The organism is Rhodococcus sp. Q1, assembly GCF_004153645.1.
GTDB classification, from domain to species: domain Bacteria; phylum Actinomycetota; class Actinomycetes; order Mycobacteriales; family Mycobacteriaceae; genus Rhodococcus; species Rhodococcus gordoniae.
The window spans coordinates 1-115,343 of sequence record NZ_SDMJ01000009.1 but is presented as its reverse complement, the minus strand read 5'-3'; the positions used below and the strand labels follow the sequence as shown (position 1 = coordinate 115,343).

The 115,343-nt window shown below is 65.0% G+C and carries 91 protein-coding genes and 5 pseudogenes (1 of these 96 running past the window's edge); 51 read left to right on the top strand and 45 right to left on the bottom strand.

Features of this window, described 5'->3' with window-relative positions; genetic code table 11:
• From EQ874_RS20530 to EQ874_RS20500, 7 genes are all read left to right on the top strand, one after another.
• Positions 1-659, top strand: the 3' portion of a protein-coding gene (locus EQ874_RS20530) for a CoA transferase (protein ID WP_064063709.1). 556 nt of this gene lie to the left of the window's left edge; 659 of the gene's 1,215 nt are visible here — the last part of the coding sequence; the start codon falls outside the window, past its left edge; its stop codon occupies positions 657-659.
• A complete protein-coding gene (locus EQ874_RS20525; protein WP_129977967.1) occupies positions 656-2,032 on the top strand; it encodes an MmgE/PrpD family protein in 1,377 nt (458 codons plus the stop codon). Before EQ874_RS20530 ends, EQ874_RS20525 begins: the two co-directional genes overlap by 4 nt.
• A gap of 32 nt (positions 2,033-2,064) precedes the next feature.
• Positions 2,065-3,228, top strand: coding sequence for an acyl-CoA dehydrogenase family protein (locus tag EQ874_RS20520; RefSeq protein ID WP_129977966.1), 1,164 nt, complete (start codon positions 2,065-2,067; stop codon positions 3,226-3,228).
• Positions 3,225-4,052, top strand: a complete 828-nt coding sequence (locus EQ874_RS20515; RefSeq protein ID WP_064063707.1) for a CoA ester lyase — start codon at positions 3,225-3,227, stop codon at positions 4,050-4,052. Before EQ874_RS20520 ends, EQ874_RS20515 begins: the two co-directional genes overlap by 4 nt.
• A gap of 1,398 nt (positions 4,053-5,450) precedes the next feature.
• Positions 5,451-7,001 (top strand): APC family permease, encoded by a 1,551-nt coding sequence (locus tag EQ874_RS20510; protein WP_242496844.1) that lies wholly within the window; start codon positions 5,451-5,453, stop codon positions 6,999-7,001.
• 277 nt (positions 7,002-7,278) lie between these two features.
• On the top strand, positions 7,279-7,884 hold the full coding sequence (locus tag EQ874_RS20505; protein WP_129977965.1) for a TetR/AcrR family transcriptional regulator: 606 nt from the start codon (positions 7,279-7,281) through the stop codon (positions 7,882-7,884).
• 136 nt (positions 7,885-8,020) lie between these two features.
• On the top strand, positions 8,021-8,848 hold the full coding sequence (locus EQ874_RS20500; RefSeq protein WP_129977964.1) for a gamma-glutamyl-gamma-aminobutyrate hydrolase family protein: 828 nt from the start codon (positions 8,021-8,023) through the stop codon (positions 8,846-8,848).
• Between the two features lie 1,119 nt (positions 8,849-9,967).
• Here EQ874_RS20500 and EQ874_RS20495 read toward each other — a convergent pair.
• The 3 genes from EQ874_RS20495 to gabT (EQ874_RS20485) form a co-directional block, all read right to left on the bottom strand.
• Positions 9,968-10,921 (bottom strand): alpha/beta hydrolase, encoded by a 954-nt coding sequence (locus tag EQ874_RS20495; RefSeq protein ID WP_165369293.1) that lies wholly within the window; start codon positions 10,919-10,921, stop codon positions 9,968-9,970.
• Between the two features lie 288 nt (positions 10,922-11,209).
• Positions 11,210-12,655 (bottom strand): NAD-dependent succinate-semialdehyde dehydrogenase, encoded by a 1,446-nt coding sequence (locus EQ874_RS20490; RefSeq protein WP_129977962.1) that lies wholly within the window; start codon positions 12,653-12,655, stop codon positions 11,210-11,212.
• Positions 12,652-14,037 carry a 4-aminobutyrate--2-oxoglutarate transaminase gene (gene gabT, locus EQ874_RS20485; RefSeq protein WP_129977961.1) on the bottom strand — a complete coding sequence of 462 codons (1,386 nt, stop codon included), beginning with the start codon at positions 14,035-14,037 and terminating at the stop codon, positions 12,652-12,654. Before gabT (EQ874_RS20485) ends, EQ874_RS20490 begins: the two co-directional genes overlap by 4 nt.
• Before the next feature lie 163 nt (positions 14,038-14,200).
• Between gabT (EQ874_RS20485) and EQ874_RS23265 the strand changes: the two are divergent.
• The 9 genes and pseudogenes from EQ874_RS23265 to EQ874_RS20445 all read left to right on the top strand — a co-directional run.
• A pseudogene (locus EQ874_RS23265) lies at positions 14,201-14,509 on the top strand (PucR family transcriptional regulator ligand-binding domain-containing protein); the annotation flags it as partial.
• 183 nt (positions 14,510-14,692) lie between these two features.
• On the top strand, positions 14,693-15,694 hold the full coding sequence (locus EQ874_RS20480; protein ID WP_242496851.1) for a helix-turn-helix domain-containing protein: 1,002 nt from the start codon (positions 14,693-14,695) through the stop codon (positions 15,692-15,694).
• Positions 15,695-16,153: 459 nt separating this feature from the next.
• Positions 16,154-16,789, top strand: coding sequence for a hypothetical protein (locus tag EQ874_RS20475; RefSeq protein ID WP_129977959.1), 636 nt, complete (start codon positions 16,154-16,156; stop codon positions 16,787-16,789).
• Complete coding sequence (locus EQ874_RS20470; protein ID WP_129977958.1) at positions 16,782-18,179, top strand: glutamine synthetase family protein; 1,398 nt, start codon at positions 16,782-16,784, stop codon at positions 18,177-18,179. Before EQ874_RS20475 ends, EQ874_RS20470 begins: the two co-directional genes overlap by 8 nt.
• 23 nt (positions 18,180-18,202) lie before the next feature.
• On the top strand, positions 18,203-19,285 hold the full coding sequence (locus tag EQ874_RS20465) for a Zn-dependent alcohol dehydrogenase (RefSeq protein WP_242496843.1): 1,083 nt from the start codon (positions 18,203-18,205) through the stop codon (positions 19,283-19,285).
• A gap of 44 nt (positions 19,286-19,329) precedes the next feature.
• Entirely contained in the window at positions 19,330-20,766 is a 1,437-nt protein-coding gene (locus tag EQ874_RS20460; protein WP_129977956.1) for an aldehyde dehydrogenase family protein, read from the top strand.
• A 250-nt stretch (positions 20,767-21,016) separates the two neighbouring features.
• Complete coding sequence (locus EQ874_RS20455; RefSeq protein ID WP_129977955.1) at positions 21,017-21,883, top strand: phytanoyl-CoA dioxygenase family protein; 867 nt, start codon at positions 21,017-21,019, stop codon at positions 21,881-21,883.
• A gap of 535 nt (positions 21,884-22,418) precedes the next feature.
• Entirely contained in the window at positions 22,419-23,879 is a 1,461-nt protein-coding gene (locus tag EQ874_RS20450) for an NAD(P)/FAD-dependent oxidoreductase (protein ID WP_242496842.1), read from the top strand.
• Positions 23,880-24,014: 135 nt separating this feature from the next.
• On the top strand, positions 24,015-24,911 hold the full coding sequence (locus EQ874_RS20445) for a phytanoyl-CoA dioxygenase family protein (protein WP_129977954.1): 897 nt from the start codon (positions 24,015-24,017) through the stop codon (positions 24,909-24,911).
• Between the two features lie 194 nt (positions 24,912-25,105).
• Here the strand turns inward: EQ874_RS20445 and EQ874_RS22970 are convergent.
• A pseudogene (locus tag EQ874_RS22970) lies at positions 25,106-25,231 on the bottom strand (ABC transporter ATP-binding protein); the annotation flags it as partial.
• A gap of 159 nt (positions 25,232-25,390) precedes the next feature.
• On the opposite strand from EQ874_RS22970, the gene EQ874_RS23260 reads away from it, so the two are divergent.
• The 8 genes from EQ874_RS23260 to EQ874_RS20410 all read left to right on the top strand — a co-directional run bounded on the left by EQ874_RS23260 (position 25,391) and on the right by EQ874_RS20410 (position 32,565).
• Positions 25,391-25,615, top strand: coding sequence for a DUF1016 N-terminal domain-containing protein (locus EQ874_RS23260; RefSeq protein ID WP_242496841.1), 225 nt, complete (start codon positions 25,391-25,393; stop codon positions 25,613-25,615).
• A 28-nt stretch (positions 25,616-25,643) separates the two neighbouring features.
• Positions 25,644-26,420: a PDDEXK nuclease domain-containing protein gene (locus EQ874_RS20440; protein WP_242496840.1), complete on the top strand. Its 777-nt coding sequence runs from the start codon at positions 25,644-25,646 to the stop codon at positions 26,418-26,420.
• A gap of 240 nt (positions 26,421-26,660) precedes the next feature.
• On the top strand, positions 26,661-26,867 hold the full coding sequence (locus tag EQ874_RS22965) for a hypothetical protein (protein WP_024100308.1): 207 nt from the start codon (positions 26,661-26,663) through the stop codon (positions 26,865-26,867).
• Between the two features lie 70 nt (positions 26,868-26,937).
• Positions 26,938-27,237 carry an SHOCT domain-containing protein gene (locus tag EQ874_RS20430; protein WP_129977953.1) on the top strand — a complete coding sequence of 100 codons (300 nt, stop codon included), beginning with the start codon at positions 26,938-26,940 and terminating at the stop codon, positions 27,235-27,237.
• Entirely contained in the window at positions 27,230-28,744 is a 1,515-nt protein-coding gene (locus EQ874_RS20425) for a multicopper oxidase family protein (protein WP_129977952.1), read from the top strand. The genes EQ874_RS20430 and EQ874_RS20425 overlap by 8 nt, the downstream gene beginning before the upstream one ends.
• Before the next feature lie 76 nt (positions 28,745-28,820).
• Positions 28,821-29,474 carry a DUF305 domain-containing protein gene (locus tag EQ874_RS20420; protein ID WP_129977951.1) on the top strand — a complete coding sequence of 218 codons (654 nt, stop codon included), beginning with the start codon at positions 28,821-28,823 and terminating at the stop codon, positions 29,472-29,474.
• Positions 29,475-29,705: 231 nt separating this feature from the next.
• Positions 29,706-31,676: a heavy metal translocating P-type ATPase gene (locus EQ874_RS20415; RefSeq protein WP_242496850.1), complete on the top strand. Its 1,971-nt coding sequence runs from the start codon at positions 29,706-29,708 to the stop codon at positions 31,674-31,676.
• Positions 31,677-31,719: 43 nt separating this feature from the next.
• The gene (locus EQ874_RS20410; protein ID WP_129977950.1) at positions 31,720-32,565 is read left to right on the top strand and encodes a F510_1955 family glycosylhydrolase; all 846 of its coding nucleotides are present in this window, start codon (positions 31,720-31,722) and stop codon (positions 32,563-32,565) included.
• Between the two features lie 294 nt (positions 32,566-32,859).
• On the opposite strand, the gene EQ874_RS20405 is transcribed toward EQ874_RS20410, so the two are convergent.
• From EQ874_RS20405 to EQ874_RS20370, 7 genes and pseudogenes are all read right to left on the bottom strand, one after another.
• Positions 32,860-34,359, bottom strand: coding sequence for an NAD(P)/FAD-dependent oxidoreductase (locus EQ874_RS20405; protein ID WP_129977949.1), 1,500 nt, complete (start codon positions 34,357-34,359; stop codon positions 32,860-32,862).
• A 271-nt stretch (positions 34,360-34,630) separates the two neighbouring features.
• Positions 34,631-35,317: a GntR family transcriptional regulator gene (locus EQ874_RS20400; protein WP_041804383.1), complete on the bottom strand. Its 687-nt coding sequence runs from the start codon at positions 35,315-35,317 to the stop codon at positions 34,631-34,633.
• A gap of 249 nt (positions 35,318-35,566) precedes the next feature.
• Positions 35,567-36,895, bottom strand: a complete 1,329-nt coding sequence (locus EQ874_RS20395) for an MFS transporter (protein ID WP_165369294.1) — start codon at positions 36,893-36,895, stop codon at positions 35,567-35,569.
• 399 nt (positions 36,896-37,294) lie between these two features.
• Positions 37,295-37,441: pseudogene (locus tag EQ874_RS23255) on the bottom strand (3-oxoacyl-ACP reductase); the annotation flags it as partial.
• A gap of 523 nt (positions 37,442-37,964) precedes the next feature.
• Positions 37,965-39,077: an NDMA-dependent alcohol dehydrogenase gene (locus tag EQ874_RS20380; RefSeq protein ID WP_016934781.1), complete on the bottom strand. Its 1,113-nt coding sequence runs from the start codon at positions 39,075-39,077 to the stop codon at positions 37,965-37,967.
• A 35-nt stretch (positions 39,078-39,112) separates the two neighbouring features.
• Positions 39,113-40,612: an aldehyde dehydrogenase family protein gene (locus EQ874_RS20375; RefSeq protein ID WP_106201874.1), complete on the bottom strand. Its 1,500-nt coding sequence runs from the start codon at positions 40,610-40,612 to the stop codon at positions 39,113-39,115.
• Between the two features lie 97 nt (positions 40,613-40,709).
• Positions 40,710-42,095, bottom strand: coding sequence for a helix-turn-helix domain-containing protein (locus EQ874_RS20370; RefSeq protein ID WP_242496839.1), 1,386 nt, complete (start codon positions 42,093-42,095; stop codon positions 40,710-40,712).
• Between the two features lie 1,017 nt (positions 42,096-43,112).
• Between EQ874_RS20370 and EQ874_RS20365 the strand changes: the two genes are divergently transcribed.
• A complete protein-coding gene (locus tag EQ874_RS20365) occupies positions 43,113-43,685 on the top strand; it encodes a peroxidase-related enzyme (RefSeq protein ID WP_064063696.1) in 573 nt (190 codons plus the stop codon).
• Positions 43,686-44,207: 522 nt separating this feature from the next.
• On the opposite strand, the gene EQ874_RS20360 is transcribed toward EQ874_RS20365, so the two are convergent.
• The 7 genes from EQ874_RS20360 to EQ874_RS20330 all read right to left on the bottom strand — a co-directional run bounded on the left by EQ874_RS20360 (position 44,208) and on the right by EQ874_RS20330 (position 55,518).
• Positions 44,208-44,888 (bottom strand): response regulator, encoded by a 681-nt coding sequence (locus EQ874_RS20360; protein ID WP_129977947.1) that lies wholly within the window; start codon positions 44,886-44,888, stop codon positions 44,208-44,210.
• Positions 44,885-47,416, bottom strand: a complete 2,532-nt coding sequence (locus tag EQ874_RS20355; RefSeq protein WP_242496838.1) for a sensor histidine kinase KdpD — start codon at positions 47,414-47,416, stop codon at positions 44,885-44,887. The genes EQ874_RS20360 and EQ874_RS20355 overlap by 4 nt, the downstream gene beginning before the upstream one ends.
• Before the next feature lie 7 nt (positions 47,417-47,423).
• On the bottom strand, positions 47,424-48,083 hold the full coding sequence (locus tag EQ874_RS20350; protein WP_129977945.1) for a potassium-transporting ATPase subunit C: 660 nt from the start codon (positions 48,081-48,083) through the stop codon (positions 47,424-47,426).
• A 5-nt stretch (positions 48,084-48,088) separates the two neighbouring features.
• Positions 48,089-50,185, bottom strand: coding sequence for a potassium-transporting ATPase subunit KdpB (kdpB, locus tag EQ874_RS20345; protein ID WP_064063695.1), 2,097 nt, complete (start codon positions 50,183-50,185; stop codon positions 48,089-48,091).
• Positions 50,182-51,882 (bottom strand): potassium-transporting ATPase subunit KdpA, encoded by a 1,701-nt coding sequence (gene kdpA, locus EQ874_RS20340; RefSeq protein WP_129977944.1) that lies wholly within the window; start codon positions 51,880-51,882, stop codon positions 50,182-50,184. Before kdpA ends, kdpB begins: the two co-directional genes overlap by 4 nt.
• 7 nt (positions 51,883-51,889) lie before the next feature.
• Positions 51,890-51,988: a K(+)-transporting ATPase subunit F gene (gene kdpF, locus EQ874_RS20335; protein ID WP_129977943.1), complete on the bottom strand. Its 99-nt coding sequence runs from the start codon at positions 51,986-51,988 to the stop codon at positions 51,890-51,892.
• 398 nt (positions 51,989-52,386) lie between these two features.
• On the bottom strand, positions 52,387-55,518 hold the full coding sequence (locus tag EQ874_RS20330) for a cytochrome P450 (RefSeq protein WP_242496837.1): 3,132 nt from the start codon (positions 55,516-55,518) through the stop codon (positions 52,387-52,389).
• A gap of 79 nt (positions 55,519-55,597) precedes the next feature.
• Between EQ874_RS20330 and EQ874_RS20325 the strand changes: the two genes are divergently transcribed.
• Positions 55,598-56,158 carry a TetR-like C-terminal domain-containing protein gene (locus EQ874_RS20325; protein WP_165369291.1) on the top strand — a complete coding sequence of 187 codons (561 nt, stop codon included), beginning with the start codon at positions 55,598-55,600 and terminating at the stop codon, positions 56,156-56,158.
• A 408-nt stretch (positions 56,159-56,566) separates the two neighbouring features.
• Positions 56,567-57,466, top strand: coding sequence for an alpha/beta hydrolase (locus tag EQ874_RS20320; protein WP_064063692.1), 900 nt, complete (start codon positions 56,567-56,569; stop codon positions 57,464-57,466).
• Between the two features lie 45 nt (positions 57,467-57,511).
• Here the strand turns inward: EQ874_RS20320 and EQ874_RS20315 are convergent, their stop codons facing one another.
• From EQ874_RS20315 to EQ874_RS20300, 4 genes are all read right to left on the bottom strand, one after another.
• Positions 57,512-58,609 carry an ABC transporter ATP-binding protein gene (locus EQ874_RS20315; RefSeq protein ID WP_129977940.1) on the bottom strand — a complete coding sequence of 366 codons (1,098 nt, stop codon included), beginning with the start codon at positions 58,607-58,609 and terminating at the stop codon, positions 57,512-57,514.
• On the bottom strand, positions 58,606-60,108 hold the full coding sequence (locus EQ874_RS20310; protein ID WP_242496849.1) for an iron ABC transporter permease: 1,503 nt from the start codon (positions 60,106-60,108) through the stop codon (positions 58,606-58,608). Before EQ874_RS20310 ends, EQ874_RS20315 begins: the two co-directional genes overlap by 4 nt.
• 83 nt (positions 60,109-60,191) lie before the next feature.
• Positions 60,192-61,232 (bottom strand): iron ABC transporter substrate-binding protein, encoded by a 1,041-nt coding sequence (locus EQ874_RS20305; protein WP_064063689.1) that lies wholly within the window; start codon positions 61,230-61,232, stop codon positions 60,192-60,194.
• 163 nt (positions 61,233-61,395) lie between these two features.
• Positions 61,396-63,975 carry an AMP-binding protein gene (locus tag EQ874_RS20300; protein WP_129977981.1) on the bottom strand — a complete coding sequence of 860 codons (2,580 nt, stop codon included), beginning with the start codon at positions 63,973-63,975 and terminating at the stop codon, positions 61,396-61,398.
• Positions 63,976-64,349: 374 nt separating this feature from the next.
• On the opposite strand from EQ874_RS20300, the gene EQ874_RS20295 reads away from it, so the two are divergent.
• Positions 64,350-65,255 (top strand): formylglycine-generating enzyme family protein, encoded by a 906-nt coding sequence (locus EQ874_RS20295; RefSeq protein ID WP_172506157.1) that lies wholly within the window; start codon positions 64,350-64,352, stop codon positions 65,253-65,255.
• A gap of 73 nt (positions 65,256-65,328) precedes the next feature.
• On the opposite strand, the gene EQ874_RS20290 is transcribed toward EQ874_RS20295, so the two are convergent.
• Together EQ874_RS20290 and EQ874_RS20285 are read right to left on the bottom strand one after the other, a co-directional pair.
• A complete protein-coding gene (locus EQ874_RS20290; RefSeq protein WP_129977938.1) occupies positions 65,329-66,246 on the bottom strand; it encodes a TauD/TfdA family dioxygenase in 918 nt (305 codons plus the stop codon).
• Complete coding sequence (locus EQ874_RS20285; RefSeq protein ID WP_207213595.1) at positions 66,215-66,436, bottom strand: hypothetical protein; 222 nt, start codon at positions 66,434-66,436, stop codon at positions 66,215-66,217. Before EQ874_RS20285 ends, EQ874_RS20290 begins: the two co-directional genes overlap by 32 nt.
• Before the next feature lie 20 nt (positions 66,437-66,456).
• Between EQ874_RS20285 and EQ874_RS20280 the strand changes: the two genes are divergently transcribed.
• Positions 66,457-67,791, top strand: a complete 1,335-nt coding sequence (locus EQ874_RS20280; protein ID WP_242496836.1) for a sulfatase-like hydrolase/transferase — start codon at positions 66,457-66,459, stop codon at positions 67,789-67,791.
• Positions 67,792-67,924: 133 nt separating this feature from the next.
• Here the strand turns inward: EQ874_RS20280 and EQ874_RS20275 are convergent, their stop codons facing one another.
• The 3 genes from EQ874_RS20275 to EQ874_RS20265 form a co-directional block, all read right to left on the bottom strand.
• On the bottom strand, positions 67,925-69,409 hold the full coding sequence (locus EQ874_RS20275) for an amino acid permease (RefSeq protein ID WP_242496835.1): 1,485 nt from the start codon (positions 69,407-69,409) through the stop codon (positions 67,925-67,927).
• Between the two features lie 339 nt (positions 69,410-69,748).
• Positions 69,749-71,710 carry a hydantoinase B/oxoprolinase family protein gene (locus EQ874_RS20270; protein ID WP_064063682.1) on the bottom strand — a complete coding sequence of 654 codons (1,962 nt, stop codon included), beginning with the start codon at positions 71,708-71,710 and terminating at the stop codon, positions 69,749-69,751.
• Positions 71,710-73,770, bottom strand: a complete 2,061-nt coding sequence (locus EQ874_RS20265) for a hydantoinase/oxoprolinase family protein (protein ID WP_129977937.1) — start codon at positions 73,768-73,770, stop codon at positions 71,710-71,712. The genes EQ874_RS20270 and EQ874_RS20265 overlap by 1 nt, the downstream gene beginning before the upstream one ends.
• A 118-nt stretch (positions 73,771-73,888) precedes the next feature.
• On the opposite strand from EQ874_RS20265, the gene EQ874_RS20260 reads away from it, so the two are divergent.
• Positions 73,889-75,439 carry a PucR family transcriptional regulator gene (locus tag EQ874_RS20260; protein WP_165369290.1) on the top strand — a complete coding sequence of 517 codons (1,551 nt, stop codon included), beginning with the start codon at positions 73,889-73,891 and terminating at the stop codon, positions 75,437-75,439.
• A 27-nt stretch (positions 75,440-75,466) separates the two neighbouring features.
• Entirely contained in the window at positions 75,467-77,017 is a 1,551-nt protein-coding gene (locus EQ874_RS20255) for a PucR family transcriptional regulator (protein ID WP_129977936.1), read from the top strand.
• 103 nt (positions 77,018-77,120) lie between these two features.
• Here EQ874_RS20255 and EQ874_RS20250 read toward each other — a convergent pair whose 3' ends face one another.
• The 3 genes from EQ874_RS20250 to gabT (EQ874_RS20240) all read right to left on the bottom strand — a co-directional run bounded on the left by EQ874_RS20250 (position 77,121) and on the right by gabT (EQ874_RS20240) (position 81,170).
• A complete protein-coding gene (locus tag EQ874_RS20250) occupies positions 77,121-78,236 on the bottom strand; it encodes a CoA transferase (protein ID WP_129977935.1) in 1,116 nt (371 codons plus the stop codon).
• The gene (locus tag EQ874_RS20245; RefSeq protein ID WP_129977934.1) at positions 78,233-79,699 is read right to left on the bottom strand and encodes an aldehyde dehydrogenase family protein; all 1,467 of its coding nucleotides are present in this window, start codon (positions 79,697-79,699) and stop codon (positions 78,233-78,235) included. Before EQ874_RS20245 ends, EQ874_RS20250 begins: the two co-directional genes overlap by 4 nt.
• A gap of 112 nt (positions 79,700-79,811) precedes the next feature.
• On the bottom strand, positions 79,812-81,170 hold the full coding sequence (gabT, locus tag EQ874_RS20240; RefSeq protein WP_129977933.1) for a 4-aminobutyrate--2-oxoglutarate transaminase: 1,359 nt from the start codon (positions 81,168-81,170) through the stop codon (positions 79,812-79,814).
• Positions 81,171-81,346: 176 nt separating this feature from the next.
• Here gabT (EQ874_RS20240) and EQ874_RS20235 point away from each other — a divergent pair, with 176 nt between their 5' ends.
• On the top strand, positions 81,347-84,484 hold the full coding sequence (locus EQ874_RS20235; RefSeq protein ID WP_129977932.1) for an NAD-glutamate dehydrogenase domain-containing protein: 3,138 nt from the start codon (positions 81,347-81,349) through the stop codon (positions 84,482-84,484).
• A gap of 106 nt (positions 84,485-84,590) precedes the next feature.
• On the opposite strand, the gene EQ874_RS20230 is transcribed toward EQ874_RS20235, so the two are convergent.
• From EQ874_RS20230 to EQ874_RS20200, 6 genes are all read right to left on the bottom strand, one after another.
• The gene (locus EQ874_RS20230; RefSeq protein WP_129977931.1) at positions 84,591-85,403 is read right to left on the bottom strand and encodes a mycofactocin-coupled SDR family oxidoreductase; all 813 of its coding nucleotides are present in this window, start codon (positions 85,401-85,403) and stop codon (positions 84,591-84,593) included.
• A 192-nt stretch (positions 85,404-85,595) separates the two neighbouring features.
• Positions 85,596-85,907, bottom strand: a complete 312-nt coding sequence (locus tag EQ874_RS20225) for a DUF202 domain-containing protein (protein WP_129977930.1) — start codon at positions 85,905-85,907, stop codon at positions 85,596-85,598.
• On the bottom strand, positions 85,904-86,293 hold the full coding sequence (locus EQ874_RS20220) for a DUF202 domain-containing protein (protein WP_129977929.1): 390 nt from the start codon (positions 86,291-86,293) through the stop codon (positions 85,904-85,906). The genes EQ874_RS20225 and EQ874_RS20220 overlap by 4 nt, the downstream gene beginning before the upstream one ends.
• A 775-nt stretch (positions 86,294-87,068) precedes the next feature.
• Positions 87,069-87,320 carry an Atu4866 domain-containing protein gene (locus EQ874_RS20210; RefSeq protein WP_207213594.1) on the bottom strand — a complete coding sequence of 84 codons (252 nt, stop codon included), beginning with the start codon at positions 87,318-87,320 and terminating at the stop codon, positions 87,069-87,071.
• A 23-nt stretch (positions 87,321-87,343) separates the two neighbouring features.
• On the bottom strand, positions 87,344-88,747 hold the full coding sequence (locus EQ874_RS20205) for an amidohydrolase family protein (RefSeq protein ID WP_129977927.1): 1,404 nt from the start codon (positions 88,745-88,747) through the stop codon (positions 87,344-87,346).
• Positions 88,748-88,774: 27 nt separating this feature from the next.
• Entirely contained in the window at positions 88,775-89,509 is a 735-nt protein-coding gene (locus EQ874_RS20200; protein ID WP_129977926.1) for an Atu4866 domain-containing protein, read from the bottom strand.
• Positions 89,510-89,920: 411 nt separating this feature from the next.
• Between EQ874_RS20200 and EQ874_RS20195 the strand changes: the two genes are divergently transcribed.
• From EQ874_RS20195 to EQ874_RS20165, 6 genes and pseudogenes are all read left to right on the top strand, one after another.
• Entirely contained in the window at positions 89,921-90,751 is an 831-nt protein-coding gene (locus tag EQ874_RS20195) for a helix-turn-helix transcriptional regulator (protein WP_129977925.1), read from the top strand.
• A 1,384-nt stretch (positions 90,752-92,135) separates the two neighbouring features.
• Positions 92,136-94,865: an AAA family ATPase gene (locus EQ874_RS20185; protein ID WP_242496848.1), complete on the top strand. Its 2,730-nt coding sequence runs from the start codon at positions 92,136-92,138 to the stop codon at positions 94,863-94,865.
• Positions 94,866-95,024: 159 nt separating this feature from the next.
• Positions 95,025-95,107: pseudogene (locus tag EQ874_RS20180) on the top strand (alpha/beta hydrolase); the annotation flags it as partial.
• 287 nt (positions 95,108-95,394) lie between these two features.
• Positions 95,395-96,087, top strand: coding sequence for an SDR family NAD(P)-dependent oxidoreductase (locus EQ874_RS20175; RefSeq protein ID WP_064063786.1), 693 nt, complete (start codon positions 95,395-95,397; stop codon positions 96,085-96,087).
• Positions 96,087-97,271, top strand: coding sequence for a low temperature requirement protein A (locus tag EQ874_RS20170; protein ID WP_255163169.1), 1,185 nt, complete (start codon positions 96,087-96,089; stop codon positions 97,269-97,271). Before EQ874_RS20175 ends, EQ874_RS20170 begins: the two co-directional genes overlap by 1 nt.
• A 127-nt stretch (positions 97,272-97,398) precedes the next feature.
• Complete coding sequence (locus EQ874_RS20165; RefSeq protein WP_129977922.1) at positions 97,399-98,022, top strand: hypothetical protein; 624 nt, start codon at positions 97,399-97,401, stop codon at positions 98,020-98,022.
• Between the two features lie 275 nt (positions 98,023-98,297).
• Here EQ874_RS20165 and EQ874_RS20160 read toward each other — a convergent pair whose 3' ends face one another.
• Positions 98,298-98,903 carry an XRE family transcriptional regulator gene (locus tag EQ874_RS20160; RefSeq protein WP_129977921.1) on the bottom strand — a complete coding sequence of 202 codons (606 nt, stop codon included), beginning with the start codon at positions 98,901-98,903 and terminating at the stop codon, positions 98,298-98,300.
• Positions 98,904-99,031: 128 nt separating this feature from the next.
• Here EQ874_RS20160 and EQ874_RS20155 point away from each other — a divergent pair, with 128 nt between their 5' ends.
• From EQ874_RS20155 to EQ874_RS20145, 3 genes are all read left to right on the top strand, one after another.
• On the top strand, positions 99,032-99,820 hold the full coding sequence (locus EQ874_RS20155) for an aldolase (protein WP_064063662.1): 789 nt from the start codon (positions 99,032-99,034) through the stop codon (positions 99,818-99,820).
• A 46-nt stretch (positions 99,821-99,866) separates the two neighbouring features.
• Positions 99,867-100,781, top strand: a complete 915-nt coding sequence (locus EQ874_RS20150) for a dihydrodipicolinate synthase family protein (protein WP_129977920.1) — start codon at positions 99,867-99,869, stop codon at positions 100,779-100,781.
• Positions 100,782-100,862: 81 nt separating this feature from the next.
• Positions 100,863-101,042, top strand: coding sequence for a hypothetical protein (locus tag EQ874_RS20145; protein WP_129977919.1), 180 nt, complete (start codon positions 100,863-100,865; stop codon positions 101,040-101,042).
• Here EQ874_RS20145 and EQ874_RS22960 read toward each other — a convergent pair.
• Positions 101,029-101,190: a hypothetical protein gene (locus tag EQ874_RS22960; protein ID WP_165369289.1), complete on the bottom strand. Its 162-nt coding sequence runs from the start codon at positions 101,188-101,190 to the stop codon at positions 101,029-101,031. The genes EQ874_RS20145 and EQ874_RS22960 overlap by 14 nt on opposite strands.
• 171 nt (positions 101,191-101,361) lie before the next feature.
• On the opposite strand from EQ874_RS22960, the gene EQ874_RS20140 reads away from it, so the two are divergent.
• Entirely contained in the window at positions 101,362-101,796 is a 435-nt protein-coding gene (locus EQ874_RS20140) for a hypothetical protein (protein WP_129977918.1), read from the top strand.
• Positions 101,797-102,957: 1,161 nt separating this feature from the next.
• Here EQ874_RS20140 and EQ874_RS20130 read toward each other — a convergent pair.
• A complete protein-coding gene (locus EQ874_RS20130; RefSeq protein WP_242496833.1) occupies positions 102,958-103,686 on the bottom strand; it encodes a cold shock domain-containing protein in 729 nt (242 codons plus the stop codon).
• A gap of 409 nt (positions 103,687-104,095) precedes the next feature.
• On the opposite strand from EQ874_RS20130, the gene EQ874_RS20125 reads away from it, so the two are divergent.
• Together EQ874_RS20125 and EQ874_RS23250 are read left to right on the top strand one after the other, a co-directional pair.
• Entirely contained in the window at positions 104,096-104,659 is a 564-nt protein-coding gene (locus EQ874_RS20125) for a hypothetical protein (protein WP_129977917.1), read from the top strand.
• A gap of 47 nt (positions 104,660-104,706) precedes the next feature.
• Positions 104,707-104,862, top strand: coding sequence for a hypothetical protein (locus tag EQ874_RS23250; protein ID WP_242496832.1), 156 nt, complete (start codon positions 104,707-104,709; stop codon positions 104,860-104,862).
• Positions 104,863-105,143: 281 nt separating this feature from the next.
• On the opposite strand, the gene EQ874_RS20115 is transcribed toward EQ874_RS23250, so the two are convergent.
• The 3 genes and pseudogenes from EQ874_RS20115 to EQ874_RS20110 all read right to left on the bottom strand — a co-directional run bounded on the left by EQ874_RS20115 (position 105,144) and on the right by EQ874_RS20110 (position 106,644).
• The gene (locus EQ874_RS20115) at positions 105,144-105,716 is read right to left on the bottom strand and encodes a hypothetical protein (protein ID WP_129977916.1); all 573 of its coding nucleotides are present in this window, start codon (positions 105,714-105,716) and stop codon (positions 105,144-105,146) included.
• 102 nt (positions 105,717-105,818) lie between these two features.
• A pseudogene (locus tag EQ874_RS23245) lies at positions 105,819-106,025 on the bottom strand (IS5/IS1182 family transposase); the annotation flags it as partial.
• Between the two features lie 49 nt (positions 106,026-106,074).
• Positions 106,075-106,644: a hypothetical protein gene (locus EQ874_RS20110; protein WP_129977915.1), complete on the bottom strand. Its 570-nt coding sequence runs from the start codon at positions 106,642-106,644 to the stop codon at positions 106,075-106,077.
• A gap of 122 nt (positions 106,645-106,766) precedes the next feature.
• Between EQ874_RS20110 and EQ874_RS20105 the strand changes: the two genes are divergently transcribed.
• Entirely contained in the window at positions 106,767-107,324 is a 558-nt protein-coding gene (locus EQ874_RS20105) for a hypothetical protein (RefSeq protein WP_165369288.1), read from the top strand.
• A gap of 343 nt (positions 107,325-107,667) precedes the next feature.
• Here the strand turns inward: EQ874_RS20105 and EQ874_RS20100 are convergent, their stop codons facing one another.
• On the bottom strand, positions 107,668-108,771 hold the full coding sequence (locus EQ874_RS20100; protein ID WP_129977914.1) for a hypothetical protein: 1,104 nt from the start codon (positions 108,769-108,771) through the stop codon (positions 107,668-107,670).
• A gap of 350 nt (positions 108,772-109,121) precedes the next feature.
• On the opposite strand from EQ874_RS20100, the gene EQ874_RS22955 reads away from it, so the two are divergent.
• From EQ874_RS22955 to EQ874_RS20080, 5 genes are all read left to right on the top strand, one after another.
• Positions 109,122-109,265 (top strand): hypothetical protein, encoded by a 144-nt coding sequence (locus EQ874_RS22955; protein WP_165369287.1) that lies wholly within the window; start codon positions 109,122-109,124, stop codon positions 109,263-109,265.
• A 221-nt stretch (positions 109,266-109,486) separates the two neighbouring features.
• On the top strand, positions 109,487-109,669 hold the full coding sequence (locus EQ874_RS20095; RefSeq protein WP_064063656.1) for a hypothetical protein: 183 nt from the start codon (positions 109,487-109,489) through the stop codon (positions 109,667-109,669).
• Positions 109,659-111,071, top strand: a complete 1,413-nt coding sequence (locus EQ874_RS20090; protein WP_129977913.1) for an amidase — start codon at positions 109,659-109,661, stop codon at positions 111,069-111,071. Before EQ874_RS20095 ends, EQ874_RS20090 begins: the two co-directional genes overlap by 11 nt.
• A 120-nt stretch (positions 111,072-111,191) precedes the next feature.
• A complete protein-coding gene (locus EQ874_RS20085; RefSeq protein WP_129977912.1) occupies positions 111,192-111,839 on the top strand; it encodes an AmiS/UreI family transporter in 648 nt (215 codons plus the stop codon).
• 29 nt (positions 111,840-111,868) lie between these two features.
• Positions 111,869-113,032, top strand: a complete 1,164-nt coding sequence (locus EQ874_RS20080; RefSeq protein ID WP_165369286.1) for an SLC13 family permease — start codon at positions 111,869-111,871, stop codon at positions 113,030-113,032.
• A gap of 22 nt (positions 113,033-113,054) precedes the next feature.
• Here EQ874_RS20080 and EQ874_RS20075 read toward each other — a convergent pair whose 3' ends face one another.
• A complete protein-coding gene (locus EQ874_RS20075; protein WP_129977976.1) occupies positions 113,055-114,080 on the bottom strand; it encodes a substrate-binding domain-containing protein in 1,026 nt (341 codons plus the stop codon).
• A gap of 139 nt (positions 114,081-114,219) precedes the next feature.
• Between EQ874_RS20075 and EQ874_RS20070 the strand changes: the two genes are divergently transcribed.
• Entirely contained in the window at positions 114,220-114,660 is a 441-nt protein-coding gene (locus EQ874_RS20070; RefSeq protein ID WP_242496831.1) for a MarR family transcriptional regulator, read from the top strand.
• A 435-nt stretch (positions 114,661-115,095) separates the two neighbouring features.
• On the opposite strand, the gene EQ874_RS23375 is transcribed toward EQ874_RS20070, so the two are convergent.
• Entirely contained in the window at positions 115,096-115,230 is a 135-nt protein-coding gene (locus EQ874_RS23375; protein ID WP_277986194.1) for a hypothetical protein, read from the bottom strand.
• Positions 115,231-115,343 lie beyond the last annotated feature (113 nt).

The window sequence follows — 115,343 nt, the reverse complement described above, 5'->3', positions numbered from 1 at the left end:
CCGCCAAACGGGACGGCATCGGCGGAGACTGCGACGTCTCGCTCTACGACACCGCGATGTCGCTGCTCACCTACCCGGCCACCTGGCATCTGAACGCCGGCTTCGAACCGGTGCGCACCAAGAACTCGGCGCACCCCTCCCTCGTACCGTTCCAGGCATTCGAGGCCAGCGACGGCTGGCTCGTCGTCGGCTGCGCCAAGGAGAAGTTCTGGGAACGCCTCGTCGTCGCGATCGACAGACCCGACCTGGGCGCCGATCCACGCTTCGCGAACTTCGCACTGCGCGGGGAGAACCAAGACGAACTCCTCCCCATTCTCGAGCAGACCTTCGCTACGCAGCCGGTGGACTACTGGCTCTCGCGCCTGCAGCCGGCCGGTGTGCCGTCGGGCCCGATCAACGACGTCGCCCAAGCTCTCACCGAACCGCACACCCGTGCACGAGGCCTCCTCGTCGAGACCGAACACCCCACCTTCGGTACGGTGCGCCAAGTCGCCTCCCCGGTCCGGTTCGGTTCCGAGCCGACGCAGTACCGGCGTGCTCCGCTACGCAACGAACATTTCGACGAGATCGTCCGCGACCTCGGCTACAGCACCGAACGCGTTGCGGAGCTGACCGGCCAAGGTGCCTTCGGCAAACAAACGAGCGAGGCTCGGGCGTGACGTCGTCGGTCCTCGCCCGATGGGCCCACGGCCTGACCGTCGCGGACCTGTCCGAGAATGTCCGGCACGCTGTCGCGCGACATCTTCTCGACGGGGTCGGTAACGCCGTCGCCGCGCAACGCCTCGGATACGGGCGAGCCGCATGGACGGTCGCCGATGCGCTCGGCGGTCCGGCCGAAGCCAGGCCGCTGACCGGGACGCGGGCGATCTCCGCTCCGGCGGCAGGTATGGCGACCGCGGTGCTGGTGCACGCATTGGACTTCGACGACACTCATGCCGGTGCCCTCGTCCACGCCACCGCGGTGTCCGTTCCTGCAGCATTGGCTGTCGGACAACAGGTTCGAGCCACGGGAGCGGACGTTCTCACCGCTGCTGCGATCGGACTGGAGACGGCGTGCCGGCTCGGGGCCGCCAGTCCTCACGGTTTCCACGGACGTGGCCTCCATGCGACAGCCGTGGTCGGCCCGTTCGCCGCGGCGCTTGTCGCGGGCAAGCTGACCGGGCTGCCGGTTCCGGTGCTGGTGCACGCTCTCGGTGTCGCGGGCTCGTCGAGTGGAGGGTTGCTCGAGTTCCTCGATACCGACGCCGACACCAAGGCGCTGCACCCCGGCTCGGCCACACTGGGCGGGATCCTCGCAGCCCGGTTGGCTGCTGCGGGCGCCAGCGGCCCGGCGTCGGTACTCGAAGGACGCCGGGGTGTGTATGCGTCGATGTCGGAGCGACCCGCCGACCTCACGGTGTTGACGGACGGATTGGGCACCGAGTGGGAAGCGACCCGCATCGGTATCAAGCCCTACCCGAGTTGCCAGCTCATGCATGTCACTCTCGACGCGGTCACGGCGGCTCTGAGCGTTGGGAGTGTGGACCCCGCGCAGGTGGTCGATATCGAGGTGCACGTTCATCCGGATTCCGTGCCGATCGTATGTGGTCCGAACGCCGGTGTGGCCGCACCGCGCAGCACCTACGACGGCAAGTTCGACCTTCCGTGGAGTGTCGCTGCGCTCGTGCACGACGGACGTATCGATGTCGCGACCTACACCGGCGCGTCGATCGCCCGTGACTCGGTGCTCGCGACCGCTCGCACGGTCCGTGTCGTCGAAGCCCCGACCGAGGGTCCGGCGGCGTCGGCACCCGGACATGCGATCGTCACTCTCGACGACGGACGTGTACTCGAGGGACGCGTCGCAGGTAGCCGTGGTACCGCCGCGTTCCCCCTCGACGATCAGCAGTTGCTCGCCAAGTTCATCGCCAACTGCGGTGATCATCCCTGTGCCCCGGAGCTCGCCGACCGAATCTTCGGGCTTGCCGACGAGCCGGATCTGACCGCCGTCCTCGATCTCGCGGCCCGCATCGCGCCCGCACCCCTGCACTGACCACCTGTGCACCGAACATCCCAGGAGCCATCATGGATTTCACCTTCGACGAGCAGCAACTGGCGTTCCGAAAGGCGTTACGTCACTTCGTGGACAAAGAGATCGTTCCCGTCGCCAACGAGTGGGAGAAATCGGGACGATATCCCACCGAGATCGTGGAACACATGAAGGCCATGGGGCTGTTCGGCATCACCACGCCCGAGGAGTACGGCGGTATCGACCTCGACAAGGTGTCGTTCACACTCGTGTACGAGGAACTGGCCCGCGGTTGGATGGGCATCGCCGGCATTCTCGGCAGCCACAATCTGTCCTGCTGGATGATCAACCGCCACGGCACCGAGGAACAGAAGCAGAGTCTGCTGCCGAAGCTGGCCACGGGGGAGTGGCGGACCGGGATCGGACTCACCGAGCCCGGCGCGGGCACGGACCTGCAGGGAATCCGAACGACTGCGCGCCGCGACGGCGATCACTACATCGTCAGCGGCGCCAAGACGTGGATCACCAATGCCCGGCACGCGAACGTCCTCCCGGTTCTGGTGAAGACCGACCCGTCCGCGGAACCGGCACACAAGGGCATGAGCATCCTGTTGATCGACACCACGCTTCCAGGTTTCGAGGTGCAACGGGATCTCGGCAAATTGGGGTACAAGGGCACCGAGTCCTGCGAGATCCTCCTCGACGACATTCGGGTGCCGGCCGACGCATTGCTCGGCGGAACAGAAGGGCGTGGTCTGCAGCAGGCCCTGTCGGGCCTGGAAATCGGTAGGCTCAACATCGCCGGCCGTAGCGTCGGTATCGCCCAGGCCGCCTATGACGCAGCGCTGTCCTACGCGCGAGAGCGCACCGCGTTCGGGCAGCCGATCGCGGACTTCCAGGCGATCCAGCTCAAGCTGGCGGACATCGCCACCCATCTGCAGGCCGCCCGGCTGATGACGTATTGGGCGGCTTCGCAGGCAGACTCGGGTAAGAGAGTCGACATGGAGGCCGGCATGGCGAAGTACTTCGCCTCCGAGACGGCCATCACCGCGAGCCTCGAAGCGATGCGTATCCATGGCGGCTACGGATACTCGACGGAGTTCGTCGTCGAGCGGTTGTACCGCGACGCACCTCTCATGTCGATCGGCGAGGGTACCAACGACATCATGCGGACAGTCATAGCCAAGGCGCTGGTCTCCGGTTCCGGGGTCATCGGATGAGCGTGGCGTTGACCTACCTGTACGTCCCGGGTGATCGTCCGGAGCGTTTCGACAAGGCACTCGCCTCGGGTGCCGACGCGATCGTGCTCGACCTCGAGGACGCGGTCGCCGCTGATCGAAAGGTACTCGCGCGTGAAACGGTAGCTCGGTGGATCGCCGCGCTCGCCCCCGGTTCCGTGGAGGTATGGGTGCGTGTGAACCCGGGAGCGCTGCAGGAGGCGGACATCCGTGCGGTCGCGCACCCGCGTCTGACGGGGGTGTGGCTGCCGAAGGTGGGATCCGCACACGACGTCGAACAGGTCGATGGCCTCCTGACAGAGCTCTGTCCCGATGCTGCGGTATCCGCGCTGATCGAGACCGCTGCCGGTGTGTTCGCCGCACCGGCCATCGCTCGTGCGCCCCGAATGCGGTTTCTGCAACTCGGAGAAGTCGACCTGGCCGCAGATCTCGGTGTCGAGGTCGACGACGACGGGACGGCGCTGTTGTTCGCACGCAGCCGAGTCATCGCTGCGGGTGTGGCGGCAGGAATCGATCCGCCCCCTGCCGCGGTGTCACGCAATTTCCGTGACAGCGACGCCCTGGAAGCAGATACGCGCGCCCTTGCGCGCCTCGGATTCGTCGGGCGGGCGTGCATTCACCCGGCGCAGCTCGCCCCGGTTCGCCGAGTGTTCACACCGTCCTCGGAGGAGGTATGCAAGGCCCGTGCCGTGCTGGCCGGCCTGGAGGCGGCGGAGTCCGGTGTTGCTGTGGATGAAGCCGGATTCTTGATCGACGAAGCGGTCGCTCGGCAAGCACGCAGGGTGCTGGAGCGAGCGGGACGATGACCGGGCCTGCCTGCCACTACGCCTGAATGTGCGCCTACCGCCGGACCGTTGCAGCGCTCGGCCGAACGACCTCGATCGAGGATCGGTGTGCCGAATACCGCCGACTGCCGCGGTGACGACACGGTTCGAGGCCAACCGCGTCGAGGTCGCGTCACCGGCGCCCCGTGCCCTCTCGCGTCAGCGACCCGCCGGCGTTGGCTCCGTCGAAGCGTCGAAGCGTCGAAGCGGCAGCTCGGCAACAACAAGAAACCCTGCTTCGGTGATCTGCGATCTCCGAAGCAGGGTTTCGGCAGTCCGAATGCAGGGGGGAGATTCGGACTGCCCAAGCCCACACAGGGGAATGGGCATGTTGTCTCGCCCGTAGTGGCATGCCGCCGACCCAGCACGTTGTCTGCGGTGCATTCCTACTGGGCGAGTCATCGGCAGGTTCGGCCATCCTCGCGGCGACCCCACTCACTGCCGATAGTCCACACTATAGCCAATATTGTTGTGCAGCACAATATTCGAAGTTCTTGTCGAGCCGGGTGTTCGAACATCGGCAGAAGGTCTGCGAGCGGCGGTTCACCGTTGCCGTCCCATGACGATGTGGCAGAGACCGCCTCCGGAGAAGGCCGAGTCGACGAGGCGAACCGGATGATCCGAGGTTGCTTGCGAAGGGGAGGAGGGAATCGGGGTCCGTATTGTCCATGGGTCCTTGTCGTCCGGGCGTCGCAGAGGGGAAGAGCCTTGCACGACGGAGCATGGCCGTCCCTCGTACGCGGTCGCGTAGGGGTGTAACCAGTCCACTATTTGCGGGACTCGACGTCCAGTGGACAAAGCGGCAATGGGCGTTCCAGGCGAGTGCCACTTTGTCGATAGCTGCATTCGCATCCTTCCGGTATGGGCGGGAAGTGGTGGACAACCCCGGAGAAGCACCTGTGACGGGTGTCGGATGACCTGCAAGATCGGTTTCGACCAGCGCTCGAATCGCCCGCATCGTCGTCCCGGTCGGGACGACGTCATATGCGCCGGCCGCTGGGTGGGGATGTGCGAATCTGTCCGATTCGATTCTTCCGGGGTTCATCACCCAGGTGTCCGGTATCAGCTGATCTGTCCGCATGATCAACTTTTCGGAGCAGTGGTCGGCGGTGTTCGTGCCGCACGCTCTCGGGATGGTGGCGACTGCTGCTCGGCACGCGTGATGCGGTGACCACCCGACTTTGTCGGGGAGGAATCCGGACAGGGGGTCGCGGCAGTTGTCACATGAAATTCTCCCGACTCCCTTGACACGAGTTTGTGAACAGGACCACACTATTGGCCACCCGCTCAAGTCGTTTGGCCAGGCTTGTTCCAGGTGCAGATCGGTACGTGATGCCTGGCACATCCGGTGCCCTGCATCGCAGTACCGGCAGGTGCACGGTGTTCCGCGAAAGCCGGATCATCGAGGGCTTCCTGCAGGTCTCGGTTGCCGCGCCCGATGGGCGGTCCCATACCTTCTTACGCTCTGAGGAGTTCCGAATGTCCGAAACTGACAATGCTGCTGCGGCAGCCGGTACAGAGCGCCCTTCTGCCACCGCAGAGATCGGCCTGGATCCGGGTCATCTCAGTCGCCTGCAGATCACATCCTTGGCCGTGACGTCGTTCGTCCCGGCGGTAGGCATGGCGACAGCGCCCTTTCTGTTCTTCGGTGCGGGAGGATTCAACGCATGGCCGGCTGCCCTGTTGGCGATGGTCGCGACAGTGTGTGTCGGCAAAGCGATCATCACCTTCGCCAGGCGTTATGTGGGCTCAGGATCGCTGTACTCGTACATTGGTGAAGTGTTCGGCCCGTGGGCGCGATATGCGGTCGGGGCGTCACTTCTTCTGGGCTTCATCACCCAGGTGGCCGGTACAGGCTCCCTGGTGGGGATCTACTTCGGTAGCTTTCTGACCACCCTCGGCCTCGAGAACGGATACTCTCCGGGGCTGCAGATGCTCATCCTCGCGGTGACCCTCACGACGGCTGCGCTGATCGCGCTTCGTGGACTGGACACCTCGGTCAGGGTTGCCGTCACTTTGACCCTCGTCTCGGTACCACTGATGATCCTGGTGACCGGGGCGAGCGCCACTCGCACCGGTCTGGACCTGGCACAGCAGTTCGATTTCGGGTCGCTGACAGTGAGCGGCACATTCCAGGGGATGGCCTCGGGAATCGCGTTCCTCGTGGCATTCGAAAGCTGCACCGCCCTCGCCGCGGAGACGCGTGACCCGAAGCGGAACGTGCCCTTGGCGGTGATGAGCACACCCGTCCTCCTGGGACTTCTCTATGTGGTGGTCACGTTTCTTCAGGTCCCCGGATTGGCCGAAGCGGAAGACGTGCTCAGCGCGGGAGCGTCGCCCGTTGCTGCGTTGAACGCTGTCGCCGGAATGCCTTCCTGGATCGGAGGTGCCACCGATCTGGTTCTCGCCATCGCGACGTTCGCGGCGGTCGTGGGGTTCACCAACTACGGTTCTCGGTATCTGGTCACGCTCGGTGTCGACGGGTTTCTACCCGCCCGTGTCACCGATGTCGACCGGCGACGGCACACGCCCGCATTCGCGATCGTTTCCTTGTCGGTCCTCGGATTCCTCACCATGGGGGCGATGGTCTCGTACGCGGGCGACTTCCTCACCTCGTACAACACTATTGCTGTGGTCATCGTGTACTGCTGGGTGCTGCCGTATGTATTGATCGGCGTGGGCGCAATCCTCGTCATCGCTCGCGAGAAATCGTTCGAACCTCTCACCTTCATTTCCTCCTTCATTGCTATCGGATCGATGTCGTGGCTGTTCATCAACGGCCTGATTCATCCCCCCGGTGCGCCGATCGACGTGATGAGCCGGCTTGTTCCTTTTGCGATCGCAGTATGCACGGCAGCATTCGCAGTGTCCGGGCGTCGCGCTACGCCGCGGGATGACGAGCACGCTGCCGAGATGGAACGACCCCATTAGACAGCGTCCGCTCTATCCGAGGTCGCCGAGCAGGACCTGGTCATCGGAGTGGCCTGCAGGAGGATGTTCCGGCTCGGCCCGGCAGGCGCTCGAGGCCTCGGCTCGAAGGACGAGTGATGGAGTCCCCCTGTGAGACAGGCGAAACGTCCCACGGGGGGGCTCCTGCAACCGGGCACGGCGTGATGATGCTTCGCGAGAGCCCGACTTGGTTGGTTGACTCAGTCATGATCGCGAGGGGATAGAGTAGTTCCATCACCCGGGTGAAGGAGGCGACATCGTGGCCAATGTATCGGCTCAGGACCGGCGACGACAGTTTGTGGCAGCTGCCATCGAGGTCATTGCCGAGGAGGGCGTAGCAAAGGCGACGACCAGACGCATCGCGGAAAAGGCTCACGCGCCGGCCGCAAGTATCCACTACTGCTTCGACAGCAAGGAAGAGTTGTTCCAGGCGGTACTCGAGAGCAGTTCGTACGAAGGGCTCCAATTCGCAGGCCGTGACATTCGGCCGCAGATGGGGCTCGGCGCTGCCGTCGAAGCCATTCTGCGTGGCTATCTGGAGTGGATGTTGCACGACCGTGCCAACCAGCAGGCCCAGTACGAATTGACATTCTGGGCCTTGAGAACGCCGTCCTCACAACACCTTCCGCAGCGCAATTACCGCCGGTACATCGACGGTACCGCGCAACTGCTGCGAGAGGCGTCCCGGCCGGGGGAAGAATCCGTCGACATCGAATTCTTGGCCCGGCATCTGATCGCCGTGCTCGACGGGCACACCTTGCAGTGGATCACGCTGGATGACGACGCGATGGTCCGCATGGTCGACAAGGCGATCGCCGAGATCCAGGCGTCGCTTCCGGGGGTCGGGGCCACGGCCGCGTTGTAGACACTCTCCGCGTGAAGGGTCGGCGTTCTGTACGCGCCGGCCCTTTTTCGTGTCGGGGACACCTTGACAGAGATGGCCGAGTTCACGCATTCTTGGGCGGCAAACTGGGGCGCATGCCCAAGTTATTGGAGGCACTATGACGCAAGCTGACGGCCGGTTACCGAAATCTTCGGAGCCCTCACACCCGGATCCGAATTACAAGCCCTTGATCGGGATCACCGGAAGGCGACTCGCCGGAACGGCTCTACCCGACCTCGAGCAGAGATACCAGCGGCACGACTTCGGTGCGTACTTCACCGAATTCCCCTCCGCGATCACTGCGGCCGGCGGAATCGCAGTGGAAATCCCGTACGAGTCCGGGCATGCAGATCTGGTCGCTCGCCTCGACGGTGTGCTGATCACAGGAGGACAGGACGTCCATCCGGATCGATGGGGGGGAGACCCGGCGTGTGCCGCCGGACCGGTCGATACCGCTCGTGACGATTACGAGGCCGCGCTGATTCGTGCGGCTCTCGACAGTAACGTCCCTCTTCTCGGGGTATGCCGAGGAATGCAGTTGATCAATGTAGTCCTCGGCGGCACATTGGTGCCGGATCTGGACAAGTCCTGTATCGATCACACCGCGAACGGGCACGAGACGTCCGACCGCGTTCACACCGTCCGGACGGCCCCGGACTCTCTCGCCCACAGCCTCTTCGGCGCCGAGGTCGCCGTGAACTCATTGCATCACCAGGCTGTCGCCCACCCAGGACGAGACGTCGTGGTGACCGGTCGTGCGGCCGACGGCACGCCGGAAATCATCGAGCTGCCCGGATCTGCGGTTCTGGGTGTCCAGTGGCACCCCGAGTGGCTGCCCGGCGTGGAGCAGCCCTTCCACTGGCTCGTCCGCACGGCACAGAACTACGCCTACGCGTGTGGACCGCGAACGGCACGCGAATTGCAGCGTACGAGAAAAGGGCTGTAGTGGACGGGACCACACCCACCGAAGCGATCCGACGCCACAATGTTGATCCCGCTGCACGAGAATGCATCGACCGTGCAGCATTGCGGCTCCTGTCCGGGGTCGAAGCCGCATTCCGAGCCGATCGGCGTGGAATGGCGAGCACACTGTTCGATCTGTCCCACATGCTCCGAGTGCTTCCTTCGAGCGATGCTGTTGCGATCTCCACCGCTCTCGTCGATCGAGAGCGAACGGACGCCTCTGACCGGTAAGTCCTCGACGAAACACCTCTCACCCCCGCAAGATCGGAGTGACCGACGCGGGTGCAGAGGAGCACGTCGGCCCTTTGTCGACGGCGAAGAACGACGCATCCACGCGGAATCCGCAGGGGAGGCCCACTCCGTGTCCCTCACTCTCCACACCTCCGGTGTCGATGACGGTTCTTCCGGGTGAACTCGATGTGCTCCACCCGACGGTTACATCGACCTCCGTAACCGGACGAAGGATGTTGTCGTGTCCGGCGGAGAGAACATTCCGATAGTGGAAGTGGAACTGTGCTCGGCGAGCCACCACGCGGTGTCCGAGTCGGACGTCGTTGTGCAGGAGGACAAGTGTGATTCCCGACGGGTTTCGTACTGTCGCGGAACGGGATGACGGCGACGGAAGCCGGGCTGATCGTTCATACCCGCGAGAAGATTGCCTACCACAAGACGCCGCGTGAAGCAGGGATCCGGCCGATCTTTCCCAGACGCCGAGACGGAAGATCCAAGAGTTCGTCTTGCGCCGAGCCGCTGGGAGCGGGGCCCACCGTGCGAGTCACGGGCTGGATACCTGTCCGGTGCATGCGATTACGCATGTCGGCGGCCACCGACCGAGAAGAACCCGCTCGGCCGGAGTGTCGCTCAGGGCGGCCCGGCCGAGCCGGCGCGACGAGTGCGTCACTCGGATCGAGACATGGTGAAAGATCCCCGTTCGCAAGGCCGTTCGTGCTCGGAGCGAGTGAGATGCGCGAGCACGGCAGTCGAGCCGGTGGCGATGTCCTGTGCCACCGGCTCGTGACGGAACAAGTCCGGGTCATCGCGGTGCACAGTGGATGACGCGCGTACAGATGTATACGCGGGTCTGCTGCATCCGCCTCCGTACCTATCGGAGCAACGTCTTCCCGATCAGTTGCGCCATCTCGGATACGGCCTCGTCGGCGGCTGTGAGGGTGCCTACCTCGGTGAAGAAGCTGTGGAACACCCCGGGATACCGATGAAGCTCTGCAGCGACGCCGTCCGATGCCAATCGGGCGACGTACTGTTCGGCGCTGTCCCGCAGGGGATCGACTTCAGCGGTGATGACGAGAGCGGGGGGAAGTCCTGCCAATGTGTCTGCCGCAGCGGGAATGGCGTACGGATTGTGCGAATCGTCCGGACCGTCGAGGTAGTTGTCGAAGAACCAGATGCAGTCCTGCGCAGTGAGGACCGGACCGTCCGAGTACTCGCGGAAGGAAGCATAGTCGGACGGAAGGTCGAAGGCGGGGTAGGCCAGTGCCTGCAGGCGGACCTGCGGACCGTTCTCATCGCGTGCACGGAGGCACACACCGATCGCCAGATTTCCTCCGGCGCTGTCACCGGCGACAGCGATGGTGCTGCCGTCGAGTCCCTTGTCCGAAGCGTGGTCTCGTACCCACAGGAGAACGTCGTAACAATCGTCGTGGGGGACCGGGAACTTGTTCTCCGGGGCCCGACGGTAGTCGACCGAGACAAGCGCGCATGACGACTCGTTCGCAAGTGTGCGGCAGCACTCGTCCACACCGTCCAACGTGCCCAGTGTCCAACCACCGCCGTGGAAGTAGATGATCACCGGAAGATCGGGATCCGAGTTCGGACGGTAGAGTCGAAGAGGGATTTCGCCGTGTCGTCCGGTGACCGAGAAGTTCTCGACAGAGTGGACGGGTGTGTGATCGCGTGGACGCATCAGGTCGACCACTTGTCGTGCGCCGTGTACGCCGAGTTGATGGAAAGGCTTGGCCGACAAGAAATCCAGATCATCGGCCATCTTCAGTGCGTCGGGCATCAGGTTCCGATGAGACCACTTCCCAGGTTCGGTCACGTCACGATGTCCTTCCATCCGAAGTAGTATCCGAGTCCTGTGCCGGCACCCGAGGCTGTCTTCAAGCGCAGGGGGCGGGTAAGGACAGCGGGGCTTCATGTGTGCTGCTGGATCATCGGGGAACGTCGTCCGAGACGACCGGTCGCCAGACGTACCGGAATGCAGTGGGTTCCAGTCCGGACCGAGCATAAGCCAGGTTGGGCGAATGATCAAGAATGTGTGCTCTGCGATGATCGGAAGTGCCCGACGAGGTCGGCTCGTCGGGCGCTTCCGATCGGCAGGACTCGGTCAGAGCGCGATGTACTTGGTGTCGAGGTATTCTTCGATCCCCTCCGATGCGCCCTCGCGCCCGAAACCCGATTCCTTGACGCCTCCGAAGGGGGCGGCGGGATCGGAAATGATGCCTCGGTTGACGCCGACCATCCCCACCTTCAATGCTGTGGCCACGCGCATGGCCCGATCGAGATCTCGGGTGTAGAAGTAGGCAGCCAAGCCGTACTCGGTGGCGTTGGCGGCGGCAACCGCCTCATCTTCGGTATCGAAGACGGTGATTGCTGCAACGGGGCCGAAAATCTCTTCGCGGAGCAGGCGAGAGTCCTCAGGGACACAGTCCAGGACTGTCGCGGGGTAGAAATTGCCAGGACCGGAAGGGACTTTGCCGCCGGCTCGGAGCCGCGCCCCACGGTCGACAGCGTCGACGACGAGGTCGTGGACCGATGCACGTTGCTTGTCGGTGATGAGCGGGCCCAGGTCGGTGTTCTCGGCGAGTCCGTGTCCGGTGCGCAGCGCTGTGATGCGTGCGGTGAGTTTGTCGGCGAACTCGTCCGCGACCCCCCGCGCAACATGAAAGCGGTTCGCTGCGGTACAGGCTTCACCGCCGTTGCGCATCTTGGCTGCCATCGCGCCGTCCACGGCCGCGTCGACATCGGCGTCGTCGAACACGAGGAACGGTGCGTTGCCACCGAGTTCCATCGAAGTGCGCAGCAGACGGTCGGCGGATTGGCGGACGAGGAGCTTGCCGATGCCCGTGGATCCGGTGAAGGTGATCTTCCGCAGACGCGCGTCGGCGACGAGGGGGCCGGTCAAGGCGGAAGCCTGTGAAGTCGGCAGGATCGACAGGACTCCGTCCGGCAGACCGGCGTCGGCGAACACTCGGCCGAGGAGAAGCATCGTCAAGGGAGTCTCGGCGGCTGGTTTGACGATGATCGGACATCCCGCGGCCAGTGCCGGACCGATCTTGCGCGTCGCCATGGCCAGGGGAAAGTTCCACGGTGTGATGGCCAGGACGGGACCGACAGGCTCTTTGGTGACCAGGATGCGTCCCGATCCTGCAGGGGCCTGCGTAGCGCGTCCACTGATGCGTACCGACTCTTCGGCGAACCACCGGAGAAACTCGGCTCCGTAGTTGACCTCACCGTGCGCTTCGGAGAGGGTCTTGCCCATCTCCAGGGTGATGACCCGCGCGAAGTCATCGGCGCGGGCGCGCACGAGATCGAAAGCCGTACGCAAGATGTCGCTTCGAACTCTGGCCGGAGTGGCTGCCCAGGCTGTCTGCGCCGCGATCGCCAGATCGAGCGCATGTGCCCCGTCGTCGGGGCTCGCATCGGAGACATGGGTCAGTAGCTCACCGGAAGCGGGATCGAGCACCGGAAAAGTGGCGCCCGTCGACGAATCGGACAGTTTGCCCCCCAGCCACAGCTGTGTAGGGGTACCCGCGGGCAGGTCGTAGGTCATCGTGCCGATCCCGCCGGAATGGAAGCGTCGGAGACGTCGTGGATGGCGCCGACAAGGACGTCGAGGCCCTCGATGAGCAGGTCATCGGGGATGACGAGGGGGGGAAGCAAGCGGACGACGTTTCCGTAGGTGCCGCAGGTGAGCACGATGACCCCCTGGGCCAACGCTTCGGCCGCTACGGCTCGGGTTGCTTCGGGGTTCGGGTCCCGTGTGCCGGGCCGGACGAACTCCACGGCGATCATGGCGCCACGGCCTCGTACCTCGCCGATGATGTCGATGTCTGCTGCCGCCGCATTCAGTCGGCTCTTGGCGATCTGCTCGATCTCGCGTGCGCGTCCGCAGAGATCGAACTCCTCCATGCGAGCAATGGCCGCCAGCGCGGCAGCGCATGCGACCGGATTCCCGCCGTAGGTACCACCGAGTCCGCCGCCATGCACGGCATCGATCAACTCGGCGCGCCCTGTCACTGCCGCGAGAGGCATTCCGCCGGCCATCCCCTTGGCGAGAGTGATGAGGTCCGGGACGACGTCTTCGTCGTGGCATGCGAACCAGTCACCTGTGCGCGCGAATCCGGTCTGGATCTCGTCTGCCACGAAGACGATTCCGTTGTCTCGCGACCACTGTGCCATCGCGGGAAGAAAACCTGGCGCGGGAACGATGAATCCACCTTCACCCTGGATAGGTTCGATGACGATCGCGGCGACGTTGTGGGCGCCGACCTGCTTGTCGATCTGGGTGATGGCGCGTGCCGCGGCCTGGGTGCCGGTCACGTCGGTCCCATCGTAATTTCGTCCCTCCCGGAAGGGATACGACATCGGAACCCGGTGGATATCGGGTGCGAACGGGCCGAAACCGTCCTTGTACGGGAGGTTTTTCGCGGTCAACGCCATGGTCAGGTTCGTTCGTCCGTGATAGGCGTGGTCGAAGACGACGACAGCACTTCGCCCGGTCGCGTTCCGTGCGATCTTGATGGCGTTCTCGACGGCCTCGGCACCGCTGTTGAACAGGACGGTGCGCTTCTCATGGTCTCCGGGGGTGATGTCGGCGAGCTTCTCGGCTACGGCGACGTAGCCTTCGTAAGGCGTCACCATGAAACAGGTATGTGTGAAGTGCGCGACCTGGTCCTGTACTGCGGAAACGACCGCAGGATCGGATCCGCCCACAGTGGTTACCGCAATGCCTGAACCGAGATCGATGAGAGAATTACCGTCGACATCCACCACGACTCCGCCGTCCACATCTGCGGCATAGACGGGCACAGACGAAGCGACGCCGGCTCCTACCGCCCGCTTGCGGCGTTCGTCGAGGGCGCCGGATCGAGGGCCGGGTAGCGCCGTCACCAGGCGTCGCTCCTGAGGACGACGGTATGCGAAGTCCGCCATGTGATTCTCCTTGTGGTCGTCCGACCGCCGCAGCCAGGATTGCCGCCGCGGAATCTCGAAAGAACGGGTTGTGACGAGTATCGGCTTCGAGCTGTGCGACGGCGATGCCGATTTGTACATGTGAAGGTCCTCTGATTGCCATTTCGTCGAGTACGCTTTCGGCGTGAGCATCGGCATCGGATGGTTGCTGTCGCAGTCCCACCTGGGCTTGAAAGTTCGTGCGGGAAGGGTGAACGACGAGAGGCGTATCAGTTTTGTGCAGCCGACCGAGTTGCTCGATCCGACGCCCTGGCTGTCCGAGAACGCGCTCGTATTGACCACAGGACTCGGCCTCACTGCGGCGGATTGCGCCGAATACGTGCGGCGACTGGTAGACGCGGGCGCGTCGGCAATCGGCTTCGGCACCGGGCTCTCGCACGACCGTATTCCGTCGGAGATGCTCGACGAGGCAGATCGATGGGGCCTTCCGGTCCTCGAGGTCCCGTACACGACTCCTTTTGCCGCGATCACCCGCTCGGTCAGCGAGCGATTGACCGAACAACAGTACGAATCGGTTCGTCGCGCCGCGTCCGCGCAGGTGCGAATCACCAGGGCGGCGCTGCGCGGAGGAACTCCGGCAATTGTGCGGGAGCTGGCCACTGCCGTGGGAGCCTCGGTGGCGTTCGTCGATGAACGAAGCGGGGCAGTTGCGGCCCATCCGAAGTCCGCGACCGCGCTGGCAGGCCTGGCACGGACGATCCCCAAGGCCGGGGCGGGCTCGACGACGGTGAGCGAGCCGGGGATCTCGACGACGGTCCAGCCCGTGATGCAATCCGGTAACACCCTCGGGTATGTCGTTGTGCAGGTTACTCATCCGCTCGAAGCGGTCGACATGGTGCTTGTGGGACACGCGGTCTCCTTGGTCACTCTCGACCTGGACAAACCGCAACGACTTCGACGAGAGAGAAACGCTCTCGGTGGCAGGGTTCTGCAACTGTCACTCGAGGGACTCCTCCCTGCCGACAAAGCGCTCACGCACCTGGGGGACGCCTGTGGTGAGGACGGACTCATCCGAATCCTGCATATCGAGGGCAAGGCGCCGGCGGCGGTCGCTCGCGAACTCGAAACCGCATTCGCAGCACGTCGGCGTCCGTTCTACACGTGTGAGAGAAACGGTTCTGTCCTGGTGCTCCTTCGCGGAGACGACTCGGGGGCCGACGTGGAGGACATGCTCCGGCGGATCGGATCAGGACGGGGATCTTCTGCGGGACTGAGCGCGCCCCACCACTTCGGTCAGGTGGAGCATGCCGCGACCCAGGCGGTGCTCGCGACCTCGAAGATCGCAGGATCGCGTCGAGTGCGGGAATTCGATCCTCGGCACGGGACGGCGCTGCTGACCAGTCCGGATGCCGTCGCCGTGCTGCGCTCGGTAGCGACGTCGACGGTGTCGGTGCTGGCGGCCTACGACCGGGACCATGACACCTGTCTGGTCGAGTCGTTGCGGGCGTTTCTGGAGTCGAACGGTCAATGGGAAAGCGCGGCTTCCGTGCTCGATGTTCACCGCCATACTCTTCGCGCTCGAGTCGCCAAGGCAGGGGAACTGATGGATGTGGACATGACGGACGCCCGAGTCCGTGCAGAGCTGTTGCTCGGAATCCTCGCAGGGGTTCCCGGCTGAGGTAGCACAAACCACCAAAGTTGATCCGTTGGCCCATTCTTGTCGGGACATTCTTCTGTCACGATCGGGGCATGTCGCCGGCATTGTCGGTCTCACCCTTGTGAAAAGTGCGTTTCCGCCCTTGACACCAGGGTGTGATCGTCCACATACTTAGGCAACTGCCCAAGCCGAATGGCCAAATGAGTGACGCGGGTTTTTGAGCAAGTCGAGGCTCACAGCAAGGATGCACAGGGACGGACGGGCCCGAACCTCGCGCCGATCTTCAGGCCTCCGACGGTGTGGAGGCCGACATCTTTCCGGATGCGCTCCGGCGGGTGCTCGCCAGAGACGTCACCCATCGGTGGAGACATCCCGGATACCGCAGCCACGGGGGAGAACCGGGAGAACGGTCGAAGTCGGCTCGGAGCGGCTCCTTCGGTCCCGTGAAACGGCCTCGTGAAACGAGAAGGTGAGTGTGAAATGACAGCGGTTGTAACGACCGAGCCGACATCGGTGATCGAAGTCGAAGCGGATCCGACACCGATGGTGCTGTCGGTGGCACGGACGCTGCGGAGCAGCGCTCGAAACCAGGATTCGGCCGAGCAACTCGCGAACGCGCGAGGGACGGTAGTCCTCCGAGATGTACAGACGCCTCAAGCGGTTACGATCACGTTCACCGAAACCGGTGCCCGGATCGCTCACGGTGCCATCACGGGGTCCACCGTCGAGTTGAGGGTGGACGCGAGCAACGGCTTCGCAGTTCTCGGCGGTGGCGAAGACGGCGTCGAGTTGTCGACGATCACCGTGGCTTTGTTGTCGCCGTCGTTGCCGGATTGGCGCGAAGCCGCGGTCCGATTCTGGGATTTCACTTCTTCCGATCCGGGCATGCCCGATCGGCTCGTGCTCGAGGACACCGACTCCGGCACACGTCTGACCGTAGGAGAGGGGCCGGTCGGCTACGAGATCGCAGGATCCGCAACAGATCTGGCTCGTATCCTCAGCGGAGTCGATTCCCTGTTCGATGCCGTGTTCGGCAAGAAGGTCACCATCCTGGGGACGTTCGCCCAATTGTCCGTAATGGTCGGTGCTTCCTGGAAGGTGCAGTTCCATGGGTGAGTTTGCAACAGTCGGTCGTCCGTCGGATCTCTCCCGGGAAGGCCTGGAGCACTGGTTCGCCGAGCGTGGAATCCGCACGGTGCAGGTCGGGGCAACGAACCTCGAGAACACTTTCGTCGGAAAGGTGGTCACCCCCGCGAAGCTTCTGTCGGGCATCGAGTCCGGCTTTGCGCTGGCCGACGTCGGAGCTCTCGGTCTCGATCTCGGCAACGTGCCCCAGCTGGGTTTTGCATGGCCGGAATGGCGCGGCGAGATGATCGACATCTTGATGCGCCCGGATCTGTCCACTGTGATCGAGTACACCCCGGGTCGCGCTTCGGTGATCGCGGACTTCCACAGCCCCGTCAACGGACCGCTGGGTGTCTGTCCCCGCAGCACCGTGCGCCGCCTCCGTGACAGAGTGAAGGACAAAGGGTTCGACACCAAGGTCGCGATCGAGATCGAGGCCACCGTGTTCGAGGAGTCGATCTCGGAGGCTCGCGCCAAAGGGTTCCGGGACCTTTCCCCTCTCGGTGGTCCCGCCGGCAATTGCTACAACCTGTTCAAGGAGAAGGGCTGGGACGAGTACCTGTCGGTCGTGGTGGCCCGGCTGGAAGAGCTCGGTATCGGCTGGGAGGCATACAACGACGAAGGCGCGGTCGGGCAGATCGAGATCAACCTCGCTCCTGTGGACGCCTTGACAGCAGCGGACAACTGGGCGCGTGCGCGCCAGGTCATGCGCGAGGTGGCCGCAGAACAAGGACACTGCGTGACCTTCATGGCCAAACCCACCGACGGCTGGGGCCAGGCCTCCCACATCAACTTCTCTCTGCTGCGGGACGGAGAGAACGCGTTCTTCGCACCCGACGGTCCTTCGAAGACGATGAACCATGTCATCGGCGGCCTGATGTCGTCGCTGGCGGCCGTGACCTCGTTGGCGATGCCGAACATCACGTCCTACCGGCGGCTTCAGGACCTCGAAGGACCGCCGACCACCTTGACCTGGGGAATCGGGAACAAGTCGGCCGCCATCCGGGCTGTGGTCGCGCATCCGAAATACTCGCGCCTCGAGTACCGGGTCCCCGGATCGGATGCGAACCTGTATCTGGTGACGGCCGCGGTGCTCGCGGGCGCTCTCTCCGGGATCGAGAACGAGATTGCAGCGCCCGAGCCCTTCGATCAGATGGCGTGGAGCACTGCCGGAGGCATCGAACGAATCCCGAACACCATCAGTAAGGCTCGTGCCGCGCTGGAGTCCGACACCCTGCTACCCGAAACTCTGGGTAGGGAACTGATCGATTACTGGGTAGGCACCCGGAAATGGGAGTGGCTGATGTGGCACACAACCGGCGGTGATCCCGATGCTCCACTCACCTCGTGGGAGCTCGACCGATATTTCGAGTTCGTCTGATGCCGCGGACTATTCGGGCAGCCGTGTTGAACGCTGCCCCGGGAAAACTGGACCTCGAGTCGCTCGTCATCGACGATCCCGGTCCGGACGAGGTCCGGGTCACGATCATGCATGCCGGCTTGTGCCACTCCGATCTGCACGAGATCGACGGCACCTTCGACACGACTCCCCCCATCGTCCTGGGCCACGAAGCATCGGGTGTGGTCGAAGCAGTGGGCGAAAATGTCACCGACATAGCGGTGGGAGACCACGTTCTCACTTGCCTGTCCGTCTTCTGCGGCACCTGCCGGTACTGCATGAACGGACGACTGACGTTGTGCGTGAATCGTTCACAGTTGGCATCCGAGAGGCCGCGTCCGCGACTGACCAGTGCCTCGGGGCAGTCTGTGCGTCCGACCGCGGGCCTCGGTGCCTTCGCGGAAGCAATGCTCGCCCATCGCAACAGTGTCGTGGCCGTCCCGAAGGACATTCCACTGAGATCCGCCAGTATCCTCGGCTGTGCCGTTACCACCGGTCTCGGCGCGGTGTTCCGAAGTGCAAGGGTCGAGCCTGGCTCCGACGTGGCGGTCATCGGCACCGGAGGCATCGGTATCGCAGCGATTCAAGGCGCGCGAATCGCCGGTGCGGCACGAATCATCGCCGTGGATGTGGCATCGGAGAAGCTTCGGTCTGCGTTGAGGTTCGGCGCTACCGATGCAGTCGATGCGCGAGAGTGCGACCCCGTCGAAGCAGTTCGTGAGTTGACCGGCGGGGGTGCCGACTACACGTTCGAAGCCGTCGGTAACCACCGTACGGTCGAACAGGGGATCGCAATGCTCCGTCCTGCCGGCGTGTGCACGGTGGTCGGGATGGTTCCCGAGACGACACCGATCGAGATCTCCGGGAGCGAACTGTTCCTCCACGAGAAGCGACTCCAGGGCTCGTTCATGGGTTCGAACCGATTCAAGACCGATATCCCGCGCTATCTCGACCTCTATCGCCAGGGGCGGCTCATGCTCGACGAGATGGTGTCGGCGCACGTCGCACTGGAAGAGATCAATCACGGCTTCACCTTGATGGTCGGCGGCTCCGCCACTCGAGTGGTCGCCGACGTCCACGCCGACTGACCGGACCCCCTCTCTGCACCTTGCGGACCTACAGGAGAACTTGCATGACATCGACCCACTCCGAGCTGATCGTGAACCGCGACGAGTTCTTCATCGGCGGGGAATGGACCCGGTCCAGGGGGACGCAGCACATCTACGTCGAGAACCCGGCCACGGAGGAGATCTTCGGGAGGGTTCCGGCCGGGACACGAGATGATGTCGACCTGGCTGTCGAGGCCGCATCCGAGGCCTTCGACGAATGGTCGCGCACGGATGTCTCGGAACGCAGGATGGCTCTCGAGGCTCTGACCGACGCCCTGGCGTCGCGTCGTGAGCAGATCGCCCGGTTGGTGTCGGCGGAGATGGGTTGTCCCCTCGCATTGTCCCGGATCGCTCAAGCCGATACGCCGGTGGCGGTACTGCGGGGGATCGTGGCGGCGCTCGGCGAGATCGAGTTCGTCGAGACCATCGGTAGTTCGACCGTCTTCAAAGAAGCGGCGGGGGTCGTCGGGGCGATCACTCCCTGGAACTATCCGGTTCACCAGGCCGTTGCCAAGGTCGGTGCCGCTCTCGCCGCGGGGTGTACGGTCGTCCTCAAACCGAGCGAGATCACTCCACTGTCCGCGTACCTGATCGCGGAAGCTGCCATCGAGGCAGATCTTCCCGCCGGTGTGGTCAACCTCGTCACCGGGGTCGGAGCCGAGGTAGGACAGGCTCTGTCCGCACATCCGCTGGTCGATGTGATGTCGTTCACCGGATCGACCCGAGCGGGCCGATCCGTGATGCAGACCGCGGCGGGCACGATCAAGCGTGTCAGCCTCGAACTAGGCGGGAAGTCGGCCAATGTGATCCTTGCCGACGCCGACCTCGACGAGGCGGTGCGACGAGGTGTCGAACACGTGCTGGAAAACAGCGGTCAGACCTGCACCGCGTGGACCCGAATGGTAGTCCCCCGTCAGCGACAGGACGAGGTCATCGACATCGTTCGAGAGGAGTTCGCCGACGTTGTCGTCGGCAACCCGCTCGATCCGGCCACGACTCTCGGCCCCCTGGCCACGGCACACCAGCGAAGTATCGTCGAGGACTTCATAGTTCGAGGTGGTGTCGAAGGGGCCCGGCTTGCTGCCGGCGACGCCGTCCCGTGGAGTCGAGAAGGGCATTTCGTCCGCCCGGTCGCGTTCGCCGATGTGACCGCGGGCATGGACATCGCGCAGAAGGAAATTTTCGGTCCCGTGCTGTCGATTCTTCCGTACCGGACCGAGGACGAAGCTGTCGCAATCGCCAACGACTCGGACTATGGACTGAGCGGCGCCGTATGGTCGCGTGACCAAGATAGAGCGGTGCGAGTAGCTCAGAGAATCAGGACGGGCATGGTTTCCATCAACGGCGGGACGTTCAACGCCGCAGCGCCGTTCGGAGGTTTCAAACAGTCCGGCTTCGGCCGCGAGTTCGGTCGCTACGGCATCGAGGATTTTCTCGAGATCAAATCGCTGCAGTTCTGATGCCCACACGCTGCCGTCGAAGGGTGGGAGTCGTCAGTAATGCATAGGCTCGGTTCGGATCCCGGTGCGGCCCTGTGCTGTGCAGGGCTCGGGGATGGTGACCGATACGGAAATTCTTGGCCACGTGTATTGATCACATGGCCAACTCAACGTAGATTATTTGTAATGGGGGCCACAGGAGCGTGAGGTTCCTGTCCCGTCACCGGCCCACTGTCGGCCGGTGACGAACTGACGAAAGGCAGATGACAACATGACTGCTTCTACTGCGTCCCAACAATTGCGCGCCGTCGCCGATACGACACCGGTGGAGGAAATCCTTGCGATCGTCGAGGAGGACGGCGGCGTGATCATCGAGCAGTTCCTCACCCCGGAGCAGGTGCAGCGCTTCAACGCGGAGATCGATCCGAAGCTTGCCGGACTCGACGCCGGATCGAAGAATTCGGATCCGGCGATCGCCGGGTTCCACGGCAACAACACCAAGCGGCTGACCAACCTGATCACCCACAGCAAGACCTTTCGCGAAGAGGTTGTGGCACACGATCTCGTCGCCGCCCTGGCCGATGCTGTCTTCCTCGCGGACGCGGGCAGCTACTGGATGAGCACCGCGCAGACCATCGAGATCGGCCCCGGCAACAAGGCTCAGGTCCTCCATCGTGATCTGGAGAACTTCTACACCGCCGTCCAGGCCGGCCCTCGAGGCCCCGAGGTGACCATCAACTTCCTGACCGCCCTCACGGATTTCACCGACGAGAACGGTGCCACCCGCGTCATCCCCGGCAGCAACAAGTGGCCGGACTTCACCGATCGCGGCACGCCGGAAATGACCATTCCGGCGGAAATGAAGGCCGGCGACACGTTGTTCATCAGCGGCAAGGTCGTGCACGGGGGTGGCCACAACCGTACTTCCGACTTCTATCGACGCGCGGTCGCATGGACCTTCCAGCCCGGATACCTCACCCCCGAAGAGGCCTATCCTTTCATCGTCGACCTCGAACTTGCCAAGTCTCTGCCCGAACGAGTCCAGCGCTACATCGGATTCCGCTCCCAGTACCCCACCGGGTCCCCGGGGCTGTGGCAGGTCGACTACGACGAGCTCGCCCACCACATCGGGCTCTGATCCCCCGTGCGGATGACGGACCGTCGCGGCTCCCTCGAGCCCCGCCGGTCCGACTACCGCCGGAACGAAACGTGTGCCCCGCAAGGCAACTTGACGAGCGTCGGACCCATACCCGGGATGCTGCAGAGGACACGACATGTGCGCTGTCCGCCCTCTCGGATTACGAAACATTTGGCTCTGCAGTCGGATTCTCGCGTCGAACAGCCCGACATGTGACCCGGCCGCAGCGCCCGAACCGTCGATCCGAGCGTCCTGATCCTGTCGAAGACATCATCGACCGTATCTCCGAAAGAAAGGGTGGAACACCCTCGACACCAGTGCCGGTCGCATCTCGTCGACTCGGACCTGGGCGGCACCTCGGTCGCAGCGACGCCCTGTCGACCCCGAGAGGGACCACGAGGCGAGCAGTCGACGTCGGATGGATCGGACGCGGTAGTCGGACACGAACCGGTCCCACGTGTTCGTCACCAGCCGTGGAACAACACGATCGAATCCGTTGCCGTCGTCGGCGGTAATGAAATCATGAGGAGTAAGTGTGAAGTCACCGGCCAACATCGAGCATCTGGACGTGGTAATCGTCGGTGCCGGTATCTCGGGAATCGCTGCTGCAGTAGAGCTGTCCCGTTCCTGTCCCGACAAGAAATTTGCCATCGTGGAGATGCGGTCCCGTCTCGGAGGAACCTGGGATCTCTTCCGCTATCCCGGAATCCGTTCGGACAGTGATATGTACACCCTGGGCTACAGTTTCAAGCCGTGGACGGCATCCAAAGCTATCGCGTCCGGCGAGGCTATTCGTCACTATCTGCAAGAGACTGTCGACGAATACGGCCTCCACGAGAGGATCCGGTTGGAAACGCGGCTGAACAAGGCCGTGTGGAGCAGCGAGCACACCAGGTGGACCCTGACCCTGGAGACTCCCGACGGTCGGCGGAAAGTCTCTGCTGACCATATCTATCTCGGTGCCGGTTACTACAGCTACAGCGGTGGGTTCGATCCCGCACTTCCCGGCGAGGATGTCTTCGACGGCACCATTGTGCATCCCCAGCAGTGGCCCGAGAACCTGAACTATGTCGGGAAACGTATCGCCGTCATCGGTTCCGGCGCCACGGCGGTCACCTTGGTTCCCAGCATGGCCGACGATGCGCAGAAGGTCACGATGATCCAGCGCTCACCCACCTACCTGGCAACGGAGCCCGACGAGGACGAGGAAGCCGAGCAGCTGCGTGCCGCGATCGGACCGGTCGAAGCGTTCGAACGAATCCGGCTGCGCAAAATCGACAATCAGCAAACGCTGTACCAGCGCGCGCGGGTCGACGCCGAAGGCTACAAGGCCGATCTGTTCGCAGCGATCGAGGAGTTCGTCGGTTCCGACATCCGGGAGAAGCACTTCACTCCGAAATATGCCCCGTGGGATCAACGTGTCTGTTTCGTGCCGGACGGAGACCTCTTCAAGTCCATCCGCGACGGAAAGGCCGAAGTGGTCACCGGAACGATCGAGCGCTTGACCTCGGCCGGCGTTCTGATGTCCGACGGCGAGATCATCGAAGCAGACATCATCGTGAAGGCGACCGGTCTGAACCTCACGATCGGCGGGGACGCAGAGTTCTGTGTCGACGATCGACGTGTCGACTTCTCGGAGACCTATACGTACAAGGGCATGGCCTACTCGAACGTGCCCAACTTGGTGTTCGCGTTCGGTTTCCTGAACTCGTCGTGGACGCTTCGCATCGAGTTGGTCAATGCGTTCTGGATCCGAGTACTGCAGCGTATGGACGACCTCGGTGCATCGAGTGTGACACCGCGCCTGCGTCCCGAGGACGAGAGCGTGGAACCGGAACCGTTCATCTCGGACGTGAACTCCGGGTACTTCCGGCGGGGCCTTCCGAAACTGCCGAAACAGGGCAAGCCGCCATGGATCAATCCCCAGAGCTATGCCGCGACGCGCGCACTGTTCGACGAAGATCCCCAGGACGGTGTTCTGATCTTCGACAAGTAGCGGACCAGCTCTACGTGGTCGACACACCGATCCGATTGTGCAGAACAGACCGTCCACCCGAGCCTCCCGGGGCACCGCCTTCGAGACCTCACACGATCGCGTAGGCATACGAACAGATCAGACACGGAGACAATCATGGGACTGACCACCCTGGAGCCAACCGCCAGCGTCGGTGAAGTGGTAGCGGTTATCGAAGACGATGGTGGAGTGATCATTCGGGACTTCCTTTCCGCGGAAGCTCTCGCCGGACTGGAAGCCGATCTGCGTCCGATTCTCGACTCCCTCGCGTTCGGAGTCGACGAGGACTTCGCGGGAAAGAAGACCCGCAGGCTGGGGGGTGTGTTCAAGCACACCCGCCATGCGGACGAGGTTGTTCGCAATCCGCTCTATCGACAGACCGCCGAGCGCTTCTTGGCCATTCCCGAACGAGTGTGGTTCGGTGAGGACGCTGTCGAAGTGGTGCCCACCCTTCAGGTGGGAGTCACACAGGTCATCGAGATTCACCCCGGCGAGGGCGCCCAGCCCCTGCACCGCGACGATGCGGTATGGCAGTGGCGTCACCCGGAAGGGGGTCGCCAGGCTCGAGTGCAGATCATGATAGCCATCAGCGATTTCACTGAAGAGAACGGTGGAACTCTGGTCGTGCCCGGTAGCCACAAGTGGGACGACACTCGTGCACCGAAGCGTGACGAAGCGGTCTCCACGGTCATGACGGCGGGATCGGCGCTGATCTGGATCGGGTCCACCTACCATGGTGGAGGCGACAACAACTCCCGGTCTCCACGCACCGGCCTGACATTGAGCTTCGATCTCGGATATCTGCGACAGGAGGAGAATCACTACCTCGTGCTCCCGCAGGAACAGGCCCGAATGCTGCCGGACGACATTGCGAAACTGGTCGGCTACCAGGCATGCCCACCTTTCATGGGGTGGGTGGAAGTCGGCGGTGTGATGCGTGACCCGCACGTGCTTCTCGAAGACGAAATAGATCCCTCTGCACAGGCTGCGGCCGGTAATCCCGCCGCGCCGTAGGGGATGGTCAGGTGGACCCGTGGCGCTGCACGTCCGATGCGGTTTCGATCTCGCACCGAACTTCGAGCGACGGGACGGCCGAGAGGCGACGGCTTCGGGATGCCCATCTCCGGTGGTCATGGTCGTCACCGCACCACACAGACGATCCGGTGCGGCATCGACTATCGCTCATCATGGTGTCCGCACACGAGAACTTCCTGCAGACCGCGCAGCAGGTGGGGCACCTGGGCACGGACCGAGACATCCAAGGCGGCAACGGGTTCACCGCGCACGATCATCTTCGGCTTGAGGGTCAACGCCCGGGCGACCGCGACGCGCTGGAGCCCGTCCCCGCCCACGTGGACGGTGCGGTCTCCGAGTCGCCGATATGCAACATCGCCACATCGACGACAGCCTCCCCGCCAGGTACCCGGCAACATCTCTGTAGGCTCGCCCTCCCAGGAGGACGGAGGGTCGGTTCGGTCCGTTAGCGTCGAGGAATGTCGTCTCCCGTCCCGTCCGAGTACGCCGATACGCTCGAGAGCATCAAACGGCTCGTGCATCGAGCACGCTACGTGGCCCAGCGCCGGGTGAACACCGAACTGCTCCGGCTCTACTGGCAGATCGGAGCGACGATCATCGAGCGACAGAAGACAGCTCCCTGGGGCAGCAAAGTCCTGTCCCGGCTCTCGGAGGATCTGCGCACCGAGTTTCCCGGAGTATAAGGGATTCTCCCCGGCCAACCTCAAGTACATGCGCAGGTTCGCTGAGGCCTGGCCCGACCCGGCGGCAATCGGCCAACGACCCGTTGGCCAATTGCCGTGGGGGCATGTCATCGAGTTGCTCGACAAGCTCGAGGACGTCGAGTTACGCGAGTGGTACAGCGCCAAGGACGTCGCACACGGCTGGAGTCGTCCCGTGCTGGCTCACCAGATCAAGACGAACCTGCACGCGCGGGAGGGGGCGGCCCCGTCGAACTTTCCGCGCGCTCTCGAACGCCCCGACTCCGAGCTGGCTCAGCAGATCATCAAGGATCCGTTCACGCTCGAGTTCCTCGCCATCGACGGGGACGCCGCCGAGCGCCAGCTCGAGGATCGGCTCGTCGAGCGCATCATCGACACTCTGCGTGAGCTCGGCCCCGGGTTCGCGTTCGTCGGTCGTCAGGTCCACTTCGATGTCGAGGGCGACGACTTCTTCGTCGATTTGCTGTTCTTCCACGTCGAACAGCTCCGGTACGTGGTCATCGAACTCGAGACCACCAAGTTCGACCCTCGTGATGCCGGCCAACTCGGCTTCTACGTCGCGCTGGTCGAGGATCGGTTGCGCAGACCGCAGCACCAGCCCACCGTCGGGATGCTCCTCGTCGCGGACAAGAACGAGTCCGTCGTCCGGTACGCCCTCGCCGGCACCACGCAGCCGATCGCGGTATCGCGCTACGACCTCTCGCCCGCCGAGCAGGCTGCGCTCCCCGCCGAGGACGCTCTCACACGGGCAGTTGCTCTCGAACTCGACGACCATATGCCGGAGTGACGAGACGCCGTCCATCTTTCTGCTCCTCACCTGAGATGGCGATGCGGAGAGGAAAGCGGACAGGGGCTGCACGGTGTGGCGGAACCGGCACGGAGTGTGACGGGCCCACGAGCGGCCCTCGGTTCCACCGACGGGCGCCGGGCTCACGATCTGCCACTGCGAGTCGCGCGGAGGGTCTCGATGCGCCGGAAAGTCGTGGCGAGGGATGTAGCACGCCGATCCGGCATTGACTTCGGTGTAGTGGAATCCGACGACGCGCAACGAGAAGCGCCCACCAGATTCGCCAAACGCGGTTCGTCCTCGACAATCATCGCCCGCAGACCGGTCGAGGGGCGCACCGGCGTCGTCGGGTCGCTGCCGGATGCGGGTGGGCGAGCGGAAGAGGACGTCACGGTGTCCACCATCGCCGGCACCGTCCAGGAGTCGGCGCCGCGGCGGGCTTCTTGAGCAAATCTTCATACGACCTCCACCGAACCTGTGGGGTGGATGCCCGACGCTGAAGGTACGAAACCGAGGGATGGAGGCGACCATGATGGGCTGGGTCGGTGACATCGGGTGGGCGGGATGGACCGTCATGACGGTGTGCACGCTCGTGTTCTGGGCGGTGGCGATCTATCTGGTGGCTACCCTGTTCCGCACCGATCGAGCAGACGGTCCTGCTCGCACCGAGCAGCAGGACGATCCACTGCGGACGCTCGAAAGGTGTTTCGCCCGTGGCGATATCACCTCCGATGAATTCGTGTCCCGCCGACGGACGTTGACGCAGCCCGGTGGCGCCGCCTCGACCGGCGAGCAACAGGAGCAGGCCCGTGGTTAGGATTCCCCGCCGAGCCTTCCTGATCGGCTCGATGCTGACCGGCGTCGGGGTTCTGGCGGCCTGTTCCCCGTCGGGGGCCGCGACCGGCGTGCCGGTGTCCGCCACGTCACCGGTGGTGCGTCGTCTCGAGCAGCAGCGCCGCTCCCCGGGCCAGCAGGTGGTCTCGGCCCGGTTGGCGCCGCGTCCGGTCGAGGTGGATCTCGGAGGACGCATCGTGTCCACCTGGGCATATGACGACCAGGTGCCGGGGCCGCTGATCCGCGCCCGTGCCGGGGATCTGCTGCGGGTGGAGGTGGACAACCAGCTGCCGGTGGAGACGAGTGTGCACTGGCACGGGTTGGCATTGAGCAACGACATGGACGGGGTTCCCGGGCTGACCCAGGACCCCATCGCCGCCGAAGGGCGGTTCGTCTACGAGTTCACCGTCCCTCATGCGGGCACGTACTTCTATCACTCCCATTCCGGTCTGCAACTCGACCGCGGGCTCTACGGCGCACTGATCGTCGATGATCCGGCCGATCCGGGTGCGTACGAGCACGAGTGGATCGTGGTGCTCGACGACTGGCTCGACGGCACCGGACGTACCCCTGAGGATGTGGCCCGCGAGCTCGGTATCGGTGCCGATACCGGCAACGGTGACACCACCACGGGCGGGATGGACCACGGCGCCATGGACATGGGCGGTATGGACATAGGGGAGGAAACCATGCTCTCGCCGCTGCTCGGCGGTGCCGGGGACGTGAGCTATCCCCATTTCCTCGTCGGTGGGCGTGTACCCGACGATCCGATGGTCCTGACCGCCGCACCCGGACAACGGGCACGGATCCGGTTCGTCAACGCCGGCGCCGACACCGCCTTCCGTGTCGCACTGGGCGGTCACCGGATGACGGTCACCCACACCGACGGTTTCCCGGTCGTACCGCAGGACACCGACGCACTGCTGATCGGCATGGGTGAGCGTTTCGACGTGCTGGTCACCCTCGGCGATGGGGTGTTTCCCCTGTTCGCCCAGGCCGAAGGCAAGACCGGGTACGGACAGGCCGTGGTGCGCACCGCCGCCGGCGAGTTGCCGCCACAACCCCGCCCCGATGAACTGGACCGGCGGGTGCTGCTCGGCACCGACCTTGCGCCCCGGGATCATGTGCGTCTGGCCGAGCGTGATCACGACCTGTATCACAGCGTGGATATGGGCGGGACCATGTCGCCGTACCGGTGGACCCTCAACGGCCGCGCTCATCCCGCCAGCGCACCGCTGAACGTCAACCAAGGACAACGGGTGCGCATGCGGATGCGCAACATGTCGGACATGTTCCACCCCATGCACCTGCACGGCCACACCTTCGCGCTCACCGACACCGGACTGCGCAAGGACACCGTCACCATCGGGCCGATGCGCACCGTCGAGATCGAATTCGATACCGACAACCCCGGCCGATGGGCGCTGCACTGCCACAACGCCTATCACCAGGAAGCGGGAATGATGACCACCGTGTCCTATCTGGCGTGATCGCCCCCCGCCGACCGGCGGTACCGAACCGTCCCATCACGATGCCTGTGCTCGTTCGAGAAAGGAACACACCCTGATGAACAAGAGGCCCCTTGCCGCCGGCGCCATGGCCCTGGCAGTGGTGTTCACCGCCGCTGCCTGCAGTGACTCCGACACCGGCACCACCGTCGCGACCTCGACCGCGCCGGCCTCGGCAAGCACGCCCGCAGAACAGGCTGCGGCTCACAACGACGCCGATGTGATGTTCGCGCAGATGATGATCCCGCACCACAGTCAGGCCATCGAGATGAGCGACATGCTCCTCGCCAAGGAGAACATCCCTGCCGAGGTCATCGCGCTGGCCGAGCAGATCAAGGCCGCGCAGGGACCGGAAATCGAACAGCTCGAGTCCTGGCTCGAACAGTGGGGTGAACCCACCGAAATGCCCGATACCAGCAACAACGACATGCCGGGCATGGACATGAACGAGGGCATGGACGGTATGGAGGGAATGCAGATGGAAGGGATGATGAGCGAGGAGGACATGCAGGCGTTGGCGGATGCGCAGGGCATCGACGCGGCCCGCTTGTTCCTCGAGCAGATGATCGCCCACCACGAAGGCGCCGTCGACATGGCACAGACCGAGATCGAGGACGGGCAGTTCCCCGATGCGGTGGTCATGGCCCGCACCATCGTCGACACTCAGCAGCAGGAGATCGACACCATGCGTGAGCTGCTGACCACCCTGTAACCGGCCCCGCCCGGTTTTCTCTCGGCCCGCCATCCCAGGAGGCTTTCGATGTCGCACCCGGACCAGGGATACCCCCACCCCGGCCCGGCGCCCGCCCGGCACGAGCACGGCGCCAGCGTTCAGAGTCCGACCCCCGACGAGCACGACGTGCACGGCGAGTACCTCGCCCACGTCGGGCCGGGTGAGCACACCGGGCACGATCGGCACGCCGGACACGGTGCGCACGGAGAGATGTTCCGACGACGCTTCTGGGTGTCGCTGATCCTGTCGCTACCGGTCGTGGGGTTCAGCCACATGGTCGCCGAGCTGCTCGGCTACACCATGCCGGACTTTCCCGGGGCCATGTGGATTCCGCCGGTACTGGGCACGGTGATCTTCGTCTACGGCGGCACCCCGTTCCTCACCGGCGGCTGGGCCGAACTGCGCTCGCGCCGACCGGGGATGATGCTGCTGATCGCGATGGCCATCAGCGTCGCCTTCCTCGCCTCGTGGATCACCACCCTCGGCCTCGGCGGTTTCGACCTGGACTTCTGGTGGGAGCTGGCGCTGCTGATCGTGATCATGCTGCTCGGGCACTGGCTCGAGATGCGCGCTCTCGGGTCGGCGTCGGGCGCACTCGACGCGCTGGCGGCGATGCTGCCCGACACCGCCGAGAAGATCACCGACGACGGCACCGAGGAAGTGTCACTGGCGGACTTGGCCCTCGACGACGTAGTGCTCGTGCGAGCCGGGGCCCGGGTGCCCGCCGACGGCACCGTCATCGACGGACGTGCCGAGGTCGACGAATCGATGATCACCGGCGAATCGAAGACCGTCACCCGCGGAAGCGGTGACACCGTCGTCGCCGGCACCGTCGCCACCGACAGCGCCCTGCGCGTGCGGATCACCGCCCTCGGTGAGGACACCGCCCTGGCCGGCATCCGACGCATGGTCGCCGATGCCCAGGCGTCGTCGTCGCGTGCGCAGGCGCTGGCGGACAAGGCCGCAGCGTTTCTGTTCTACTTCGCCGCGATCGCCGGCCTGCTCACCTTCGCGGTGTGGGCGCTGCTCGGCAACATCGACGAAGCGGTGGTGCGGACGGTCACCGTGCTGGTCATCGCCTGCCCCCACGCCCTGGGACTGGCGATCCCGCTGGTGATCGCGATCTCCACCGAACGCGCCGCCGAAGCCGGTGTGCTGGTCAAGGACCGGCTCTCGCTCGAACGCATGCGCACCGTCGAGGTGGTCCTGTTCGACAAGACCGGCACCCTCACCCAGGGACGGCACCAGGTCACCGATGTCACGACCGCCCACGGAATCGGCGAGTCGTATCTGCTGGCCCGCGCCGCCGCGGTCGAAGCCGACAGCGAACATCCCGTCGCACGCGCGATCGTGGACGCAGCGGACACCCGCGTCCCGACAAACGAGCGGCTCACCGCCACCGACTTCCGGTCCCTGCCCGGCCGCGGTGTGCGGGCGCTCGTCGACGGCACTGCGGTGACCGTCGGCGGCCCCGCCATGCTCACCGACGTGGCGCTGTCGGTACCCGCCGACGTCACCGCGGTCACCGAGGGATGGGTACGGCGCGGAGCCTCGGTGCTGCATATCGCCGAAGATGATCGGGTGCTCGGTGCAGTCGCACTCGAGGACGCCGTCCGCGAGGAGTCTCGCCAGGCGATCGACGCCCTGCACGCCCGCGGAGTCAAGGTCGCGATGATCACCGGCGATGCCCGGCAGGTCGCCGACACCGTGGCGGCCGATCTCGGCATCGACGAGGTGTTCGCCGAGGTGCTGCCCGAACACAAGGACGCGAAGGTCACCGAACTCCAACAGCGTGGACACACGGTCGCCATGGTCGGTGACGGTGTCAACGACGCCCCGGCCCTGGCCCGGGCCGACGTGGGGGTGGCGATCGGTGCCGGCACCGATGTCGCGATCGAATCCGCCGGGGTGGTGCTGGCGGCGAACGATCCGCGGGCGGTGCTGTCGATCATCGAGCTCTCCCACGCCAGCTACCGGAAGATGTGGCAGAACCTGGTGTGGGCGACCGGCTACAACATCATCGCCGTGCCCCTGGCCGCTGGCGTGCTCGCCTTCGCCGGTGTTGCGATCTCCCCGGCGGTGGCTGCGGTGCTCATGTCGGTCTCGACCATCGTCGTCGCCCTCAACGCCCAGCTACTGCGCCGCCTCGACCTCGACCCCGCCCACCTGACCCGCACCTGACCGGCGCGGCACCCACCCCCTTCGAGAAAGTCTCTCTGTCTCCATGTGGACATCGTTCGCGCGCCCCTACCGGGGTGCGCTCACCGCCGTCGCCGCTCTGACCGTGCTCGTCGGATGCTCGACTCAGCAGCCCGCTACGACACCGACACGATCGGGGACTGTTCCGGTGTCGGAGGTGCCCGCGGTGACGTTGACCCCCGCCCTCGACCACCTGCACGGGCTGCACCGTGGGGCCGACGGCACGATCCTGGCCGGCACCCACACCGGTCTGGTCACCCTCGGCGTCGACGGGCGCACCACCCGGATCGGTACCTCCGACGACGACTTCATGGGACTGACCGGGGTGCCGGGCACCGATCGACTCTTCGCCTCCGGACATCCCGGACCATCGAGTTCCGCTCCGAACCCGCTCGGACTGATCGACAGCACCGACGGAGGTCGCACCTGGACACCGAAATCCCTTGTCGGAGAAGTGGACTTCCACGCTCTGGCCACCGACGGGAAGGTGCTCGTCGGTTTCGACGGCACCACCGGACTGCTGGTGTCCACCGACGCCGGCGTCACCTGGAGTTCCGGAGCCCCTCTGGCCGCCGCAGCCCTGGCCGTCACCGACGATGGCGTCTGGGCGGCCACCGCCGACGGGTTGCAGCACAGTTCGGATTCCGCCCGCACTTTCACCGCCGTTCCCGATGCGCCGAGACTGATGCTGCTCTCTGCCGCCGGCGACGGATCCCTATGGGGTGTCGACACCGAAGGTGTCGCCTGGCGCAGCGACACCGGCCGAACATGGGAACAGAAAGCAGTGGTCGGTCCGGTCGAAGCGTTGCTGGCCGTCGATGTCGACACCGCCTACGCCGCCACCGCGCAACAGCTCTTCACCCTCGAATGACTTCCGGGTCGGGTCCGGACGAAGGTTCACCGCGGACGGCGCACCGGGCATGCCGAGGGATGCCGTCATCAGCAGCCCTCGGTCTCGGCGGGCGCTCCGTGCCCGTGGGCATTTCCTGCAACGAGCAGGCCGCGCTCGAGTGCCTGTATCCGGCCACTCGTGCTCCGGGCCCGACCGGCAACGGCCGCGGGTACCTCGAGGTCGATCAGTGGTGTCCGGCCGCCGCGGTCCGACCGGTCGGTGAGACCGCATGGACAGTCTGTTGCGGGCAGCTCGTGAGCAAGGAAGGTGAGGTCAGTTTCCGGCTGCGGAGCCGTTCTCATCCCTCTGGCGACCGGGCTCGGCTTGTTCGATGCCGTCGCTGCCCCCTGTGGACGCCCGGATCGATGTGTAGTTGTGGAGATCGAATGCGCGGGTGTGCAACCGGTAGCGCCAGGTGGCTCCCGGCCACAGGGAGCGGTTGATTCCTTCACGGTCGAGATACCAACTGCGGCAGCCGCCTCGGGTCCAGGTCGTTGCAGCCGAGTCGTGGTGGATGCGTGTGGTGGATCGGTGTTGTGCTTGTTCACGTACGACGAGTGCATCGGCACCGGTGCGGTCGGTTTCATCGAGTGCGGCAGCGACGTAACGGAGTTGGCTTTCGAGCATGAAGAGCACCGAGGTGTGTCCCACTCCGGTGTTCGGTCCTCCGAGAATGAACGCGTTGGGTATACCGGCCACGGTGGTGCCCAAGTGCGCTGTGACACCGTCACGAGCCCAGACCTCTTGCAGGCTGACCCCGTTTCGGCCGTGGATGGGCAATCGCATCAAAGCGGCGGAGACGTGGAATCCGGTGGCGTGGACGAGCACGTCGATCTCGTGCCGCCGGCCGTCTGCGGTGCGGACGGCGTCTGCTGCGAGTTCTGTGAGGGGTGACGTCACGAGGGTGGTGGTGGGGTGGCACAGGGCGGGGTAGAGCGTGTCGGAGAAGATGATGCGTTTGCAGCCGATCCGGTACGAGGGCGTCAGCGCTCGACGCAGGACGGGGTCGGCTATCTGGGCGTGGAGGTGACGCAGAGCCCGCGCCTCGAGGGCGGCGCGGCGACGTTTCGAGCCGGTCAGGGCGGGGAGGAGTGTCTCGTTGCGCCAATATTCGACGGTCCGGCGTGCACGGTAGGGCAGCGGCACCCGGGTACGCGCTCGGGGCAGGACCCAGGCGGGGGTGCGTTGAAACACCGTGACCCGGCCGGCGTGGTCGATGAGGGCGGGGACGAGTTGGGCGGCACTGGCGCCGGTGCCGATGACACCGACGCGGGCGCCACGCAGGTCGAGGTCGTGGTTCCAGCGGGCGGTGTGCAGGACCGGACCGGCGAAGGAGCCGGGGAGGCGCGGGATGCGCGGGACGTTCAGTGCGCCGGTCGCCAGGACGAGGAAGCGGGCGCGGTGGAGTGTTCCGGAGCGGGTGTGGACGTGCCACCGCGCGTCGGTGTCGTTCCAGTGGCAGTCGGTGACCTCGGTGTCGTAGTCGACGCGCGCGGATCGGTGTATCCGGTCTGCGAGGAGTCGGCTGTGGCGGAGTATCTGGTGATGATCGGCCCGTCCGCTGATCCAGCCGGGGAGTCGCGTGAACGAGTAGGAGTACAGGGCGGGGTGGATATCGCACTCGCAACCGGGATAGGTGTTCTCGAGCCAGGTGCCACCGGGGCCGCTGCTGCGTTCGAGGACGTGGACTGTCCGTCCGCGGCGGGTGAGGTAGTGGGCGGCGCCGAGTCCGGCAAGGCCGCCACCGATGATGAGTACTTCGGTGTCGATCACTTGAACAGTGTTCAAGATTAGTGTTGATCAGTCAAAATCGGGTGTCTTTCGACCGGAGTCCACTACGTTCCGGCCCCGCTGGACGGCTACGGTCCGATCCGAGGGATTCGGTGATCGTGTTCGGGGTGCATGCGAGCCCGGGCCGGCGGGTCGAAGGTGCCGATCCAACGGAATACCTGGTCGAAGTATCGAATCGGTTGCCGCCCGGTCCTGCCTCTTCAGGCCCCGGAGCGCACCGGTCGGCCGTGTCGAGCTGCGGCTTACCGCATTTCTACTGGTGGATGGAGGGGGTGAACTCGATCATGTCTCGGCCGACCGCCGCTGCCGGGGCGTTCTCTGCGATGTGACCGCGTAGCGTTCTTGCGAACTCGGCTGCGTTGCCCGCTCGGAGGTGTTCGACGAGTGTGACATGTTCGGCGATGATGTCGGCGCAGCGCGTCAGCAAATGCTCACCCGATGCGAAGAGCACGAACCGGTGCCGGTCGGAAAGCTGGTCGTAGAGCTCGAGCAGGACGCTGTTGCCTCCTGCCTCCACGAACCCGCGGTGGAACCGGAGTGTGAGGTCGATGAATCGACGAACGTCCTTGCCGGCGAAGGCAGCGCGTTGCTCGTCGATGGAATGTTCGAGGCGTTCTGCCAGGCGCTGACGCAATTCACCGGAGGCTCGATCCACCGCCGTCGTCTCGAGGACGAACCGGGCGTCGGCGAGTTCTGCGACGGTCCGCTCGCTCATTCCCTGCACCAAGGCACCACGTTTGGGGTAGATGGAGATCCACCCCTCGTCCTGAAGGCGCGCAAGTGCGACACGCACAGGTGTACGGCTCACCCCGAGATCGGCCGCCAGCGTGTTCTCACCGAGCATGGTGCCGGGGGCGTGGGTGCCGTCGAGGATGTGATCGCGGATCACCTGATAGGCACGCTCGGAGGCACTGGGGCTCTCGTTCGGGCCGGCGGTCATCGTCGTCTCCTCGTCCTCGTCCTCGACTCGAATCCGAGACGGATTCATCTGGGACTGTCGAGCGTAGCGATCGGAACCATCCGACTCGGCGATGCATGTGCTGGGAACGGATTCCACGGAGGCCGCGCTCGCGAGGCCGGTAGGGCAGCGCAGATCATGTGCGTGGTGTTCTTCTGATGCCGCTTCCTCGCCCGGGCTCGATGCCCAGCGAAGGTGTGCGGATGGTTGCCGCTCTGTGGGGAAGGAGGTTCACCGCTCTGCACCTTCGAGGTGGTGGTCGTCCGGGGCGGATGGTGTTGCTCGGCCGGGCCACGTCATCAGCGGCACCGCTCTGACCGCGAATGCCAGAGTGATGAGCAGAACTGCGGTAGCCATGAGGTTGATCCACAGGAAGCCGCCTGCCGCCAACACTGTGCCGGCCATGGCAGCCATCAGTGCTCCGCCCAGGTTCATCGCGGAGTCGGAGACGCCCTGCAGCGTGACCTTCGCATGGTGCGGCACCGAAGCCGTCAGCAACGCCGAGCCGCCGATGAGAAACATCGACCATCCCACGCCGAGGAGCAGTAGCGCGGTGGTCAACAACGGCATCGATGACACCGGGGCCAGGGCGTCGACGACGCCGAGCGTGATCGTCGCGATGAAGACGGCGACCCCGGACGCGATCACGGTTCCCGGCCCCCAGCGGTCGGACATCCATCCGAAGATCGGTGAGAGCGCGTACATCCCGGCAATGTGAATGCTCACTACGAGACCGATGGCTCCGAGGTCGAATTCCTGGTGATGCATGTGCACCGGTGTCATCACCATCACGTTCGTCATCATCATCTGACCGGTGACGATCGTGACGATCGCAAACAGCGGAATCGGCTGAACCACAACGAAACGCAGTGCATCCATGAGGCCGAGCGGCGGTGTATCGACGGTCGTGTCGCCGACTGCAGCACCGTCGTGGGCTCCGTCGTCGTCCTCGACGGTCCGGTTCGACTGCATGGTGCTTGCACGGGGCGCGCTCGTCAGGGTCGATGCGACCAGAGCTGCAAGGGCGAAGGCGGCCATCGAGATCAGGTAGGGCCCTGCCAGCGGGTGCATTCCGAGCGCTTCGCCCAGATGTGCGCCGGGGCCGGTGAAGTTCGGACCCAGCACGGACCCGATGGTCGTTGCCCATACCACCAGGGACATCGCCCGTCCGGTCGCCGCAGGACCGGCGACGTCGACAGCGGCGTACCGCGCCTGCAGCCCGGCTGCAGTCGCCGATCCGCACATCATCATTCCCAGCATGAACAGTGGCAGGAACCCCATCGCCACGCCCGCGAGCACAACCGAGGCGCCGAGGGTGCCGATCCCGAACCCCAGGGTCAGGGCTTTGCGTCGTCCGGTACGTGCCGCGAGCGCCGCCAAAGGGTAGGCGATCAACCCGGCACCGAGGATGACGCTCATCTGCGCGAATCCGGCCATCGCGGTCCGCCCCGTGATCTGTTCGGCGAGCAGGCCACCGACGGCGTAGCCGGATGCGATTCCGGCTCCGGAGAACAACTGCGCGGTGATCAGCTTGACTTGCGTCACCCCGTGGGGAGGCATCGGCACTGCGTGGTCCTTTCGGGTGCTCGCTGAGGCGGCATGGTTGCCGGAGTGACGTGCTGGGGCGCACGGACCTCTCGAGGTCTTTATGCGTAGTGTCGTTCTCTCTGCGAGAGCAACTGTGTGCGTGGAGAATCGATCGCTCGCAACTCCGTCGGGTTCGCGACGCTGCGCTCGTGGCAGGGAGGCGCGACATGCTTACGAATGGTCGTCCTGTGTGTCGTTCGGTAGGTCCTGGAGTCCCGCGTTCCTCCACCAGGCAAGAATACATCTTGGATACAAGAAGGCAACGCCGCCTCTTGTTCCGGCAGGTGCGTCGCAGACGCCCGTCACGGACCGGGTCCCCTGTCCCGATTGCGCACGACGGTGCTTCGACCCGGGATGCGAGGAAGAGTGTCGGTACGATGCGCGCCCACCGCTCGCGTCGTACACGGCACCGGTGGAGAAGCTCGGACCGTTCGACGACAGCCAGGCGATCAGCTCGGCGACTTCGTCGGGTCGGTCCATACGTCCCATCGGCGCCAGGCTTCGGGAACGGGCGAGGATTGTCAGCGCTACCAGAAAGATGATTACCCCGAATTCTGGCCGTGTGAGCCGGGTACTGTCCTGGGATGGACAAGCCGGCCCCGGCCTCTGCGCAGATTCGGGTGTCAGTGAAATGTCGGAGAAGGTGCACGTGGCGATCGGCCGGTGTCCGGCGCGGGCAGCTCGCGCGTTGGTCGTTCTCCGTGAGGTAGATCAGGCAACACGACCCTCGCCGGACGAAGCGCACTGTGTGGGAATCGGCTTCGATGTCGACGAATCTCGGTGTGAGCCTGCACCCCCATCGGTTGCCCGGCCACACCACGCGCTCGATCGTCGAGACCCTCAGTCACACTCACGGGCTTGCGAAGGCGGCCGTCGAGTATCGGGCGTACTGGAAGTAATCGGCCGCGAAGACAACCTGACTCCCGTCATGGGGCGAAATGAGCACGGTTGCTGCGAAGATACCTCCGCCCCGGCCTGCCGGTGAGATCACCGGTGTGCCGGGGCAGAGGGTCCCGCACGTGCGTGCGGGTGGGCAGGTCCGCTACCGCTCGTGCACGATGACGCCGCGAATGTTCCTGCCGGCGCGCAGATCCTCGTACCCCTTGTTGACTTCTTCGAGTGAGTAGCGTGTCGTGACGAGTTCGTCGAGCTTCAACTCGCCCTGGTCGTACATACGCAGCAGTCGGACGATGTCGTATTGCGGGTTGGCCGACCCGAACAGCGTCCCCTTGATTGTCTTCTCGTTCAGCGTCAGATCGGCGCCGGACACGTGCACGGTCAGTTTGGTCGGATCGGCCAAGCCGGTAATGACGACGGTGCCGCCCTTACCGATCACGGCGGTCGCAGCCGCGACCACCTCTTCGTCGACCGTACCTACCAGGATCAGCGCCTGGTCCGCGCCTTGGCCCCAGCTCAGCTCGTTCACCTTCGCTGCGGCTTCCTCTGCAGTGGCGAAGGCATGGGTGGCCCCGAATTTCAGCGCGGTTTCCCGTTTGAAGGGGAGTGGATCGACCACGACCACGTACCGTGCTCCGGCTTGCACCGCACCTTGCACCGCGTTGATACCGAGACCGCCGATGCCGTAGACGACAACGATGTCACCGGCCCGGACACCGCCGGCGTACACAGCGGTCCCCCATCCCGAGGGGACGCCGCAGCCGACGAGAACCGCGGTCTCGAGGGGCAGCCAGTCGTCCACCTTGACGACCGAGTGCTGAGATATCGTGGCCCGCTCCGAAAATGTCCCGAGCATGCACATGGCGCCGAATTCCAGCTCACCGGAGCGGAATCTGAAGCTTCCATCGGGCATCGATCCCTCCAGGATCGTGGCGCCCATATCGCACAGGTTCTGTCGGCCGGTGGCGCAGTATCGGCAGGTCCCGCAGTTGGGGATGAAACTGCACACCACGTGATCGCCGGGCTTGACCTTCGTGACACCGGGTCCGACTTCCTCGATGATGCCCGAGCCCTCGTGGCCGCCGACGATGGGATAGCGCGGCGGGAGGTCGCCGTCGGTCAGGTGCAGATCGGAATGGCACAGTCCCGCCGCGGTGTACTTGATGAGTACCTCGCCGGGCCCGGGGCCGTCCAGGTCGAGTTCCATGATCTCGAAGGGCTTTCCGGCCTCGAGTAGAACAGCAGCCTTGGTCTTCATATGTGCTCTCCTGTTGAGTGCGGGGTACGGGGATGTCAGAGCGCGACGTTGACGGCTTTGGTCTGGGTGTAGAGGTCGATGGCGGCCCCACCGAGTTCGCGACCCCAGCCGGACTGCTTGTAGCCACCGAACGGCATGGCCGTATCGAAGCCGTTGTACTGGTTGATCCATACCGATCCGGCCTTCAGAAGACGCGCGGTGCGGTGTGCCTTCGAGATGTCACGGGTCCAGATGCCGGCAGCCAAGCCGTAGATCGAGCTGTTGGCGGCGGTGACGATACCGTCATCGGCATCGAACGGCATCGCGGCGACGACCGGCCCGAAGATCTCCTCCCGCACGACGCTGAACTCCGGCTTCACGTCGACCAAGACGGTGGGCTCGACGAAGTATCCGGTCTCGCCCCAGCGCCGACCACCTGTCAGGGCCCGCGCGCCGTCCGCGAGCCCGTCGCGCAGGTAGCCGGTGACCCGGTCGAGTTGTTCCTGCGACACGAGCGGACCGAGTTCGGTCGTGGGGTCGAGACCCGGACCGATCTTGACTTTGCTCGCGGCCTCGGCGACTGCTTGGGTGAAACGTTCGAAGATGGTGTTCTCGACGTACAGGCGGGTGCCGGCGACGCAGCACTGGCCGTGGTTGAATAGCCATGCGTTGAGTGAGCCTTGCACGGCTGCATCGAAATCGGCGTCGGCGAAGACGATATTCGGGCTCTTACCGCCGAGTTCGAGGGTGACCTTCTTGAGGTTGCCTCGGGCCGCGTCGACGATCTTCTTTCCGACCTCGGTGGAGCCTGTGAAGGCGATTTTGTCGACGTCTTCGTGCGCTGACAGCGCGGCCCCTGCGTCACCGAAGCCGGGTACCACGTTGACCACGCCGGGCGGGAATCCTGCCTCCTCGAAGATTTCGGCGAGCATCAGTGCGGTCAGCGGTGTCTGTTCGGCGGGTTTGAGGATTACAGTGTTGCCGGCTGCGAGAGCGGGTGCGAGCTTCCACGACGCCATCAGCAGGGGAAAGTTCCACGGTACGATCAGCCCGCAGACTCCGACCGGCTCCCTCAGCGTGTAAGCGTGAAACTGACCGCCCGGCGCGAACGGCATGGAGACGTTGACCGTACTGCCCTCGATCTTGGTGGCCCAGCCGGCGTAGTACCGGAAGACGTCGGCTGCCCACGCGGTGTCGACAGCCGATGCGATCGCAGCGGATTTTCCGTTGTCGAGAGCCTCGAGCTGGCCGAAATCGGCAGCTCGCTCGGTGAGCAGATCGCCGACCCGCCAGATGAGACGCTCACGTTCGTTCGGCTTCATCGAGGCCCACGGTCCCTCGTCGAATGCGCGGCGTGCGGCCCGGACGGCGCGGTCGATGTCGGCGGCTTCACCGTGGGCGACGTCGGCGAGATGCTCGCCGGTGGCGGGATCGTACGTGACGAACGTGCGACCGGATGCTGCATCGACGAAACGGCCGTCGATGTACAGCAATTTGGTACCGGCGAGGAAATCACGAACTTTCGCTGAAACCGACTGCTCGGCAACACCTGTCATGCCACAACCTCCTGGGGGTGATGCATATGATGTGGAACACGTTCATCGTGCCTCCCGAAGAGGTGGCGGAACTGTTCAAGCATTGGACAGCAATCGGTCACATCTTGATGTCGAGAGCCCGGATCCGGCTGTACAGCGTTGTGCGGCTGATGCCGAGGAGGGCGGACGCATGCACCTTGTTACCGCCGCTTTCCTGCAATGCTTCGATGATCGCTTCCCGCTCGGCGCGTTCGCGGCCGCCCAGACGAGCCACCCGAGCAGGTGCACGATACGGTTCGGGCAGGTCCTCGACCCGGATCATCGCGCCTTCCTTGTCGGAAATGGCGCTGAGGACTGCGCGCAGTTCGACGAGATTGCCCGGCCACGTGTGTTCCGACAGTGCTGCCAATGCACTGGGCCCCAAACGAATCTCCGAACGTCCGAGCTCGGTCGAAAGCGCAGCGACGAGCGCCGGAAGTTCACGGATCCGCTGTCGTAGAGCCGGCACCGTCACGTGCGCGCCGCAACGGGCGAACAGCTCCCGGGCGGCGGGGCGGACGGTGTCGGCGGGATCGGCGGTGAACACGAATCTCGGTCCGTCAACGCGTGAAGCGAGAGACGCCAGCAGCGCGAGGATGGAATCAGGGGCAAGGTCGACGTGTTCGATCAGGACGTGCTCGGGTCCTGTCTCGACGTGCTCGAGCAGCCTCGCAGACCACTTACTCTCGCCTTCGGCCACCACGTGGGCGGCGTCGATGGCCCACATCGGATCCGCCGCACACTCTCGTGCAGCCCAACTCCGCCCGCTTCCTGCCTCGCCGAAAATCACAATCGAGCCGGTACTGGAACGCAATTCGGCCAGGCGGGATCTCAACCGAGAGGTCGCGTCCTGCAACGTAGCCCGCCGACGTACGGGCGCTCGGGTCTCGTCGACATCGAGAAGGAACAGTGCACCGCTTTCGGTGCCGGCCACACGACTGATGCGAAGCTCGGTGTATCCACCGCTGGAGAGCGCGAAGTCGAGTGTGCGCGACTCTCCGGGCGGCACGTCCTCCACAAGTGCGCGCAGCGCCACATGATCACCCGGTTCGAGTAGTTCGACGGCGGCCTTGTTGGTGAGCATGACGTCTTGTCCCATGGCCGCCACGGCCACGCCGCGTTGGCGGGCTGCGATCTGGAATGCGTCGACCACGCGGCGATCCGACTCGCGTGCCCCCTCGAGCAGACGTGCCTCGATGTCCCGGACGGCTCGTGCGAGGAAAGGCACGAAGAGGGGATTGGCCGTCTTCTCGGTCGAAGTGATGTCGAGGATGCCTTCGATTCTGCGCGTGACCGGATGCACGATCGGGTGACCGTAACAACTGAATTGCCTGAACGGTTCGAGGAAATGCTCGTCGCCGTGAACGATGAGGCCTTGACGTACTTCGAGTGGGGTGCCCAGCGCGTTCGTGCCATATGTCTCTTCGGACAGTGCGACGCCTGGTAGTACCCCGACATCCTCCATTGCGGATCTCATGGCGTCCGAGTCGAACATCCGCGAGACGACGCAGCAGTTACGGTCGACGAGGAGGATCCCACATTCCGTACCTGCCAGTTGTACCCGGAGGTCGTCGAGCACCGGTCGGGCGGCCCGTAACAACCGCCCAGCCGAATCCGACGGGTCGAGAAGAGTGGGCTCGGGCACTCGTGCCGGATCGATACCGCTGAGCTGCGAGCGCTTCCAGGACAGTTCGATCTCCGGGCGCAAGGTGTGCATCGCCCTTCTCCTTCCAGTTGCCTCCGGCCGACCGGTTCTGGTGACAGCGCGAGGTACCGAGTCTGCAAATCCTGCTGATTACCGTCACCGGGAGTCCGCCGACCGGACGTCCGGACCGACAGATGTGTGGTCGAATCGGTCGGCGTCGCCCATTCGTCATCGCGTGTCCTCTCCGCGCTCCGGTCCGATGCAGAAGGAAGCGGCCCACGCCGACCCCTCCAACGTACCCACACAGATGTGATGCAGGTAATAGTGGTCGACCCCAGGTTTCGGCAACTGTCCGGATTCTGAACAGTTGAAGCGAACGGTGCGGGGAACGGTGGCCATGTCGGTGCCCCACTCGCCGAGGAGGGGGAAGGCGCACCGACCGCCGCGAACGCGGTGCGTTCGTTCACGTTGCGGGCCGAGGTGTCCGGCAAGTGGAGCGCCGGACGTTCGGGATCAACTGGGTGATGATTCCGAATCGATCTTGGATCGCGTTTCGCCGGTATCACATTCGTTGAACGAGAGAGGTCTTCGGTGCCTGGCTGAGCGGACACACAAACCTGGATCTCGCGGGAGAGCTGCTGCACGGCCGGTCTTCGTGATTCCTACCCGGGTTCGGGTGCGCCGACCCGCCGCTTCCTTCCGCGCAGTTGCCAGGGTGGGCCATGTCGATCCGCGCGTAGTGCCGTCGTGGTTCAGGGTCGGGGTGATGTCCACGCCTGCCCGGATTGCGAAAGTCGACACTTGAAAGTTCGGTTAATTATGATTAACTTTCTGGCTATGAGTGAACGCTACCCGCTCCCCGAACTCGCGGATCTGCCCGAGGACATCGTCGAGCGCATCCTCGAGGTACAGGACAAGTCGGGGTTCGTGCCGAACGTGTTCCTGGCTTTCGCGCGTCGTCCCGCCGAGTGGCGAGCGTTCTTCGCGTATCACGACGCGATCATGCTGCGCGAGGAGTCGGGACTGACGAAGGGTGATCGGGAGATGATCGTGACGACCATCTCCGCTGCGAACAAATGTCTGTACTGCGTCGTCGCACACGGAGCGATTCTCCGCGTCTACGAGAAGAAACCGACTGTCGCCGAGCAGGTCGCAACGAATTATCTCCTCGCCGACATCACGCCACGTCAACGTGCGATGCTCGATTTCGCTACCAAGGTCAACGCGCGTTCGCACGAGATCTGCGATGACGACTTCGAAGCCCTGCACGCACACGGCCTCACCGATGAGGATGCATGGGACATCACGGCGATCACCGCGTTCTTCGGGTTGAGTAACCGCATGGCGAGCGTGACGGGGATGATGCCCAACGTCGAGTTCTACACGATGGGACGCACACCTCGGGCTTGACGGGCACGCCCGTCGAGGAAGTCCTCGGTTTCGAACTCGGTTCCATGGCAGAAACCGCGCCGACGCGTTGTGTAGGGCCCCTGTCGTATTACTTTGGATGCGAAGGCATTCGGCGCCTCTTTCGAAGAGGGTCCTTTCGATTTCACGGATGCGTGGTGCCAGTGCCGAGTGCGATGCCCGGCCCCGCTCGCTGAGAAGTACCCGCACCTTGCGGCGACCATGGGGGCATCGCACAGACTATTCGAGACCGCGACCGGGAGCACGACCACCCCCCCACACACGGGGTTGTCGGTGTAGGGACCGACGTAGGAGCAGGTGACATCCTGCCCTGCCCTGCGTACCGCTCGACTCTGGGCCGAGGAGTTGTGGCTGCGCCGCTTCGCACTCGGTAGCGGGATGAGAAAGGTCGAGATCAAGGTATATCCCGCACGGCACGTCGCGGCTCCGTCCTTCCAGCAGGACCTGCTCGCCCCCGCGATCGAGGAAAGTGTGGACGAACGCCCAGCAGTGTGGTTACTACGTTCACGGCTCGAAACGGTATCCGCGTCCGGGTTCGGTAAGCAGATAGCGTGGGTGGGCGGGGTCCGGTTCGAGCTTGTGGCGCAGTTGAGCGAGATAGACGCGTAGGTAATGGGTTTGAGTGAGGTAGGACGGTCCCCACAATTCGCTCAGCAGTTCGCGGTGGCTGACGAGTGTGCCGCGGTGAGCGACCAGGATTTCGAGCAGTCCCCATTCGGTGGGGGTGAGGTGGACGTCGGTACCGTCCCGGGTGACTTTCTTCGCCGCCAGGTCGACGGTGAAGGCGTCGGTTTCCACCACGGGGGTGGAAGGAGCCGGGGAGGCGCTGGCCCGTCGGGCGGCAGCTCGGATCCGGGCGAGAAACTCTTCCATCCCGAAAGGCTTGGTGACGTAGTCGTCGGCTCCGGTATCGAGGGCGGCGACCTTGTCGGCGGCGTCGGTACGGGCGGAGAGGACGATGACCGGGGCAGAGCACCAACCGTGGAGACCCGCAAGGACTTCGATGCCGTCGAGATCGGGCAGACCCAGGTCGAGCACGATCACGTCGGGTTGTTGGTGTGCGGCGGCACGAAGAGCGGTATGTCCGTCGGCAGCAGTGTGCACTTCGTATCCGCGGGCAGCGAGGTTGATGCGTAACGCGCGAAGGAGTTGGGGGTCGTCGTCGACGACGAGGATGCGGGTCACGGGCGGACCTCGACCGGTGCGGCGGCGAGGTCGACGACCATGGTGGTGCCGCCGCCGGGCGTGTCGGTGGTAGTGAGATTTCCACCCATGACCTCGACGAATCCGCGGGCGACGGTCAGACCGAGTCCGGCGCCGCCGGTGGCACGGTGATCTCCTGCCCGGGGAAAGGTATCGGTGTCCTTGTGGTGAAGGCCGGGGCCGGTGTCGGCGATGGTGAGGACCGTGCGGCCGTCGGAGGTGATGGATTCGACGCGGATCGGGCCGGTGGGGGCATAGCGCAGTGCGTTGTCGAGAAGGTTGGCCACGACCCGTTCGAGCAGTGCGCCGTCTGCAGCGACCGTGGTCTCACCGACGTCGATGTGAATGCGTTCACGGATTGTGCGGGAGAGCTCCGACTCTCCGTTCGTCAGGGTGAGGAGGGCTCGATGGATCACCTCGTCGAGGTAGACCGGAGTCACCACGGGAGTGATGACTCCGGCTGCGAGCCGGGACGAGTCGAGCAGGTTCGATACCAGAGCGGTGAGCTGATCGGTGGATTCCTCGATGGTCGCGAGCAGTTCCGCGGTGTCCTCGGGGGAGAACTCGATATCGGTGCTGCGCAGGCTGGAGGCCGAGGCTTTGATGGCAGCCAACGGGGTTCGCAGATCGTGGCTCACCGCAGAGAGCAACAGTCGCCGTAGACGATCGGTTTCGGCCAGAGACGACGCATGGGAGGCTTCTGCGGCGAGTTCTTGCTGCCGTACCAGTGCGGCGGCCTGTCCGGCCACAGCGGTGAGAATCCGCCGGTCACGCGCACGCAGTTGTGGTCCGGCGAGTAGGAGAGCATAGGCGCTGTCGTCGACCTCGCAGGCGGTGTCGGCGGCGTGCAGGGACATCGGTGGTGCCGCCCCGGCCGTCCCCAGCACCTGGGGTGAATTACGGTCACTGCGAAGGAGACTGACACCGTCCTGGGCGTACGTTTCCCGGACCTTCTCGAGTAACTGGGGAAGATCGGCACCCCGCAGCACGGCGCCGGCGAACGAGGCGAGCAACTCGGCTTCCTGGGAAGCGAGCCGGGCCTCGCGCGCCCGGGCGGAGGCGGCGTCGACCAATGCGGCGACGGCCACCGCAACGACGAGAAGGACAACGGTGGTGACGAAATTGTCCGGCTCGGCGATGGTGAAGCTGTAACGCGGCTCGGTGAAGAAGAAATTGAGCAGCAGTCCCGACAGCAGGGCCGCAACGATGGCCGGGCCGACGCCACCGAACAGTGCGACGACGAGGATGACCACGAAGAACAACGCGTTCTGGCCGGCCACTCCGGACAGTCGGTCCAGTCCGGCCATCAGGGCGGTGGCGACAAGGGGGATGAGGACCGCTGCGATCCAGGACTGCAGACGGTGGTCGTGGCGGCCCAGCAGTGCCATCTTCGGTGCGCGGCTCGTGTGTTCGTGGGTGACCATGTGCACGTCGATCCTGCCCGAGTCGCGCACGACCGCCGAGCTGATCCCCTCGTCGAGGATGCGTGCCCATCGCGAGCGGCGGGATGTACCGATCACCAGCTGGGTGGCGTTCACCTCGCGTGCGAAGTCGAGCAGTGTGGTGGGTACGTCGTCGCCGACGACGCTGTGCACGCTCGCTCCCACACTCTCTGCCACGGTTCGGACCTTCGTCATTTGTGGCGCCGAAACACCGGTCAGTCCGTCGCCGCGTACGACGTGCACGACCATCAGTTCGGCGCCGGCCCGGCCGGCGATTCGGCTGGCGCGCCGGACCAGTGTTTCGGATTCGGGTCCGCCGGTGACGGCCGCGACGACCCGTTCGCGGGCCTCCCAGGTGGCGGTGATGGCATGGTCGCCGCGGTACTTGGCCAGAGCGACGTCGACCTGGTCTGCGAGCCAGAGCAGGGCGATTTCGCGCAGGGCGGTCAGGTTGCCCTCGCGGAAGTAGTTGCGCAGGGCGGCATCGATCTTCTCGGCGGCATACACGTTGCCGTGTGCGAGGCGTCGCTGGAGCGCCTGGGGGGTGATGTCGACCAGTTCGACCTGCTCGGCGCGGCGCACCACATCGTCGGGGACGGTCTCGCGCTGGACCACACCGGTGATCTGCTCGACGACGTCGTTGAGGGATTCGAGGTGCTGGATGTTCACGGTGGACAGTACGTCGATGCCTGCGTCGAGCAATTCTTCGACGTCCTGCCATCGCTTCGGGTGACGGCTGCCCGGAGCATTGGTGTGGGCGAGCTCGTCGACCAGGGCGACCGCAGGCCGGCGGGCGAGTACGGCATCGAGGTCGAGCTCTTCGAATTCCGTGCCGCGATAGGTGCGTCGCCGCGGAGGGACGATTTCGAGACCGGCCAGCTGCTCGGCGGTGCGAGCCCGGCCGTGGGTGTCCACGATCGCCACCACCACATCGGTGCCTCGGACCAGTCGCCGATGCGCTTCACCGAGCATCGCGAACGTCTTGCCCGCGCCGGGGGCGGCTCCGAGATAGATTCGCAGCCGTCCCCGCCGCAGCGGTCGCGATGTGTTGGGCGCAGTACTGGTCACGATGCCATCATCCACCCGAGGAAACCTGGTCGCAGTCGGGTGCAGTCAGTCCCAGGGCGACGTTCAACTCGGGTACGTTGACTCGTTCGACCCCGAGAAATCCGAGTTGTCGGCCCTCGGTGTGCGCGGCGACGAGGTCGCGGACCTGTTCTTCGGCCAGGCCGGTGACTCGCGCTACCCGGGGCACTTGCAAGGCCGCATAGCCAGGGGAGATGTGCGGATCGATGCCGGATCCGGAGCCCGTGACCGCGTCGACCGGTATCGAGTGCGGTGTCACGTTCTCCCGCGCTGCGATCACCGCGCGTCGTTCCTCGACGAAGCGGGCGAGGATCTCACTGCTCGGGCCCTGGTTCGACGGGAGCGCAGCGGCCGGGTCGCCCGGGGCGAAGGCGTCATCGGCGGCGACGGATCCCACCGTCCGAAGGTGGAAGAAGGGATCCGGCTCGCCCGCGGGGACCTGTGGGTCCACTCCGATCAGCGTGCTGCCGACCACGCACCCGTTCGCATCCGTCAGGGGCGACCCCTCGGCGCTGACGGATCCCAGTCGTCCGAGTGCCCATACTGCGGCCGGGTAGGCCACGCCCACGATCACGCTCAGAGCGACGAGCATCAGCAGTCCCACCCGAGCCGCTCGCACTACGCCTGTGATGAAGCCGAACGATCGCATCACGATCACCCCATTCCCGGAACAAGACGCACCACGAGATCGATCGACCAGATCCCGACGAACGGCGTGATCACCCCGCCGAGACCGTAGATCAGCAGATTGCGGCTGAGCAGCGATGACGCGCTCGCCGGTCGGTAGCGCACCCCCTTCAGGGCAAGAGGGATCAGCGCCACGATCACCAACGCATTGAAGATCACCGCCGAGAGGATCGCGGATTGCGGTGTGGCAAGACCCATGATGTTCAGCCCTGCCAGTTGCGGATAGATCCCGCTGAAGAGGGCCGGCAGGATCGCGAAGTACTTGGCCAGGTCGTTGGCCAGCGAGAAAGTGGTCAGGGCCCCGCGCGTGATGAGCAACTGTTTGCCGATCTCCACGACCTCGATCAACTTCGTCGGGTCGGAGTCGAGATCGACCATGTTCCCGGCTTCCTTGGCTGCCGAGGTTCCGGTATTCATCGCTACCCCCACATCTGCCTGAGCGAGGGCCGGTGCGTCGTTGGTCCCGTCGCCGGTCATCGCGACGAGGCGACCACCGTGCTGCTCCGCTCGGATCAATGCCAGCTTGTCCTCCGGCGTGGCTTCGGCGAGAAAGTCGTCGACCCCGGCCTCGGACGCGATGGCCTTGGCGGTGAGAGGGTTGTCGCCGGTGATCATCACCGTGCGGATGCCCATTGCCCGCAGTTGGGCGAACCGCTGTGCCATGCCGGGTTTGACCACGTCGGTCAATTCGATGACGCCGAGTACCGATGCGCTGCGATCATCGGCTCGGGCGATCACCAGCGGAGTCCCGCCGTCACGGGCGATTCTGTCGACGACGACGGTCACCTCCGGCGGTGTCGACCCACCGTGCTCGTCCACCCAGCGGATGAGGGCGTCGGCGGCGCCTTTGCGGATGCGGACGGGGCTCCCGGCGTCACCGGTCATGTCGAGCCCGCTCATCCGGGTGTGCGCCGTGAATGCGACGAACTCCGCGGACCCCTCGTTGCCGGACGGACTCGGATCGAGGTGGTACCGCTCGGCACACAGTTCGACGATGCTGCGACCCTCGGGTGTGCCGTCGGCCAGACTCGACAGTCGCGCGGCCGAAGCGGCTTCGACGTCCGTGACGCCGGGGGCGGGGTGCAATGCGGTGGCGCGACGGTTGCCGTAGGTGATGGTGCCGGTCTTGTCCAGCAACAGCGTGTCGATGTCCCCGGCGGCTTCGACAGCACGGCCGGACTTGGCCAGGACGTTGCGTTGGACGAGCCGGTCCATCCCGGCGATGCCGATCGCGGACAACAGCGCGCCGATGGTGGTGGGGATCAAGCACACCAGCAGTGCGACCAGTTCGACCGGTCCTTGCTCGACCCCGGCGTACGCACTCATCGGCCCGATCGCGACGACCGCGAGCAAGAACACGATCGTCAACGCGGCGAGCAGGATGTTCAGGGCGATCTCGTTGGGGGTCTTCTGCCGGGCGGCGCCTTCGACGAGAGCGATCATCCGGTCCACGAATGTCTGTCCGGGTGCGGCGGTGATCCGCACGACGATGCGGTCGGAGAGCACGGTGGTACCACCGGTGACCGCGCACCGGTCCCCACCGGATTCCCGGATCACCGGTGCGGATTCCCCGGTGATCGCCGATTCGTCGACTGTGGCGATACCGTCGATCACATCCCCGTCACCGGGAATCGTCTGCCCGCTCTCCACGACGACGAGATCACCCACGTGCAGTTCGGTGGTCGAGACGGATTCCTCGGTACCGCGACCGGTGAGGCGGCGAGCGATGGTGTCCTGCTTGACTTTTCGTAGGCTCGCTGCTTGTGCCTTGCCGCGCCCTTCGGCGACCGACTCGGCGAGGTTGGCGAACAGCACGGTGAACCACAGCCACGCCGCGATCGACCAGGCGAACAGGCTGCCTTCGGCCGCGGCCGCAGCGGTGGCCACCACCGAACCGACCAGTACGACGAACATGACCGGATTGCGCGCCACATGTCGGGGGTCGAGCTTGCGTATCGCGCCGGGCAACGACGTCACCAGCTCGCGGGTGGTGAACACCCCGCTGCCGACACGGTGTGGCCGGGTGGAGGCGGTCTCCCGCTCCGGACGAACATCTACAGTCACTGCAGTGCCTCTGCGATCGGGCCCAGGGCGAGGGCGGGGAAGAAGGTCAAGGCCGCGACAAGCACCGTCGTGCCGGTGAGCAGACCGGCGAATGCGACGCCGGCGGTGGGAAGGGTCCCCGAACCGGACGGGACGCGTCGCTGTGTGGCGAACGACCCGGCCAGGGCGAGGACGAACAGGATCGGCAGGAACCGCCCGAACAGCATGCACATCCCGAGGGAGGATTGAAGCCAGTCGCTCGTCGCGGTGAGGCCACCGAAGGCGCTGCCGTTGTTGTTCGACGCGGACGCGTAGGCATAGAGCACCTCGGTGAAGCCGTGGATCGCGCCGGGTGTGCCCGGGTCACCCGAGTTGCCGAGGTATCCGGTCGTGGACGAGAGGATCACTGTGATCCCGGTGCCGGTGAGCACCAGCGCAGGCATTACCAGCACCGCCAGCGCGGCCAGGGTGATTTCTCGTCTGCGTAGCTTCTTGCCGAGGAACTCGGGGGTACGGCCCACGAGCAGACCGCCGACGAACACGGCGATGACCGACAGGACGAGGATGCCGTACAAGCCGGTTCCCACTCCACCCGGCGCGATCTCGCCGAGCAGCATGTTCAGCAGCACGGCACCGCCGCCGAGCGGGGACATGCTGTCGTGCGCGGAGTTCACCGCGCCCGTGCTCGTTCCTGTGGTCGTCACGGCGAACAGCACCGAACCGGGAATCCCGAAGCGCACCTCCTTGCCCTCCATCATCGCGCCGGCGGCATTCGCAGCCACGCCGCGAGTGCCGGATTCGGCCGCCATCGTCACTGCCAGCACGGTGGTGTAGAGCAGGGCCATCACGGCAAGGACAGTCAGGCCTTGTCGGCGGTTGCCGATCATCGTGCCGAAGGTGCGGGTCAATGCGACCGGAATCAGAAGGATCGCGAGAATCTCGACGATGTTGCTGATCGGGGTGGGGTTTTCGAACGGGTGTGCAGAGTTGGCGGCGAGGATGCCACCGCCGTTGGTGCCCAGTTCCTTGATGGCCTCCTGCGAAGCGACCGGCGCCAGTGCTGTGGTGACCGTGTTCCCGTCCAGGCCGGTGGCGGTGAACCCACTGCGATACGACTGGATTACTCCCTGGGACAACAGGATCAGTGCGATGACGAACGCCAGCGGCAGCAGGATCCGCACGGTCCCACGGGTCAGGTCCACCCAGAAGTTGCCGATCTCACCGCCACCTCCGACACGCACCAGGCCGCGAATCAACGCAACCGCCACGGCCATACCGACGGCTGCGGACACGAAATTCTGTACCGCGAGACCGACAGATTGGGTCATCGGGCTCATCGTCGTCTCGGGAACGTAGGACTGCCAGTTGGTGTTGGTGACGAAGGAGACGGCGGTATTGAATGCGACTGCCGGACTCACCGCTCCCAGACCGTGGTCGAGCGGCAGGACACCTTGAAGGCGCTGCAGCGCGTAGAGGAAGAGCGCACTCGCCAGCGAGAAGCCGAGCACGCTCGCGGCGTATCCGTACCAGGTCTGTTCGGCGCGGGGATCGATCCGGCACAGTCGGTACATCAGGGACTCGACTCGAAAGTCCTTCCATCGCAGGGCGAGATCGGTCGTGTAGACCCTCGCTATATAGTCACCGAGCGGAACATAGGTCAAAGCCAGGACTGCGACGACCAAAGCGATCTGCAGTCCCGCGGCCACAGCAGGATTCATCGGACCGTCAGAACCTCTCCGGATCGAGCAGTGCGCTCAGCAGGTACACCACCAGTGCCGCCGCAAGCACGACGAGCACGACGCTCGCCACACCCGTCCAGGTCATCTCTCACCGCGCACGTACAGAGCCCGCAGCACCAGGGCGCACACCGAGAACCCCATCAAGATCAGCACCACGTATGCGGTGTCGGTCATATCGTCTTCCCTTGCCGTCGACACGAACAGGCGCCGGTCGGCACCCGCATCACACGCTGGCACCCACCGAACCGGTTCGGCCGGATCCTTACGAAATCCTGATGCTCTCCGGCGATATCCATACGGGATCCTGATATCGGCTCTGCTCCTCCGGGGGAGCGCCGCCCGGGTCGGAGGCAACTGCCCGACCGGTGAACGATCGAAGCGGTGCGCGTGCACGGTCCGGTCCGGGAAGACGAGTGAATCGTTCAGCTGTGCAGCCATTGCCGGCGGTGTGCAGCTGCCGCCTTCGGTCGATCGCGTGTGGTGTCAGGCAAAGATGTCCTGATGGTAGCGCCCTTCGGTCTCGAGGCGGCGCAGCCGAACTTCTCCGTCGTCGCCCGTCCGGTCGGCGTAGATCTGTGCCAACGCTTGTCGGACAGCCGGTGCCATGCGCAGTCCGTCTCCACAGATGTAGATATGTGCCCCTTGTTCGAGTAGGTCCCAGATGCGGTCGGCTTCGGCAGCCACGGCGTGCTGGACGTAACGGATCGGATGGCCGGGCAGCGCGGAGTAGGCCGTGTGCACCCGCACCCGGCCGGCTTCGTGCCAGGTGTCGAGTTCGTCGCCGTAGAGCCGGTCGTGCTTCGGGTGACGGCAACCGGTGAACAGCTCGATCGGTCCTGTCGAGGCGGTGTGGGCGCGCTCTTCCAGGAAACCCCTCAACGGTGCGATACCGGTTCCGGGGCCGATCAGAATCACCGGGGTCGTCGGATCGGCGGGTAAACGGAACGACGGTATGGGCGTGCGGACATGACCGTAGAAGATCTCTCCGGGTGTCAGATCTGCCAGGTAGGCAGAGCACGTGCCTCGGTACCGGCCCGTGCCCGACCACGCGGCACCTTCCACCAGCCCGACGGTGAGCCGGACATGACCCGGCCTCGCCGACGGTGACGACGAGATCGAGTAATAACGCGGACGGATCGGTCCGGTAGTTTCCAGAAAGACCGCCAGCGGCAGCGTGATCGAAGGGAACCATTCCAGTAGATCGGTCACGCACACGTGCTTGGCCAGAATCTCCTCGGCGTAGGCGTGGGCGAGTGCCCTCAATTGCCCGCGGGTATGCGGGCAGGAGGTGTAGGCGGTCAGCGTCTCGAGATCGGAGCGTGTGGCAGGCTCCTGCAGTTCGACGAATTCGCTCAACAACAGCCCCACCGTGACCGGCCTGCCTATCGGCAGGTGGGTGGTTCCTCGGGCACGTAACCGCACCACCTGGCCGCGGGGGATACGGAGAACGCGTAGTGCCCGCTGCACCTGTTCGGGATCATTCCGGGCAACGACAGCGAGGTGATCACCTGCGGCATAGGTGACACCGTCGGGAAGTGCGGCAACGATCGAACGCACCCCGGGACGGGGTGCCTCACGCGAGAAGTCCCAGAGCCCGGCAGGATCACCGGTGAGTTCGTGGTTCTCGACCACGGTCAGCGGGACGGACGCCGCGGAGAGCACCTCGGGACGTGTGTCGGATTCTGTGAGAACGTCCACTCGGTAACGGCTACCGCCGGCATCGGCAGCTGTGCCGTACTCGGCGGCCAGCGCTTCCCACAGTGCAGTGGTCCACGCGCTGACACCACCGTCGAAATCACCGGCTGCGTCGGCCTCGCCCCGGTCGACCAGAGGCACCGCTCCCGCCGCGGTCAGCTTGGCGTAGGCCCGTCGAGGAAAGGCCTGGTAGGTGGGCCACTGAGTGTCGCCGCAACCGAGCAACGCGAGCCGTATGTCGTGCAGGGACGGCAGTTCGTCACAGGCATCGAAGAGTTGGGCATTGTCGGGTGCTCGGCCGTTGTAGCTGGCGGCGATCACGGCGAGAATCCCCTCACGGGGCGGTTCGGCAGCAAGTTCGTCGAGGGTGATCACGCGAACGTCGAAACCGGATCGGTCTGCCCGCTCGGCGAGCCGTTCGGAGATATCGGCGCAGGTGCCGAGGTTGGAACCGTACGCGATCGTCAGGACGGTACCGGCGGAGACCGCGTCGATCGGTTCCTCGGGGGTTGTCGCCGCGACAGGCGTGTGCTCGGTGGCCCGTTCATGAGGCCGGCGTTTCCGGACGCGGACGGTGAAACCGTCCGGTTTGAGAGTGAGGGTCTGCTTGAGCTTCATTCGGTAGGCACGCGGATCACCGATCGCGAACTGTTGCAGGATCAGCGCGAGAGCCAGCCTGGCTTCGGTGAGAGCGAACTGGCGTCCTATACAGGCGCGTTCGCCGTTTCCGAACGGTTTGTATGCTGCGGGATGGTGCGCGTTTCTGCGTTCGGGAAGCCACCTGTCGATGTCGAAATCGTCCGGCCTGTCCCACGCCTTCGGGTGGCGGTGCAGGGCCGGCAGCAACACGAAGATCTGTTGACCTTTGCGGATCGGATAGTGGCCGATCTCGGTGTCGGAGAACGGCTCGAGGATGATGCCGGGGATGGGTGACCAGATTCGGAGCGTTTCCTCCAGCACCCGGGGGATCACGTCCAGTTTCATGATCGCTTCGTATGTCGGCGCGGTGCCGTCGGGAAGCAGCCGGTCGACCTCGCGGTACGCCTGGGCGAGCGCATGGGGGTTGCGCAGCAGGTTGTACAGGGCGAAGGAGAGCAGTCCACTGGTCGTCTCGTGTCCGGCAATGAGGAAGGTCAGCACCTGATTGCGGATGTTCTCGTCGGGCAACGCCTGCCCGGTTCGGGGGTCGGTGGCGTCGAGCATCAAACCGAGAAGGTCCGTTCTACCGGCGTGGTCGCGTCCGCGGCGCCGGCGGATGACTTCGTCCACCAGTTCCTGCATGACACGGATGTCGGCTCGGTAGGTCTCGTCGCGTGTGGTGCGCATTCTGGTAACCAGTCGGGGCTGCCGAGCGCGGACCATGGCTTCGGTCAAGGCGTTGCTCATCGCTTGAAGGAAGGGATGAAGTTGTGGGGAGGTGAAGGATTCGAATCGGAAGCCGAAGCCGGTGAGCGCAATGGTGTCCAAGGTCAGACGAGTCATGTCGTCGGCGACGGGCAGGTCTTCGCCTTCCCTCCGAGCCCAGGATGCGGTCAGGGCTTCGGCGACCTCGAGCATCTCCGCGAAGTAGGCTTTCATGGACCGCTGTCCGAATGCGGGCATCAGGATGCGGTGTGCCTGACCCCAAACCGGTTCGTTGCCGCGTGCAGTGAACAATCCGTCGCCGGCGAAGTCGCGCACGAGCGACAGTGGTGGCGCGATGCTCTTGTAGAACCGTGTCTCGTCGCAGACCTCGGCAACGAGGTCGGGATCGTAGACGAACATCGCCCGGTGACCCAGGATGTCCACCTGAAAGATGCCCTCGGGATGCTCCTGGGCCGCTTCTACCAGGAAGTCGGTGGGTACGTCGCCGGCAAGCTGGAGGGCGTTGCCGAGGATGGGCACTCCTCGCAGGCTGGGGACGGAGCGAGTCGCGGACACGGAAGACTCCTTCGGGCCGGGGCGGGTGGCTGTACCACCACCAGCCATACACTGTATGGCGATCGCTAGCATACGGCGTATGGTCGCCAGCGCGCATCGGGGTGCACCCTTGACCCCGGAAGAGATCTATTCGACAGCTCTGCGCCTCATCGATGCGATCGGGGTGGAGGGACTGTCCATGCGCAAGCTGGCGGTCGAACTCGACGTCAACCCGATGTCGCTCTACCACCACGTCGACAACAAGACCGCCCTTCTCCGGCGGGTGTGCGCCTTGGTTGCCCTCCAACTGGATGTGCCCGACGATGACGAGGCCCCGTGGACAGAGCAGCTCCGGGCGCTCGGCTATGCGTGTCGCACCAGTGCGCGCCGGCATCCGTCTCTGTGGCTCTACGCGCTGTCGCATCCGGAGGTGACCGGAAGCGATCACCTCCTCTGGAGAGCGCTCGACCGGGTTCTCGCCAACGCCGGTGTCGATGAGGAAGAACAGGTCTACGCCCGCAAGACCCTCTTTGCTCTCCTGGCCGGTTTCATCCTCAGTGAGACGACCGGTGCGCTGAACGAGCAGGGCGGTGCCGCGGACCCCGACAAGACCTTCGAGGCTTTTCTCAACTTTGCGATTTCCGGACTGTCGGCATTCTGAAAGTTGTTCTGCTTCTACACTTTGCGCAAACTCTGCAGTCCCCGGCTGGTAGTGCGGAGTGCAACGATCGATCCGATGGAGCCGATCCCGGTGCGACTCTGTTCGCTTCGATCGGATGGGGTGACCCGATCTCGTGAACGACGGATGATGCAGTGGAGCAACGCTTGTAGTCGTCATTACCGTGTGCGGACGAGCTTCGCCGGTGTCGTCGGTGAATCGACCGCGCGGATGGTGGCATCCAGGGCGAGAGCCCGTGTCCGAATTCTGTTGTGGCGCTGCCGCCGAGAGAATGGTTCCACGACGTGATCGGAGCTCGGTGGTGAGTAGACCGGTGCGGGTGAATCGCCGTTTACCGCGTAGTGCACCATCGATGTGAATACTCGACTCGACAATGTTGGTGAGGGACTCATGGATCCGATTGCCACCCGGTGTGAATTTCGCGGCCACGGTGTCGTACTTGCCGCGGATCGGTGGGACCCACCCACTGTGAGCGACAACGGATCGGGCATCGACCGCAAGGGTGTGGTGTTGTTGCTGCACGGTGGCGGGCAGACCCGGCACTCCTGGCGAAATACCGGCCGAAGGCTGGCGACGGACGGCTGGTCTGCCATCGCTGTGGACGCCCGTGGCCACGGGGACAGTCGATGGGCACCGGACGGGGACTACGGCATCGATGCTCTGGTCGCCGATCTGACGGCGATCATCGGCGAGCTGGGGGAGAAGCCGGTACTGGTCGGGGCGTCGATGGGCGGTATGACGTCGTTGATCGGGCAGGGCGAGAATCCCGACCTCGCTCGCGGGGTGGTCCTGGTCGATATCGCGCCGAAAGTCGAAACCGAGGGCATCGCCGAGATCGCGGCGTTCATGCGCAGTGGCCTCGAAGGATTCGCCAGCCTGGACGAGGCTGCCGCAGCGATCGCGGCGTACACCCCGAACCGTGCTCGCACGTCCAATCCGCAGGGGTTGCGCAAGAACCTGCGCTTGCGCGACGGCCGCTGGTTCTGGCATTGGGATCCGGCGTTTCTTCGCCACGGTGACGAGCCCACTCGTCAAACCGATTCCCTCATGCGGTACGAACGCGCTCGAGAGGCTGCGGCGGCGATCACGGTGCCCACCATGCTTGTTCGGGGCCGGCAATCGAATGTGGTCAGCGAGGAAGGTGCGAAGGAACTGCTCGACCTGATCCCGACCGCCACGCTGATCGATGTCACGGGCGCCGGCCACATGGTCGCTGGTGACGACAATGACGTTTTCAGTGACGGATTGAAGGAGTTTCTCGACGACCGCGTCGTCACCGCACGGTCTTGAAGCAGGTACGACCTGGAGGTCGCCGACAGGAGCGCTCGAATGTCGTCAGGGCTGTAGGCCGGGAGGCTGCCATTCTCCGGTGACCGGCGCCGACTCGAGAGACCGAACCGGGTATGCCACGCCGGTGCCGAGTACTCGGATGCCGACGCGGTCGCCCGGATCGAGGGTGGTGACACCGAAGCGGCGCACGGTGACGCGTTCGGGGACCGCGCCGTCGGGGGCGTCGAGGCGGATACCGATGAGCATCTCCGATCCGAGATACTCGACATCGACGACCATCCCGGACACATCGGCGCCATCCAGGGTGAGCTCGATCTGCTCGGGCCGCACCATGACCTGGGCGCGTCCGTGGACACCGTTCGCGGACACCGGGATCTCGCCGAGCGCGCAGCGTGCCGTTCCGCCGTCGATACGAGCCGGCAGGACGACGGCGTCACCGATGAACTGTGCGGTGGTGACGTCGATGGGGGCGGAATAGATCTCGCGGGGGGTGCCGATCTGGGCGAGCCGACCTGCATTCATCACTGCGACCCGGTCGGCGAAGGACAGCGCCTCGGATTGATCGTGGGTCACCAGGATGGTGGTGATCCCGGCCTTGGCGAGAACGTCGGCGACGATCCTGCGAGTGCTCGCCCGCAGGCCGGCGTCCAGCGCGGAGAACGGTTCGTCGAGCAGCATCAGTTCCGGTTCGCGCGCCAGTGCCCGCGCGAGGGCCACTCGTTGCTGCTGCCCGCCCGACAGCTGATCGGGTCGTCGGGACGCGTACGAGGCGTCGAGGGAGACCATCTCGAGCAGTTCGGTGATCTTCGCTGAGTTGCGGGCCCGGCGGGGAAGGCCGAAACCGACGTTCGCTCCCACGGTGGCGTGCGGAAACAGCGCACCGTCCTGGGCGACGTAGCCCACCGAACGCCGGTGCGCGGGCGTCCAACCACCGCCTGCGACGATCCGGCCGGCCAGGGCGATGGTGCCGGAATCCGGTTTCTCGAAACCCGCGATCAGGCGGAGCAGGGTGGTTTTGCCGCAGCCGGACGGGCCCACGATCGCCGTGGTCGAGCCCGTCTTCACGGAGAACCCGACGTGCCGCAGGACCGGCGTGGCGCCGAAGGACTTGTCGAGTGCGGCCACTTCGAGGGCGTAGGTCATAGTCCCGCCACCTTCTTCGACTGAGAGAAAAGCAGGTAGGTCATGGGCAGCGACAGCACGATCATGAGCAGTGCATACGGTGCGGCGCCGGCGTAGTCGATCTCGCTGCTCAGGGACCAGAACTGCATGGAGAGAGTGCGGGTACCGGTCGGAGCCAGCAGCAAGGTGGCGGTCAGTTCGTTGACGATACCCAGGAACACCAGCGCGCCACCGGCGGCCATGGCCGGGGCCGCCAGCCGCAAGGTCACCCGGAAGAACGCCGAGAGTGGGGACAGGCCGAGCGACTGGGCGGCCTCCTCGAGCCCGACAGGGGCCTGGGCGAGTCCCGCCCGCAGATTGACCAGTGCGCGTGGCAGGAACAGTAGCGCGTAGGCGGCGATCACCACGGTCACGCTCTGATAGAGCGGAGGGAGATAACGGATGGTGACCGTGACGAACGCCAGTGCCACGACGATGCCGGGCAGCGAACTGGAAATGTAGGTGCCGCCCTCGAGGATGCGGCTGAACCGACCCCGGTGGCGGATCGAGATCCAGGCGATAGGGAACGCGAGTACACAGGTCACCACGGCGCCGACGATGCCGAACCCGAGGGTCTGCGCCAGCGCGGCGGCCAGGGCGTTCCATTCCCAGACGTCGCCGCCACCGATGATGAGCCATCGCAGGACACTGCCGACGGGGACACCGACCGACAACGCGATCAGAACCCCGAGGAACAGCAGTGCGATCGGTGAGTACCACGGGCCGAGCTCGGCAGGCACGGCTCGGCGGGCAGCTCCTGGACCGAGACGGGCGTACCGGGCGCTGCCGCGGACGACCGCTTCGATGATCAGCAGGGACAGGCAGAGCAGGACCAGAACGCCGGCGAGCATGGTCGCTGCGGTTCCGTTGAAGGTCGATTGGTACTGCTCGAAGATCGCCGTGGTGAACGTGTTGAATCGGATGAAGACGAACGCGCCGTATTCGGCGAGCAGGTGCAGTGCGACCAACAGTGCTCCGCCGGCGATGGCAAGGCGCAGTTGCGGGACGACGACGCGGAAGAACACAGCCCACGGGCCGACGCCGAGGGCTCGCGCCGATTCCTCGACGGCGGGATCGAGCCGACGTAGCGTCGCGGCGGTCGGAATGTAGACGAGCGGGAAGTAGGAGAGGGTGGCGATGAGAACGCCGCCGTGCAGTCCGCCGAGGGAGGGAATCAGCGTCACCCACGAATAGCTGTTGACGAACGCCGGCACGGCGAGCGGTGCCGCGAGGAGCACCGCCCACACCTTCGCTCCCGGTACCCGGGTGCGCTCGACGAGCCAGGCGGCGAGGACACCGACGACGATGCAGAGGGGCACCGTGACGACGACCAATTGCACGGTGTTCGTCAGCAGTTCGCCGACGCGGGGGCGGAACAGCAGCGCGGATGCGGTATCCCAGCCCGTGTCGATGCTCTGCACGACGATGTAGCCGAGTGGGATGAGTGACGCGGCCACCACGATCAGTGCGGCAACCGCCAGGGGGAGCGGCGGGCGCGGCCGAGCGGCCGGGCGACGGGGAGTGTCCGCGTCGCCCGACCGCGTGCGGCCGATCGGTGCAAGTTTCAGAGCAGGCCGGCTTCCGTCATGAGTTCGGTGACCTGCGGGCTGTTGAGCTTCGCGGGGTCGACCTTCGGGGCCTGCAGATCGGCGAGCGGCACCAGTTCCGGATTCGCCGGCACATCGCTGCCGACCGAGTACTCGAAGGACGTCCCGGTCTGCAGAACCTCCTGGCCTTGTTTCCCGGTGACGAACTTCAGGAACCGCTGCGCTGCGTCCTGCTGGGTGCTCGATTTCAGGACGCCGCCGCCCGAGACGCTCACGAACGCGCCCGGATCCTCGTTCTTGAAGTAGTGCAGCGCGACGTTGTTGCTGTTCTCACCGGTCCTGGACTGATCTCCGAACCAGTAGTAGTGGTAGATCACGCCGCCCGGGATCTCCCCGGCGTTGACGGCCTTCATCACCGTGTTGTTCCCCTGGTAGGTGCGCACATTCTCCTTCATCCCGGCCAGCCACTGGCGGGTGGCGTCCTCACCCTTCAGCTCGAGCAGCGCACTGATGATGGCCTGGAAGTCGGCGCCCGACGGCGACGCGGCCCATCGGTCCTTCCAGGCAGGGTCCTGCAGGTCGAGCAGCGACCCGGGAAGCTGGTCCTGGGGCAGGCTGTCCTTGTTGTATGCGAAGACGGTGGAGCGGGCCGCGATGCCGGTCCACTTGCCGCTCGACGGCCGGTACTGGCTCGGGACCTGGTCGAGGACGTCCTGGTCGACGTCGGCGAAGAGTCCGGCGTTCTCCACCAGCGTCATCGCCGGGGAGTTCTCGGTGAGGAAGACGTCGGCCGGCGACTGGTCACCTTCGGCGACGAGGAGGTTGCCGAGTTCGGTGTCGTTGCCGTTGCGTAGTTCTACCTCGATGCCGGTCTCGGCGGTGAAGGCGTCGGCCCATTCCTGGGTCAGTGACTCGTGTTGGGCGTTGTACACGGTGATCTGGTCGGCGGTGTCCGAATCGGCTCCGCCACCCGAACCGGACTCCGAGCACGCCGACAGTGTCAGCACCGCGGCGGTGGCCAGAGCCACTCCCGATATCAGTCCGGTCCGAATCCTCATAGTGTGTCCGTCCTCTTGTGCAGCGGGAAATCTCCCACCCGTGGTCAGGAAAACGATGCTACTCGAAGGATTGGCAAGCCTAATAATCGGAACCGGATTCGCGATCCGGATCGACTCGGTAGCACCTGCTCTCGCTGGTAGCGCTCCCGGAGTCCGAGCCTTACTACGACCGGCTGCCGGCGGCTGTGTGTGCCTCGGTTGCGGAGGTGCGAGACGAACTATCGGTGGAGACGATCGGATCCCGGTCGTCTCTCGATCGCGGGATGCCGAGCCGTCGGCGCAGGGAGAGGACGGCTGTCACTCCTTGCCAGAAGAGAATGCCGACGAGGATCGACAGAGCGAAGGCCAGCCAAGGATGGTCTTCTCGCAACGGTAGGTACACCTGGAAGTGCGTCAGGTAGATGTAGAGAGATGCGCTTGCCAGCACCCCTGCGATCCTGCTCAGTGCAGGTGGGCAGGGAACGGAGTCGAGCCACACCAGCAGGCACAGCCCACCTATGACGAGGAGCTCTCGCTGGAGGTCGCCGGAGAAGTATCCGGGCACAGTGGCTGCGATCACCGCGGTGACGCCCGCGCGGTGCCACACGGTCGTCGCCGTGGCGGCGGCCCAACCCAGGGCGAACAGCCAGAAGACCATCGAGGCGCTCAGAATGAGATTGTTGCCGTCGCCGAGCTCGACGATGCCGTAGCGGGGGAGCAGACCCACTCCCACCAATCCGATGGCGAACCAGAACGAGTGTTTGCGCTCGATGCGATCGACGAGCGGGATGGACAACACCGCGATGACGACGAGCAGGATGTAGACGATCGCTTCGATGAACCAGTACCGCCATTCCGGCGTCCACCCGTCGGGTCCGAGAATGCCGTTGAGCAAGAAGGCGCTGGTCACGAGATAGTCGCCGGTCAGTGCGATCACGGCAGCGAGCCACAGCATGCTGGGGACGGCGATTCGGGCCACGCTGCCCAGGACATGGCGTACCCGTTCGGTCCGGGGAGTGGCGAGATGGAAGCGGGCGAAGTTGTAGCCGGCGACCCCGAGGAGCACATGCGCGCCGCCGAGCGCCCCGAACAGCCGAATGTGTGATCCCACGATGAGCACGATCGCGACGGCGCGGAGCAGCACGTTGGTCTCGACCGTCCGCCACCATCGTCGTCGGGGTGCGGGTACGAAATCCTTGATCGCGGTGGTGTGCCAGTTCTCGGGAAGACAGCCGAGCATCCGCTCGAGTCGGAGGGACATCTGCACATAGGACAGGGAATCGCCGCCGAGGCTCACGAACGAGCTGTCGTCGGTGACCTGCGTACTGCGCAACACCTCGGCATACAGGGCCCGCAGGGCGTCCGTGTCCACGACGGTGGTCGTTGTCGTCACCGGAACGGGTGCTGCGTCGTGGACCAGCCCGGCCACCGCCCGAAGGTCAGGTTTGCCCGTGCTGGTCCGTGGAAGTTCGTCGACGAGGCACACCCGCACCGCGGCGACGGGAAGACCGCAGGCCCGTGCGCTCGCGGACCGGACCGCGTCGACATCGCTCGCGCCTTCGACCGCCACGATCATTTCGTCCGTACCACCGACGCAGCAGGCCGTCAGGCCCTCCTGTGCGAGAGTCGACTCGATCTGTTGCAGGTCGAGCCGCAGCCCGAAGAGCTTGACGAATCGGCTGCGCCGGCCCACCACCTCGTACAATCCGCCGTCGATCTGCCGCGCAAGGTCTCCGGTTCGTAGTTCGCCCTCCAGGATGTCCCCGAGACCCAGATCCTCGGGAGTGTGCGCGTAGCCGAGCATCACGTTCGGCCCCGTATAGATCAGTTCACCGGTGCCGTCCGGAGCATCCGGTACCGCCTCGAGGCGGAAGGAGCCCCCGGGTACAGCCCGTCCGATCGACTGCGGATGGTCGGTGGCGAGTTCCGGAGGCAGGTACGCCATCCGTGCGGTTGCCTCCGTCTGTCCGTACATGACGAAGAAGTCCCAGCCCCGCTCACGACCCAGTTGCGCATAGGCGCGGACACGATCCGGTGACAGTCGCCCGCCGGCCTGCGTGATGTAGCGCAGGTCGGGCAGATCCAGTTCGTCGAATCCGAACCGGTCGAGCAGATCGAAGGTATAGGGCACGCCGGCGAAGCTGGTGCCCCCGTGTGCCCGGAACAGCTCCCAGAACGCCGGATCGGTGACCGAGCGGGTCGTGAGCACCACTGCAGCGCCGCGCAGCAGATGGCTGTGGATCACCGACAAGCCGTAGCAGTAATGCATCGGCAATGTCGTCACCGCACGGTCGGTTCCGCGGATGCCGAGGTAGTCCGCGATCGACTCGGCATTGGACTGCACGTTGCGATGCGACAGGCGGACGAGTTTCGGGGAACCGGTCGAGCCGGAGGTGCTCAACAGCAGCGCCAGGTCGGGGTGCAGCACATGTGAGGAACCGTCACCCCGTTCCTCGACAGCCACGGTCCCGTCGATGCTGCGCACCACCACGTCGGGTCGGTACGCGTCGATCAGACCTTCGAGAGCGACGGGGTTGTCGCCCGGCGCCAGCAACACCGGATGTCCGGCGAGCAGAGCCGCGAGGTAGACGATGATCACGTCGATCTCGTTGGCACCTGCGAGCAGCACCAGGCGGCGGGTCTCGCCGAGCCGGGACGTTTCGTGCCGGACCTGCGCGGCCAGTTCGCTGTAGGTGACCGTCCGCTCCGACGTGATCAAGGCAGGGGTGTCGCCGAAGTCTTGCAGCCGACGTACGAAGCGCACGCCGGGACGCTCGTCGAGTATGGGGGAGCTGAACACCGAAAAAGTCTAAGGTATGCCGAACCTAACAGCCGAGGGTAGTGGGGGAAGTTCTCCACGGTGAACGTCTCTCCTGGTCACGGCCAGGGACACCGTTCTCCTGGACGCGGCGGTCATCCGAGATGACAGGTGGCGCGAGCCGGGACAATCCACCAGCGTTCACCGCCACGTGCGGACCTTCGACGCGGTGGCCGACACAGCCTTGACGCGCTGATCGTCCGGCCGGTGCCGGGTCGGTCGGCTATCCGGCCAGTGGGACGACCTCCGAGCAAGATATGCCAGGATGACAAGCTTCCGATATGAGGTCTCCGACGTCGGTGCGTATCCCCCCGAAGAACATGACCTGGATCTCCGGCGGCACGTTCTGGATGGGCTCGGAGGAGTTCTATCCCGAGGAGCGGCCGGTCCATCAGGTGCGTGTCGACGGATTCTTCATCGACACCCATCCGGTGACCGTCGCTGAGTTCCGACGGTTCGTGAAGGCAACCGGATACGTGACGACCGCGGAAACATCACCTCGGGCCGAGGACTATCCCGACGCCGATCCGCATTTGCTCGTGCCGGGTTCGCTGGTGTTCACCGCCCCGTCCGGGCCGGTGCCGCTCGATGACTATCACAGGTGGTGGACGTGGACACCCGGAGCCTCATGGCGCCACCCGGAGGGGCCTGGCAGCGACCTGGCCGGGCGCGAACGTCATCCCGTGACGCATGTGTCGTACTTCGACGCCCGGACCTATGCACAGTGGGCGGGTAAAGAACTGCCCTCGGAGGCGGAGTGGGAGTATGCGGCGCGGGGCGGTCTGGACCGGGCCCGTTTCGTCTGGGGGGACGAATTCACGCCTCGCGGCCGCTATCGTGCGAACACGTGGCAGGGACGTTTCCCGTGGGAGAACACCGCGGAGGACGGATTCGTGGGCACCTCCCCGGTGGGAGCGTACGGACCCAATGGTTACGGGCTCTCGGACATGGCCGGCAACGTCTGGGAGTGGACCGAGGACTTCTTCTTCGCGCGCCACGGTGCGGATGGCCGTGACCTCGAATCGGCACGTGCGTGTTGTATTCCGTCGAATCCGCGCGTAACGACGTCGGATGGGGACGAGCGTTATCCTCGCCGGGTCATCAAGGGTGGATCGCATCTGTGTGCGCCCAACTACTGCTTGCGCTATCGCCCGGCTGCGCGTCAGGGAGAAAGTGTGGAGACGTCCACGTGTCACATCGGATTCCGTTGCGTCATCCGTCCATGATGCTCTGGTCGCCGTGCACTGCCGTCGGCCCGTGCCGGGAGCTTCACGGCTCCGCGGCACCGGCCGAGAGGGCTCAGAACGGGATGTCGCCTTCGATCGAGACTCGTTCCATGACTCGTCGGTGAGGGAAATAGTCGCTGGCGGCGTAGTGCTGGGTGGCTCGGTTGTCCCAGAAGGCAATCGAGTCGGGTGCCCAGCGGAACCGGCACTGGAAGTCGGGAACCTTGGCCTGATCGAACAACTGCTGGAGCAGTCGGTCGCCTTCGACCGGATCGATGTCGGGAATGTGGGTGGTGAACAGACTGTTGACGAACAGGGTCTTACGTCCGGTCTCGGGGTGCGTCCGTACGATGGGGTGCCGTACCGGAGGGTACTGTTCCTTCATCTGTTCGAGTCGCTCCGGAGTCATGCTGCGGCCGAACGACGGAACGAAATCGTGTACTGCTTCGAGTCCGTCGATCCGTTCTTTGATCTCGTCCGGGAGACAGTCGTAGGCATTTCCCATGTCCGCCCACAGCGTGTCGCCACCGGCCGGCGGAACTTCCAGCGCCCGCAGAACGGAGCCGAGCGGAGGTCGTTTCTGCCAGGTGACATCCACATGCCAGATGTTCTCCGTACCCGGATTGTCCTGGCTGCGTTCGAAATGCACCACTTCCGGAACCTCCCCCTGGGGAAGCAGCGGATGCACCTCGAGTTCTCCCCAGTGGCGAGCGAAATCGCGGTGCTGTTCTGCGGTGATGTGCTGATTCCGGAAGAACAGCACCTTCCACTCCAGCAGGGCTCTGCGCAACTCGTCGATCTGTTCGGTTTCCGGGCTGCGCAGATCTATTCCGGACACCACCGCACCGATGTACGGGGTGACAGGTTCCACCTGCACCGTCGTGTACGGAGCGGTCTCGTGCTCCCCCGCCGTGCGACGTAGCAGGCGTGGTCCGAATTCGATTTTGTGCGAGCCTATTTCAACTGTGCGTGAGGAAATCGTGGGGGACACCGGAGCTCCTGTCGGGTGGGTTCGGGCGATCACCGGTTGCGTTGTGTCCGGGATGCCGGTGGGTGGCGTCTGCGAGCAGGGCGGCGACGGTCATGTCGATCAGGCGATCGACGGTCTCGTCGAAGTCTGCTCGCACGGATATGAATTCGGTGCGACGCTGCTCGTACAGAGCGAGTGCCGACACCGCCATGTTGAACATCAGATCGATGCGTGTCGTGGCGACACCTGTACATGCTCGGCGACAACGGAGCCTCCGCGGAAGGAGGCCTGGAAGGTTCGTTCAACTATCTGGCGGAATTGAACGGCTACCGGAGCACTACGCGGGACGTGCTCGACCGGTTCGACGAACTCGGCACACCCACCAGCTACCCGCATTACCCGGCTTCGTGGGCTCTTGCACTCGACACCCCCTATCAGTGGGCCAAGCAGGTCGCTTCACATTACGGCGGCACCCGTAACGGGCTGATCGTGCACTGGCCTGCCGGCATTGCCGCCACAGGTGGCCTGCGCCATCAATGGCACCATTGCGTCGATATCACCCCGACCATCCTCGAGGCGGCGGGCGTTCCGGCGCCGCACACGGTCGACGGTGTCGCCCAGATGCCCATGGAAGGTGTCGCGATGAACTACACGTTCGACGACCCGGCGGCCGAGGAACGTCACGTCACCCAGTACTTCGAGATCTTCGGTAACAGAGGTATCTATCACGAGGGGTGGACGGCGGTGACGGCACACCGCGCGCCCTGGCACATGGCGACCTACGGTCTCGAACTGCCCGGCCTCGACGAGGACCGCTGGGAGTTGTACGACACCACCACCGATTGGTCCCAGGCCCGCGATCTGGCGGACGAACATCCGGACGTCCTCGAGCGCTTGAAACAGCTCTTTCTCACCGAAGCCGCCCGATATCGGGTGCTTCCGCTCGACGACCGCACCGTCGGCCGAGGATCGGATCCGAGCTCCCGGCCGCCGCACCCGTTCGCGGGCCGACGCACCGTGACGCTGTATCCGCACATGCAGGGACTGGTCGAGAAGGCTGCACCCTCGTTCTTCAACCGTTCCTTCTCGCTGACCGCCCGGATCGACACTCGGGGGTCATCGTGCGAAGGAATTCTGGTCGGTATCGGGGGGCGTTTCGGCGGATTCGGGTTCTATGTGCTCGAGTCGCGGCCGGTGTTCTGCTACAACTTCAACGGAAAAGAGCACACTTTTGTTCGAGGACCGGCACTCTCGGAAGACGTGCGCGAGGTGTCGGTGCATTTCGAGTACGACGGTGGAGGCATCGGTAAGGGTGGCCGAGTGACACTGCTGGTCGACGGTGTCGCCGTTGCCGATGGGCGCGTCGAACGCACTGCGCGGGCGATCTTCTCGATGAACGAACAGCTCGATATCGGTATCGATCGCGGTAGCCCGGTGGCCGAGGAGATCGCTCGCCGAGACCGTTTCGCATTCTCCGGCACTGTGCATCACGTCAGAATCGACTTCGGTTCGGGTGGGGGAGTCCCGGTGGACGAGCAGCGACGGGTAGCGCTGGCAACCCACTGACCGGAGGTCGATGATCGCTGTCGACCGCGGCCCGGGAAGTCCGTCGAGGGACTTCCCGGGCCGCGCTGCTCGGGTGGTTCGAATGTGTCTGTGCGGGATGACCGATCTGTTTCGGAAATGGGTTGCCGGCGAGTCACTTCACGATGTTGTTCGGTGGCATGTCGAGCTCGTACTCCGAGGATTCACGATCAGGGCCGGAGGATTCTTCTCCGGAATCGGCTTCGAATCGGGCCCTGATGGGGTGTGTTCGCGGGTCTCGGAGCGTCGGGGCGACATGCATCGCGCGGGCCCAGGAGGCTTCCCCGGGTGAGGGATCTCGTGCAGAATCCCGTCGACGCCGGTACCTGGTCTTGAGATGATATGCAGCGATGATCACGGCGAACGCGATCAGCGACTGCACCAGTTCCGGACGGGCACCGGTAAACCACATTCCCACGAGGATCGCAGCGATGGCGACGGTGACCACGATGGGCAGGACGGGGTAGAGCCACACCCGGAACTGCAGGATCTCCGGAGATGTGCGTTCCCATCGGCGGCGTAATACCAGCTCGGACAGGCAGATCAGGATGTAGACGAACAGGCAGATCGCGCCCGACGAGGTGACCAGATACAGGAAGATCGTCTCGGGCCAGAGGTAGGCGGCAGCGATACATATATAGCCGATGAAGGTGCACGACAGCACCCCCTTCAGTGGCACGCCGCGGGAATTGACGGATGTCATCCAGGCAGGAGCGTCACCGTGGGCGCCGAGTACGAACAACATTCGCGAGGCCGTGTAGAGCCCGGAGTTCAAGCAGGAGAGCACGGCGACGAGAACGACGAAGTTGAGGATTTCGGCTGCGCCGGGGACACCCAGTACATCGAGGGCGGAGACGAACGGGGATTCTCCGACGACGTAGCTGTCCCACGGCAGCATGGTGACGAGCAAGAATGTGGCGCCGACGAAGAACGCCAGGATCCGGAACACCACCGTGCTGGTAGCGCGGCGGATCGCCGCGGCAGGTTCCTTCGATTCGGCTGCGGCGATCGTCACCAGCTCTGCTCCCGTCATCGAGAAGATGACGGCGACGACACCGACGAGGACAGGAGTGAAACCGTTCGGCAGGAAACCGCCGTGGGCAGTCAGATTCTCGAAGGACAGATCGGCTCCCGGCCAGATACCCGACACGTAGAGGCCGGCCAGGACGAGGAAGGCGATGATGACCGCGACCTTGATCCCGGCGAACCAGTACTCCGCCTCACCGAAGTTGCCGACCGACAACAGGTTCACCACGGTCATCAGCAACAGTAGGCCGGCCGCCATCAGCCACAACGGAACGCCGGGGAACCAGCGACCGAGCAAGGTGGCTCCGACCACCGCCTCGATTCCGACAACGACCACCCAGAAGTACCAGAACAGCCAGCCCGTTGCGAAGCCCGCCCAATTGCCCATGGCGTCGCGGGCGTATTCGGTGAACGACCCGGTGCACGGCTTGGCGACGGCCATCTCACCGAGCATCCGCATGACCAGGAAGACGATGAGTCCACAGATCAGGCAGGTGAGGATGGCCCCGGGGCCCGCTTGGCCGATGATGGCGCTGATGCCGACGAAGAATCCCGCCCCGATCACCCCGCCCATCGACAACATGGTGAGATGACGTCTCTTCAAAGCGTGACCGAGGGTATCGGACCTATCGGCCGATGAATCGGTGTGCACGGCACTCCCTTCGAAACCTGGTGTACGGCGCAATCGGGTTACCGGTTCCGGTGTGCCGGCAGCGCTCACGTTCGATTGGGAGAACACTACGAACACGATGTGATCTGCGACATGTCCATGCTGTACAACCGATCGATGTCGCCTGGCCGCAGGGGCGATTGCTCGCCCGATGCGCCACGCCTCGTCCGGAGACATCGCCGGATCTGCGCCTGTCCGGACTCGGGACGGGGCGGGCCGGACCACCGGTCCGCCCCGTCCTCGTCAGGACCAGTGCGCGACAGAACGAGTTCGGAGCAGGTCGCGGAACTGTGTGGTGGTGGTGGGCAGCAGCTCACCGGTTCCCCAGTCGACGATCACGCCGTAACGCCGTACGAGGTCGAGCATGGACAACTCACCGCTGCGGTAGCGTGCGGCGACGGACTCGGGTTCTTCGTCCAGCCAACCCTCGCGCGACCGGCGGATCGCCGTGCGGGTTCGTTCGGTGGCGTCCCGGTCGAGTTCGTAACGGTCGATCTCGGGGTCCACCGGCACGACGACGACGCCGTAGTCGAGGGCGGCGCGCTCGAGGGAGACGTATCCGTCGATCACGTCTTCGAGCACGGACTCCGGATCCCGTCGCAGGGGATCCCCGTATCCGCCTCCGCCGGCCGACGGCCTGTCGAACGAATCACCGGACTGCACAGGAACGTTCGAGAACACGGATCCGAGGAAGCGTTCCTCGGGTGTGCCCCGGTTGAGCCAGACCCCATGGGGAATGGACGGTAGGCCCCCTTCGATTCCCCAGGTGACCGAGCGGGAGCGGTCGCAGCAGTAGGACATCACGCTGTTGTCGCTGTCGGTGAGGACACCGCCCTTGGACAGGCCGCATCCGCCGCGGTACTCGCCCGGTCCGCCGGAGTCGGTGATGATGGCGTGCTCGGTGGTGAGCACGGGGGTGAGGCGTTCTTGTCCTTCGCAAGGCTGGACGGCAAGACCGATGCCGAACACCGGTGCGGTGGCGCTCGATCCGTCCTTCGAGTTTCGGCCACCCCAGCCGCCGGCCATCCAGTCGTACCACATGAAGAAGGGGCGCTCCTCGGTTCGGGCGTCGCGCCCACCGACGAGGAGGTACTCGAGGTTGAACGAACAGGCGATGCCCCGGGAGGGCACGACTTTCGACCACAGTTCGAAGATCGCGTTCATGATCTTCTCGTAGGGGCCGGAACAGAACCCGGTCACCGCATGCGGCCAGCCTGCGTTGACGACGGTGCCCTCGGGCCCGAGTTCGGTGTGAATCGCGTTGTACAGTCCCGAATTCAACGGGACATCGGGGAAGAACGACTTGGTGCCCGCCATGATTCCGGAGAATGCGGTGCCGTAACCGCTGTTGAGGAAGCTCGCGACGGCAGGTGCGCTACCCGTCAGGTCGTAGCTGAGTTGATCTCCCTCGATGGTCATGGTGACCCGGATCGGGACGAGGCCCTCGGGACGCGCGGGATCGGAGTCGAGGTAGTCCTCGGTGGTCCAGGTGCCGTCGGGGAGATCGGCGACCCGGCTGCGGACGATGCGTTCGACGTAGTTCTGGACCTCATGCATGGCCTCGGTGACGGTGCCGCGACCGTATTTGTCCACAAGGCGAAGGATCTCGCGTTCGCATATCCCCGTCGCCTCGGCCTGGGCGTGCAGATCGCCCATGCTGATCTCCGGCGACCGCGTGTTCGCGACGAGGAGCTTCGCGACGTCGGCGAGGAACCGGCCCTCGTGCCACACCCGCACCGGGGTGATCCGCAGACCTTCACCGAAGTGTTCGGTGGCAGTGACGTCGAAGGATCCCGGCACACTGCCGCCGATATCGGCCCAGTGCCCTTTGTTCTGAGCGAAGGCGATGAGGACATCGTCCGCGAAGATGGGCCGGATGAAGCTGACGTCGTTGAGGTGGGTGCCGCCGCGATAGGGGTCGTTGACCATGAAGATGTCGCCGGGGTTGATGTCGGAGCCGAATTCGTCCAGTACGGCCTTGCACTGGAAGTGGAGCGTGCCGACGTGAACGGCGATGTCCTGGCTGCCCTGCATGACGGTGTTGCCCTCGGCGTCGCAGAGCGCGGAGGAGAAGTCCCGCGAGTAGATGACGAACGAGTAGCAGGTGCGCAGGATCTGCTCGGACATCAGATCGACCGAGGTGGCGAACGCGTTCTTGAGGACCTCGAAGGTGACCGGATCGAGGGTGGTGGACGGGGTGGTCATCAGGACTCCTGGATGTCGATGCGGATGTTCGCCCACTCGTCGATGGTGGCGGTGGTCCCGGGTGGGACAACGGTGGTGGAGTCGAGCTGGGTGATCACGGCGGGGCCCGGAATGCGCGTACCGAACCCGAGCGTGTCACGGTCGAAGACGGGCGTGTCGAGCCGGCGCTGTGCTTCGTCGAAATAGACGCTGCGCCGTTCCACCGCTACCGGTTCGGCCGTGGTGGGCTCGCCGGCATGCGGGAACTTCGGCTTCGGTGTGGTGCCCACTGCGCGCAGGCCGATCTGGTAGATCTCCACCGGGGTGTCGTCGCGCCGGAACGAGTAGTCCCGTTCGTGTTCCTCGTGGAATCGTTCGACGGCCTCGTCGAGGAAGCCGGGACCGCTGCCGGCGGCGACGGTCAGCGATCGCCACTGACCGGCGTAGCGCATGCTGATGTGACGGTCGAGAACCATGCGTTCGGGTGCGACGCCCTCGTGGCGCAGTCGTTGCGTGCCTTCCTGTTCGAGGCGCAGGAACTCGCGTTCGAGCGCTGTCGTGTCGATGTCGTCCACGCGGCCCTGGAACATCGCCGACAGATCGTGCCGGATGTCGACGAGCAGGCACCCTTGCGCCGAGGTGATGCCCGGGTGCGGCGGCACCACGACGGTCGGAATCGACAGTTCCTTCGCGAGGGCCGCGCCGTGCAGGGCGCCTGCGCCGCCGCAGACGACGAGAACGAAGTCGCGGGGATCGTATCCTCGACGAATCGACAACAGCCGCACGGCATCTGCCATGTTCGCATTGGCGACCTGGATGATGTTGCTCGCCGCGGTGTCCGCGTCGAGACCGAGCGGTCCTGCCACGGTCTGTTTGATCGCGTTCTCCGCTGCCGCCACGTCGAGGCTGAGTCCACCGCCGATGAGGGCGGTGCCCAGTCGGCCGAGCAGCACGTTGGCGTCGGTGTTGGTCGGTTCGGTGCCGCCGCGCAGATAGCAGGCCGGGCCGGGGGAGGCGCCGGCGGACTGCGGGCCGTTGCGCAACGAACCCGCTTCGTCGAGCCAGGCCAACGATCCACCACCGGCACCGATCGTGAGCACCTCGATGCTGGGGAATGAGATGGGGAAGCCGTACTCGACCTGCCACTGCTTGGTGGTGCGGACCTCGCCGTCGTAGACGAGGGAGATGTCGGTACTGGTGCCACCCATGTCCAGGCCGATCGCGTTGGGGTACCCGCAGCGCGTCGCGATGTCGGCCACGGCGATCGCGCCGGCGGCGATGCCCGAGGCTGCGAGCCGAACCGGATACTTCTCCACCATCGCAGGGGTCATGGAACCGCCGCCCGAGTGGAGCAGCAGTAGATCACCCTCGTATCCGTCGGTGCGCAGTTGCGCTTCCAAGCGGTTGACGTATCCGCTGACCAGCGGGGCGAGCACGGCGTTGGCGACGGTGGTCGAGGCGCGGTCGTATTCGAAGATCTCGGGGAGGATCTCGCTGGAGGTCGAGACGGTGACGTCGGGCAGTTCGGCTTCGAGCAGGGCTCGTACGCGCTGTTCGTGATCACTGTTGACGTAGCTGTTGATCAGGCACACCGCCACGGTCTTGATGTCCTTGCGGCGCAGGATGCGGGCGATCTCGCGGACTTCTGCTTCGTCGAGTGGGGTGACGACCTCGCCGGCGTAGTCGATGCGTTCGGTGACTTCGTAACGGTCACGGCGGCGTATGTAAGGGGGGCCGACATCGACGTACGTGTCCCACAGCTCGTCCTTGGTGCCGTCGCGGATTTCGAGTACGTCGCGGAATCCGCGGGTGGTGACGAGGGCGGCCGGCGGGAAGTTGCGGGTGATGAGCGCGTTGGTGGCAACGGTGGTGCCGTGCGAGAACAGGGTCACCTCGCTCAGGTCGACGCCCGCGGCACGCACACCGTCGACGACGGCACGCATGGGATCGTCCGGGGTGGAAGGGACCTTCGCGATCCGTGTGGTCGATGCTTTCTCGTCGAAGATGCACACGTCCGTGAAAGTGCCGCCGACGTCCACGGCGACGCGCAGGTAAGGATTGCGAGATGTGATCATCGTCATACTCCTGGTTGGGGTGGACCCAGTATTCGACCTGGTCGACAACCCATCAATTGGAAGAAGTGAATCGAGCTCCACGATTCATTGGAGATTTTCACAGTACGGGGAGAAGATCACGGACATGCTTCCCGACCGTTTCCGGCTCGTCGACCTCCTGCTCGAACCCGATCTCGGGCTCCGGCTGGTCACCGATGCCGACCCGAATGTCGGAATCACCGGGGCACACCCGATCGAGATCGAGAACCCGACCCGATGGTTGCAACCGGGTTCGATGATGCTCACCACCGGTTCACGCTTTCCGGCCCTCGAGCACCCACAGCCGGCCTACCGCGAACTGATCCGCGAACTCGTCGGGGCGGGCATCACCGCACTGGGGTACGGCGTAGGAGTGATCACCGAGGACATTCCACGGTCCCTGCTCGACGAGGCCGAGCGCCATCGATTCGCCGTCGTGGCGATTCCGTCGGAACTGCCGTTCATGGAGGTGGTCGGGCGCGTCGGAGCGGCGGTGCAAGCGCAGGACTCGATGCTGCTACGACGCACGCTGCAGATGCAGAACCACCTGCTCGAGGCGATGACCGCCGAGGCTCCCGAGGCCGACCTCGTCGCCCGACTCGCCGGCCTGCTCCGCAGCAGCGTGATCCTCTACAACGAGGTCGGGGATGTCGTCGCCTCGGCCGGCGGCGCGCCGGTGCACCTGATCCGCAATCAACTTCGCGGCCGGGAGGGGCGGTTGCTGTTCAGGGTGGGTCGATGGGCGGTGAGTGCTCACTCCATCTCACCCGGCGACCAGTACTACTGGTTGGCTCTCGCCTCCAAGACGAACGAACTCAGCGACCCCCTCACCGACCCTGCCGTCGAAGTGTCGCTGAGGCTGCTCAACACCATCGAGCGCACCCGTCAGCGAGCTACCGTGGAGAACCGCGCGCGCCACACCGCACTGGTGCGTGCGCTCGTCTCGGGCGACCCGGCCCACGCCGATACCGTCCTGGAACAGTTGGAGATGCTGCGGTTCGGCCCGGATCCCGACGTGCGCCTACTGGTTCTGTCCGCTGCTCCGGAGTACGACAACCGTCGATGGGTGTTCCGGGCGAACTCCCTGCTCGAGGCCGTCGAGGCGGACGTGTCCGGTCTGGCTCGCGATCTGGGGCTCACGCTGCTGCTCGCCCGGAGCGAGGGGGGTCTCGTCGGTGTGGTCCCTGCTGGAGCGGAGGCCTTCGAATCGTGGTCCGCCAACCTTCCACAGGGATTGAGGTGTGGAGCGAGCGAACCGTTCACCGACCCCACGCGTGGTCCCGAGAAGTTGCGTGAGGCACGCTGGGCGTGGCGGGCCGCCGAGCGCCGCGGACGTGCCGCCCAACGCTTCGAGGACGTCGGTCTCGCCGACTGGCTGCTGGCGGCTCGCGATCCGGAAGCGGCGCTCACACGAGCTACCGCCGTTCTGGCACCGTTGCTCGACGGACACGAGGACCTGATGGACTTTCTCGTGCTTCACCTGGCACGCGAACTGGACGTGGGGCGCACTGCGCGGGAGCTGAATCTGCACCCGAACACCGTGCGGCACCGCGTGAAACGAGTCGAAGAGCTGTTGGGTTGTTCGTTGCGTTCCCCCCGGGACGTCGCCGACGTGCATCTGGCTCTCGAGGTTCTCGCCGAGCGTCGCACCGCATAGCGGTCCGCTCTGAGGAAGGATTGGGTTATGGCCATCACCGTGCGTCGGCTTGCGACAGTGCCGGAACTCGGGCTCACTCTCGTGGCAGGTCGCGAGGGAGCCGATCGCATCATCGAATGGGCGCATCCGATCGAACTTCCGGACCCCACTCCGTGGCTTTCGGGAGGCGAGCTCGTGATGACCACGGGACTGGAGATCGGCGCCGGCGCCGACGAACAGTTCGCGTACCTCCAGGGCCTGGCAGGGGCCGGTTGCGTGGCCTTGGCGTTCGACACGGGCACCCGGTTCGACCGCGTGCCCGACAGTCTGCGTGCCGCAGGTGATGCACTCGGGTTCCCGGTCCTGGCCGTGCCCGCATCGACGCCGTTCATTGCCATCACCCGAGCGGTCATCGACGAGTTGACTGCCGATCAGGTCCGGGCGGTGCAGCGGGTCGTCGATCAACAGGAGCGGTTGGTCCGGGCCACACTGCGCGGCGGGGTCCCGGCGGTCGTGACCGCGCTAGGTCAGGCTCTCGCGGGAGCGGCTGCCGTCGTCGACGTCGACGATCGCGTGCTCGCCGAGTACGGGTCCGACACGACCCGGGTGGTCCGGCAAGCCCGCGGAGTGTCGGAGTCGGCGACGCGATCGCCACGGCGCCGGCAGATGAGCAAGGTGTCGGCCGATGCAGACGGGCACTACACCGTCCAGAGCATCGCGACCGCCCAGGATCTCCACGGATACCTGGCAGTCGGCACCGCGGAACCGCTCCGTCCGGCCGACCGATTGCTCCTCGCCCACGCGGTGTCCCTGATCTCCATCGAGCTCGGTAAGCCCGCGAAGGTGCAGAGCGCAGAACAGCGGCTACGTGCGGTGGTCACCCGGACGCTCGTCGACGCCCCCGACCGCATGGACGCCGGGTTGCTCCGGTACTTCGGATTCGAACCGACCGATACCGTCGCGGTCGCCGTGTTCACCGACATCGGGCCACTGTTGGCCGCGGAACGGCAGATCGGTGCTGCCCTGGCGGCCGAGGGGATTCCCTATCTGTCTGCCCCTGCCGATGCGGATGTGATGGTCGTTCTCCCGGCAGATCGGGCACGTGAGATCGCCACTCGGGTGCAGGAGCGGGTGTGCGCGCAGCTCGGCCGGCCGGTCCGGTGTGGGTTGGGCGGGGCATGTGATGTCGCGGATGTGAGCAGTAGTGTTCAGCAGTCTTTTTCGGCTGTTCGGGCAGTCCGGGGCGACAGCGGGGGTCCGGTGGTATTCGCCGAACTGGGTACGTTCTCGGTGTTGCTCGGCATGCAGGATCCGGATGCATTGCGCGCCATCGCCTATACCGGCCTGGAGGCGCTCGATGCCTACGACGCCGAGCACGGATCGGGTGGGCGCCTGATCGAGACCCTCGCCGTGTACCTCGAGCACAACGGCCAGGCCGAGAGCGCCGCAGCGGCACTCGGCATCCACCGGCACACGCTGCGCAACCGCCTTACGCGCATCACCGAACTCACCCGTCGTGACCTCGACTCCGTTCACACCCGCACGGAGTGGTGGCTGGCCGTCAAAGCCAGAGAGATGCTGGATGGCGCGTCGAGCTGAGCGAACCCCGGCCACCTTGCGCACTGTCGTGCTGCAGGATCGTTCGACGGGGACCGCCCCGCTGCCGGACGGCAGCGGGGCGGCGATCTCCAGTCCTTCGCGGTCAGTCCGCGACTCCGCCCAGGGGTGGCGGAGCCGAGCGGTACCGGACCGGGGTCCTGGAGAAACTCAACGGGTTTGCGATCTGAGGAGTGGCGCTACCCGGCACCGCTACCACAGCCCCGAGACCGAGTCGCCGGGCGAACTCGAAAGCTTCGGCGACATCGTTGATGGGTCCGGCCGGAACACCCACGCGGGACAGTTCGTCGTACCAGTAATCTGCTCCGGCCGTGGTGAGGACCGAGGTGATCTCCACGCACAACTCCTCACGGTGCGCCACGCGTTGCGGGTTGCTGTGAAAACGCGGATCGGTGGCGAGTTCCGGCACACCGAGGGTCTCGGAAAGTCGCACGAACTGCTTGTCGTTGCCCACCGCCAGCGCCAGCGGACGGTCCTTCGTCGCGAACACCTCGTAAGGGGCGATGCTCGGGTGCCGATTGCCGAGAATTCCCGGCACCACTCCGGCTCCCAGATACGCGGAACCCTGGTTGACGAGCGACGAGAGCAGTGCAGAAAGAAGATTGGTGTCGACGCGCTGCCCCTCGCCGGTGCGCTCGCGGTGATGCAGTGCAGCCAGAATCCCGGCGAGGGCGTGCAGGCCCGTGAGCACGTCGACGACCGCGACTCCCACCCTCGTCGGCGTGCCGGCCTCGGGTCCGGTGATGCTCATGAGCCCACCGACGGCCTGCACGAGCAGGTCGTAACCCGGCAGGGCTGCTCCGTCTCCACTTCCGAACCCGGTCACGGAGCAATAGATCAATTGCGGATTGACGGTGAGCAGGTCGTCGTAGCCGAGACCGAGCCGCTCCATGGTGCCTGCGCGGAAATTCTCGACCACGATGTCTGCACGCGCCACGAGGCGGAGAGCCTCGGCTCGGCCTTGCTCCGAGGCGAGGTCGAGGACCACGGAGGTCTTGTTGCGGTTCACCGAATTGAAGTACGTGGTCGAGCCGGCATCGTCGTAAGGGGGTCCCCAAGACCGGGTATCGTCACCGGTCCCGGGACGCTCGATCTTGACGACTTCGGCGCCCATGTCCGCGAGCATCATGGTGGCGTAGGGACCGGCGAGGACCCGGGTGAAATCGGCGACGACGATACCGTCGAGTGCGCCCCCGCTCATGTGATCGACCTTCCACCGCGCAGGTAGACGGTCGTGGTGTGGGTGAAGAACTCCCTGGCGGCGCGGCCCTGTTCCTTCGGGCCGTAGCCACTTTTCTTGGCTCCACCGAACGGAACGTGCGGGTCGGCGCCCGCGGATTCCGAGTTGATGTGCAGGATGCCCACGTCCAGATCCTCGAGCGCCCCGAGCGCGCGTGTGAGGTCTTGGGTGAACACCGCCGCCGACAAGCCGTAGTCGCTGTCGTCGGCGAGTGCGAATGCTGCCTCGGCGTCCGCTGCGCGGCACACGGCGAGGACGGGCCCGAACAACTCTTCCCGCCACACGTCGAGTCCGGTATCGGGCAGTTCGAGCACAGTGGGCGGTACGTAGAACCCGGTCGCGAGTTCACCGTCCTCGTACGATCGCTGCCCGCACAACGCCCGCGCACCCTGCCGGATCGCCTCGTCGACCCCTGCCCGGATCGACGTCCGCGCTGCGGCATCGATCACCGGACCCATGTCGACCTGTTCGTCCAAGGGATTGCCTACGGTCCACTTCCCGATCCGCGCAACAAGTTCACGGACGAACTCGTCGGCAACATCCTCGGTGACGATCAGCCGGGAGGTCGCCGTGCATTTCTGCCCCGATGAGCGGAACGCTCCGGCCAAGACCTGCTCGGCGGCGAGATCGAGGTCCGCATCGCCGAGCACGACAGCCGCGTTCTTGCCCCCCATCTCCGCCTGCACCGGCACGCCCCGCGCGGCTCCTGCCGCCGCGAGGCTGCGGCCCACCGCCGTCGAACCGGTGAACGTCAGGGCGTCGATCCCCGGATGGTCGGCGATACCGGCGCCGATGGCTCGTCCGCCCATGACGAGGTTGAGCACCCCCGGCGGCAGCCCGGCGTCGTGGAGGGCTTGCGCAAGTCGCATCGCCAGCAGTGGCACGGTGCCTGCCGGCTTCCACACCACGGTGTTGCCGTAGGTCAGGGCCGGGGCGATCTTCCAGGCGGGTATGGCAATGGGGAAATTGAAGGGCGTGATGACACCTACCACGCCGATCGGCTTGCGCGCGACCATGATGCGTTCCCCGCGTCGCGGGGAAGCGAACATCTCGCCGGCTTCCCGGTCGCCCTCACCACCGTAGAAACGCATGATCTGCGCGGCGCGGAGCACCTCGGCGACGCCCTCGCTGCGCGTCTTGCCCTCTTCGCGGGCAAGCTCCGCACCCCATCGAGGGGCAGACGATTCGATGATGGCGGCGGCCCGTACCAGGACGGTGCCGCGCTCGTGCGCCGGGGTTTTCGCCCACTGTCGGGCTGCCGCACGCGCGGCAGCGACAGCCCGGTCGACGGCGTCGACGGTGGCCGCGCGGCCGTGCGCGACGGTGACGTCCGGTTCTGCGGGACTGATGCTCACCAGGGCATCGGCGTCACCGTCGAACCATTCACCGTCGATGTAGTGCTGCAGCAGAACGGGTGTCGTCATCGTATGTTCCTTCGACGCGTGGGGTGCGGATCAACGGAATGCGGGGTGACCGGTCGATGCGCGGCCGGTCGAGAGCAGGCGCACCTCGCTGACGGTGGTGGCGGTGTCGTGCTCAGAGGGTGGCGAATGCGTCGCGGAGTACCGAAAACGCCTCGGCGAGCAGCTCATCCGAGATCGACAGCGGAGGCAGGAAGCGCAGTACGTTCCCGAAGGTGCCGGCTGTGAGGGTGAGGACTCCGTGGTTCTGGCAATACCGGGCGATCTTCGCGACGGCCTCCCGGTTGGGGGTGGTCGTGCCGGGTTCGACGAGTTCGACGGCGATCATGGCTCCGCGGCCACGGACGTCACCCACGACGGGGTTGCGGGTGCCGATCTCGCGCAACTCCCGCAGCATCAGCGTGCCGATCTCCTGGGCGCGTTCGAGCAGGTGTTCGGCTTCGATCGTCTCGAGGACGCCGAGCGCTGCGGCACATGCGGCGGGGTTACCGCTGTAGGTCCCGCCGATGCCGCCCGGATGGGCGCGGTCCATGATCTCTGCTCGGCCGGTGACGGCCGCCAACGGGAATCCGCCGGCGAGTCCCTTTGCCGTGACGATCAGATCCGGGACAAGGCCCTCGTGCTCACACGCGAACCATGCTCCGGTACGGCCGATTCCGGTCTGTACTTCGTCGGCGACGACGAGGATGCCTCTGTCCCGGCAGAAGTCGGCGATGCGTCGCAGGAAGCCGTCGGCCGGGACGATGAATCCGCCTTCGCCCTGGATGGGTTCGACGACGACACAGGCCACCTGGTCCGCGCCGACCTGGGCATCGATGAGCAGACGGAACTGTTCGAATGCCTCGTCCGCGGCGCGGTCGGCTCCGCTCGGCCATCGATAGGGATACGCCATCGGGGCGCGGTAGACCTCGGGGGCGAACGGACCGAAAGAGTGCTTGTAGGGCTGGTTCTTCGCGGTCATGGTCATCGTCATGAGCGTCCGGCCGTGGAAGGCATGATCGAAGGTGACCACTGCCGACCGGCCGGTCGCTGCACGGGCGTACTTCACGGCGTTCTCGACGGCTTCGCTGCCGGTGTTGAACAGGGCCGTGCGCTTCGCGTGCGTGCCCGGGGTCAATCGATTCAGAGCCTCGGCGACTTCGATGTACGGCTCATAGGGGGTGGCGAGAAAACAAGTATGGGTGAAGTGCTGCAGTTGTGCGGTGGCGCGTTCGACGACCCGGGGCGCGGAGTTGCCGACGGTGGTGACGGCGATTCCGGAACCGAGGTCGATGAAGGAGTTTCCGTCCACGTCCACGAGCACCCCTCCGCCCCCTGCCGCTGCGTAGATCTCGGCGCCACTGGTCAGACCTGCGGGTAGCGCATCGGTGCGACGGCGCGCCAGCTCGCGGGATCGAGGGCCCGGAATTTCGGTCACGACGCGACGGACTTGCTCCAGCGCGGGTCCGCCGAGCGTGAGTTCAGCTGCAGTCATGGTCTTCTCCCTTCAGCGGTTTCCTCGAACCTTAGGAGTGAGAACGCCGGAACGACATGGACATCAAGTCGAAAATCAGGACTGTGGATGGACGCTGCGTACATATGCGTGCCGGGCCGCCGACCGCAGACTGACGGCACATCCCGGCCCTATGGGGTGAGCGAAAGGACACGGAGATGACCAGCTCTCTCACGCACTCGTACGAACCGACAACCGCGAACGTCGCGGCGGTTGCTCGACAGCTCGTGCAGTCTCCGGCCGACGGGCCGGCCCTGCTGTTCGTAGAGGACTCGTTACCCGCCGGCACCGCGTGCGCCGTCGTGCGATGGCCCGATCGGGAACTGTTGCTCGCCGACGCCGTGCACACGTTCGAACACTTCGGCCTGCGTATCGGCGATCACTGCGCTCTGACCACGGAGGAGACGAACCAGCAGGCACATCGATTCGTGTTCGTCACACCACAGGAGTGGACCGCGGACTCACCGCGCCGGGTCGAAGCCGTCTTCGATGCATACGTACAGAACCGCACTGTCGTCGACGGATACTCCCGCCTTGCGGTGGTCGCCGAGGTGACCGTACGAGATATCGCCCTCGTCCGGGCCGCTGCGCGTTTCGCTCGCCAGGCAGGCCTGGCGATGTCGGAACGGTACGTCGTCGACACACTCTGCCGGCATGCGGAATTCGTCGAAGCTCTCGTCACCTGCTTCGATACACGTTTCCGGCCGGACACGACCGACCGTGACGTCGCCGCCGAACAACTACTCGCCGAACGACGCAGTGCAGCGGACAACCTCGACGACGACCGCATCCTGCGCAGCCTGGAATCGTTCGTCACCGCGACCCTGCGTACCAATTGGTACCAGCGTGACGCCGACGGTGAACCGAAACCGTACGGCGCGTTCATGCTCGACTCTGCTCGCTTCGCCGCCCCAGGACCGGTCGTTCCGTACCGCGAGATCTTCGTTCATTCGGACGAGATGGAAGGCATCCATGTAAGGAGCGACGGTGTCGCCCGCGGCGGAATCCGCTTCTCGGACCGTCCGGAGGACTATCGCACCGAGGTACTCGGTCTGATGAAGACACAGGTGGTCAAGAATGCACTTGTCGTCCCGGGTGGAGCCAAGGGCGCATTCGTACGGAAAACGTCGAACATCTCTCCCGGTCGAGCGTATTCCACCTTTGTCCGGGGAATGCTCGACCTCGTCGACAACATCGTCGACGGCCGAGTCGTGCACCCCGAAAGCACCGCCGTCCACGGCGGGGACGACACCTACCTCGTGGTGGCCGCAGACAAGGGCACCGCCCGGTTCTCGGACCTGGCCAACTCCATCGCTGCCGAGTACGACTACTGGCTCGGTGACGCCTTCGCATCCGGGGGTTCGAGCGGATACGACCACAAGGAGATGGGGATAACCGCCCGCGGTGCGTGGGTTGCCGTTCGTGAGCATTTCGTCGATCTCGGCACCGACGTGGACACCACGGAAGTGACCGCGGTCGGGATCGGGGACATGTCGGGTGACGTCTTCGGCAACGGCATGTTGCTTTCCCCCCATCTGCGACTCGTCGGCGCCTTCGATCACCGGCACATCTTCCTCGACCCCGAACCGGACGTGGTCCGCGCTTATGCGGAGCGGCGTCGGTTGTTCGAGCTTCCGGGCTCGAGTTGGGACGATTTCGACCGCAAGGTGCTTTCTTCCGGAGGGGGAGTGTGGTCGCGTTCCGCGAAATCCATCACCGTTCCGGAAGCAGCCCGACGCCTGCTCGGATTGTCCGATGCGACGATCACCCCGAACGAGTTGATCAAGGCGCTTCTGACGGCGCCGGTGGATCTGCTCTGGAACGGAGGAGTAGGCACCTATGTCAAGGCATCCTCCGAAAGCCACACCGATGCAGCAGATCCGGCCAATGACGACGTACGGGTCGATGCCTCGCGACTACGGTGCCGAGTCGTCGGCGAGGGAGGCAATCTCGGTTTCACGCAGCGGGCACGCATAGAGTTCGCCGCAGCAGGCGGGCGTATCAACGCGGACTTCATCGACAATGCCGCGGGCGTGACGACCTCCGACGCCGAGGTGAATCTGAAGATCGCGCTCGAATGTGCCAGGCGTGCCGGAACCCTGACGACGAACGACCGAGATCGACTGCTCGACGACGCCCGCCACGAGGTGGCGCGAACGGTGCTGCGGATGAGCAGGGACCAATCGGTGGCACTCGGTCTCGCAGTTTCCCGCGCAACCCGGCTGCTCGGTAGGCACGAGCGCCTCATCGATCACCTCGAGAGCGGGGGTGGGTTCCGGCGCAGCACCGAGGTGTTGCCGAGTGTGCAAGAACTGGCTGCGCGAGCCGACTCCGGTCGCGGGTTGACCAGACCGGAGATCGCGGTACTGCTTGCACGATCGAAGAACATCGTGTGCCGGGATCTCCTCGACTCGGACGTACCGGATGATCCCTTCTTCGCCGACGTCGCCGTGGCGTACTTCCCCGAGTCCATGCGTCACGCGGTGCAGGACGAAATCCGACATCACCCCCTGCGCCGTGAGATCATCGCGACCCGTATCGCCTCCGAACTGGTGGACCGCATCGGTCCCGGAACGATCTACCAGTTCGAGGAGCGCCTCGGTGTGCGCACACCGGAGGTTGCCCGGGCATACGCTGTGGTTCGGGCAGTGTTCGATACCGACCGATTGTGGGCCGACGCGCAAGAACAGGTGGCCCCGAGCGGCGACCGTTGGGAACGTCTCGGAGCCGTGCAGAATTTCATCGAGCACACGGCCTCGTGGCTCCTGCGGATGCGGTCGCTGTCCGAGGTGACCTCCGAAATCGTGCGGCTGCGTGCCGGAGTCGAGGAGCTGCTCGTCGGCGCCGAACTGGGTGAGGCACCGGATTTCCGGCTTCTGGGAGAGTGTCTGGCCCTGGCGGATACCGCGTCCACGCTGGGCTGCCGGACCCGAACGGTCGCCGGTATGTATGCCGCGACGGGAACCCTTCTCGGACTGGACGGTATTTCTTTCGATCCGGACGCTGGGTCGGCGACCCGTACGTGGTGGGACAGTATGGCGGCGGCCTCGGTGCGTGATGACCTCGCCGGGCTTCGGCACGAACTCGTCACCGCGATCCTGCGCGGTGACCGCGATCCGGAGAACTCCGACGTCGTCGACGAAACCATGGGTCGGTGGCAGCGTCGAGTTCCGGATTCGATTGCTCGGGTGAAACGAGTGACGGGGGAACTGTGCGGGAGCGGGTCGATCGATCTGCCGCGGGCGTGCACACTCGGCGCGGAACTGCGCTTGCTCGTACGCGCTACGGAGCGATGACGAGCGATGAACCGGGCCCGCTCCGATGCCCCGCGTCGGGGCGGGCCTTCGACGGTGACGGGATGAGCGCATCCGTTCGAGCGACATCGCGGTTCGGCGTGGAGGGTCAGATCGTGGTGATTCCCAGGTCCAGTACCATCTGCGAGCCGGTAGTCGCTCGCGCCCGGTCGCTCGCGAGATACAGAACGGCGTCTGTGACATCGTCCACGCTGCACTTGTTCAAGCCTGCCAGGGGCCACTTGTAACTGTCGACGTAGCGTGGGTGTCGCGCAAGCAACCGGCCGACGTTCGCATCCTGCCCCATCGGGGTGTCCACCGCGCCGGGGTGAACCGAGTTGACTCGAATGCCGAACTCTCCCAGTTCGATCGCCGCGGTTTTCGTCAGGCCCACAAGACCGTGCTTGGCGGATGTGTAATGGGATGCGCCGGGTCCGGCCTTGATGCCGGCGGCGGAACTGACGACGATGATCGATCCGCCGCGTCCACCTTGGATCATGGCGGGTACCGAGGCCGAGAGGGTGCGCCACACCCCGTTGAGATTGATATCGATCATGGTGGTCCACTGCTCTTCGGGCATCTCCCAGAAGCGATTCCATGTCGAGATACCGGCATTGGCTACCACGACGTCGAGACGGCCGAAGCGTTCGACTCCCGCGTCGACGGCGGCCTGCAGTGCGGCCAGTTCTCGCACGTCACCGACGACAGTGAGGATGTCGCGACCTTCGGCACGGACCAGACGCGCGGTCTCCGCGAGGTCCTCGGGGGTGGAAGGGGGGTAACCGACATCGTCGGATACCGAGGCGCAGAGGTCGAACGCGATGATATCGGCGCCCTGCTGCGCGAAGCGCACGGCATGATTGCGTCCCTGACCGCGTGCAGCACCGGTGACGAACGCGATCTTGTTCTCGAGCAGTGCCATCCGAATCCTTCCGTATCATCCGATGTCCACGCAGGGTAGACAGGTTTCCTGTGAACTTGTCGCTCGGTTCCGATGACCGGACTGCATCGGTCCCGGTGCGACCGGCCATGATGGTCAGGTCGGATGCTCGCGGCGGGGACGAGGATCGTTCACCTGGTGTGTATTCGCTGGTGAGGGTAGGGCTGCGTCGGGCTATCGCCCGAATGCCGACCAGGCGGCGAGCGTCGAACCGATGACCGCGGCGATCACCGCAAAGGTCGTAGTAGCAACCAGCACGGGCCGAACCTGCAGTGTTTCGACCGTGCGGTCTCGGCCCGTCGGGAAGCGACGAGCGGCAAGACCGAGAAACGCTGTGCCGATAAGTAGAACGACCATTGCAAGCGGAACAGCGAGATGTCGAATGATGGCAAGAACGAGAATCGTGTAGGTTACTCCCACCGCCAGTCCGGTGCGTTGCCATGCCAATGCGGTGCGTTGAGGCTGGAGTCCGGGATCGCCCGTCATAACGAGAGCGCGAGTGCCGTCACGGCGAACACGGTCAATCCCACGGATACGATGGCGATTGCCGTGACCAGCCAGGGAAGCGCCAGCGGGGCAGGCAGGGGGAGATTCATCCTCAGCGCGCGTTCGTTGCGACGCCACGACACCAGTGCCAGCAGTGCGAGTAGGCCCCCTGCGACGCACGCGACGAGCGACAGGCCGTAGATGACCAGCGGGAATGGTGTCAGCCCGGCCACTGTCGTCACGGTGACTCCTCCGGCGATCAGGGCCAGAGCGGTGCGAACCCATGCCAGGGCGGTGCGTTCGTTGGCAAGAGAGAACCGGACATCCGGTTCGATGCCGACCGAGTACACCGCACGAGGTCGTCGTTGCGGAAAAGCGTTGCGCATGTCGTTGTCCTGCGAGAATTCGATACCCTGCCCAGGTATTCGGTGATCCGATGCGGATAGTGCTGTGGCGAAACTACATTACCTTGATCATCGAACCCGTCGGTCGGCCCGGCGGGGAAGCGCGGGGGACGGTGCGACGAGCATGCCTGGTAGACCCATGTTCGAGTTGTGACCGTTCCTTGCGGATCTCCCTGGTTCCGCGCGAAACCGCGACTGCGGAATTCGGTCCGGTGGCAGGGACGCCACGACGCGGATCGAGTGCGGAGCCAGTTCCATTGTGAGTGTGCGTATCAGGACGATCACGCCGTGTTCCGACGCGACGTCGTGGCCGAACCGTGCGAAACTCTCGGCGAAAAGTACATCGGCCCGCTCCCGACCCACAAGCAGACCCTCGATGTGAGTCGAATCCTGAACCATCAGGCTTCGGGACCGCTGTCCGCTGGGCGGTTCAACGGCGGTTTCTGGTGGGGAGTTTCCGCGGCCTGAGCTGCGGCCGGTCTCTCCATTGCCTCGGCGCGGAGCGACTTCGAGGTCGGCCGGTGGCACAGCGCTACACCTACACCATTGCGGGGATTCGACCTGCTCGACTGCTGTCCGGAACTCGGAGGACCTGAGAGAACACCCTCCGTACAAGGCCTTTCGTACAAGGCCGGTCGATACGCTTCCGTATCGATCAGACGAGCGGTGTTCCGTTGTCGGGGCGAGGAGGCTTGCACCCGGCACATTCGGGTGCAAGCCTCCTCTGCGGGTTGCCGGTGTCAGTTCGACGAGTGCTTCACCCGATCGGGTCTCGGTGCATGACCATTCCCGCGTGGTACAGGACGTCGCCGCGGAACTCGCCGTCGGCGGAGAACCCGGTGTCGTCGCGGTAGTAGATCATCGTGCCGTCGACCCGGTAGTCACCGGTGTAGGCGGCCTCCCGGTTGCCGCGGGCCTCGACGTACCGTCCCTCCGGGAGGAGACGTTGGCGAATGTTCCCATCGGCGGTCACCCATAATCCGACGAACGGGTGTTGTTCCTGCTTCATGTTCTTTGCTTCCTTCGTCGTCTTCACAGTGCTGCCGCCACCCGTCGGGTGATGTGGTCGCGAGAGCGGATCACGTCCTCGCGGAGGGCGTCGATGTCCTCACCTACCAGCGAACCCGCCCATTTGCGTGGGGTACCTGCGACGAGGACGGTGTCGATGTTGCGTGCGTCGGAGCCGAGCACGAGGGTGCCGACGGCGTCGTTGAGAGGCATGTTGTTGACGTCGTCGGCACGGACGATGAGCAGGTCGGCGTCCTTCCCTGGTGTCAGGGAGCCGGTGACGTGATCGAGCGCGTTGGCGTGCGCGCCCTGCAGGGTGGCGAAGTCGAGGACGTCGCGAGTGGTGATCCGGTTGCGGGTCTCCTCCGTTCCGTAGGTGGCGTTCGTGGCACGCATGCGCTGGATCGCGTGCAGCGTGCGCATCTGGGTGAACATGTCGCTCGCGAGCGCGACCTCCACGTCGATGCTCAGACCCGGCCGGATCCCGACGGCGAGGGCCTCGTCGACGGCGGGTACCGCCGATTCGAGACCGATCTGGGCGTCGGAGGTCGGGGCGAGCGAGACCGTGACACCGGCATCTCCCATCGCTGTCCATGCCTCGGGGGTCAGGCCGGTCGCGTGGATCAAGGTGAGGGTCGGATCGAGGATCCCCTGCTGCGCCCAGCGCAGGATCTCCTCCGATGACGGCGCTCCGAAGACGGCATCGATGCTCGTCCACACGTCGAGATCGCGAGCGAGAGCGGCGAGTTCGGGCCCGTAGGAGATGGCGGGTCCTGCGATCTCGTCGGTGGAGAGGGCAGCCAGTCGCACCGTGACGAGACCATCTGCGGCGCCGTGGAAATCGCTCACCAACCGGTTCATGTCAGCGGGCCACTGGCGGTCCCACTCACCGAAGTGCGGGCCCATCGAGGCATGCACTCCTCGGATTCCGGTGTCGATGAGCGCGTTGAGCGCAGCATCGGAGTGCGCGGAGCTGCGTGAGTTGTGCGAGAAGTCGAGCATGGTGGTGATACCCGAGTCGAGCGCCGTCAGCGCGGCGAGTCGGGTCCCGATGTACATGTCCTCCGGCGCGTAGTTCGGCGCGACGCCGGCCAGGGTCGACAGGACGTATTCACCGAGGTCGGCGACGTCGGGGATGCTGCGGCGCAGCTGCGCCTCCCAGGCATGGCGGTGCGTGTCGACGAAGCCGGGGCCGACGATCGCCCCGCGGGTGTCGACGACGAAGGCCGCTGCGGCGGTGGCGCCGTGCTCGGGATCGGAGCGCAGGTCGGGCCCGATCGCGACGATCCGGGAGCCGGCGAGCAGGACATCGCCGGTGTCGAGGTCCGGGATCGTGGGATCCATGGTGACGACGGCGCCGCCGGTCAGCAGGATCGGGCGGCCACTGTCGCGGGCCGCGGTGAACTCGGTGAGGGAATTCTTCGGCATGGTGTGCTTTCGGGGGTTGGTGGCAGCTCAGGAGCGGTGGAAGGTGTAACCGGCGTGATGCAATACGCCGTCGGTGAATTCGCCGAAGGCCCAGAATCCGAGATCGTCGCGGTAGTCGATGCGGTCGCCGGTGATCCAGTACGAGCCCTGGTAGGCGTGCGGGCGTCCACCGCGGGTTTCGTCGTAGCGACCGTCCGCGGTCAGGTGCTGATGCACGAAATCGTTCTCGTCGATCCACGTGCCGAGATAGCGGTCCGCGGAGGCGGGGTGGGCAACCTCGATATCTGCTGCACGGCAGGCGTCGACCGGGTGTCCGTCCCACAGGACGATCTCACCGTCGACGACGAGCACGAGCGAAATGTCGGGGGCGGCGAGGAATCGACGCAGCGCGGCGGACTCCGATTCTCCGGATACGGCGGACAGGATCGCGAAACCGGCCGGATTGCCGGGTGCGATCGCGGTCGGTGACCGGAACGATCTCGGACTCAGACCCCGCAGCCGAGTGGTGTCGACGACCGTCGGCACGATGACGTACCCGGCACAGTCGATGACGATCGCGCCGTCATCATCTGCTGCGGTCAGCAGACCCGGACCGATGCCGACCACGCGAGAACCACCGAGAAGAACATCGCCGCGGTCGAAGTCGCCGATCAGGGAGTCGTCGGTGATGATCCGGGCATTGGCGAACAGCAGCGGACGATGCCCGCCGGTGCGGTTGGTGGTGATGAGTTCGAGCAGTTCGGGAGTGAAAGCGGTGATCATGTGTGCTCCAGAATGGGGAGTGGGGTCGCCGGGTGGTCCCGACGAAATCCACTATCGGGGCGGGGGGATCCCCGGACCAGGCCGGTGTGTGCCCGGGCGCACCAGAGCCTGGTTCGGACTGAACTCGAGCACGAGGCTCGAGCCCTGCCGCTCCAAGGCATCTCGGGAAAGGAATCTCATGGCCTATCGAACCGCAAGCGACGTAACGGGCACGTTCGATTGCCACGTGCGGTTTGTCGCGGAGGCGAGCGTAGAGAACATCCACACGCCGACAAGCCAGGCGCAGGATGGCTTGGACGGGACGTTGCCTTCGCCGCGTTGGCGCTAGTGGTGAGGCCTTACGGCCAAGCAATCCCAACCAGGGTGCGACACGGCCTGTCAGCCGCGACGCGGTGAGGCTAGCGTCGTCTCATGAGCTCCACCGAACTGGGAACATTCCTCAAAGCGCGACGCAGCCACGTGCAGCCCACGGATGTCGGCATCACAGCGCAGTCGGGGCGGCGGGTTTCCGGCCTTCGCCGTGAAGAAGTCGCCATGCTCGCCGGCGTCAGCGTCGACTACTACACCCGACTCGAGCAGGGCCGTGAGCGAAACCCCTCCCCAGCGGTCCTCAACGCCCTCGCCGGTGCACTCGACCTCGACACCGATCTGCGCGAACACCTGTTCCGCCTCGCGGGCCTGGCACCGACACCGCGCGCTCCGGTAAGGACCACCGTCGACGATTCGCTCCGACAACTGCTCGCATCCTGGTCGCACACCCCCGCGCTCATCATCAACCGTCAGTTGGACGTTCTCGCCTACAACGACCTGGCTGGAGCTCTGTACAGCGGGTTCGAACGCATCGACAACATTGCGCGGATGGTCTTCCTCGACCCCTTCGGACGCAATTTCTTCACCGACCGGGACCGCGCAACCACCTCCTGTGTCGCGAACCTTCGGCTTGCTCTCGGTCACACAGGTTCGGCAGATGACGTTCGCGCTCTCGTTCTCCAGGCGCACGCTGCAAGCGCCGAGTTCCGCGAACTGTGGAGTCGGCACGACGTCCGAGGAAAAACTCACGAGGCCAAGGAATTTCGCCATCCTGCCGTCGGTGACCTCCTTCTCGAGTACAACGCTTTCGACGTCCGCAGCGCACCCGGCCACCAACTGATCGTCTACCAAGCTCCCGTCGGCTCGTCCAGCGCCGATAAGCTCCAACTGCTGGGATCCCTCGCGGCGACAACCAGTTCCGACATCCCGTAGATCTGTCGTGCAGTCAGGCAGGAACTGTCCACTCATCACGGTATTCGGACTGTGAACCCTTTCCGAATGGGCGGCAGCGTGTCGACAGGCGTGGGGTCATCTGTCGCAGCAGTGGTCAGGTGTGCGGCGACGTTCGTTGTCGTACTCGACGGCGGGTGCAGAGGTGACGCCGCAGCAACAGGCATGGGAGCATCGGTCGTGATCTCTTCGGGTTTTGAGCCCGGTCGGCGGCGACGGGAGGCCGGATGAATTGGCGGGGTGTGTTGTCGTGGCTGGATGTGTGGGGGCCGTTTGTAGTCCTAGTTGCGTGGGTTGTTCTGGGTGGGCTGATTTTTGTGCCGGATGCCTTCATTGAGCCGTCGGGCTGGCACTGGTTCCGGTTCGGGTTGTGGGTGTTCGTCGTGGTGGGTGCTGGTTGGGGGTGGGCCCGGAAGCGTCGTGGTGGTGTGCCGGCGAGAATGGTGGCGCCGGAGGATGTTCCGGGGGTGGATGTGGAGGCTGCGGTGGCGTCGTCGTCGGATCGGGTTTCTGCGGTCAGGGTGTTGCGGGAGCGGCATCCGGATCTGGGGTTGAAGGCCGCTGTGGATCTGGTCGATGGGGTGCTCCGCAGACATTCGCTCCGAGGCGGGTGACTCGGTCCCTGCGTCTGGTCTCGGGCGGGGGCAGGGCTCCGAAAAAGTTGCATAGTTGCATGCCAGATGCGGTTCCGCTTCGCTGGCGGGGGCCGGTGTCGATCGGTCCTGAACGACACAGGCCGGAAGGGCGCGTGACATGAGTGTCATGAACACGGCCCAGGACACGGCGCGGTTGCCCGAAGCGCTGACCTACATCGACGGCGAGTTCAGCGACGCTTCGGGCGAGACGTTCTCCGTCGTCTCCTCGTCGACGACAGCGTCCTCGGCGGCCCGCGCGCTACCGGGCCGAGCAGATCGCCGTCGCCACTGCCCAACTGACGTCTCTGCGGATCGAGCACTGTGCGCCGGATGTAGTTCACCACCCGTCGGATGCGTCTCGCGCATGTTCCGCACCGCCTCGTCTCGGGCGGCGTCGACCTGGGCCGGAGTGCCCACATTCGGCACTGAGCCGATCACCGGAGCGTAGTGGTCGACGACCGGTTGTCCGGCGGCGCGTAACCCGTCGTCGGTCTCGTAGCGTGTCGCACCAATCCCACGGCAACCCCGGCCGGGTCGGCGACGGCACGCATCGAGACGCGGTCCTCGCCGTGTGTTGTCCGACAGTCCCGGATCGGTCGAAGGGGTGCTGTCAGTGAGATACTTTTTTCTCGACCGCGTGGCTGGTCGTACTGCTGTTCCAACCATCAGGGCCACGATGAGTACGAGGCGGGACAACATTGGCGAGGGTAGGGGTCGATCCGACCGCACTGGTGGGGAGAGACCGCGAACTTGCCGAGCTCACGAAGTTCGTGGGTAGAGCGGCGACGGATGGAGCCGCAGCCCTCCTCACCGGAGATCCGGGAGTGGGGAAGACCGCGCTCCTGGACGCGACCGCCGACCTTGCGCTCACGAAGAAGATGCGGGTCATCCGCGGCAGTGGCGTCGAGTATGAAACGGACATCAGCTTCTCGGGTCTCCACGAACTCGTGGCCTCGCTCCCTCGCGAGATCAACGGTTTGCCCGATGCTCCGCGAGAGGCCCTCGAGGTCGCGATCGGCCTTGGCACCGGCCCCACACCCGACCGGATCGCCGTACTGAACGCGGCGCTGGTGCTGTTCAGCGAGGCCGCGAAGGAACAACCACTCCTGGTCGTCGTCGACGACCTCCACGCTCTCGACGACGCGAGCCGATCCACGTTGTCATTCGTCGCCAGAAGGCTCGCGGGCCGCCGAATCGGACTTCTCGGAGCCTGGCGCACCGAGACCGACGAAGTGTTCCGGTCGATCGGCTTCACCGAGCTCGCGATCGCGCCTCTCGACGACGCGGGCGCACTGCGGTTGCTCTCCACAAGTTTTGATCATCTACCTCCCCGGGTTCTGCAGACGGTGGCACGAGAAGCTCAGGGCAACCCACTCGCTCTGCTCGAGTTCGCCGGCGCTACCAGCGTGTCCGGGGACACGGATCTGCGTGGATCGTGTTGGACGAGCGGGCAAGGGCGAGATGTCCGCGCTCTGTACGCAGCCCGCATCGAGCAACTACCGCAGAGAACCCGCGACCTACTCCTGCTCGCGGCACTCGAGAGCTCCGGCGACCTCGGGCTCCTCGAAGTGGCTGGTGGACCGAGCACACTCGACGGGCTCGCTCCTGCAGAACGCGACCACCTGCTCGAGGTCGCCGAGAACGGTCGCGCCATTCGCTTCCGACACCCGCTGGTCAGGTCCGCGGTGGTCGACGGCGCCACAGGAGAACAGCGTCGCAGTGCGCACCACCGCTTGGCCGAGGCGCTCCTCGACCAACCGGAACGCCGCGGTGACCATCTCGCGCGAGCCACGACGGTGCCCGACGAAGTGGTGGCCTCGGTCGTCGAGACCGCGGCGCAGAGCAGTCTGCGGCGCGGTGACGCTGCCGGCGCCGTCGCTCGTCTGCGTCGCGCCGCCCAACTGACTCCAGACTCGGGGAACCGAACACGCCGCCTCTCCCGAGCGGCGTACATCGCCGCATGGGTGGCCGGCCGACTGGACACCTCGCACGAGATCATGCGTGAGATGCACGGGAACCCGCCGGAGGCGCTGGCCACGGCCGCGGCCGCTGCCCTTCTGGTGCTCGTCACCGAGGGGGATGCAGATACCGCCCACGCGTTGTTGATGAAGCTGATCGAGGAGAACCTGGACCCCTCCGAGCTGCCACGTGGCGAACTCGAGACTGCGCTCTTCACCCTGACCCTCGCCAGCCACTACTCGGGACGCGACGAGCATTGGCAGCCCCTGATCGGCATCCTCGGCCCGCTTCCCGAGGATTCGCCCGCGGCAGCAGTGTCCATGGGCCGCGTCCACTACGCCCCAGGGTCCGTCACGGACGACATGCTTCGTCGACTGGATGACGAGATCTCCCACCTCGAAGACCAGACCGACGCCGACATCGTCGTTCGCACTGCCCTGGCCGCCTCGTACCTCGACCGGCTTTCAGGCTGCCGTGAGGCTGTTTCTCGCATCGTCGGCGATGACGGCGCGGTCGGCGCGAGCATGCCGGGGCTCATGTTCGTCGCTCTGGACGACCTGCACAGCGGCAGGTGGCAGTCATCGGCCGACGCTGCCGCCGAGCTCATCGCGTTGTGTGAGGAGACCGGCTACCACCTGTTCGGCCAGGTCGGTCGCTACATCGCGGCGATGGTCGAAGCTCAGCGCGGCGACCTCGATGCGTGCCGTGTCCACTGTCAGCACATCTGGAGCTGGTCGGAGCCCAGAAGGTTACGGCGGTTGGAGAACTGCGCCCACCAGGCAGCCGCCCGCGCGGCCATCGGCGCCGCTGACTTCGACACAGCCTTCCAGCACGCTACGGCGATCTGCCCGCCCGGCGTGTTACCACCCTTCAACCCCGAAGCGCTCTGGTCCGCACCGGACCTCGTCGAGTCGGCACTACGCACCGGGCGCGGTGCGGAGGCGCGGCGGCACGCCGACGCGCTGCGTGCGGCGGGTGTCGACCGCCTGTCACCACGATGGGCGCTGAGCGTGGCGACAGTCACCGCAATGACGTCGGAACCCGACGACAGGGTCCGACGATTCGAGCAGGCGCTCGCGCTCCCGGCCATCGAGCACTGGCCCTTCGAGGTAGGCCGCGCGCATCTGGCGTACGGCGAAGAACTGCGCAGACGAGGACGCACCCGTGACGCGCGGGTGGAGCTGAACGCTGCCTGTGCCCAGTTCGAGCGGGTCGGGGCCCGGACCTGGGAGGCCCGGGCGAAGGCTGAGCTTCGCGCCACGGGAATGACGCGCGCTTCCCGGGGCAATGTCGGCACCAGACTCACGCCACAAGAGCTCGAGGTCGCCAGGCTCGCAGCAACGGGGCTGTCGAACCCGCAGATCGCCTCGCGACTCTTCCTGTCACCGCGGACCGTCTCGTCACATCTTTATCGGTTGTTTCCGAAGCTGGGGATCACATCCCGTGCCGCTCTCCGAGACGCTCTCGACGCTCTGCCTCCCGAAGCGCCGACCACCCGGTAAGTGGGGTCCGCGAGCCGGGTGCCGTGCTGTAGAGGACCCGACTCGAGTAGACGGCCATGACATGGCAGTCAACTGACGGAGGCTGCTATCACCGCGCTGAGCGACGCTGGTGGAGTCAACAATTCACCCGGTACCCGGGCCGAATGCGAGGAGTCCACCATGCCCTTCCTCACAACCGATGACGGGTCGAGATCTTCTACAAGGGTTGGGGCGCCGGCCGGCCGATCATGTTCCACCACGGCATGGACCGCCCGAATCGAACCCAGGAGGATTGCCGATGGAGAACGCATCGTCGAGGGCGTATCCGGTCCTGCCTCACGGAATGTGCACGGTGAACGCCGAGACCATCAACGCCGACAAACGTCGGCAGAACCGTGAGTTGCTCGAGCCATCCGAGCGCACCGCGAATGCGGGACCTCGTCCCCCAGATGCTCGAACTGGTCGAAGGTTCCATCACGAACGTTGCCGATTCTCCACGCACTTCTTCACGCGCGGCACCGGCACCACCACATGCCACGAAAGAGGAAACATGACAACCACATTGATCACCGGCGGCAACAGGGGTCTCGGCTACGAAGTGGCCCGTCGCCTCATCCAGGCCGGCCAGACCGTCTGGATCGGCGCCCGCGACGCCGAGAACGGCCGCGCGTCCGCCGACCGGCTCGGTGCCCACTTCGTTCAACTGGACGTGACCGACGATGCGTCGGTCGACGCTGCAGTCGAGACACTGCGCGGGCAGGTCGGCCACCTCGACATCCTCGTCAACAATGCCGGGATCCTCGGGGAAGTCACCCCACCCGAGGACATGACGGCCGACCAGATCCGCCTCGTCTACGAAACCAATGTCTTCGGGCTGGTGCGTGTCACGCACGCATTCCTGCCCCTGTTGCGGGCTGCGACCGCCCCTTCGGTCGTCAATGTCACCAGCGGACTCGGATCGTTCACGATGACCCAGGACCCGGAACGAGTCGAGTCGCAGTACCCGCTCGCCGCCTACGGCTCATCGAAGAGCGCGGTCACGATGCTGACAATGCAATACGCCAAGACCACCCCCGACGTTCGCTTCAACGCGGTGGACCCCGGTCGGACTGCAACCGAATTCACCGGCCGGGTCGGACACAGCGTCGAGGACGGCGCCGAGGCAGCGGTGCGCATCGCCACCCTGGGAGCCGACACGCCCACCGGCACGGTCACCGACCGCGCCGGGGTGCTCCCCTGGTGATGCGACAGGCTCAACGCGGCGACTCCGAGGAAAAACGGGCGGCGCCGCTGGAGTTGTTCTACGACCTCGTGTTCGTCTTCGCCATCAGTCAGGTCTCACACCTGCTGCTGGAGCACCTTACCTGGGCCGGCGCAGGCCGAGCGGTGCTGATCCTCCTCGCGATCTGGTGGTCGTGGAACTACACCACGTGGGCCACCAACGAGCTCGACCCGGAAACCAACGCCGTGCGCATCCTGCTGATCGCTCTGATGCTCGCAAGTCTGCTCATGGCGATCGCAGCACCGGAGGCCTTCGGCAGCAAAGGACTGCTGTTCGCTGCCGCTTACGTCTCGATCCAGGTGGGCCGTCATCTCTTTCTGACGTTCGTCGTCGCCGCGAAAGGCACGATCGAACGCGAACGGGCCGGCCGGATCCTCATCTGGTTGACCGTCGCCGGCATGTTCTGGATCGCCGGCGGTTTAGCGAGTGATGAAGCACGCGTGGGTGTGTGGATCGTCGCGCTGGCGCTCGACTACTGCGCGCCGCTCTTCTACTTCCGTGTCCCGGGCCGGCCTCGGTTGGCCGGCGGGACATGGGATCTGGCCACCGACCACTTCGTCGAACGGTTCGGGCTCTTCGTCATCGCCGCACTCGGAGAGACAATCGTCATCACCGGTACGACCGTGGTCGATCTTCGGCTCGATGTGATGACTGTGACCGCGTTCGGCGGAGCGTTTGTGGGGACGGCGGCCTTGTGGTGGCTGTACTTCACCTCGACCCGAGAGCTTGCTCACAACGCCCTCGCTCGATCATCTTCTCGAACACAGTTGGCCCGCGACTCCTACACCTACGGGCATGTCCTGATCATCGCAGGCATCATTCTGACGGCAGTCGGCGACGAGTTGGTCATCACGCACCCTACCGACCGCTTGTCGTCCGCACAGATGAGTGCGGTCATCGGCGGACCCACCCTCTACCTCGTTGCCCAGACTGTGCTTCGGCTACGGGCCACACGAACCATCAGCGCTCCACTGGTGAGTGGAACGCTCGCGTGTCTCGCCATCGGGATCGTCGGCACGGCTCTGCCGGGTGTAGCTGTCAGCGCGCTTCTTGTTACCGTCTTGGTTGTTGTCGTTCTCGTTCAGGAAGTGCAACGAAGAAGGGCCACACAGGAGGTCCGATATCGGTCTCCTTCTGGAGTGTGACGTCGGTCGGATCGTTCCGCGAACCGATCACCGATGTGCCGGGACGAGCGGTGATCGTGGCTGTGCGTGCCTGTAGCAGTGCCGCCACGCACGACGCAGAGGCGTATGGGGATTCGGGAGGACGTCGATGAGCGGTGACCGTGAGGCGGTGTGGGCGTCGCTGTTGGTGGCTGCAGCGCTCAGCGGCGTCGTCGGCGGTGGGCTCGGAGTCGTGGCAGCGATAGTGGTGGTGGAGGTCTTGCAGGCGCGCCGGGTCGGGTGCTTCCTCACCCGGATCGATGGGCAGGGCAGTTGGAGCTGCCCGGACGGAATCGCTTATGTCGTTCCGGTCCTGGCTACCGTCTCGGTGATCTGGATGATCGCAATGCTGTTCTTCGTGTACCGGGAGTTTCGTGGTGCAGGCGCCGAGAGCCGCTTCCGCGCGGCGACCATCTCGAGCACCGTCGCCGCGGTTCCTCTGATCATCCAAGTGGCGGCGACGGTGCCGGCCGGTGTGGTCGGTGGTGTCGATCCGGGCCTGGTCTCGCTGGGAACCGTGATGTGCGTTGCGGGGATTGCGGTGTCGATATTTCGGCGCCGCAGCCGGACGGGCTTCGTGGTGTCGTGCGCGGTGTCGGCGGTGTCGGCCCTGATGGTGGCGCCGTCTGTGGTTCTGCTCGCTCCGGTCCTTGTCGCCGGGGCGGGAGCGTTGGTGGCGGCAATCGTGCTCACTGTGACGGGGACACGATCAGGTGATCCGCTGCCGCACTGAGCGGGCGGAACGCGCTGGGTGGGTGCTTGTCGTCCAGCGCGGTCGATTCGTGGTGGACCAGCGCGCGGGTCGGAGGTGATGGCTCCGACCGTCGTCAAGCGCCGCCTCGCCGACGTGCGCCGCCCGGTGTAGCTGTCGGTCGGCGAGTCTCGGGTGCGGAGGCGTGCGTGGGGTGCCTGGGATCGGAGGTTCCCTCGGCCTGCGCCACCGTCGACCGAACCCCCCCGCGCGATCACACTCGGCACCTGATCCGGTTCGGTGCGCGACGTCCGGTCTCAGGCACCCTGAGCGGGGCCGCACCGCCGCCGACTCGGCGATGATGTCGTGTCGGGCGATCGATCACCGCCATGGTCGTGTACCACGACGAGAAGTACCGCACGATCGTCGGAAACCGACCGTATGCGATGTGGTGTATTCGAGTCGAAGTACATGCTGTCGCCTTGCTCCAGAACGATCACCCGGTTCGGGATCGTCACCTCCACGACTCCACTCTGGACGAAGATGAACTCCTCTCCCGCATGCTCCATGTACTCGGAGCCGGCTTCGGTGGTCGGATGAACGATGAACGGCTGCATCGACTTCCTGACCATCCGCGTGGCCATCGCGTCGTAGACGGCAGCACTGGTCGAGGCATCTTCCGGTATCTGCACACGCTCGTTGTGCCGTTCCACTGTCATTACCGTCTCGTCGGGATTCTCGGAGAACAATTGGCCCACATCAGTATCGAGTGCACGAGCGATCTTGAGTGCAACCGCGATCGATGGCGTGCTCAACCCCCGTTCGACCTTCGACAGGTAGCTCTTGGTGAGCCCCGTGCTGCTGGCCAGAGCATCAAGCGTCAAACCCGCTCTGCGCCGATGCGACCTGAGAAACGCTGTCACGTTTCGTCCCTCCTCCTGTACCTCGTGGTCCTGGACAAATCTACTCAAACCCTTCGACGGTTGCATGCAGGACACTTTGTGTCCTATCGTCTACATAGTGTCTTCGTGTCTACGGAAAGGGCGCTCGGATGTCTACGACGATGAACCTCGGTAAGGCCGAGTTGATGGATACCGCCAAGAAGGCGATGCTCACCCAAATCCCCAAAGCTCAATGGACCGATCGTCAGAAGATCGCACTGACCTGCCGAGCGCTGTATGACGCCGGCCACGACTCCGGCCTTGCGGGACAGATCTCGGCGCGCGGAGAGGAGCCGGGCACATTCCTGACGCAGCGGCTCGGGCTCGGCTTCGACGAAATCACGGAGGGGAATCTCCTTCTCGTGGACGAGGACCTCAATGTTCTCGACGGTGACGGTATGGCCAACCCTGCCAATCGTTTTCACAGCTGGGTGTATCGCGCGCGTCCGGATGTCAACTGCATCGTGCATACGCATCCACTTCATGTGGCGGCGCTGTCCATGCTCGAGGTTCCCCTGCAGATCTCGCAGATGGACATGGCGCCGCTCTACGACGACTGCGCCTTCCTGCCTGATTGGCCCGGGGTGCCGGTCGGCAACGAGGAAGGTGAGATCATTTCTGCGGCACTAGGGGACAAGCGGGCGATTCTGCTTGCACATCACGGACAGCTCGTGGCGGGCTCCACGATCGAAGAAGCGTGCTCCCTCGCGCACCTGATCGAGCGGGCGGCGCGACTGCAATTGCTCGCGATGGCCGCCGGCGACATTCAGCCGCTGCCGCCTCGCCTCGCAAAGGAGGCTCACGATTGGACGCTCACCCCGCGGCGCAGTGATGCGAATTTCGCCTACTACGCCCGCAAAGCACTGCGCTCACATCCGGATGTGATCGAGAACAAGTAATTCCACCACGTTCAGTACGCACCCGCACAACACACTTGGAGCATCAATGACCAGTACCGTCTCCGGAATCGTCGCCTATCCCGTGACACCGTTCGAAACCGCTGACAACGATGTGATCAATGTGGAGATTCTCCGCCTGCTGATCGACCGGATGATCGATGCCGGTGTCGACGCCATTGCGCCTCTCGGTAGCACCGGGGAAGCGGCTTACCTCGATCACAGCGAATGGATAACTGTGGCAACCGAATCCATCCAGACCGCCGACGGGCGTGTAGCGACGATCGTCGGGGTCTCCGACCTGACCACAGCAGGTACGGTGCGACGCGCGAAGACCGCCGAGCGTCTCGGGGCGACGGCAGTGATGGCTTTGCCGACGTCGTACTGGCGCCTCACCGAGGAGGAAGTGCGAACCCACTTCACCACCCTTGCCGATTCCATCGGAATCCCCGTCATGGTGTACAACAACCCAGCCACGACCGGCATCGACATGCAGCCCGAACTTTTGTTCGATCTGTTCAGCAATGTCGAGAACATCACGATGGTCAAGGAATCGACCGGAGACGTGACGCGCATGCACCGCCTCCGCGAGCTCAGCGGTGGGGAGCTTCCATTCTTCAATGGAAGCAACCCGCTGGCCCTGGAAGCGCTGCGCGCGGGGGCGACAGGCTGGTGCACGGCTGCGCCGTGCTTGATCCCTCACGAGATTGTCGACTTCTACCGCGTGGTCGCTACAGGAGATGCCGAACAGGCGGACACCATCTTCCGCCGCCTCCGTCCCTTCCTCGACATGATCGTCAGTCGGGGGCTGCCCACCACGATCAAGTCCGGCCTGAAGGGCCTCGGAATCGACGCCGGCCTCCCTCGCAGGCCGCTGCTTCCCCTCGGTGATCCCGAGGCGGGCAGGCTCCGCGACCTCATTGGCGAATGTGTATCGCATGCAGATGTCCCACGCGGCAACTGACAGGGACTTACGCTACCTTGCCGTTCGCTCCGCGCGCTGACCGAACTGCAGGCGTGGACGGCCGGTGCGATCGTCATCGGCGTGTTTACCTCTTCGGATCTCGGACGTGGGTGGCTGCCGCTGGCCGAGACCGGCACCTACCATCTGGTCCCGGCCTTGGTCACCGCGCTCGTCGGCCTGGGCGCTGCGGCGGCCGGGGTGGGACTGCTGCTACGCCGCCGCCAGGACACACATGGCCCGGTGCCGCTCAGTGCTCGGTGACCGCCGCGCAGGTGATCACCCCGCGCACGGTCAGCGGCGCCGGATCGATATCGACTCCGGATCCGGTCGCGGTCAGCGCGAACACCACCTGCCGGTCCTCGTCGCGCACCTCGAGGTCGATGCCGTCGTGCTGTGAAACTGCGGTCATCACGACACCAGACATTCACGTCTTCGATAGCAGCCCGATGGCCCGCGGTCTGCCGGTCGGCAGGTAGGGCGCCATCCCCGTGGGGATAAGTTGGATGCGATCGGTGCGCTCCCGATGTCGCGAGGGGATCCATTGGCATTCGGGAGGATTCAACGAGGGAGCCATGGTTCGATGGCCTATCGTGTGGTCGCGCTGATCGGCATCGCTGTCGGTGCGGTGGTATATGGCGCGGCGTTCTTCGTCAACGCGCCGATCGAGGTCTGCATCGATCAGGCGACACCAGGTGCAGCAGAGGCCGGTTCGGGGGAGGCGACAGCGGCGAGCTTCAGCAAGACGTGGGTAGGTATCGTCGGGTCTCGTTGCGAGCTGGCGTTCACGTCGGGCGTTCATGTCGATGACCTCGTCGTGGAGTGGGGCCCGTCAGGTATCGCGATCGTTGGTCTTGTCGTTGCCGTGGTCTCACTGGGGATCTGGTTCCGTCTACGCGGCGGACGTCGACGAGCGAGGGTAATCGGCTCTGTCATCAGTGGTATCCGTGAAGCAGCCCGAGGAAACCCGAGCTTCCGGATGTCCACCGAAGGTTCGACATGTCTGGCGTTGCGATGACCGCCGGAAGCCACCGAACGTCGAACGAAACGGTCGTTACCATAGGAGGTATGGAGCGCTCTGTTCGATCGAACCCATCCTTTGATGAGGGAAGCATCGAAGGACCGAAGACTCGGTCACGAATCGGCCGGCTGTTCCGATGGCTGAGTTTCCGCCTTCGCCACCTCATGGATGATCGAAAGCCCAGTGGATATTCGAGCCTCGCGCCGCGGCGTCCGGACGGCACCCGTGGACCGATCTTTCCCTTCAATTCGAGTGGCGGCGGCGCCGGATCCGGTGGGGCGTAGACCAATGCTCGGGGTTCGTTGCGGGCGGGTGTAGCTGCATCTCACTGCGTCGGGGTCCTCCGGTACGAGGCCCGGACGCAGCGACCGGCTGATCCGAGCGAAAAGTCGTTTCAGTGCAGCGTAAGTCGTTGATCGGAGCCGTCGGCGAAGCCCGGTGCAGTTCCACGATCCAGCGACCGGACTTGACGTCGCCGTTTCGGACGGGGGTCCTCGCGAGCGTATTCGCCGCGCGCTCTCGATCGCCCGAATGGCGAAAAGGATTACCGATCGCGGACGATCGTCGAAGAATCGGCCCCGCAGAACACGTCCTGTACTGGCCGGTCGAACACGGCACTGACATGCATTGCCAGGTCCGAACTCGGCCGCTGGTCTCCCCGCTCGAGTGCGCCCGATCGTCTGTGCGTGCGCCCCGCTCAGTGCCGCCGGTTGTCGGTGGGACAGTCCGTGCTTGCGCCGTAATTCCCGAACACTGTTGCCGAGGCGACGTGTTGTCCCGTTCCGAGGCATGCGTCCATTTCAGAAAAACCAACGAAAAACAATGTTCTGAAACTGAATGATGGGTTGGCCTGGGCAGAACAGGTCGTGTCGGATCCCGAGACCAACCGTAAGTTCCCCGGCCGAGGGAACTGTCGACCTGCGCGCTACGCCTTTTCCTATCAGCTGCCGCACGTTCATTGCCGCGTCGTCAAGCCTGCCGCGAGGCCGGTAACCCCTCGCGACCGGCCTCGTCCATGTGGTGAACCTTCGCCGACACGGTCGGAGCTTTGCGACCTTGACGTCTTCGGTCATCGGGTGGCTGCCAGCCGATTGTGCGTCGTAGCGGATTCCCCACCCGCCCATGTTGGGGATCTCGTGTCGATCATCCGGTCCGGTTTCAGCCAGGTTGCTCTATCCGGGTGGCCCGATAATGGTAGCCGTCCTGATCGGTGACCTGTTCCCAATCGAGGACCACGGTGGCTCCGACGGCTACGGTACGAAAGCCCTCGCCGATGATGGTGCTGTAATGCGCCCAGCATCCGCCGGGGGTCTGGTCGGAATCGATCACTCCCCAGCCCTGTTCGTCGTTCCACGCCCGGACCGTGCCGACAGTTTGACCGGTCACCCGAGACGAGTCGGGGACAGGGGCGGAGGGTTCGTCGGTGAAGTGCTCTTCCTCGATGCGGCCGTCGGGATGAACCGACCACGCCCGCGCCCCGAATCCGGCAGGACGACGGACCGGTTGTTCTCCGGCCGGCCATGCCCGCACACACTCGAATTCGAATTCGACACCCGCCGCTGGGCTCTCGGCGCGGACCCATTCGAACTCCACCTCGTGGCCCGGCGTCAGAGCGGGAAACCCGTCCACCGCCACGGCCGCGAAGTCGACATGACATCCCCCGGGAACCTCATCGCCGTCGATCACACCCTGCATGCGCTCGAGATCCCAGCTGCGAACCACACCTCGACTCGACACCGCGCCGTGATCTCCCGCCCCGGTTTCCTCGACACTGTCGCCGGCTGCAACCCCATCGGGGCCGGATACAGCACCGACCGTCCATATCCCCACTGCTGCGATCGCAGTCAGCATCACCGCGGCAGTGACGGCCCGTACCGCTGTGCGCACCACGTCTCCTTCCGCCTCGGTGATCCCCGCATTCCGACACTGGCGACGACTGCGGTGCGGAAAGTCCGGGTGTGCACCACCGGACTTCCCGTCGGCCCACGCACAACGGGGAGGAATGCGCGGACCGAGCGGCCCCGTCGCTCCGAGGAGGGAGAAGGAGCGGGGACCACCGATAACCACATATGGACTTTCGCCTCCAGCGTTACATTTCGGCCACACGCCCCCACGAGGGTGGTGTTTACCCGTGTCGTGGGTACCTGGTGGCGCGACACCGGCACTGCGCGGCACATCAATGGCGCTGGACCGGAGGGGAACCTGCGGTGATCCCTACCGGTGGTTGGTGAGATGCGGCTGCGATCATCGGTGCGGGCCCGCAGAGGTGTCGGGTAGGCGTGTCAAGATCACCGCCATGAACACACAGACGAGCCCGATCCTGGAGTCGACGGTGGTGCTGGCGATGGATTACGGGCAGTTCTGTCTCGACGGCGGACTCGGGGACATCGACAACGAGCTCGAGCTGCTCGAGCAGGCCCAAGCGGAGCAGCCCAGCGCCGGCGACGGCACCATGGTCGTGGTGTTGTGCCCGCATCAGAACAACTTCGAGATGATCGTGGAGGTGCAGGTCTTCGACCGCCGCCCCGCCGCCGATCGCTCGGAGTGGCAGCAGGTCAGCGAAGACCGCCTCGCAGTCGATGCGCCCGGGATATTGAGTCTGTCGTCCCCGACCACCGAGCCGGTCACCGTGGCGGTGCCGCCCGGCCAGTACGTGGTGCAGGTGTCCGGGCGTGGTTTCGTCAACTACGGCTGGCCCGGTTCGACTACCCCTGGGGATGTGTGGCGGCTGCGGTTGTGGCCCGACGACGGTAGCGTCCTCGAACCCGCACAACTGTGGGAGATGCCCGGATGCGGCATCCCGGAGAACGTCCCGCCCTCGACGGACGGATCGGGCGGCTCAGAGACGGACGGATCATGAAGCCGCAGCCGCAGCCGCAGCCGCAGCCGCAGCCGAGGTCGGTGGTCGTGACTGTGCTGGTGTTCACCGGGTTCGGTGTGGTGTGCGGGATAGCCGGCGCTGCGGTGTTGTGGTGGTTCGCCTCGCAGCCGTTCGATTTCTACACCGCCGGCTATCAGCCGCTGGACTTCGCGTCGGCCCGCATCGATGCGCCCTCGCCGTAGGGGTACATGGCTGCACTGGTCCTCGGTGGTGGCGTGCTGGGAGCACTGGTCGGTGCACTCGTTCATTGCGTCGGGTGGAGTCTTGCGCGGCGTGCACCCGAGTAGGAAGCACCGCGTAGGCGCGGGCCTGCAAAAGCGTCAGAGGAAGGCAGTGGGGGGACAGGACGGTCTATTCCCCGATATTGCCGGGTTCGCCGCCGCGCCGTAATTCGTCGATGTGTAGTGGCGTGTGCTGCGGGTCTTCGCTGCATCTCGCGATAGATTCTCGACCGGTGTCTTCGTCAGTGATGTCTGCCGCGGATGGCCCAGCGATGCATCAACATTGCAGCGAGAACGACTACCGCAATGATCAGCAGGGATTTCTGCCACAGGGGGCGGATGTCGTCGATGCCGATCGGCCGTGTCTGCGGATCGGGCCGGTGAGGTGGTCCGTACACGGTGTGCGCCGCGTCTCGGGTGTATGCGTTGGTCGATGTGGTTGTCGCAGAACATGCTTCGACCGACCAGGGTGCGTTCTTCGTTTCATGGGTCGAGACGAATGCGAGATACTCGATGCCGAGGGTGAATCCACGTCCGCACGCGGAACCTTGGGTGCTCGACGACACGACGGTGGTGGATCCGACATCCCCGGTAAAGACGCTGTGAACGTCGAACTCGTAGTAGACGGTATCCCCGTCGGTGCGTTCTCTGGTGGCGGTGCCGGTGAAGGCGGCGGCAGCGCGGGAGATCTGTTCGGTGATGTACGGTCCGTTCGGCTCGTATGCGCATGAACAGGCATGTGCGGTGGCCGGGGCGGACAGCGGTAGTGCTGCGGCCATACCGACCGTGAGGACGAAAGACAGCAACCACCGCATTGTGGACTCCGTTCCCCGGGCCGATGACCGTCGGGTTTACGGCTAGATCCTAGCGAGAGGGCTCTGCGTGGTCTTCTCATGCCCATGGCTGCACGTCGCATGGTACCGACCCAGCCGGTTGTTGCGCTCGATCCCGCGCCGGGCGATGCGACGCCCAGCCACCGCCGGTGCACGAGATGGTCGTAGCCCTTGTCCGCCCGAACCCGGCCGGACTCGCGGCGGGGCGGCCCCCGATGCGAGCGCACCACCTTCGATCGCGGTGACCATCGGCAGCAACATCACACTGCCGTGGGTGTTCGCGCAGGTCACTGTCGACGTCGATAGAGGTGAAGTTCTTCTTGCCTGACATGAACTTCAATCATGAAATGGAGACCGGTCCGGTTGTGCCGGTCACGGTCCACTGCCCGTCGACCTGGTCGAGGACGTAGGTGAGGCCGAGTCCGCAGTCGATGCCGCACCAGAGTCCCGCGCCGATGTGGACTGTTCCGTCGTCCTGCGGCCAGGTGGGGGACAGGCCGACGATGACGCCGTCGTGTGCGACCCCGGTCAGGCCCTGCCGTGCGGGATCTGCGTACTGCTGTGGATCGGCGGTGAACTCGACCGGCGGCAGATCCGCCGACTGTGCGCTGATCTCGTTCTTCAGTTCCGTGTCGAACGGCCCGTCGGCGACGGTGAACATGTGTGCGCTGCGTGAGGCAGGGCCGTCGACGATGTAGACGGATCCGATCGGGGTCGGTGCTGTCGCGAAGGGATTGTCGACGAGGATGAGGTGGTGCAGGGCGGTGGCATAGAGCTGTGACTGCTCGCTGGGTGGCGGGGGACTCGTGGGCGGGTCGAGTTGATCGGTGCCCGCGTGGGTGTCTGTGCTCGCGCAGCCGGCCAGGATGGCAGCAAGGATCCCCGAGAAGGTCGCCGCTCGAACGCTCACGGTTCGGATGGTACCGATTGCCGGATCGATGTTGGCTTTTCGTGGATCCGCTGGAGGGGTCCGCTCGCCCGACACAGTCCGGCGGTTGCGCTCTGGTGCGAGGGTTCGTGCGAAGGTGAGTCATGACTGTCGCTGGGCGTCCGGCTCGTTGGTGGATCGTGCTGTCGGGGGTGACCGCGGTCCTTGTCGGGTTGGTGTGCGGGGTGATCGTATGGACGTTCGTCCCGCCGGTGGTGTTCTTTCCGTGGTTTGCTCTGGCGTCCTGGGTTCTTCTGATCCTGGGTGCGGTGTGGTTGGTGGTCGGGTTGGTCGGCTGGTTCAAGTTTCGCGCTCTGCGCGTGACCGCGATCGCGCCGGCGTTGGTGCTTGCCACCGCGGTGCTGGTGGTGTTGTCGGTTCCGTCGACGGTGGCGTTTGCGGTGTCGAAGGGGTCTTTGGTCGCAGCGTCGGCGCAATGTGCGCCGTCCTGGGACGGTCGGCGGATCGGGGTGTATCAGGTGCGGCGGATTCAACCCGTCGACGGTGGGTGTCTGTTCTACATCGAAGGTGGGCTGATCGACCCGATCGGACTTGCGTATCTGCCCGGTGGCGCGCCGTATCTGGGTAAGCCCCGCCACGACGGCGACATCGGGTACGAGCAGTACAGCGGCGACTGGTATCGATTCGTGGAACGTTTCTGAGCTCTGCCCGCAGGTACGGCGGTAGCGCTGAGTTGATTGCTGGACGGCGACCCCTGAGGCCGACCGGTCTGTCGGCGGTTCGTATCGCGATCCTGTAGCGCTGCGAAGGCGATCACCGTGATAATCAGGATGGATGTGTGGATCGGGTGCGGTCGCGCTGTCGTTCGACCGACAGCCCACAGGGGCTATCGCCACGAGCGCGACCAACCCGATTGCCAACGGCGTCATACCGATGAGACTGCCGGAAAGACCGTGCCCCGGTGCGCAAGACGTCGGCGAACCTGCGGACGCCGGTATCGCGCGAACGTGTCGGTTTCCGGTGCCACTGTCGTAGAGCGGGCGGTCAGGCTTCGGACCAGGTTTCGGTGTGGGTATCACGCACCCAGTCGACGATGTCGCCGTCGGCGTGGACGTCGTCGGTGAGCCAGAATGTTTCGTCGGGTGCCCAGCCCGCGATCACCGACGCCGTGTCACCATCGACGTCGATGGCAGCGCCCGCAGCGGCGAGATAACCGGCCACGGTCAGGTGCACTCCTCCGTACACCTCGGCGACGGCCCGCCAGTCGGGCAGAACCCACTTTCCGTCGCGGCCGGTGGTGCGGTACCAGTCGTGACGTTTCTGGGCGGTGACCTCGAGTGGAAACCGCCGGCAGAGTTGCGCCCAGTCGTCGAGGCCGTAGATTTCGAATACGTCGACGGTGTCGGGAACGATGTGTCGCCGTGCCCCGGTATGGTTCTCGCCTCCGGAGTCTTCGACGAACCACAGGCATGCGGGTGAGCCGTCGTCCAGTGCTCGTGTGGAGCACGGGACGCCGAGCGGCGTCGACCACCACACCCCGGACCAGTTGGCCGTCGGGTTGGTGGGGCGTTCCCGTGCTGCTCGTTTCTCCTCGGTGACGACCTTCTCGCGCCAGGTGGCGAGCGCGTGCCCGACCCGAGGGACATTGGCGTGTGGTTCGACCCAGCCCAGTGACCACTGCTCGTCCCGCACGATGCCGGTGGTCCACCACCGGGTGCGCTCCGATGCGGTGAGGTGCTCGGCGATGCGTCGCAGTTGCGGGCGCACCGGCTCCGTCGCAGCGAGAATGTCGTCGCCGTCGGGTTCTTGCCAGTATCGGGCGGAGTCGGTGGTGGCGGCGAGCACGGTGCGCAGGTCCTTTTCCGTCACGTCCGGCAGCGGCACGTTCGCCAACCGTCGCGCTACGTCGCCGGGGGAGATGTTCGGGAGGGGTCGGTCGGCGCCGGGCCCGTAGAGGACGCCTGCGGTTCCGCGTGCCATATCGATGCGGTAGGTGGCGTAGAAGACGCCCGACGAGAACGAGTCCTGGCTATACCCGTCGCGGGTACGGCCGTCGGCGATCTGCGCGTATTCGAGGAGAAGACGGCGACCGCGCGGACCGGCCGGCAGTGCCTCGGTCAGGTTCGCCGGAGTGTCCCGTGCCGTCATGGCGTCCAGTAGATCATTACCACCGCGACCGTGACGGGCGGAAGATTCTGACGCCGCGGCGCGCGGCGTCAGGTCACCGACCCGATGTGTGTTCGACCTGTCGCGGGGCTCCCACGCTCGTCGCCCGCCACATCTGAATCAGGTAATCCTCGACGGGGTCGCCGTCGAGACAGCCGTCGAAGCGAGTATCTCTGCCTCGGACGCAGATACGGACTCGGTATCGGTGGTTGCCGGGCTCGGTGATGTCGGAACTGCCATTCGGAATCCACCGCAGCCGATCAGGCTCCCCACCACTGCGCCGGTGCCGGCCGCCATCGAGCAACCCCGCCCCACGAAGGAGAACTGAGTCGATGTCGCGAAGCGTAATCGAAGACCAACTGCTCGCCGAGGTGGTCATGGGGCTGCCGCTGCCGGGCATGGCTCTGGAAGCTGTGGCGGCGGCATCCCACTGCCGACGGGTGGGAACACCGGAGCAGCAAGTGGGCTCCTGGTAGGGGCAGGGACGTAAGCACTCGCCGACCTACCAGGAGTTCACCCGTATTCGGGCCGCCACACGCCGACGCTCACCGAGTTTTCAGATGCGCCGAGTCGTTGACATTGTGCTGCGCCTCACATACGGTCTCCGAAACACATTCAAGTGAAAATATTTCAGTTGAATTTGTTCCTCCGGGGCGTCCACCCCAGAGCGTCACCCTTCTACAAGGAGCGTGTCGTCATGGCACTGTCGGTACAGGAACTTCTGGCGAACAAGGGCATATGCCCGCCGCGGGATCGGATCGCCGCGCTCGAGTCCAAGTGGGCCGAGATCGTGCAGCGACGCGGTGACCTCGGGGCCGTGGCAGTCGACGACGCGGACATTTCTGTTCGCAATATCCCGGGAGGCGACCATGTCCGCTGACGAACTCGTCACCAAGTCGGTGACCGAACTCGCGCCCCTGATCGAGAGCAAGCAGGTGTCCCCGGTCGAGGTCACCACGGCGCTACTCGATCACGCCAAGGCGCTGAATCCGGAGATCAACGCCTACATCAGTTTCCGCGAGCACGCCCTCGACGATGCCCGACGTGCCGAGGAAGAGATCGGCCGAGGCGATTACCGCGGGGTCTTCCACGGAATTCCCTTGGCGCTGAAGGACAATCTGTATGTAGGTGGCGAGGTCACCACGATGGCATCGAAGATCCACAAGGACTTCGTGCCCACCGAGGACGCGTCCGTGGTGCGCCGTCTCCGCAATGCCGGCGCCGTGCTGACCGGCAAACTCAACATGCACGAATACGCATGGGGTATCGACAACAACAGTCCGCACTTCGGCAGCGTCCAGAACCCCTGGAATACCGCGAAGGTGCCGGGGGGCTCCAGCGGCGGCTCGGGAGCGGGCGTCGCGGCGCACATGACCTACGCGACCCTGGGCACCGACACCGCCGGCTCGATCCGGATTCCTTCCGCCGCCTGCGGCATCGTCGGCCTCAAGCCGACGCACGGTCGTGTCCCCAAGGACGGATGTTTCCCCCTCGCATGGACTTTGGATCACATCGGACCGATGACCAAGACCGTGGACGACGCCGCGGCGATGCTGCAGGTGATCGCCGGGTTCGACCGTGCGGATCCGACAGCGGTCGATGTCCCGGTGGGGGACTACACCTCCCATCTCACCGGTGATGTCTCCGGATTGGTGATCGGCGTCGAGGAGGACTACTACTTCCGCGACGTCGACAACGAGATCGAACGACTCGTACGCGCCCAGATCGACGAGCTCGTGTCTCGGGGCGCCCGGGTACGGACGGTCGAGATCCCGACCCTGCGCTACTCGGAATGGGCCGAACTGGCCACCAGCCTGTCCGAAGCATCAGCGATTCACCACAACGACCTTGTGCACCGGGCCGACGACTTCGGGACCGACATCCGCTTCCTGTTCGAACTGGGGGAGCTGTTCTCCTCGGTGGACTACCTTCAGGCGCAGCAGGTTCGGCGCCGACTCAAGAACGACTTCGGAACGGCCCTGTCCGAAGTCGATGTCCTGATCGCCCCGACCCTGCCGGTGATGGCTCCGGACATCGGATCGTCCGAGGCCGACCTCAACGGAACGAAGGTCGATCTCATCGACTCGTTCATCCGGTTCACCGGCCCGAGCAACCTGACCGGCCTGCCCGCGATGTCCGTTCCGGTGGGCTTCAACGGGGATCTGCCCGTCGGCCTCCAGATCATCGGTCGGGCCTTCGACGAGCGCACTGTGCTCAACGTCGGCAAGGCGATCGAAGCCGGCGGACCGATGGGGGATCGGACTCCTCCCGTGCTCCTCTGAGCCTGCTCGACCCACTGCACCTGCTCGACCCGGATATCCGGCCTGCCGATGCCTTCCGGCACGGCGCCCGGCCGTCCGGTTCGAGTGGGGTGTTTCCTCTCCTCATCGAAGGGATGTCACATGGTCCCCGTGGCGCTGTTGTTCGTCGGAGCGGTGCTCCTGGCCAACGGGTTGGTCTTCCTCGACAGGGTCACTCCGCGATCGGCCGTGGCGATCAATCTCCTTACCGGCGCCTTGCTGGTCGGCACGGCACTCGTGCTGCTCCTACCCTCGGACAGTGCCCCGCCCGACGGGCTGGCGTCGGCGGTGGCGGCCGGAGGGTTCGCATTGTTCGGCTTCACCTACCTTACGGTCGCGATCAACTCGCTCTCGAACGCTCCCGGCGCCGGCCTCGGTTGGTACTGCGGTTGGGCCGGGGCGGTCGCCCTCTTCCTGTCGATGGTGCATTTCGTTCAGCTCGGGGACGCTCGTCTCGCCTGGCTGTGGCTGGCATGGGCCGTGCTGTTCGCCGCCTTCTTCCTCGCCCTGACCACCCCCGCAGCGGAATGGGCCGGCAAGGCGACGGGAATGCTCACAGTCATGCAGTCGCTGTCCACTGCGAGCATCCCCGCTGCGCTGATGCTTACCGGGAAGTGGGACGACACGCCGGTACTTGCTGTCGCTGTCACGCAGATCGTCGTCGTCATCGTTTACGTTCTCCACGTCGCCGATGCTCGGCGCCGCTATCGATCGACCACCCGCGACCGCGCGTCCGTGACGACGACCTGACAATCTACAGTGGAGGACCCATGCGATCAGTGGCCCTGTCGGCCGTACTGATCGGGATGCTGATCGCATACGCACTGTTTGCGCCGCGGGTTCAGATGGTCGACTTGGTCGGCCGTCTGGGCCCGATCATGCTGTTCCTCGCCACCATTTCGATCGTGATCAACCTTGCTGCCAGGGCGGGGGTGTTCCACCGGGTCGCCGCAATCGCGGCCAGAGGACGCGCCGCCAGCGGACCGGGGCTATGGATTCTGGCGGTGCTGCTGTCTGTGGTGTCCACGATCTTTCTTTCCCTCGACACCACCGCCGTTCTCGTGACACCCCTGGTATTGGCGCTCGCCGGGCGGGCCGGCAACGATCCGATACCCCTGGCACTGACCGTGGTGTGGATCGCCAACACCGGATCGCTCCTACTTCCGGTGTCCAATCTGACGAATCTGCTGGCGATGGAGACGGGACTGTTCGACGAGACGAGTCACTACGTGAAAGTCGCCGCGATGCCCGCAGCCGCATCGCTCGCGGTAACAGTGGGATTCGTTTGGATGGTGTTCCGCAGGCGCCTACGCACACCCACCGGAACCCCGGTAGCGTCGCGCGAGCCCGGCACACCGGCTTCATCGCACCCGCTGCTTCCCTTGGCCGGGATCGTCATGGTGATACTGCTGCCGCTGCTCGCGACGTCGATCCCCTTCTGGTGGTCGACGTCGGCGGCGGCCATGGTGCTCGTGACAGCCTTCGCGGTCACCGACCGATCGGCTCTGCGCCCGAGCTTGATCCCGTGGACAGCCCTGGCTCTCGCCATCGGCCTGACCGTTGCGGTTCAGGTCGTTCATTCCCTCGGCGTCGAACAGCTTGTTCGTGCGGCGTTCGCGCACCTGGAAGGCGACTCCGTCGGCACGCTGTTCGTGTCGGCCGCAACAGGAGCGGTGCTGAGCAACCTGATCAACAACATTCCGGCCTACTTGCTTCTCGAGCCCGCGGCCGCGTCCGGTGCAGCCCTGATCGCTCTGCTCATCGGCTCGAATGCCGGGCCGATCGTGACACCGTGGGCCTCTCTGGCCACGCTGCTGTGGGCAGATCAGTTGCGCCGAGCCGGCCACATCGTCCCCTGGCAGCAGTTCGCCGCCCTGGGGATACCACTGGCGATCGGTGCAATCACGGTGTCCGTGGCCGCGTTGTCGTTGTCCCAGCGGTGATCCGGCCGCATATACACGCTGGTCAGAGGGCAGCAACCACCTCGAAATCCAAACCGTTCGCCTGCGCGAGATAGATCTGCTGCCGCGCTTGGTTCCCCTCGAATCGAACGACGCCGCGAGGACTGTCGAACTCCAACCCGTCGATCCGGGCATCACAGCGGGTCGGATCCAATCCTCCGGCTCGGCGTGCAAGATGGCTGAGAGCGTAGATCCCCTGATAACAGGACTCTGCCATGTTGTTCAGAGCGGGAGCCTCGTAACCGTTGGCGTTCACGTAACTGCCGACGAACTGCAGAGAGGATTCGGTGTTCAAGGCGCGGAAATAGGCTGCGGATGCGAACAGATTCTCGGTCGTCTCGGCGCCGCCGGCCAGGAGCATGTTCTCTTCCATCAGGGGACTGAACCGGAGCATGCGGTGATGGAGGTCGCGGGCAGCGAAATTTCGGTGGAAGTCCACGGCGTCCTGGCCGACCAGAAGTGTCAACACCGCCTGGCATCTGCTCTCCGCAGCCACCACGGGCAGTTGCGGGTCATCGGCCCGGCCCATCGGAACGAACGACGAACCGACTATGTCCACCCCGAGCGCAGCAGCGAAGTGTCCGATCAGTTGATACGTACGCAACGGCCAAATATAGTCGGCGCCGACGACGTACCACGACCGCACACCGTGGTGATCGCGCAGCCACCGCATCGCCGGATAGATCTGTTGTTCGGGAGATTCTCCCGAACAGTAGACGTTGGAACTGGCCTCGCCTCCCTCGTAGAGCGAGGTGTACACATACGGGACCCGACCACGAACGACGGGGGCGAGATGTCGTCGGATCGAGGAGATGTGCCATCCGCTGATCGCATCGAGGGCGCCGGCATCGAGCAGGTCGGACACCTCGGCTGTGACCGCGCGGGGGTCGCGACCGCCATCGATGAACTCGAGCTGAATTTCACGGCCGCCGAACCCGGCTCCCGCATTGAGTTCGCGTCGAGCCAATTCGCTGACGGCCATGCACGAAGGTCCGAAGATACCGCCTGGGCCTTGCAGCGGGATCACCATGCCGACCCGGTAGACCTCCGACCGGCGGTGTGGCGCGGATGCCAACATCGGATCCTCTCGGGTAATGTCGGCGGAGGTGCATCGGTTCATCGTCCCGCCACTCGTACAGATCGAAGGGCTGAAAAGGCAGGAGACTCACGTGGCTCCCCGAAACTCCGATCGGCTGGCGACCCGAGTAACGGCGATTTCCGGCGATATCGCTACCATCGACTCTCCTTCAGCGGTCGTTGCGCTACTGCAGGCTACCAAAGCCATTGTGTCCTCGCTCACGTCGATCGGCTCCGAATTCGATTTGACCTGCGATGATGTGCTCGTGCTCGATGCGCTCGCACGCCACGGAAGCGCATCGATGGCCGAGTTGTCGTCGCATACCGCCATATCAGGAGCCACCCTCACCCGGTCCGTCGACAGGCTGGTCTCCCGGACACTGGTCTACCGTGAGGTGAGCGCCGAAGATCGGCGCCGGGTCGAAGTTCACCTCAGCACCCGCGGAGTCGAAACCCACCGAGCACTGGAAGCACAACTCGCCGAACTCGATGCAAGAGCCGGCCGAATCTGCAGGACTCTGAGTCAGGCGTGAACCGAGCCGAACTCGTGTTCGTTTCGGCGAGTCGAGGTGAACCCGGCGTCGCCCTCAAGATGCAAAACGTCGCAACGATTGCGTGACCATGTACGTTCCTGATCGCTCGGTCACGCTTGACCGTGTGGTGCCGACCTGGGAACTATCGAGACCGCGTGCCGCGTCCGGTCGCCGTGCGCGCCGGTAACGGAGTGGCCGGGATTCGTTGCGGGCGGGCATAGCTGCATCTCACTGCGCCGAGGTCCTCCGATGCGAGGCCCGGACGCAGCGACCGCCTGAACCGAACGAAAAGTCGTCTCGGTGCCGCGGGAGTCGTTGATCGGAACGGTCGGCGAAGCCGGGATACCTCAGAGGGTCAGCCGGGCATGCGCAGCGCGTTCCAGGCCGCACTCGACAGTAAGTAGCGCAGGCGGCGTTCGGGGGTCGTCTCGCCGATCAGGCAGGAACGTGCCATCTCCTGAGTGCGGGGATGCGGGGTGCGGCCAATGCGGTGACGTCGGGATCGTGGAGTGTGTAGAGCAACCGGGCCTGCCCGAGATGCGCACCGATCCACCGCAGGTGGTACGTCACGGCGGCGCAGATCCCGGTTTCCGCGTCGTCAGCTTAAGAGCACGTCTCATTTGGTGAGTTTCTTGAAGCAGGTCAGCGCAGCGGCGAGTTGGAGAAAGGAAGCAAAGTTCTCA

Excerpts from the sequence above, each read along its gene's own strand:
- EQ874_RS20520 (WP_129977966.1), top strand. The coding sequence starts at position 2,065 with ATGGATTTCACCTTCGACGAGCAGCAACTGGCGTTCCGAAAGGCGTTA.
- EQ874_RS20515 (WP_064063707.1), top strand. The coding sequence starts at position 3,225 with ATGAGCGTGGCGTTGACCTACCTGTACGTCCCGGGTGATCGTCCGGAG.
- EQ874_RS20500 (WP_129977964.1), top strand. The coding sequence starts at position 8,021 with ATGACGCAAGCTGACGGCCGGTTACCGAAATCTTCGGAGCCCTCACAC.
- EQ874_RS20490 (WP_129977962.1), bottom strand. The coding sequence starts at position 12,655 with ATGACCTACGACCTGCCCGCGGGTACCCCTACACAGCTGTGGCTGGGG.
- gabT (WP_129977961.1), bottom strand. The coding sequence starts at position 14,037 with ATGGCGGACTTCGCATACCGTCGTCCTCAGGAGCGACGCCTGGTGACG.
- EQ874_RS20475 (WP_129977959.1), top strand. The coding sequence starts at position 16,154 with ATGACAGCGGTTGTAACGACCGAGCCGACATCGGTGATCGAAGTCGAA.
- EQ874_RS20470 (WP_129977958.1), top strand. The coding sequence starts at position 16,782 with ATGGGTGAGTTTGCAACAGTCGGTCGTCCGTCGGATCTCTCCCGGGAA.
- EQ874_RS20460 (WP_129977956.1), top strand. The coding sequence starts at position 19,330 with ATGACATCGACCCACTCCGAGCTGATCGTGAACCGCGACGAGTTCTTC.
- EQ874_RS20455 (WP_129977955.1), top strand. The coding sequence starts at position 21,017 with ATGACTGCTTCTACTGCGTCCCAACAATTGCGCGCCGTCGCCGATACG.
- EQ874_RS20445 (WP_129977954.1), top strand. The coding sequence starts at position 24,015 with ATGGGACTGACCACCCTGGAGCCAACCGCCAGCGTCGGTGAAGTGGTA.
- EQ874_RS23260 (WP_242496841.1), top strand. The coding sequence starts at position 25,391 with ATGTCGTCTCCCGTCCCGTCCGAGTACGCCGATACGCTCGAGAGCATC.
- EQ874_RS20440 (WP_242496840.1), top strand. The coding sequence starts at position 25,644 with ATGCGCAGGTTCGCTGAGGCCTGGCCCGACCCGGCGGCAATCGGCCAA.
- EQ874_RS20430 (WP_129977953.1), top strand. The coding sequence starts at position 26,938 with ATGGAGGCGACCATGATGGGCTGGGTCGGTGACATCGGGTGGGCGGGA.
- EQ874_RS20420 (WP_129977951.1), top strand. The coding sequence starts at position 28,821 with ATGAACAAGAGGCCCCTTGCCGCCGGCGCCATGGCCCTGGCAGTGGTG.
- EQ874_RS20415 (WP_242496850.1), top strand. The coding sequence starts at position 29,706 with ATGTTCCGACGACGCTTCTGGGTGTCGCTGATCCTGTCGCTACCGGTC.
- EQ874_RS20410 (WP_129977950.1), top strand. The coding sequence starts at position 31,720 with ATGTGGACATCGTTCGCGCGCCCCTACCGGGGTGCGCTCACCGCCGTC.
- EQ874_RS20400 (WP_041804383.1), bottom strand. The coding sequence starts at position 35,317 with ATGACCGCCGGCCCGAACGAGAGCCCCAGTGCCTCCGAGCGTGCCTAT.
- EQ874_RS20395 (WP_165369294.1), bottom strand. The coding sequence starts at position 36,895 with ATGCCTCCCCACGGGGTGACGCAAGTCAAGCTGATCACCGCGCAGTTG.
- EQ874_RS20380 (WP_016934781.1), bottom strand. The coding sequence starts at position 39,077 with ATGAAGACCAAGGCTGCTGTTCTACTCGAGGCCGGAAAGCCCTTCGAG.
- EQ874_RS20375 (WP_106201874.1), bottom strand. The coding sequence starts at position 40,612 with ATGACAGGTGTTGCCGAGCAGTCGGTTTCAGCGAAAGTTCGTGATTTC.
- EQ874_RS20370 (WP_242496839.1), bottom strand. The coding sequence starts at position 42,095 with ATGGAGGATGTCGGGGTACTACCAGGCGTCGCACTGTCCGAAGAGACA.
- EQ874_RS20365 (WP_064063696.1), top strand. The coding sequence starts at position 43,113 with ATGAGTGAACGCTACCCGCTCCCCGAACTCGCGGATCTGCCCGAGGAC.
- EQ874_RS20350 (WP_129977945.1), bottom strand. The coding sequence starts at position 48,083 with ATGCGATCGTTCGGCTTCATCACAGGCGTAGTGCGAGCGGCTCGGGTG.
- kdpA (WP_129977944.1), bottom strand. The coding sequence starts at position 51,882 with ATGAATCCTGCTGTGGCCGCGGGACTGCAGATCGCTTTGGTCGTCGCA.
- kdpF (WP_129977943.1), bottom strand. The coding sequence starts at position 51,988 with ATGACCTGGACGGGTGTGGCGAGCGTCGTGCTCGTCGTGCTTGCGGCG.
- EQ874_RS20325 (WP_165369291.1), top strand. The coding sequence starts at position 55,598 with ATGGTCGCCAGCGCGCATCGGGGTGCACCCTTGACCCCGGAAGAGATC.
- EQ874_RS20320 (WP_064063692.1), top strand. The coding sequence starts at position 56,567 with ATGGATCCGATTGCCACCCGGTGTGAATTTCGCGGCCACGGTGTCGTA.
- EQ874_RS20315 (WP_129977940.1), bottom strand. The coding sequence starts at position 58,609 with ATGACCTACGCCCTCGAAGTGGCCGCACTCGACAAGTCCTTCGGCGCC.
- EQ874_RS20305 (WP_064063689.1), bottom strand. The coding sequence starts at position 61,232 with ATGAGGATTCGGACCGGACTGATATCGGGAGTGGCTCTGGCCACCGCC.
- EQ874_RS20295 (WP_172506157.1), top strand. The coding sequence starts at position 64,350 with ATGACCTGGATCTCCGGCGGCACGTTCTGGATGGGCTCGGAGGAGTTC.
- EQ874_RS20285 (WP_207213595.1), bottom strand. The coding sequence starts at position 66,436 with ATGGCGGTGTCGGCACTCGCTCTGTACGAGCAGCGTCGCACCGAATTC.
- EQ874_RS20275 (WP_242496835.1), bottom strand. The coding sequence starts at position 69,409 with ATGGGCGGGGTGATCGGGGCGGGATTCTTCGTCGGCATCAGCGCCATC.
- EQ874_RS20270 (WP_064063682.1), bottom strand. The coding sequence starts at position 71,710 with ATGACCACCCCGTCCACCACCCTCGATCCGGTCACCTTCGAGGTCCTC.
- EQ874_RS20265 (WP_129977937.1), bottom strand. The coding sequence starts at position 73,770 with ATGACGATGATCACATCTCGCAATCCTTACCTGCGCGTCGCCGTGGAC.
- EQ874_RS20260 (WP_165369290.1), top strand. The coding sequence starts at position 73,889 with ATGCTTCCCGACCGTTTCCGGCTCGTCGACCTCCTGCTCGAACCCGAT.
- EQ874_RS20255 (WP_129977936.1), top strand. The coding sequence starts at position 75,467 with ATGGCCATCACCGTGCGTCGGCTTGCGACAGTGCCGGAACTCGGGCTC.
- EQ874_RS20250 (WP_129977935.1), bottom strand. The coding sequence starts at position 78,236 with ATGAGCGGGGGCGCACTCGACGGTATCGTCGTCGCCGATTTCACCCGG.
- EQ874_RS20245 (WP_129977934.1), bottom strand. The coding sequence starts at position 79,699 with ATGACGACACCCGTTCTGCTGCAGCACTACATCGACGGTGAATGGTTC.
- gabT (WP_129977933.1), bottom strand. The coding sequence starts at position 81,170 with ATGACTGCAGCTGAACTCACGCTCGGCGGACCCGCGCTGGAGCAAGTC.
- EQ874_RS20235 (WP_129977932.1), top strand. The coding sequence starts at position 81,347 with ATGACCAGCTCTCTCACGCACTCGTACGAACCGACAACCGCGAACGTC.
- EQ874_RS20230 (WP_129977931.1), bottom strand. The coding sequence starts at position 85,403 with ATGGCACTGCTCGAGAACAAGATCGCGTTCGTCACCGGTGCTGCACGC.
- EQ874_RS20225 (WP_129977930.1), bottom strand. The coding sequence starts at position 85,907 with ATGACGGGCGATCCCGGACTCCAGCCTCAACGCACCGCATTGGCATGG.
- EQ874_RS20220 (WP_129977929.1), bottom strand. The coding sequence starts at position 86,293 with ATGCGCAACGCTTTTCCGCAACGACGACCTCGTGCGGTGTACTCGGTC.
- EQ874_RS20210 (WP_207213594.1), bottom strand. The coding sequence starts at position 87,320 with ATGAAGCAGGAACAACACCCGTTCGTCGGATTATGGGTGACCGCCGAT.
- EQ874_RS20205 (WP_129977927.1), bottom strand. The coding sequence starts at position 88,747 with ATGCCGAAGAATTCCCTCACCGAGTTCACCGCGGCCCGCGACAGTGGC.
- EQ874_RS20200 (WP_129977926.1), bottom strand. The coding sequence starts at position 89,509 with ATGATCACCGCTTTCACTCCCGAACTGCTCGAACTCATCACCACCAAC.
- EQ874_RS20195 (WP_129977925.1), top strand. The coding sequence starts at position 89,921 with ATGAGCTCCACCGAACTGGGAACATTCCTCAAAGCGCGACGCAGCCAC.
- EQ874_RS20175 (WP_064063786.1), top strand. The coding sequence starts at position 95,395 with ATGACAACCACATTGATCACCGGCGGCAACAGGGGTCTCGGCTACGAA.
- EQ874_RS20170 (WP_255163169.1), top strand. The coding sequence starts at position 96,087 with ATGCGACAGGCTCAACGCGGCGACTCCGAGGAAAAACGGGCGGCGCCG.
- EQ874_RS20165 (WP_129977922.1), top strand. The coding sequence starts at position 97,399 with ATGAGCGGTGACCGTGAGGCGGTGTGGGCGTCGCTGTTGGTGGCTGCA.
- EQ874_RS20155 (WP_064063662.1), top strand. The coding sequence starts at position 99,032 with ATGTCTACGACGATGAACCTCGGTAAGGCCGAGTTGATGGATACCGCC.
- EQ874_RS20150 (WP_129977920.1), top strand. The coding sequence starts at position 99,867 with ATGACCAGTACCGTCTCCGGAATCGTCGCCTATCCCGTGACACCGTTC.
- EQ874_RS22960 (WP_165369289.1), bottom strand. The coding sequence starts at position 101,190 with ATGACCGCAGTTTCACAGCACGACGGCATCGACCTCGAGGTGCGCGAC.
- EQ874_RS20140 (WP_129977918.1), top strand. The coding sequence starts at position 101,362 with ATGGCCTATCGTGTGGTCGCGCTGATCGGCATCGCTGTCGGTGCGGTG.
- EQ874_RS20125 (WP_129977917.1), top strand. The coding sequence starts at position 104,096 with ATGAACACACAGACGAGCCCGATCCTGGAGTCGACGGTGGTGCTGGCG.
- EQ874_RS20115 (WP_129977916.1), bottom strand. The coding sequence starts at position 105,716 with ATGCGGTGGTTGCTGTCTTTCGTCCTCACGGTCGGTATGGCCGCAGCA.
- EQ874_RS20105 (WP_165369288.1), top strand. The coding sequence starts at position 106,767 with ATGACTGTCGCTGGGCGTCCGGCTCGTTGGTGGATCGTGCTGTCGGGG.
- EQ874_RS20100 (WP_129977914.1), bottom strand. The coding sequence starts at position 108,771 with ATGACGGCACGGGACACTCCGGCGAACCTGACCGAGGCACTGCCGGCC.
- EQ874_RS22955 (WP_165369287.1), top strand. The coding sequence starts at position 109,122 with ATGTCGCGAAGCGTAATCGAAGACCAACTGCTCGCCGAGGTGGTCATG.
- EQ874_RS20095 (WP_064063656.1), top strand. The coding sequence starts at position 109,487 with ATGGCACTGTCGGTACAGGAACTTCTGGCGAACAAGGGCATATGCCCG.
- EQ874_RS20090 (WP_129977913.1), top strand. The coding sequence starts at position 109,659 with ATGTCCGCTGACGAACTCGTCACCAAGTCGGTGACCGAACTCGCGCCC.
- EQ874_RS20085 (WP_129977912.1), top strand. The coding sequence starts at position 111,192 with ATGGTCCCCGTGGCGCTGTTGTTCGTCGGAGCGGTGCTCCTGGCCAAC.
- EQ874_RS20075 (WP_129977976.1), bottom strand. The coding sequence starts at position 114,080 with ATGGTGATCCCGCTGCAAGGCCCAGGCGGTATCTTCGGACCTTCGTGC.